Genomic DNA, 115,343 nt, shown 5'->3' on the forward strand with positions numbered 1-115,343 from the left:
TGCAGGCGCGCATCGGGCAGCGCCTCGTCGCCGATGGCATAGGTGCGGGATGGCTGTTGCGCCACGCGCCCGGGCACCGAGACCTCGGCATCGCTGTCCTGCCATGCGGGCAGACGCTGGCGGTCGCGCACATCGCGCGGCACCCAGCCCCGCTGCACCAGCAACACCTGCCCCTGGCACGGGCCGTGGCTCAGGCGCAAGGGCGTGAGCACGATGAAGCCGGAGCTGCCGTCCATCGGTCGGTTGTCGAGGAAGACGGTGCGGTCGCCCAGCCAGCGTCCGCGCAGTTGCGCCGGGCGATCGACCGGCAAATCCACTGAGGCCTGTCTGTCGGCCGAGGCGCAGGGCCAATCGGCAGCGGTCCAGGCAGCTTCGGTCGCGCGGCGCTGCATCAGCGCAGCTGCGGACAACTTGTCATCGGCGCGTTGCAGCTGCCAGCGCCCCAGGCCCGCCGTGGCCAGGCAGGTGAGCACACCCGCCAAGACCGCCACCCACCGTGTACACACCGGGTTCATCGCATGGTTCCCACCAGGTCAGAAGACCATAATCACCGGCATGAAATTCGTTTTCTTGCTGGGCCTGCTGGCCATCATCGGGGCACTGGCCATGGCCGGCCGGGCCATGTTGCAAGGTGGCCGCAGCGGCAAACCCGGAGAGCCAGGCGAACCGGGCAAGCTCAAGGGCAAACGCATGGCACGTGCGCTTGCCCTGCGGGTGGCCCTGTCGATCGCACTGTTCGCCTTCATCCTGATCTCATACCAGATGGGCTGGATCCAGCCCACCGGTGTGCCACTGGCGCGCTGAGCGCCGCTCAGGTCCAGTACACCACCACGTACAGGCCCAGCCAGACCACGTCCACGAAGTGCCAGTACCAGGCGGCGCCTTCGAAGCCGAAGTGGTTGTCGGCCGTGAAGTGGCCCTTCTGCAAACGCAGCGTGATGAACAGCAGCATCAGCATGCCCACGAACACGTGCATGCCGTGGAAGCCCGTCAGCATGAAGAAGGTCGAGCCGTAAATGCCCGATGACAGCTTCAGGTTCAGGTGGTGGTAAGCCTCGTAGTACTCGAAAGCCTGCAAGCCCAGGAAGGCCACGCCCAGCAGCACGGTGATCCACATGAAGGTGATGCACTTGCCGCGCAGGTTTTGCAGCAGCGCATGGTGGGCCACGGTGAGCGTCACACCCGAGGTCAGCAGCAAGAGGGTGTTGATCGTGGGCAAGGGCCAGGGGTCCATGGTCCGGAAGGGCTCGACCGTGCCTGCGGGTGAGCCGGTCGCGCCGGCCAGCTCGGTCGGCCAGATGGCTTTGAAGTCAGGCCACAGCAGGGCGTTGTCGAGGCTGCCCAGGCTGGGCAAAACGTGCAGGCGGGCCCAGTACAGGGCGCCGAAGAAGGACGCGAAGAACATCACCTCGGAGAAGATGAACCAGGCCATGCTCCAGCGGAAGGACAGGTCGATGCGCTCGCCGTACATGCCGCCCTCGCTCTCGCCAATGGCCTGCGAGAACCACTGCTTGAGCACCACCAGCCACCACACCAGGCCGAAGGCGAAGGCGAACGGCGCCCATGAGACACCGTTGACCCATTGCCCTGCCCCGAGGATCACGAAAAACAGGCCGACCGCCGCCATCGCGGGGTGGCGGGACGGACCTGGCACGTAGTAGTAGGGCGCGTGGCCCTTGCTCACCGCTGACGACATCTTGATCTCCTCAGAGCTGTCTCACACCTGATTCACACATGGCTCAGACGGCGGACGCGGCCGCGCCGCTGCCCACGATCCACTGCACCAGCCAGACCAATCCCAGCACGAACACCAAACCGGCGAGGATGCCGGCGATGATCACGTGGACCGGGTTGATCTTGGCCACATCCTCTTCGTAACCCGAGGCCTTGCGCACCCCGAAAAAAGACCAGGCAACGGCCTTGAGCGTCTGCAGGAAGGAGCCCTTGCGCTGCGCCGCCTGCTTCAAATCCTTGCTCATGGCCCCTTCACCTTCGCCCTCACCTTCACCACGCTCACACCGAACCCCCTGGCGCCGCCGGCACCTTGCCGCCCACCTCGAAGAAGGTGTAGGACAGCGTGATGGTGCTGACGTCTTTGGGCAGCTTGGGGTCGATCACGAACACCACGGGCCAGCGCTTGGTCTCGCCAGGCGCCAGCGTGTGTTCGGTGAAACAGAAACACTCCAGCTTGTTGAAATGCGCCGTGGCCTGCTTGGGCGCGTAGCTGGGAATCGCCTGGGCCGCCATGGTGCGCGACTGGCGGTTGTGGAATTCATAGACCACGGTGGTGACCTCGCCCGGGTGCACGCGCACGGTGCGCATCTCGGGCTTGAAGTCCCAGGGGCCGCGCGCGTTGGCATCGAACTCCACGGTGATGGTGCGGGTCAAGTCCACCTGCGTGTTGCGCGCACGGCCAGCGGCACCCGGCACCTGCTGCTCGGTGAGGGACAGCACATTGATGCCCAGCGCTTCGCAGATGTGCTTGTACATCGGCACCATCGCGTAACCGAAGCCGAACATCACGGCTGTGACCACGGTGAGCTTGCCCACCATGTTCAGGTTGGCCTGGCGCAGTCGCAGCAGCGCTGCAGGGAGCTTGGACACCGATGCCATCGCGACCTTCAGCCCTTGCCCAGCAAGATCATCTTCACGACAAAACCGATGAAGAAGGTGGCGGCCACCGAGGCCAGCACCAGGGCCAGGCGCAGGTTGCGGCGGCGGTCCACCGGATCGGCTGACACGTCGTTCATGGTGTTCATTCCTTGGCTCATGCCGATCAGCCGATCACGCGGGTCGCGGTGGCGTCCAGCTTCGGGGGTGTCTCGAAGGTGTGGAAGGGTGCGGGCGACGGCACTTCCCACTCCAGGCCCTCGGCACCATCCCATGGCTTGGCCGGGGCCGGCTCACCCTTGCCACGCATGGCCGGGATCAGCACCACCAGGATGAAGTACACCTGGGCGAAGCCGAAGAAGAAGGCACCCACCGATGCGAGCGCGTTGAAGTCAGCGAACTGCATGGGGTAGTCGGCGTAGCGGCGCGGCATGCCCGCCAGACCGAGGAAGTGCATGGGGAAGAAGGTCACGTTGAACGCGATCAGCGACCACCAGAAGTGCAGCTTGCCCTTCCACTCGGGCACCATCACGCCCGTCCATTTCGGGGCCCAGTAATAGAAGGCCGCGAACAAGGCGAACAGCGAGCCGGCCACCAGCACGTAGTGGAAGTGGGCCACCACGTAGTAGGTGTCTTGCAACTGGATGTCGATGGGCGCCACCGACAGGATCAAACCCGTGAAGCCGCCCATGGTGAACACGAAGATGAAGCCCACGGCCCACAGCATCGGGCTCTCGAAGGTCATCGAACCCTTCCACATGGTCGCGATCCAGTTGAAAACCTTCACGCCCGTGGGCACGGAGATCAGCATGGTGGCGTACATGAAGAAGAGCTGACCGGTCACCGGCATGCCCGTGGCGAACATGTGGTGGGCCCAGACGATGAAGCTCAGGATGGCGATCGACGCGGTGGCATAGACCATCGAGGCGTAGCCGAACAGCTTCTTGCGGGCGAAGGCCGGCACGATCTGGCTGACGATGCCGAAGGCCGGCAAGATCATGATGTACACCTCGGGGTGGCCGAAGAACCAGAAGATGTGCTGGTACATCACCGGATCACCACCACCGGCGGGGTTGAAGAAGCTGGTACCGAAGTGGCGGTCGGTCAGCGTCATCGTGATGGCGCCAGCCAGCACGGGCATCACCGCGATCAGCAGGTAAGCGGTGATCAGCCAGGTCCAGGCGAACATCGGCATCTTCATGAGCGTCATGCCCGGTGCGCGCATGTTCAGGATGGTCACGATGATGTTGATCGAGCCCATGATGGACGAGGCGCCCAGGATGTGCATGGCGAAAATGCCAGCGTCCATGGACGGGCCCATCTGCAGCGTCAGCGGGGCGTAGAGCGTCCAGCCGGCGGCGGGTGCGCCACCGGGCATGAAGAAAGAGCCCACCAGCATCAGCGCGGCCGGGATCATCAGCCAGAAGCTGAAGTTGTTCATGCGCGCAAAGGCCATGTCGGAGGCACCGATCTGCAGCGGCAGCATCCAGTTGGCCACCCCCACGAAGGCCGGCATGATGGCGCCGAACACCATGATGATGCCGTGCATGGTCGTGAGCTGGTTGAACAACTCGGGGTTGAGCAACTGCAACCCCGGCTGGAACAACTCAGCCCGGATGCCGAGCGCCAGCACCCCGCCGATCATCAGCATGGTCAGCGAGAACAGCAGGTACAGCGTGCCGATGTCCTTGTGGTTCGTGGCATAGACCCAGCGCCGCCATCCGTGCGGGTGGCCATGGTGGTCGTCGTGGTCGTGGCCGTGGCCACCGTGGTCAAGCACTGCGCTCATGGAGCGTCCTTTCAGCGAATCGGATCTCGGGTCGGTTCAGCAAGGGCATGGGCCGCGTGGCCGCCCTCACTTGCGGGCCGCCAGCACCTCGGCAGGCTGCACGGTCTGGCCAGTCTTGTTCGACCAGTGGTTCTTGGTGTAGGTGATCACGGCGGCGATCTCCGTGTCAGAGAGGATCTGCTTCCACGGCGGCATGGTGTTGTTCTGGCCGTTGAGCAGCACGTCGATCTGCACCTTGGCATCGTCGCTCAGCACCTTGGCAGAGCCGTCCAGCGCCTTGATGGCGCCGCCGCCCTTGCCATTGGGCTGGTGGCAGGCCGCGCAGTTGGCGGTGTAGACCTTCTCGCCACGCGCGATCAGCTCGTCTTGCGTCCAGACCTTGTTCGGGTCGTCGGCCAGGGCCTGCATCTGCTTGTGCTTGTCGTCCACCCACTTGGCGTAGTCCTCGGCGCTCAGCACCTTGACGTGGATGGGCATGTAAGCGTGCTCCTTGCCGCACAGCTCCACGCACTGGCCGTAGTAGTCGCCGATTTTTTCGGCGCGGAACCAGGTGTCGCGCACGAAGCCGGGGATGGCGTCTTGCTTGATGCCGAAGGCCGGCACCATGAAGGAGTGGATGACGTCGTTGGCCGTGGTGATGATGCGGATCTTCTTGTCCACGGGCACGACCAGGGCGTTGTCCACCTTCAACAGGTAGTTGTCGCCCTGCGGCGTGCCGGCGTCGGACAGGGCACGCTGGCTGGCATCGAGCGTCGAGACGAACTGGATGCCCTCGCCATCGCCCTTGATGTACTCGTAGCCCCACTTCCACTGCATGCCTGTGGCCTTGATGGTCAGGTCGGCGTTGGTGGTGTCCTTCTGGGCCACGACCACCTTGGTGGCGGGCAAGGCCATGCCGATGACGATGAGGAAGGGAACGATGGTCCAGACGATTTCCACCGTGGTGGACTCGTGGAAGTCGGCCGCCTTGGCGCCTTTGGACTTGCGGTGCGCGAAGATGGAATAGAACATCACGCCGAACACCGCCACGAAGATGACGATGCAGATGTACATCATCATGTGGTGGAGGTCCTGCTGCGCCGAAGCGATGCGGGTCACGGCGGGGTGCAGGTCCAGCTGGCGGACGGCAGGCCCGCCCGGCAGGTCACTGACCGCCCAAGCGCCACTGGCCGCGCCCAGCAGGGTCGCGGCCGTCAGGCCCTTGCGCACGCGCAGAGCCAAGGGCTCGGTCGGGCTCACTCGATTCCCAGGAACATGGATCATCTCGTTGCTCTTCGTGGGTTGAACGTGGTCGTCAATACAGGGTGTGGCTGGCACGGGGGAGGCTTCGGGCCGGTTGCGCGCCATCAATCGTCCAGGTGGCGCAAGGCCCAGCGCAGTTCGTTGGCAAGTTGCTTGCGGCCATCGCTCGGCACGAACTCGCCGACCACCACACTGCAGCCCTCGCCAGAGACGCGGATCAGGGAGCGGTCGTGCTGCACCGGCTCGACGCGCAACCAGCGCGGGTGGCAGTCCAGCGACTGGGTTTGGCCGCCGCGGCAGCAACTCACGTGCACGCGGTCGGCGCGCATGGCGATGTGGTCATGGTCTTGGGCGTGATGGCCGTAAGCGCGCAACGCCAGGCGTGCGATCAGGCTGACAGCCACCAAGGCAAGCACCAGCTGGAGTTCGTGGACTGAGGGCGGCCATGCAACTGGAGACAGGTCACTCGCACCCGAAAAGGACAAGAGCGCTGCCACCAAGCCCAGCACGGACGCCATCCACCACCAGCGGGACAGCACCGCCAATGGCACAGGCAGTTGCCGCATCAACAGCCACTCGGCTTGCCAGTCGTCGGCCTGGTCACGGGCAGACCGCGCCACAGACACTGCACCAGCCCGCCTTTCGGTGAGGGAGTGCCAAACGCCAAAGCGCATGGCAGAGGGAGACATCAGACGGACAGGGGACACAGTGGCGTTCATCGCGCCAGCCTCCAGGCTCGCTACGTTCACAAACGGAGGATCTCTCCGGCATGAGTCCCCAGATTCGGCGGTGGCCTGTTTGGGTTCGGTCCATTCTAGCCAGCGACTTGCCCTGCCTCAAGGCGCAATGAACCAGGGCGTGCTATGAATAACCCGCGGTTGGCGAGCGAATTCGAACGGGGCGCGCGACTGTCGCCTCAATGACTCAGGGCTGACCCTTCTTGCGCACCATCTGCCGCATGTCGGCCAGGGTCACCCGGGTCTCGGGTGCCAGCTTGGCACGCGGCATGGGCTTGAGGGCATGGCCATAAACCAGCTCCACCGTCAGGGCGATGCGCCCGTCGGGCTGGCGCATGTGCTGGTCGATGGCGCTCAGCAGGCGGTCCCGCCAGGCGCGCGTGCGCAGTCCAGCGAAGCGGACATGGGCCACATTGCCCCCCCAGGTGCGCAACTCGTCGAGCATGGCCTGCGGGCTGGCCCAGGTCAGGGTCAGGCGCTCCATGTCCATGACGGGGTCGGCGAAACCAGCACGCACCAGCTCGTCGCCCAGGTCATGCATGTCGATGAAATCGATGGTGGGCAGGCCCCAGCCCATGCTGCGGTGAACGGCGCGGAGTTCACGCGCGGTGTCGGGCCCGAGCCCGGAACACATCAGGAAGCCCTCGACCGCCAGGTGGCGGTGCCAGGATCCGAGCAGCCCGGGCAGGTCGCTGGCGCCGTGCAGGGCCATGTTGGCCCACAGCATCTGAGCGCCGGACGCCCCTTGCGCGTCCGGCACACGCCAAGGCGCCTGCTCGGGGACTGGCTCGGTGTGGACCCGCTCGCTCAGGTCGGGCTTGCGCCACAAGGTGCGCCAGCCACGCGGGGCAGCCTCGGCTTCGGCCTGCAAGCTGCGCACCGCCAAGGCGGGATGCGGCTCGACGACCCAGCGCTGCGCCTCGGGGTAGCGGGCCTGCACGTGCGCCGCACCCGCCCCCAGCCACGCAGACCAGTCGATCCAGTCGCGCGGCGTCAGGCGGATGGGGCCCAGCTTCTCGGCCAGGCGGCGGGCCACCTCCTGGTGCAGCCAGGGTGGCTCGGGCAATTGCGAGAGCCTGCGCAACTGCCGCCGCAAGGCCGCGGCGCTGGGTGCGCAAGCCGGCAAGGCCTCAGCGGCAGGCGCGTCAGACGCTTGGCCAGACGGGGAAACAGCCTCGGAAGGCGCGGGCGTGGGGTGATCGGACATGGGCACAGCAGAGGACGCAAAGGCGCGCAAGGCCCTCCAAAGGGTGATGGGCAGACGCCTGGGCACTCAGTATATTGAGGCGACCTGCCCGCAGGGATGCCAAGGCCATCTTGCCCATGGGTGTCTCGCAGATGCCGCCGCCCCATGCTTCGCCTTGGCTTTCGCCCTCCCGGTCCTTGCCTGCTGTGCCACCGCTGGCAGACACAGGCTCTGTGCGGGCCCTGCCTGCAACGCTGGCGCCCCAGCGTGCCCCGCTGCCCACGCTGCGCGTCGCCGCAAGCGCCGGCGCGCGCCGACCGCCATTGCCCGCACTGCGAAGACCCCGCCCCTGAATTCGACCGCGCGGTCGTCGCGCTGGACTACGTGTCACCCTGGCGCCACCTGATCACCCAGTTCAAGTTCGGCCAATGGCCCACCTTGGGCGCTCCCTTGTCGGCCATGCTGGCCCAGGCCGTGCGCCAGCGGCCCCACCCGGTGGACCTGGTGCTGCCCGTGCCCGTGTCGGCCGAGCGCCTGCGGGAGCGCGGCTACAACCAGGCCTGGGTGCTGGCCAGGCACACGGCACGCGCGCTGCGCTTGCCAGCACAGGCCGACGTGCTGGTGCGCGTGACGCAACACCGCCGCCTGAAAGACCTCGACCTCGCCGAGCGTCGGCGCGCCATCCAGGGGGCTTTTGCACTCACAGCCCGCGGCGCCCAGGCTGTGGCGGGCCGGCACGTGGCCCTGGTCGATGACGTGCTGACCACCGGCGCCACCCTGGACGAGGCCAGCCTCGTGCTGCGCGAGGCGGGCGCGCTGGGGGTGTCGGTGTGGGTGCTGGCGCGCACGCCGCCGCCGGGCTGGCGGTGATCTGCGTGAACTGCCGCGCGCGGTGACGCTCAGGCGTGGGTGGGCATGTCGTTGCCCACATCGTCCACCAACTCGCCCTTTTCCAGGTGGATGAGGCGACCGGCGCGCGCCGCGGCCTTGGGGTCGTGCGTGACCATGACGATGGTTTTGCCCAGGTCGCGGTGCAGCTCGTCCATCAGGCGCAGCACCTCTTCGCCGGTGGCGCGGTCCAGGTCGCCGGTGGGCTCGTCGGCCACGATCAGGGTGGGATCGGTCACCAGCGCCCGCGCGATCGCCACGCGCTGCTGCTGTCCGCCCGACAACTCGTTCGGGAAGTGGTCCGTGCGGTCCGACAGCTTGACCATCTCCAGGGCCGCCTCGACATGGGCGCGGCGCTCGCGGCGGCTCAAGCCGGTCAGCAACAGCGGCAACTCCACGTTCTCGAAGGCCGTCAACACGGGCATGAGGTTGTAGAACTGGAAGATGAAGCCCACGTTGGCGGCGCGCCAGTCGGCCAACTCGCGCTCGTTCAGCGTGGCGATGTCCACCCCGCCGACCTCGATCGTGCCGGACGTGGGCTGGTCGATGCCCGCGATCAGGTTGAGCAGGGTGCTCTTGCCCGAGCCGCTGGGCCCCATCAAGGCGACGAATTCGGCGGGCTGCACCGTCAGGTTGAGGTTCTCCAGCACGGCGATGCGCTGGCCACCCCGGTGATAGACCTTGCTGAGCTGTCGGATGCGGATGAGTGCCTGAACGGGCTCGTCTGACGGTGGGGCTGGGGCGTGCATGGGCAAGGTCCTGGGCTGCCCCGACTGTACACAAGCCCACGCGCGCGCCGAGGCTTGCGCCAACGCAAAGGCTGCATGAACTCCGTGGCTGCCACCATTTTCTAGGGGGTTGCCAGCACGGCCACGCTTTCTAGAATGCAAAAAACAGCACCGTCAGGTGGACGCACAGCCAGGGGCGCCACCGAACTCAGGAAGTCCGATGCCAGCGCATGCCCTGCCCGATGCCCCTGCAGAACCCGACTGGCCCGCCTTGCACCTGCATGGCAGCGCCAGCGCATTCCGCCAGTCTCTGGCCCTGCTGCAGCAGTGCGCCCGCGTGGACGCCACGGTGCTCTTGTGCGGAGAAACAGGCACGGGCAAGGAGTTGGCAGCACGCGCGCTGCATTACCTGAGCGCACGCAGCCGCGGCCCCTTTGTGCCGATCAACTGCGGGGCCCTGCCTGACAGCATCCTGGAGGCCGAGTTGTTTGGCCACGCCCGTGGTGCCTTCACCGACGCCAAGTCCGACAGCCTGGGGGTGATCGGCCAGGCGCAAGGCGGCACCCTCTTCCTGGACGAGATCGACGCCATGAGCCCCCGGGCCCAGGCGGCCATCCTGCGTTTCGCGCAGGACCACAGCTACCGGCCCCTCGGAGCCTCGCGCCTGCAACATGCCGATGTGCGGCTGGTCGCGGCCACCAACGCCAAGCTCGAAGACCTGGTGGCCCAAGGCCTGTTCCGGCAGGATTTGCTGTTCCGCATCAACGTGCTGAGCGTGCGCCTGCCGCCACTGCGCGAGCGCCATGGCGATGCCGCCCTGCTGGCGCAGGCCTTTGTGAAGCGGCTGGTGCAGCAATACCGCACGGACCCCAAGCACATCGACGCGCACAGCCTGGCACTGCTGCAAACACCCCGCGCATGGCCGGGCAATGTGCGCGAGCTGGAGCACCTCGTGCACCGCGCCTTTCTGCTGGCCGAAGGCGCCGTCCTCCACCTTGACCTGGGCGCCCCCCCGGTGGCCGCACCTGTCGCATGGGCGTCGGTGCACGAGCCCGACCCGGCGCCCACGCCCGCGGCCATCGACCCTCATGCGAATGGCGGCACACAGGGCGATGCCCATGCCGACATCAGCTTCGCCGACGCCAAGGCGCAAGCCATCACCGACTTCGAGCGCCGTTACCTGGCCGCCGTGCTGCAACGCGCGGGCGGCAACCTCAGCCTGGCCGCGCGCATCGCCGGCAAGGAGCGCAGCCGCTTTTGCAAGCTGGTGCGCAAGCACGGCCTGCAACGCGCAGGGTTCGACGCCATGGCGGACTGACCCTGTGGCGCCAGCGCCCCAGACCCCCAGGCCGCACCGCCACACCCATGCAGCCGCGCCGCCACGGTGTGGCATCCGCGCCAGGGTGAGCGCACGACAGCAAGCCATCTTGAGCAGCTGTTTGTGGGCCGTGTGGGCCCTGAAACCTTGCAGATCAAGCACTTGCCCGCCCCCCTAAGTTGTCAGCGCGACATGGCCCGCAGCTTGCACCCATGTGAACAACATCACAGAAAGTCGGACGGCAGGGAGTGACCCATGGACGCGCACCAGTTCCCGGAAGTCGCAGCGGTGGCCTCGGCCATCCGTGGCTACCTGAGCCGCAACCCCAGGGCCTCGGACACGGCGGCGGGCATCCAGCGCTTCTGGCTGCCGCCCGAGGTGGGCGAGGTCGCACTGCCTGTGGTGGAAGCCGCGCTGGCGCAGCTCGAAGCAGATGGCCTGGTGCACCGACTGGAACAGGTCTGGGCACCAGCGTCCTACCTCAGTGCCCGCGCCTCGGGTCGCGCCGATCCGCATTGATGCTGCCACTGACATCTCACCGTTGACATCGCACTGAATTCTTGCCCTCACCATGGCCAACCACCTCGCCATCGCCGCCGTCGCCAAAACCATCCTGAAGATGGTGGAGGACCACTGCCCGCGCGACGAGTTCGCCAGCACGCCCACCTTCGCGCTCTACGCCGGCCACGACTTCGCCGCACAGCCCGTGACCGAGGGCTTCTCGCTGCTGGTGTGGCGCCTGAGCGTGAACACGGCCGTGCGCAGCTTCTCGGCGCGGCGCGAGCCCGACGGCCGCAAGCGCCGCCCACCCCTGCCGGTGGACGTGTCCATGCTGTTGACGGCCTGGTCCAGCGAGCCAGAGCGCCAGTTGCGCCTGACCGGCTGGGCGCTGCGCTTCCTCGAAGACAACGCCATCGTCCCCGCGGCCTTGCTCAACCAGTCGCTGTCGCGCCGCACGGTGCCGGCCTTCCGCCCGGACGAGGCCATCGAGCTGATGCTGGACGCGCCGTCCCTGCCCGACTACCTCGGCCTGTGGGACAAGTTCCGCAGCCGCTGGCAGACCTCGCTGACCTACGTGGCGCGGCCGGTGCTGCTGGAGTCGGACATCGTCCTCGAAGAAGGCGCCCTGGTCGAGACCCGCGACTTCCGCCATGGCCAGACCGACACCCGCACACCCGGAGGACAGCCATGAGCCCCACCGTGACGGCGATGCTGCCCACGCTGCGAGCAGGCTTTGACCGACCCGTACGCCGCGCCCTGCTGGGCGTGCAATGCCGCGATGTGGCCGATGGCCGTGTGGTGTCCGATGGCCTGCAGCTCGTGCTGTACGACCTGTGGCAACCGCGCCCCACACGCCAGGCCCGCGTGCTGAACACCAACCGCAGCGGCGTGTTCGCGCTGCACGACGTCCCCGGCATCCGCAGCTTCCTGACACCGTCAGAAGCCGACAGCGATGCCGCCTTGGCCCTTGACGACCTCGGCTCGCCGGCATCGCCCGACCTGCCGCGCTTTCGCCTCACGGTGCACGACACGCTGAACCGCTACGTGGACATGGCCCTGACGCCCACGCTCGGCCAGGGCCTGTGGGGGCCGCTGGGTGACGGCTTGCCCCATGTGCCGCTGTACAGCGCCGCCACCCGCACGCCGCCGATCGGCATGGCCAGCCTGCGCACCGAGTTGCGCTCGGCCACGCACCCGGAACAAGCCATCGCCTGGGCCCACCTGCGCCTGATGCTCAACGGCGTCGCCCTGGCCGAAGGGCTGAGCGATGCCGCTGGCCGCGTGCTGATGGTCTTCCCGCTGCCCCGCCCCCGCGAAGGGCTGCCGCAAGGCTCCCCCGCCACGGCCGCGGCCCTGCTGGACTGGCCCGTGACCTTGCAGGCGTTCTGGTCACCTGAGCGGCGCGCCGACCTGGCCCAGGGCCACGTGCCCGACCTCGACGGATTGCTGGCGCAAGCCCCTGTGCCCCTGCTGCAGCACGCCGCCCCACCCACGCCCCTGGGCACCCTCACCCTGCGAGCCGGCCAGACCCTGCTCGTGGCCTCCCCACCCTCATCGTTCCTGTTCGTCGCGGACTGACTCCGCAGGAGATACACATGCCCGAGTACCTCGCCCCAGGCGTCTTCGTGGAAGAGACATCGTTCCGAGCCAAGAGCATCGAGGGGGTCTCCACCACGACCACCGGCTTCATCGGTGCAGCGGCCTTCGGCCCCGTGGCCATGGAGCCCGACATCCTCACCAGCCTGACGGACTACGAGCGCCTGTACGACCCGTTCACGCCCGGCCATGCCCTGAACTTCAGCGACAGCAGCGACGCGCCCAACCACCTGTGGCACGCGGCACGCGCCTTCTTCAGCGAAGGCGGCAAGCGGCTGTACGTCTCGCGCGTGTTCAAGCCGCTGACAGGCGATTACACCCCCATCGCCGATGCCGATGACGTGACACCGCCGGCCACGAGCACCGCCTACAACGACGGCCACGCCCGCGTGGACAGCGCCGACACCGGCGGCGTGCGCGTGCGGGCCCGCCACCCCGGCGCGGCGGGCAACCTGCGCGTGCGCTTCACGCTCAAGGGCGGCGCCAATGTGCTGACCTCGGACACCGACCCGGTCAGCGGCACGCCCATCGCCACGCTGCGCTCGGTCAAGGACCTCGACCTCGTCTGGGTGCGCGACCGCACCAGCTCGCCGCGCGGCGACGAGACCGGCTCGCTGTGCCTCCTGCACTGGGACGAGGCCCGCGCCACCTGGACCTTCGAGCCCCTGGCCGTGACCTCGCCCGTGGAAGATGCCGACTGGTTCGATGTCAGCACGCTCAACGCCGACCCCGAGCCCGACCAGGGCGATTCGGTGCGCGTGGTGACCTTGAGCGTCTCATTGCTGACCCGCGACGGCACCCGCGAACTCGCCACCTGGTCCGGCCTGCCGCTGGACCCGGGCCACCGCAGCGGCGCCGCGGCCGACTCGGTGTTCGCCTACTTCGGCAACTCACCGGCATCGGCCGGCGATGCACGCGCCCTGCCCCTGGTCATCGCCCGTGACGCCAAGCTCGTGGCCTCGGCCTTTGACGTCGTCAACGACCTGTTCGGCGCGGACCCCACGGCCCTGCTGGAACCCAGCACCGAGGAGGCCAAGCGCCAGATCACCGCGGGCGACAAGCTGGGCCTCGGCATCTCGGTGGACTTCCAGCTGGAAGGCGGCAACGACGGCATGCGCCCTGGCGCCAAGGAAGTCGAGGGCGATGCCGACCCGCGCAAGGGCTATTCGCTGGGCCTCAAGCAATTCGAAGACATCGAAGACATCGCCATGGTGGCCGCCCCCGGCAGCACCTGGGACTACAGCACCGTGCGCGACGAAGCCAACGGCACCATCGCCCAGCTGATCGCCCACGCCGAGCGCATGCGCTACCGCATCGCCATCCTGGACAGCGGCGACAAGCTGCCGATTGCCGAGGTGCGGGGCATGCGCGCCAAGCTCGACAGCAAGCACGCTGCGCTCTACTACCCCTGGGTGACGGTGCTCGACCCCATCACGCGCCGCGAGATCAACCTGCCGCCCTCGGGCTTCGTGGCCGGCATCTGCGCGCGCAACGACATCGAGCGCGCCGTGTACAAAGCCCCGGCCAACGAGGTCGTGCGCCTGGCGATTGGCTTCGAGGCGCTGCTCAACAAAGCCCAGCAGGAGGTGCTCAACCCCGAGGGCATCAACTGCTTCCGCTACTTCGAGGGCCGCGGCATGCGCCTGTGGGGCGCGCGCACCATCAGCTCCGACCCCGAGTGGAAGTACCTCAATGTGCGGCGCTACTTCGCCTACCTGGAGCGCTCCATCGACAAGGGCACGCAGTGGGCCGTGTTCGAGCCCAACGGCGAGCAGCTCTGGGCCAATGTGCGCCGCACCATCGAGGACTTCCTGCTCAACGAGTGGCAGAGCGGCGCGCTGCTGGGCGACAAGCCCGAGAAGGCCTTCTTCGTGCGCTGCGACCGCAGCACCATGACCCAGAACGACCTGGACAACGGCCGCCTGATCTGCCTGGTGGGCGTGGCCCCGCTCAAGCCCGCCGAGTTCGTCATCTTCCGCATCGGCCAATGGACGGGCGACCGCCGCAACTGAGGCTGAGCCCGACACCCACCTCATCAAGGAGAAACAACGATGGCAGTGCTACGCGACCGCCCCTACGTCCAGTTCAACTTCCTGGTTGACCTCGGCACCGGCAACACCGACGGCCCCGAAGCGGGCTTCCAGGAAGTCAGCGGCATCGGCATGGAAGTGACCGTGTCCGAGTACCGCAATGGCAACGAGAAAGAGAACAGCGTGCGCAAGATCACCGGGCTGAACAAGGCCTCGGACGTGACCTTGAAGCGCGGTGTGATCGGCTCGTTGAACCTCTACCAGTGGCTCGACCAGATCCGCAACGGCGACCAGAAGGCCCTGCGCACGGTCACCATCCAGCTGCAAAGCGAGGACCACACCACCGTCGTGCAGACGTGGAAGCTGATCCGCGCCCGCATCATCAAGCACACCTCCGGACCCTTCAACGCCAAGGGCACGGACGTCGCGATGGAGGAGTTGGTGCTGGCTTACGAACGCCTGGAGATGGAGTGAGCATCCTCCTGAGCCCAGGTTCACAGCGCCGCCTGCCCGGTGTGCGCTTTGACGTGCCCGCGCCGGCCCTGCGCGATGTGCTGCCGCGCATGGACATCGCCTGCTTCGTCGGCTTTGCCGCCAACGGGCCGGTGGACGTGCCCGTGGCGGTGGAGAGCCTGGCCGCCTTCGAGGCGGTGTTCGGTGCCGAGCTGACGCTGCTCCACGATGCCCAGGGCCAGCCGGTGCGCGCGCTGCTGCACCCCAGCGTGCGGCAGTTCTTCAGCCAGGGCGGGCGGCGCGCCTGGGTGATCCGCGTGATGGGCGCGGGCTCGGTGACGACGCGCTTTCCCGTGCCGCGCATGCTCAGCCTGGGCCGCAGCGACGCGGCTTCGGCCTGGCACATCGAACCCGCCTTCCTGCAGGCCCGCAGTCCGGGCGACTGGGCCGATGCCTTGCGCGTGCGCTGCGACACCGTGGTCACGCCGTTGTCGGTGACGCCCTTGAAGCTGCTGGGCGATGACCTGACCCTGCAAGCCCATGGCCCTGCGGCGCTGGGCGTGGTCGTGGGCGATGTGCTGCGCCTGCCCGTGGCCGAGGGCGAATGGGTGTTCGGCCGGGTGGCCCAGGCCGATGCCGCCCGCAACGACGCCGATGGCCGCTTGCAGCGCGTGCTGCACCTGCACCGCATGGGCACGCTGCGCCGCTGGCAAGGCCAGCCACAGGCCAGCCGCATGCATTGGCAGGAGCTCGGCGTGCGTGCGCAACAGCTGGTGCAGCGGCATGCCGATGTGGCCGAGGCGGCATGGCTGGCCGATGGCCGACTGCGCTGGACCTCACATTTGCCTCGCTCGACGCAGCTGGAGGTGGGCGAGCCGGTGCGCCTGTCCTTCCAGGCCGGCGAGCCGGGGGCCTGGGCCGTGCTCGATGCCGTCCAGGCCTCGGCCGTGGCCGCCAACGGCACGGTCGAAACACAGTTCGTGGCGCGGCCCTGGCGCGTGCCCGGCAGCCAGGCCCGCCAGCCCCTGCGCCATTGGGTGGCCCAAGCACAAGGCCAAGCACAGAACCAAGGACCGAACACCACGGTGCAGTGGCTGCGCAGCACCCTGCGCGTGGCGCACCCCGATGGCAGCGAAGCCCGCCTGGACGCCCTCGCCCTGAGCGAGCGCGAAGAGCACGGTGATGGCGCCCAGGCCTTGCCCACCTTGCCGGACGACGCGGCCTTCTTCGCACAAACCCAGCGGCAGGGGTTCGGCGCCCAGGGCAGCACGTCGGTCAGCACCTCTGCGGATACACCCGCCACGGCATCCGCCCTCGCCCAGCGCTTCCCGCTGGCCGCGCCCTCATCCGCAAGGGAAGGCCTCTGGCTGCCCCTGGATGCCCTGCCTGCGGCCCCCGACGACGGCAGCGCTCAGCACAGCCCCCTCGCCAACGCCACGGCCACCGACCGCGGCTTGGGTGCCCGCGGCACCGACCTGCCCGCCCTGCTGCGCAACGGCCTGAGCCGCTTCGGCTGGACCCTGTTCGCCGACACCGCCCTGGCCGGCATCCCGACCGACGCCCTGGCCGAACAGGCCGAAGCGCTGCGCCTGCTGTCGCGCCAGCCGCGCAACCTCCACGGCCTGCACGCCGTGCTGGGCCACACGGTCGAGGCCCTCATGGACGAGCCCACGCTGTTGCTGGTGCCCGATGCCGTCCAGCCAGGATGGGAGCGGGTTCGGCAAAGCACGCCCGCGCGCGTCATCCACGCCGCCACAGACCCGACGCCCAGCACCATCGACGGCTTCGCCGACTGCCGCCTGCGCCCACTGGCGGCCCCCACCTTCCTGCCCGATGCCGACCCCGACGCGCAAGGCAAGCACCTGCTGCACTGGACGGCGCCCGAGCCCGGCCTGCGCTACGAGCTGGAAGAATCGGCCGATGCCGACTTCGCCGTGGCAGGCCAGATCTACGCCGGCAGCGACACCGCCTTCAGCGTGATCGGCAAGCCGGCCGGCCTGCGCAGCTACCGCGTGCGCGCCAGCGATGGCCTGCGCACCAGCCCCTGGTCGGGCAGGCAGGACGTGCGCGTGGGCGGCAGCCCCTACACCGTGCTGGACGGCAGCCCCGCCGACCTGCTGGCCGTGCACCGCCTGATGCTGCGCACCGCCGCTGGCCGTGGCGACGTATTCGCCTTGCTGGGCCTGCCCGAGGCGCACCGCTGGCCGCAGGCCCTGAGCCACGCACAAGCGCTGCGCAGCGCGAGCGACACCGGCGCAGCGACCCCCACCACCGTGCCGCCGCTCGGCGCCGGCGAAGCACGCGCGCTCTCGCACGGCAGCCTGCAACACGCCTGGATCTACACCCGCCGCGGCGACGCCAGCCAGGGCGCGCCCCTCATCGGCTGCCCGCCCGACGGCGCCATCGCCGGGCAACTGGCCGCATCGGCACTGGCCCGTGGCGCCTGGCTGGCCGTGGCCAACCAGCCCCTGAAAGACGTGGTGGCCGCCTCGCTCAACCCCGGCACCGCAGAGCGCCAGGCCCTGCTCGACGCCCAGGTCAACCCCGTGTGGCTCAGCCCCGTGGGCCATGTGCTGGGCAGCGCCGACACCCTGCTCAACGACAGCGACTGGCGCTCGGTCAATGTGCGCCGCCTGATGTGCCTGCTGCGGCGCGTGGCCTTGCAGCGCGGTGCGGCCTATGTGTTCGAGCCCAACGGCCCGGCCTTGCAGCGCACGGTGGAACGCGCTTTCAACGCCCTGCTCGACGGCCTGTTCCAGCGTGGCGCCTTCGCAGGCCGCAACGTCAACGAGGCCTTCCAAGTGGTGGTGGGCGAGGAGCTCAACACACCGCAACGCTTTGATGCCGGCCAGTTCTGGGTCGAGCTGCGCGTCGCGCCAGCCCTGCCCATGCGCTTCCTGACCGTGCGCTTGCTGCGCAGTGGCGAACGGGTGCAAGCCCGCGAGCCTCGCTGAACGAGGGCACCCCATGGCCACCCTGAACGCCCTGCCCTTCACCGCCTTCAACTTCGCCGTGGAAATCGTGCGGGCCGATGGCGCCTCGCCCCTGGTCTCGGCCGCCTTTGCCGAGTGCGATGGCCTGGAGCTGGGCATGGAGGTCAAGACCCTCCGCGAAGGCGGCGCCAACGACCGGCAAATCCGCCTGGCGGGCCCGGCCACCGTGGGCCAGCTCACGCTCAAACGCGGCATGACGGCCGACAGCCTCGAGCTGTGGCTGTGGATGAGCGACAGCCTGGCCGACCCCAGCCTGCGCGCCGAGGCCGAGGTCGTGCTGATGGCCCCCGATGGCGCCGAGCGCGTGCGCTTCGTGCTCTCGCGCTGCCTGCCCATCAAGGTGAAGGCGCCGCCGCTGAACGCCAAGGACGGCGCCATCGCGGTCGAAGAGCTGCAGCTCGCCTACGAACGCATCGGCGTCAAACGCGCAGGAGGCCTCTGACATGGCACAGGACAAGATCGCCAAAGCCCGCCTGATCGAGCTCGACGAAAGCCTGAAGAACGAGGCCTCGGGGGGCAAGTCGGTGACGGTGCAGTTCAACCCGGACTCGCTCAAGCTGGCCTTCGCCAACCAGATCCAGAACAGCAACCCCAGCAGTTCGGGCTCAGGCAGCGGCGGTGGCGGCAGTGGTGGTGGTGGCGACCAGGCCAGCGGCACCTCGGGCCGCCAGTTCGTGGGCGCAGGCACAACCAAGCTCACGGTGCAGCTGTGGTTCGATGCGGCCACCGCACCCGATGGCCAGGTCGATGACGTGCGCCGCCTGACGCAGCAGGTCATCTACTTCATCACGCCCAAGAAATCGCAGCAGGATGCCAGCCGCTTCGTGCCACCGGGCGTGCGTTTCAGCTGGGGATCCTTCCTGTTCGACGGCCTGATCGACAGCATCGAAGAAAGCATCGAGTACTTCTCGCCCGATGGCAAACCGCTGCGCGCCAGCGTCTCGCTGGGCATGTCGCAGCAGACCATCCTGGTGGCCAATTTCGACGCGGCCGCGCGCCCGCCTGGCACCTCGCGCGGGCCAGGTGCCTCGCCCCTGACGGTGGCCGCTGGCGGCAGCACCTTGCAAGGCCTGGCCGCTGGCGCGGGCGGTGACTGGCAGCGCATCGCTGCGGCCAACGGCATCGACAACCCGCGGCAATTGCAAGCCGGCCAGCTCATCGACCTCCAAGCACGCCTGCCGCGTTCGCTGTTCTGAACGCAACAGGGAGACACACATGCCCATCGTCATCGGAGATTTCGAAGTGGTGCCCGACGCACCCGCCCCGCCACAGCCCGCCACGGCCGGCCAGGCGCCCGCGCCGGCACAGCTGGACGCCATCGCCCTGCAACAGGCGCTCGAAGCCCTGCAAGCGCAAGCCCTGCGCACCTGGAGCCACTGAACCATGGACGCCAACCGCAGCGCCATCACCTCGGCCCGGCCCAAGCTGGAGGTCGATGGCCAGGCGCGCCCGGAGCTCGACAGCGGCCTGCTGCGCCTGCAGGTGAGCGACACCACCGATGGCCTGGCCACCTGCGAAGCCGAGTTCGGCAACTGGGGCGCCAACGCGCAAGGCCAGCTCGGCTTCCTGTGGTTCCAGCGCGATGTGCTGGAGTTCGGCAAGCGCTTCGTGGTCAAGCTGGGTGACGACACCCTGTTCGAGGGCAAGGTCACGGCCATCGAGGCGCGCTTCCCGGCCCTCACGCCGCCCACGCTGGTGGTGCGCGTGGACGACCCGCTGCAGGACCTGCGCATGACCCGCCGCACCCGCAGCTTCGAGCGCGTGAGCGATGCCGACGTGCTCCACCAGATCGCCAACGACCACGGCCTGCAGACCGATGTCAACCTGTCCGGCCCGACCTGGCCCTTGCTGGTGCAGGCCAACGAAAGCGACCTGGCCTTCCTGCGCCGCCGCATGCTGGTGGCCGATGCCGACTTGGTCGTCGCCGACGGCAAGCTCACCGCCCACCCCCGCCCCAGCCGCCCACGCCCGGCGATGACGCTGGTGCACGGCGGCACGCTGCGGCGCTTCCACGTCGCGGCCGACCTGGCCCACCAGCGCACCTCACTGCACTGCACGGGCTGGGACGTGGCCAACAAGCAAGCGGTGTCGGAAGAAGCCACGACCAGCAGCCTGGGCAACGAGGCCAGCGCGGGCGACAGCGGCCCACAGATCCTGCAACAGGCCTTCGGCGCGCGGCATGACACCGTCTCGCACCGCTTCCCCTCGGATGCGGCCAGCGCGCGCAGCGAGGCCGAATCTCACCTGCGTGCGCTCGCCCGCCGCTTCGTGCGCGGCCACGGCGAGACCGACACCGACGTGCGCCTGCGCTCTGGCGCCAGCGTGCAGCTCGACGGCCTGGGCCCTTTGTTCAGCGGCGCCTACGGCCTCAGCGAGGTGCTGCACCGCTTCGATGACACCCATGGCCTGCGCACCGAATTCACGGTCGAACGCGCCTGGCTGGGGAGGCCCTGATGCTCGCAACCCTCGCACCCACCGGGCACGACGCCCTCGACAGCCTGCTCCACGCCCGCACACCCGTGGGTTGGGGCGGCTTGTTCCACGGCGTTCACCCCGCCATCGTCACCGACCTGCGCGACCCCGACAGCCAGGGCCGCGTGAAGGTGCGCCTGCCCTGGTTGCCCGACAGCGGGGGTGCCGCCTGCGAACTCTGGGCGCGCCTGAGCACCCTGATGGGTGGCAACAACCGCGGCTCCTGGTTCATCCCCGATGTCGATGACGAGGTGCTGCTGGCCTTCGAAGGCGGCGACCTGCGGCGGCCCTTCGTCATCGGGGCGCTGTGGAACGGCCGCGACGCCCCGCCGCAGCAGATGGACGGCAGCGCGCAAAACAACCTCAAGGTGCTGCGTTCGCGCAATGGCGTGAAGCTCACCATGGACGACAGCAACGGCCAGGAGCAGTTCATCGTCGAAACGCCGGGCGGCCAGAAGGTCACGCTCAAAGACGGCCCCGGCGCCATCGAGATCGAAGACAGCAACGGCAATTCGGTGAAGCTCGAAACATCGGGCATCACCGTCAACGCCTCGGCCAAGGTCACGGTGCAAGCCAGCCTCGTCGAGGTCTCGGCCAGCATGGTCACGGTCGATGCGGGCATGAGCAAGTTCAGCGGTGTGCTCAAGGCCGACACCGTCATCTGCAACAGCATCATCAGCGCCTCCTACACGCCGGGCGCGGGCAACATCTGGTGAGCACCATGACGCACCCCCTGCAATGGACCGCCCCGGCGCCCTTCTGGCGCACTGGCGAAGCCGCACGCGCCGTGCCTGGCCTGATCGCGCAACCGCAAATCCTGCGCTTCGCCACCGACGACTTCATGGACGAAGTGCTGTCCACCCTGGCCCAGCACCCCCAGGCCCTGCCCGAGTACACCGCCCAGGCCGAAACCTGGCGCGCGCCGCACGCCGGCCCCAAGCCCAACCCCGCCGCCTGGCTGGAACGCCCGCCCAGCCGCCTCCTGCCCCTGGCCCGACAAGCCCGTGCCAAGGCGCAGGCCCTGCCCGCCGTGGCCTTGCCGCAGCCGCTCAAGCTCTACCAGGCCGCGCACCAGCGGCACTACCTGGTGGCCGGCTCGCTGGTCTGCCAGACGCCCGGCCTGCCTGACCGCGCCGTCGATGCGGGCAAGCAGAAGGTGTCTTTCGTGCTGCGTCGCTTGTTCCTGAAAACCGAGCTCAAGGCCACCACCGGCATCGACCCGCGCCGCGCCTTGAAGCAGCCCGACCCCGCCCACATGGACGAGTGGGTCGAGCACGCCTGGGTGCTGTCGGGCAAGAGCGGGCATTGGCAGGTCGCGCAAGGCGCCGAGGTGGCCGCGGGCCGCGTCAAGCTGGTCAAAGGCGAAGAGCGCCTGGCGACCTTCCCGACCCGCTACGTGGATGCCCAGCGTCAAGCGCGCCGCCTGTTCGTGGGCAGCGTGCCGGTGGGCCGCCGCGAGACCTACCAGTCGGCCAGCCGCATGGACACCGCGCCCACGGCCAGTGAGGAAGCCGCGCACGCACGCACCACGCAGTTCCGCGTCGATGTGCTGGCGCCCTGGCGCGCGCTGGTCAACACCGCCCGCACCCTGGCCGACACGCCCGCGCCGTCCATCTACGCCCGCGAAGCTTTCGACGACAAAACCGGCGCCTTGATCGACCCCAGCAAGATCGACCCGGCCCGCCTGCGCGCCCTGCGCAGCCAGTTGCAGCTCAGCACCTGGTACGCCTTGCTCGACCTGCGCGCCTGGCTGGCCGCCCACCTGCCCGACTACCTGGATTGGCTGGACGATGGCGAGGTGGGCACGCCGCCCGGCAGCAGCGCCGTGGCCAGCTTCCACGCCCTGCTCCAGCGCGTGCGCCAGCCCGATGCGATGCGCAACGGCCCGCGCCCCATCACCGACCCCGACAGCGCCTACGCCACCACCGAGCTGGCCGTGGACCTGCCCGACGCCCTGCGCCGCATCGGCGAGTTCAGCGAGGTGCTGGAAAACGCCTTGTCCGGCAGCACGGACTTCGCCACCACGCCGTTCGAGATCCCGGCCCAGGGCGTGGCCAAGCCCGCCCACTGGCCCAACTTCCTCTTCCTGCTGGTGGACCCGCTGCACGAGGTGGCCACGCCGCTCAACAGCGCCGAGGCGCCGCCCAACTCGCCCGACGACTTTCCCGCCGAGCAACGCCAGACCCGCATCGAAGCCCTGGCCGAGCACCTGCCCGAGGCCGACTACAGCCTGCTGGCCAAGGCGCCCGAGCCCTCCCTGGCCAGCCTCACACCCACCGACATGCGCGAGGGCTGGTACGTCATGCGCCTGGTCTATGAGCGACCTGACTGCGCGCCCTTCGAAGGCACCGTCATCAGCGCCGCCACCGTGCCCTTCCAGATGGCCGGCTTCTTCGACCCGGACGCGCCCGCGCGCCCCATCCGCATCGGCCTGCCGGTGGACATCAGCCCGGCCGGCCTGCGCAAGTTCGACAAAAACACCGTCTTCATGATGTCCGACATGCTGTGCGGCCACCTCGACCGCTTCCGCGGCATCACCTTCGGCGACCTCGTGCTCAGCGTGCTGCCCTGGCCCTTCCACAAGGACTTCAACGTCGCCGACAAGGGCCCGTGCAAGCAGCAGGACATGTCGCTGGGCGTGATGTGCTCGCTGTCGATCCCCATCATCACCATCTGCGCACTGATCTTGCTGACCATCATCGTCAGCCTGCTGGACTTCATCTTCCGCTGGCTGCCGCTGTTCATCGTGTGCTTCCCCCTGCCCGGCTTCAAAGCCAGAAAGGCCCCGTGATGGACAGCGCACGCGTCTATGGCCGAGGCATGGCCTTCCCGCCGCGGGTGGGGGCCGATGGCCGCATCGCCTGGTCGGAGGGCGAGCCCAACGTCCGCGAGGCCATCCGCATCGTCCTGAGCACCGAGCCGGGCGAACGCCTGCGCCTGCCTGCCTTCGGCGCCGGCCTGCGCCGCTTCCTGTTCGAGCCCAACACCCTGGCCACGCACACGCTCATCCGCCAGACCATCGCCGAGGCGCTCAAGCGCTGGGAGCCGCGCATCCAGGTCGAGGCCGTCGAGGTGCAGGTGGACGAGGCCGATGCCGAATCGGCACTCGCCACCATCACCTACCGCCTCGTGGCCACGCAGGTGCAAGAGCGCGTGTCGCTGCGCGTGGGGGTGTCGGCATGAAGACACCGCTGCACGCTGCGCTGAGCCAAGCACCGACCTTGGACTGAACCCGAGACACCCACCATGCCGCTCCAAGTCCCCAGCATCGACGACCGCCGCTACGCCGACCTCGTGCGCGACACCCTGGCGCGCGTGCCCGTGCACACGCCCGAGTGGACGCAGCTCTCCGAGAGCGACCCCGGCGTCACCCTGGTCGAGCTCTTCGCCTTCCTGACCGAGAGCCTGCTCTACCGCGCCAACCGCGTGCCCGAGGTCAGCCGCGCCAAGTTCCTGCGCCTGCTGGGCGTGCCGCTGGCCGCCGTCACCCCGGCCCAGGGCCTGTGCGTGTTCAGCAGCAACCGGGTCGATGGCGTGGTGCCCACCCTGGCCCAAGCCACCGAAGTGCGCGCTGGCGCCATCGCCTTCCGCACAGCGGGCGCCATCGACGTGCTGCCGCTGGAAAGCCGCGCCTTCGTCAAGCAGCGCGTGCAGCTCAGCGCCACCGACCAGGCCTACTACGAGCTGCTCTACAAAACGGTGGACCCGAGCGCGAACACACCGCAACTCGACAGCTACGAAACCCGCGAGCTCGATGGCAGCCGCAGCGTCTCGCTCAGTGGCGACACGGTGGATGGCGCCTTGTGGATCGCGCTGCTCGCCACACCCGGCACCACCGCGGCACAGGCGGCGCAAGCCCTGGCCGGCAAGACCTTGAGCTTGGGCCTGGTGCCCGACGTCGATGGCCAGCCGCGCACCCTGGGCACGGTCGGCCAAGGCCTGGTGCAAGGCGAGCCTGAAGCCCTGGTCAGCTACGCCCTGCCGAAGGTCAGCACCCCGGCCGACGGCAGCGCCCCCACGGCGCAGTACAGCGCGCTGCAACCGGCGCGCGCAGCCGATGTGCTCAACGGCCCCGGCATCGTCGAGCTGCCCCTGCCCGCCCGCGCCGCCGACATCGCCACCTGGGACAACCTCGACCCGCTGGAAGCCGGCGTGGGCGACTTCCCCCCCGCGCTGGAAGATTCGGCCGTGGCCGGGCGCATCGTCACCTGGGTGCGCGTGACACCATCGAGCTCGGCCGGTGCGCGCATGCGCTGGGCCGGCGTGAACGCCACCCTGATCGAACAGCGCGTGGCCGTGCGCAACGAGCTGCTGGGCACGGGCGACGGCCAACCCGACCAGCGCTACACCCTGGCACGCAGCGGCGTGGTGCCTGAATCTGCCGTGGTCCAGGTCATCGACACCGCCGGCCCCAGCACCTGGACGGCGGTGGACGACCTGCTGGCCGCTGGCCCCGAGGTGCGGGTGGCGGGCAGCCAGGCAGGACTGGGCAGCCGCGTGACCGACCCGCGCCCGGTGGACGCCTACCTGATCGACCCCGAAGCCGGCACCGTGCGCTTCGGCGATGGCCTGCGTGGCCGCCGCCCGCCACAAGGCGCGCGCATCATCGCGCAGTACGACGTGTGCGAAGGCCGTGCCGGCAACGTGCCCGCAGGCGCCATCCGCAGCGGCCCCGGCCTGCCCGGTGGCGTGCAGGTGCGCAACCCCTTGCCCACCTGGGGCGGTGCCGACGCGGAAGACGTGGCCAGCGGCGAAAAGCGCGTCTCGGCCTTCGTGCGCCACCGCGACCGCCTCGTCACCGCCGACGACTTCGCCGAAATCGCCCGCCGCGCGCCGGGCGTGGACATCGCCCGCGTGGAAGTGCTGGCCGCCTACCACCCCGACCTCGGCCTGACCCAGCCCGGTGACGCGCCCGGCGTCGTCACGCTGATGCTGGTGCCGCGCCACGACCCCGTCCAGCCCGACGCCCCGCTGCCCGACCGCGCCTTCATCGACGCGCTGTGCCACCACCTCGACGCGCGCCGCCTCATCACCACCGAGCTGGTGCTGCGGGGGCCACAGTACCTGCCGATCTGGCTGTCGGTGGGCATCACCGTGGCAGGCGGCCACACCGTGCCCGAGGTGCGCGACGCCGTCAAAGCCCGCCTGCGCGCCGTGCTGGCCCCTTCGCGCACCGACGGCGCCACCGACCTGCCCGGCCTGGCCGACGGCTGGCCGCTGGGCCGTGCCGTCAACCGCCTGGAGCTGATGGCCGAGGCCGCGCGCGTGCCCGGCGTGCTGCGCGTCAACGGCCTGAAGCTGGCGCAAGGCGATGGCAGCGACGTGCCCGAAGAGCTGCCCCTGCGCGGCCTGCAACTGCCGCGCCTGCTGGGCCTGAGCGTGGAGCTGGGCGACGCCATCCCCATCAACAACCTGCTCGGCCAGGGCAGTGGCGACGGCAGCGGCCAGGCCCACAGCGGCGCACGTGGCCGCGTGGTGCCCGTGCCCACCGTGCCGCGCGAGTGTTGATCACGGGCTGACCCCCACGAAGAACAGGACACAGGAGCCCCCATGCAAGACGCCAACGGTTCGCGCTTCGCCCTGGTGCTCGGTCGCCAGGACTGGGGCCAGTGCCGCCTGGACGCCGCCGCCTGGCCCGGCCAGCCGCTGCTGGACACGCTGTGGTCCGACGAGGCCGAAAGCGAGGCCGCGCCCCTGGCCTTCGACGCCGCCCAAGCCAGCATCGGCCTGGCACAGCGGGTCAGCCGCTTCGTGCCTGCCAAGGGCGATGTGGCCCCCTCGACCGCGCAACGCCTGGGCGCGGCGGCCGACGCCAACGGCAACATCTACGCCATCGTGGACGGCGGCAGCCGCATCACCGTGCGCAACGCCGGCACCGGCCGCGTCAGCACCTTCTGGCCGGTCAGCACGCCCGCGCCCACACCCGAGCCCGGAGCCTTCGCCCCTGCCGAGCCCGCTGAGCCGCCATCGCCGCAGCACTTTGCGGGCCTGGCTGTGACGCGCGCGCACTACCTCGTGGTGGGCGTGAAGCCGGTCAGCACGCCGCGCTCGGGCTTCCTCGTCTTCGACCTGCTGGCCGGTGGCCCGCCCCTGCCACTGAGCTGGCCCCTGCCCTGGGTGATGTCGCCGCTGGACATGGCCGCGCGGCCCTGCGGCGGCCTGGCCGTGCTCGACCGCATCGGCCACCGCGTGTGGCTGCTCAACCGCCGCCTCGGCATGGAGGCGGTCTTCCCGGTCTCGCCGCTGGCCGCGCACACACCGCCCGACTTCCAGGCCAGCGATGGTGCAAGCGGCGCAGACGGCGCAGGCGGTGCGCCACACACGCCCTCCGCCACGCCACACCAGCCCTGGTTCACGCTGCAGACCACCGCGCTGGGCGGCGGCCACCCCGTGGCCATCGAGGTGCTGCCCGATGGCGGCGTGCTGGTGCTCGACGAGGCCGGCGCCGATGGCTTCGCGCTGGTCAGCCTCTACGTCGGCGGGGTGCTGCAGGCCCAGGCCTCGGCCAGCGACGTGCTGCGCGTGACGCCCGTCCAAGACCGCCCCGGCCTGAGCCTGCGCGGCTTCGACTTCGCCTTCCACGCCGACGGCCCGGGCAGCATCCAACGCAAACCGCCGCGGCTGGTGCTGGTGTCCACCGAGGGCAACCAGGCCTACGTCTTCGAGCTGCTGTGGGACGCCGCCCAGCCGCACACCCTCCAACTCGCGGCCCAGGCCGGCTACCTGCCGCTCAAACGCTACGGTGGGCTGCAACTGGTGAGCCGCGGCCTGGCGCAGGTCGAAGGCGACACCGGCCTGCTCTACGCCAGCGAGGCCAACTGGCTGCCCCTGGTCGCCCAGCGCCGGCCGCGCCACGTGCCCGAAGCCGCCCTGCTGACCGTGCCCTTCGATGGCGGCGACCCCGGCTGCGTCTGGCACCGCGTCATGCTGGACGCCTGCATCCCGGCCGGCTGCCGCGTGCAAGTGGCCAGCCGCTGGTCGGATGACGCCGCGCTGCTGCCCGACCTGCCCTTCACCGACGAACCCACGCCCCTGCTGCGCCCCAACGGCAGCGAGCTGCCCTGGCTGATCGAAGGCCCTGGCGCCACCACCGACGCCGCCCGTGGCCACGGCACCTGGGAGCTGCTGCTGCAAGGTGCCCGCGGACGCTGGCTGCAGCTGCGCCTGACGCTGCAGGGCAACGAGTTGAGCACGCCCCGCATCACCACCTTGCGCGCCTGGCGACCGCGCTTTTCCTACCTGCAGCACTACCTGCCTGCAAGCTACCGCGAAGACGCCGCCTCGGCCGATTTCCTCGAGCGCTTCCTGGCCAACTTCGAAGGGCAGTTCACCGCGCTGGAAGACCGCATTGCCACCGCCCGCGCGCTGTTCGACGTGCGCAGCGCCCCGGCCGACACGCTGGACTGGTTGGCCGGCTGGCTCGGCCTGGTGCTGGACCCCGCGCTCGACGAGGCGCGCCGGCGCCAACTCATCCGCCACGCCATGCCGCTCTACCAGTACCGCGGCACACCCCAGGCCTTGCGCCTGGCGGTGCAACTGGCCCTCTCGCCCTGCGTGCCCGATGCCGATTTCGCCCTGCCCGCGCGCTCGCAGGAAGCGCCCCGCGGCGTGCGCCTGGTCGAGGGCTACCTGACGCGCTCCCTGCCGCCAGCGCTGCTCGGCGAAACCGTCGTCACGCCGGACGATGCCCCGCGCGTGGTCACACCCGGTGCGCGCTGGACGCTCAACGAAGGCGCCGAAGGCCTGCACCGCCGCTGGCGCGACTGGCGCATCGCACGGGGTCTGGCCAAGGGCGCAGACACCGCCACGCGCTTCAGCCCCTTGCCCCCCGCCGACGTGCCCGCCGGCACACTCGCCGCCTGGACGGCTTTTTGCCAGATCACCCTGGGCGCCGTGCCCACCCTGGCATCTGACCTCGACACCGCTTGGCGACGCTGGGTGGCCACCGGGCAAGACGCCGGCCTGGGCCTGCCCCTGCCTGCGCGCTGGCCGCAAAGCAACGCCGCACAACAAAGCGCCTGGCGAAAGTTCATCGCGCAGCTCGACCCCCTGTTGCTGCGCCAGCTGCGCCGCTGGCAGGCCGCCGTGGCGCGCAGGCACGTCCGCATCGGCCTGTACCAGCGCGACACCGCCAGCACCTGGCCCGCGTTCGACGTGCTGCCGCCGCCCACCGAGCTGCCATCGAACCCCGCGGCGCTGGCCGACTGGGCGCTGTTCGAAACCCGCGTGGCGCCCATCGCCGCGCGCGCCCACCGCTTCAGCGTGCTGCTGCCCATCTCGGGTCCGGACACCGATGCCGACACCGTGGCCCGCCAGGTGGACCACGCCCGCCGCGTCGTGGCCCTGGCCAAACCCGCCCACACCGCCTTCGACGTCAAACCCTACTGGGCGCTGCTGCGCATCGGCCAGGTGCGCCTGGGCCTGGACACCTTGCTCGGCCTGGGCAGCCGGGAACCCGACATCGCCCCGGCCCTCGTGCTGGGCAGCGGCCACGTGGGCTCGGCGCGCCTGGGCGCCAAACCCGCCGTGCCGAACGACCGAATCTTGCTCGAATGCTGACGGCCTTGCGCCGCCAAACTGGAGGAATTGAACATGGGATGCTGCGGACAAACCACCTCGACGGCCTCGGCCGGATCGGGCCCCACCACGCTGGACACCGGCAAGCGCGTCAACTACACGCAGGGCATGCTGCTGGGCGTGGACGACTTCGTGCAGGAGCAGGCCTGGGGCATCGCCCGACGGCATGAGCTGGCGCGCGAGCTGCTGGGCTACGGCACGGTGCGCGGCCTGCAAGTCACGCTCGATGCCGGCGCACCGCGCGTGCGCGTCTCGCCCGGCATGGCCTGGACGCCCTCAGGCACGCCGGTGTGCGTGAACACCGAACAGTGCTGCAACGTCAACGACTGGCTCGCCGCCCACCAGGCCGAGTTCAAGTCCAGCCTGGTCGGCAACCCAGCGCCGCTGAGCCTGTACGTCGTGCTGGCCTACAACGCCTGCCTCACCGACCCCGTGCCCGTGCCCGGCGAGCCCTGCCGCAGCGAAAGCGAGCTGCTGGCCAACTCGCGCATCGCCGACTGCTTCAGCCTCACGCTGCGCCTGGATCCGCCACCGCAAATCGAAGAAGACGCCATCCGCGACTTCGCCGACTGGCTGGCCAAGGTGCCGGTGGACGCGGCCTCGCCGCCGCTGTCCGAAGCCGATTTCCTCGACCAGCTGCGCGAGGCCGCCCAGGCCTGGCTGGCGCCTGTCTCGCCCTCGCCGGCCGACTACATGTTCGGCTCGCCACCGCTGGGCCTGGACAGCACCGACGGCCTGCTGCGCGCCGCCTTGCGCCTGTGGGTCACCGAGCTGCGCCAGCTCTGGCGCGCCCGCTACGGGTGCGGCCCCAACCCCATCCCGCCGGGCACGCAAGACGACGCCGTGCTGCTGGCCCGCATCGACCTGAAGGTCTTCACCCACACCCTGGAGGCCGACACGGGCATCGCCCTGTCGCAAGACGCGCGCCCCGTGCTGCTGAGCCTGCGCATGCTGCAGGAGCTCATCACCCAGAACCCCGCGCCCGAACCCGGCAACGCCATCGTCGAAGAGCGCAGCTTCGGCCAGGCCTCGACCCCCGGCAGCAGCACCGCCTACGCCCGCGCCGACCACAGCCACGGCACACCCGTGCTGCCCGACCTGGCGGGTGACGTCACCGGCCCGATCACCGCCAACGAGGTCGTGGCCCTGCGCGGCCGCGCCATCGACGCCACCGCACCCACCGAGCGCGATGTGCTGGCACTGACCGCCGCCGGACACTGGGCCCCCGCACCGCTGCCCCAGGCCGCCAACACGCTGCCTGCGGCCGAGACCTTCGGCGCCACCGGCAGCGCTGGCACCCAAGCCAGCTTTGCCCGCGCCGACCACGTCCACCCCATGCCCGTGCTGCCGCCGCTGCCTGCGCTGGCGGGCGACGTCACCGGCGCCATCGGCGACAACACCGTCACCGCGCTGCAAAGCGTGGCCGTGGCCGACACCGCCCCCACCGCGGGCCAGGTGCTGATGTGCCAGAGCACGCTGCCCAGCGCAGGTCCCGGCCGACCACGCCCGCCCAACCTGGTCTGGACACCCGTGACCCTGCCCAGCCTGGGCGACATCCCCACGGCCGCCACCACCGCGCCCAGCGGCCTGGTGTTCGGCAGCGCCAGCCAGGTCGGCACCGCCAGCGACTACGCCCGCGCCGACCACCAGCACGGCCTGCCGCTGCTCGGTGGCGATGTGCAAACCGACAGTGCCAGTGAGCTGACCATCGTCGCGCTGCAACGCCAGCCGCTCAAGGCTGATTCGCCCAACAAAGGCGATGTGCTCACCTTCAATGGCGAGGCCTGGGTGCCTGGCGAGGGCGGGGCAGCAAGCGCAAGCCCCGTGCAGGTCATTGCCGCTGGCGTGCTGGAGATGACCATCGCCAACGGCAAGCCCTCGGTGACAGCCACCTTCATCAGCCACGCGTTCAAGGTGCGCGTGCGCTCCGTGAAAGAGAACACCGCCGTGCTGGGCCTGCAGCTCAACGACCTGCCAAAGGTGAAAGACGGCGCGGTGCGCCTGGACCACATCGTGCTGCTGACGCCGCTGTTCGACCCCAAGCAGCCGCCCGTGCTGGCCTACCTGCAGACGCTGGAATCGGCCAGCGATGGCAACAACCTGGCCGCCGACATCGTGCTGCTGCTCAACCAGGCGTTTGTGGACGGCACGTACGCCGTGCAGTTCCAGATCACCCGCATCCAGACCCCTGTTCTGACGTGAGGCTGCCATGAGCGACGACACCCTGCTGGGCACCCCGATCACGGACGAGGCCATCGCCGCCGTCCACTTCTTCAACGGCCGCCTGCTCACCAGCCGCGACCTCTCGCGCGAGCAGGACGCCCGCCGCACCGCCGACGCCCGCGTGGGCGCGGCCACGGGCGGCGGCATCGCCTGGGGGCTGGAGGTCAATGCCAGCGGCACCGGCGCGGGAACCAGCACAGGCAACGTGCGCGTGGACCCGGGCCTGGCCTTGGGGCTGGCCGGCAACAGCCTCAAGCTGGCACGGCCCTTCACGGTGACGCTGGTGCAGCCGCCGTCCACCACCACGGCCTCGTCGGACGGCAGCTTCACGCCCTGCAAGCCGCTGGGCCCGGGCACCTACGTGGCCGGCGACGGGCTGTTCCTGCTGACGCTCGCCCCCATCGACCAGCCCCATGACCTGGCGCCCGTGCTGGCCATCGACAACAGCCGCACGCGCTGCAACACCGACGTCATGCTCGAAGCCGTGCAGCTGCGCCTGCTGCGCGTCAACGACTTCAACGCCACCGGCACCGACGCCCGCGCCGTGGCCCGCCTGCGCAACGAGGTCGCCTACGACTGCTTCGGTGCGAAGCCCCGCCAGAGCGCCCATGGCCAGCCCCTGACCAGCGCGGTGCGCATGGCCTCGCAGCAGGTGATGCCGCTGGGCCTGATCGACCGCATGCGCGTGGACGGCAGCCTCAGCCTGTGCGAGGTGCCGCTGGCGCTGATTTACATGGTGGGCGACGCGGTCGTGTTCATCGATGGGCAGTCCGTGCGCCGCCGCGTGGCCGCCGCCGGCGCCACCGTGCCCTGGGCACCCTGGCTGGGCGAGCGCCTGCAGGCCACCACCGAGGCCCAGTTCGCACAGTTCCAGGAGCAGGTGGCCGACACCCCCGCTGTGCTGGCCGAGGCCGCCACGCAATCCCTGAGTTGGCTGCCCCCGGCCGGCTTCCTGCCGGCAGCCACCGACTGGCGCCGCTTCCTGGGGGCCCGCGCCCCGGCGCGCGAGGTGCCCCTGTCGGCAGGCGATGCCCCCGAGGTGCTGGCCAGCGCCCTGGCCTGCGACCCAGTGCAACTGGCGCAAACCAGCGACGACACGCGCTTTCGCATCTACCGCATCGGTGGCACGGCCGCAGGGCCCTTGCTCTTCGTGCGCGACAGCCGCCGCATCCGACACGCCGAGCAAATCTGGCTGGATGGCCTGCGCGCCGACCTGCCCGGTGTGAGCGATGTGCAAAGCGCCATCGACACCCTGCGCAACGGCACCTGCCTGCACACCGTGCTGCGCCCCGGCATGGACTTCGCCCGCGTCGAGCGCGCCCTGGCCGACCAGAGCGTGGTCAGCGTCTGCTTCGAGCCCGGCCTCTACGAGCTGGACCAGCCCCTGAGCTTCACCCGCATCGACCGCCTCAGCATCCAGGGCCATGGGGCGCTGCTGCGCTGCGCAGGCAGCGAGCAGGTGCTCGTCGTCGTGGGCGGCGGCAGCGTGGACATCGACGGGCTGGCGCTCGAAGGCGGCAAGGTCACGGTGGGCGGCACGGCCAACACGGCGCACGGCCTGGGCGGTGCGCTGACCGTGCGCGACACCCGCGTGGTGCGCATCCGCGGCGTGAGCGCCAGCACGCGCGATGGCGACGCGCTGGGCGCCTGCGGCATCCACGTGCGGCTCAATGAGCCGGCCGACACCCAGACGCCCGAGCGCTGGCTGCGCGTGCACATCAGCGACTGCGAGGTGCGCGTGGGCGCGCGGCAAAGCGGCATCCTCTGCCTCAACGCCGACGAGGCCCACCTGCACGACAACCACATCCGCGCCCTCGATGCGCAGCGCCCGATGCAGCGCGGCATCACCGTGGCGGGCCAGCGCGCAGGCGACATCCAGGTCACACGCAACCAGGTCTGGGATGCCATCGAAGGCATCACCATCGCCACCTCGGACACCAGCGGCAAAGACAGCCCCGCCCTGCAGACCGAGCGGTTGGAGCTTGCACACAACCGCGTGCGCGTGCAACTGGCCGGCATCGAGCGCCACGAGAGCCGCTACGGCCTGTTCGTGGGCAATGTGGCCTCGGCCCGGGTGCAGCGCAACGAGGTCCATGGCGACCCCGAGCAAGCCGCCGAACTGCCGCTGCACGGCATCCGCATCGCGGGTGTGTTCGGGCCGCAGGTGCTGGTGCGCGACAACCGCCTGCAAGGCACGGCCATCGGCATCCGCTTCCAGCCCAGCAGCTACGCGCACGAACAGACGCTGTGGGTGATGGAAGCCAATGTGGGCGAAGGCCTGCTCGGCCAGGAGCCGCGCGGCAACCTGATCGTCATCGACGAGAAATGGTTCAAGCGGGTCATCCTGCGCGACAACGTGGAACTGCCGTGACCTGGCGCAAGCCCACCACGCCGATGGCAAGCTGGGGATTGACGGCCTCGCTGCGCAAGCGCAATCTCGCACACACCATGCTTGACGCGACGGTACGCGGGGCCGGGTGTGCGAGTGGGTGGCGGCGTGTCCTGTCTCGGTGGGCTGATGTCTTCCGGTTCTGCGATGCTTCCGTGCCCACGATCGGCAACGGCTTCGGGGTTCGAATCCCTGGTGTGGAGGGGAGTGCTGCCCAAGCCCTCCCCGCTCTGATTTTTCCCGCAGGCCCTGGGGCGGAGGCCGCATGAGCGCCACAGCGTCGCGCATCGACCGGGTCCGCGTGGTGGTGGCGCCCGGCACGCAGGCCTCGGCATGGACCCCACGCCTGCGACACGCGCTGGCCCACTGGCTGGACACCGCCGAGGCCCAGCGACACGATCTGCCGAGCGACGCCATCGTGTTGATCAGGCAGGTGAAAACCTCCTGGCGCGCCGTTCAACAGGCTGGACAAGCAACGGTGCAACCACCTTCGTTGAGCGCAGCCTTGCACAGCGCCCAACATGGCTTGGCCCTCTCTGGCGCGCCCGCAGGCGCCGGCTGCCCGGCCGTGTGGTTTGGCAACGAGGCCGAGGTGCTGGCCGGCCTGGCCCGCGACGCCCTGAGCGGTTCGCTGGCGCAACGCTGGTGGTGGCGCCAACTGGTGGGCCGCCCTGTTCACGACGAGGTGGTGCAGCAGCGCTGGGTGGCATCGCCCCGGCACGTGCCCCTGGCACTGAGCCTCTTGCACACCGAGCGGCAAGACACCCCCTGGCTGCGCCACATGGACGCGGGCCACCGCGAGGCGATGTTGCAGGCCCTGGCATCGGCCTTCCCGACCGACGCGGCCGTGCTGGCCTGGGTGCGCCACGGGGTCACGCTGCCCCAGGGCCCCAACGATGGCGATGCCGCCTGGCGCCTCGCACGGCTGTGCGCCGCCCTGGTCCACCGCCCGCACGATGCAGCCCATGGTGGCAACTTCCTGACCAGGCACGCCCAGGCACTGGGCCACGCCAGCCACGCCAGCCCGACCCTGCACGCAGGCGGCACAGATGGCGCGCGCGCCCCGGACGACATCGGCGGCACCCATGCTTCCGCCTGGACGAGGACGCCCCCGCCCGCAGGCACCTGGGGCGCTCAGACCCACCTTGACACCATTGAAGCCGGTGGGGCCGGTGGGGCCGCCGGCCCCACGCCGGACGCTGTCGGCCCCACGGCCCAGCACGCAAGCCGGGCACACGCATCGCAAGGCGGCACGGGCCACGGGCACGCCACCGACCACGCCCGTGCCCAGCATCGCGACAACGCACCTGGCCGAACCGTCCACGATGCCCTCACGGCGGGTGCCCAGCCACAGACGCCCTCACCTTCACCGGCACATTCACTGGCACATTCACTGGCACATCCACCTCCACCCTCAAGCACCTTGGGCCGCGCTGACATCCAAACCCCACTCGCGCCCACCTCGGCCGATGCACCAGCGCCCCACACGCCCGACCTCAGCAGCCAGCGCAGCGCAGCCCCATCGCGGGAAGATGGCGCCCAGGCACTGGACCACGCAGCGCACCCCCCCGCTGACGACGCCCCCCAGACCCACAGGTCCAGCACCCACCACCCTCGCCCCTTGGCAGACCGCGACCCTGCCCGGGTGGCAACGACAGGGGCACTGCCCAGGGCTGCATCCCGCACCGACACACCGCATGCCGGGCTGTTCTTCCTGCTCAACGCCGCCATCGGCCTGGGCTGGTACGGTGATTTCACCCAGCCTCAGCACCAGGGGCTGGACGCTTCACCCTGGCAGTTCCTGCGCGCGGCCGGACAGGCGCTGCTGGGCCACCGCTGGCACGACGACCCCTTGCACGGCTGGCTGATGGCCATGGACCCCAACCCCGTGCCGTCGGCTGAACTGCGCCCGCTCTGGCCCAAGCTGCGCACACGCCTCTCGCTGGCGATGGGCTTGCCGCGCACACAGGCCGTTCAGCTCACCGTGCGCCTGCCCGGCCAGGTGCGCCTGCGCCCCGGCCGCGTGGACGTGCATGCGCCGCTGGCCCAGCTGCCCCTGGCCGTGCGCATGGCCGGCCTGGACCGCGACATCGGCTGGCTGCCCGCCGCTGGCCTGGACATCCGCTTCCATTTCGAGGCCGGGACACCATGATGCGCACACCGCCGTCATCACCCCTTGCACCACCGCCCGCTGCGCTGAGCGATGCCCGCGTGGCCCACCTGTGGCGCACCCGCACCGTGCTGGCCCTGCTGCGCGCAGGCCTCGGCACGCACGGCGACATGGCCGCCTGGCTGGAGCGCCACCCGGTGCTGCAAGCCGTGCTCGACGACGCTGCCGACGCCGGCCTGGACGACCTCAAGCTGGACGAAGGCATCGCCCGCCTCGATGCCCTGCTGTCCATCCAGACGCACAGCGCCCTGGGCCGGCTGCAGCAATCGCTGGGGCTGGACGCCGATGGCCTGAGCTGCTGGGTGGCCGCGGCCCTGAGCGACGACGACCCGCGCCTGGCGCCCGTCATCGACGACCTGCACGGACAAGGTGGGCGCATCACCCGCGCCACCCTGGTCAGCCTGTGTGGGCCGCAAACCGCCGCCCTGGCCCTGCAGGCCTTGCACCACGCCCACGCCCTGCTGGCCGACCAGCGCTGCTGGGTGGCCGATGCGGCGCTGTGGGCCCTGGCCTGCGGCCTGCCACCGCCGCCCGGCACCTGGCAACACCTGCCGCACAGCGCGCTGCCCAGGCTGGACGAGCTCATCCTGCCCGAAACCTGGCGCCAGCGGCTGCGCGCCGCCGCCCAGCAGGGCCATGGCATGGTCCAGCCCGCGCCGCAGCCCCCGACAAGCCGCGGCGTGTGCTGGCTGCTGCGCGGCAGCCCTGGCAGCGGGCGCCACAGCCTGGCCGCGGCCCTGGCCCAATCCGCCGGACTGGGCCTGGTGATGCCGGTGATCGACGCCAGCAGGGCGCTGTCAGACGGCACAGCGCATGGCACGGCACATGGCGCGGCACATGGCGCGGCACACGACACGGCACACACCCCGCCGGCCCATGCCAGCCTCTGCACCGCGGCCGTGCTGCTGGGCGCCATGCCCGTGCTGAGCCTGTCCCCCGCACCGGGCGAGCGCCTGCAACTGCCCGAGCCCCCGCTGCGCCTGGCGCACGCCCCCGGTCAAGCGCCGCTGATGGCCGTGCGCCTGCCACGCCACGGTGGCCTGGGCATGCCGGGCTGGGACACCCGCCAGATCGACCTGACGCCCCCCGATGCCACCGAGCGGCACCGGCACTGGCAACGCGCCCTGGGCACCGACGTGCCCCCCGAAGTGCTGGGCCTGCGCCTGCCACGCGGCACCCTGCACCGCGTTGCGCGCGCGGCGCAAGGCGAGCACATGGGCACCCTCGACACCCTGGGCACCCTGGGCGCCCAGGCCAGCCCGGCCTGGATGGCCACCATCGTGTCGCACCTGGAGGCGCAAGGCCGCTTCGCGCTGGATGGCATCGCGCGGCGCATGCCCGACGTGCGCGCCGAGGAAGCCCTGGCCCTGCCCGCCGACGCCCAGGACGAGTTCGATGCGCTCGTGGCCCGCTGCCGCCACCGCGACGCCCTCGCCGAGGCCCTGCCCGCGGCCTTCGGTCACGCCAGCGGCGTGCGTGCGCTGTTCAAAGGCGCCAGCGGCACGGGCAAGACGCTCGCGGCACGCCACCTCGCCACCGCCCTGGGCCGGCCGCTTTACCGCGTGGACCTGGCCGCCACCGTGAGCAAGTACATCGGCGAAACCGAGCGCAACCTGGAGCGCGTCTTCGAGGCCGCCGAGTCCCTCGACATCGTGCTGCTGCTCGACGAAGGCGATGCCTTGCTGGCCGGGCGCACCCAGGTCGGCAACGCCACCGACCGCTACGCCAACCACGAGACCAACTACCTGCTGCAGCGCCTGGAACACTACAGCGGCGTGCTGGTGGTGACCACCAACGCGGCCGAGCGCATCGACACGGCGTTCTCCCGCCGCATGGACGTCACCCTCGACTTCCCCCTGCCCGACGCCCTCACCCGCCTGGCGCTGTGGCAGGCGCACCTGGGGCACCTGGGGCCAGCGCTGCACCCTGAGCACCATGACGATGCAGCCGCAGCACAGTGGCTCGATGGCCTGGAGCGCGTCGCCCTGCGCTGTGCCTTGTCGGGCGGGCAGATCCGCAACGCCGCGCTGCACGCCACCTTGCTGGCGCTGGACGGCACGGGCCGCATCGGCCCCCATGAGCTGCGCCTGGCGCTGGAGCGCGAGTACCGCAAGGTCGGCCAGCAGTGCCCCTCGCTGGACGAGGTGTTCTGAGCATGGCCGCCCTGCTGTCCGCCCTGCACGCTGCGCCGGTGATTCGCCAGGCTGAATCGGCGGCTGGGTCCACGCCCGCCTTCCGCAGCGGCCATGACAACGGCCACGACAGCAGCAGCCAGCACACCACCGTGCAGCGAACGACCGTCCAGCGAACCACCGTGCAACGCGCGGCCATGCGCGTGTCCTCCCCAACCGACACGGCCGAGCGCGAGGCCAGCGACGTGGCACGCCGCGTGGTGCAGATGCCCACCCCGGCGGTGCACCGGCTGGCGGCCCCTGCATCGTCGGCATCACTGGCCCGCAGCCCTGCCAGCGCCCAGCGCATCGTGGCGCGCAGCCAGATCGCCAGAGACGGGAGCGGCAGCGTCGGGCCCGCCACGGCCGCGCGCATCCAGGCCAGCCGCGGCGGCGGTCAGGGCCTGTCGGTGCCGCTGCGCCGCTTCATGGAACCGCGCTTCGGCGCCGACTTCTCCCAGGTGCGCATCCACACCGACGCCCGCGCCCAGCAACTCGCCCGCGGTCTGAGCGCGCGCGCCTTCACCACCGGGGGCGACATCTTCTTCGGCGCCGGACAGTACCAGCCCGAGACGACCGAGGGCCGCGAGCTGATCGCGCACGAACTCACGCACACCGTCCAGCAAGGTGCCGCCTCGCGCCAGACGGGAGGATCTGCGCAGCGGGACATCCAGCGAGACGTCCAGGCCGGCCACATCGCCGAATCGATCACAGCGCAGCCCGCGGGCCTGGTCCAGCGCCTGGGCCTGTCCGACATCCTCGATGGCCTGGCCGACCTCGCCGCCAACGTGCCGGGCTACACCCTGCTGACGCTGGTCATCGGGCGCAACCCCATCAACATGCGCGCGGTCGAGCGCAACACCGTCAACCTGCTGCGCGCCTTCATCGGCCTCATCCCTGGCGGCGAGCTGCTCTTCCAGGTGCTGCAGCGCCAAGGCATCGTCACGCGCATCGCCACCTGGGTCGATGGCCAGACCGCCGCGCTGGGCCTGAACTTCCAGACCGTGCGCGACGCCTTCACGCGCTTCACCGACTCGCTGAGCTGGAGCGACATCTTCAGCCCCGGCGACGTGTGGCGGCGCGCCCAGGCCATCTTCACGCCCATCGTCTCGCGGGTCACCGGCTTCGTGGGCGGGCTCATCACCCAGGCCATCACCTGGCTGAAAGAGACCTTCATGGCGCCGCTGTCGGACTTCTGCCGACAGATCCCCGGCTACGGCCTGGTGACGGTGCTGCTGGGCCGCGACCCCTTCACCAACGCCCCGGTGCCGCGCACGGCGATGACGGTGGTGCGGGCGTTTGCCGAGTTCATCCCCGGCGGCACCGAGAAGGTGGACCAGCTCGTGCAGTCCGGCGCGCTCGACCGCGCCTACGCCTGGTTCCAGCAAGAAACCAGCGCGCGCAACCTGACCTGGAGCCGCGTCACCGGCACCTTCGGCGCGGCCTGGGCCTCGCTGCAGCTCAGCGATGTGATGCACCCCATCGACACGATCACCCGCATCGTCGGCCTGTTCCGCCCCTTGATGAGCGACCTGATCGGCTTCGCTGGTGCGGCGCTGATGAAGCTGCTGGAGCTGATTTATGAGGCGGCCATGGGCGCGGGCGGTCGGCGCATCCTGGCCATCCTGATGCGGGCGCGCGCCACCTTCGTCACCATCATCCGCAACCCGGTGGGCTTCCTGCGCAACCTGATGGGCGCCATCGGCCAGGGCATCCGCCAGTTCATGGGCAACATCCTCACCCACCTGCGCGACGGTGTCATCCGCTGGCTGACCGGCCCGGTGGCCGCGGCCGGCGTGCAAGTGCCCGAGCGCTGGGACCTGCAGGGCATCGTCGGCTTCGTGCTGCAGATCCTGGGCTTGAGCTGGCAGCGCGTGCGCGGCAAGCTGGTCGCGCTCATCGGCGAGCCGGCCATGGCCACGATGGAGCGCGGGCTGCAGTTCATCCGCGATGTCCGCGACCGCGGCCTGGTGGCCACCTTGCGCGAGCGCGTCAGCGAGTTCTTCGGCAACCTGCGCGAATCGGCCCTGGGCGCCATCCGCAGCTTCATCCAGCAGCGCCTGGTGCAGGCCGGCATCCAGCAGTTGCTGTCGCTGCTCAGCCCGGTGGGGGCCATCGTCCAGGCCATCATCAAGACCTACACCACCGTCCAGTTCTTCGTCCAGAAGATCAACCAGATCCTGGACCTGGTGGAGGCCATCGTGGACTCGATCTCGGCCATCGCCTCGGGCGCGGTCAGCGCGGCGGCCAACTTCGTCGAGCGCACCATGGCGCGCACCATCCCCGTCATCCTCGACTTCCTGGCGCGCTTCATCGGCCTGGGCGATGTCGGCGCGCAGGTGCAGACCACCATCCGCAACCTGCAGGGCTCGGTGGACCGCATGCTGGACCGGGCGGTGGCGTGGATCCGGCGGCAGGCCGGCAACCTGGCCAGCCGCGTGCTGGGTGGCGACCCCAGCCGGCCACCGGCCGAACGCGTGCGTCTGGCCGTGGCCGAGGGCAAGCAAGCCTTGCAGCGCTTCGGTGGCCAGCGCGTGGGGGCGCTGGTGTTGCGCCCACTGCTGGCGGCCATCCGCGTGCGCCATGGGCTGACGCAACTGGACGTCGTGGCCCGAGGCAACACCTGGGCCGTGCGAGGCGTCATCAACCCCACGTTCGAAGACGGCACCAACGTCCTGGTCATCCCGGAGGGCAACGCCAACGAATGGCCCACGGGCTCGGCCGTGGACCCGATCCCCATCAAATGGTTCAAGTCACGCGACAGCCTCTACCCCACGCTGAAGCTGCGCAACGGCGCCGACCGCACGCCGCGCCAGGGCATCCGCCTGCCGGCCATCGACCGCACCGAAGAACGCCTGCTGCAGGTCGAAGACGCCAACTTCATGGCCGTGGGCGACAAGATCCGCCGCCAGCCTCGGGGCAGCGAAGGCGTGAAGGCGCAGGTGCGCAACCACATCGAAAAACTCCGCGCGCTCAGCCCGAGCGACCCGCAGCACATCAGCTTCACCGGCCAGAACGACTACGCCATCGACCACGTCCGCGACCTGACCTGGCGCGGCAACGACGACCTGGGCAACCTGTGGCCGCTGGCCACCCACAAGAACAGCGCCATCAACGCGTCGCACAACCAGCGCGTGCGGGTGCGCGAGGGCAACACCGTGCGCACCAACGCCGTGTCCACCTTCCCGGACCGCTACTTCATCATCAAGAAGATCACCACCTCCGTGCCCAGCTCATCGAGCGACCACGGCAGCTCGAACGACCACCCCATCAACAGCGGGGAAGGTGACATCCCCAAGCGATCGACATGAACATCGCCAACCCGCTGCCGGCCCCCATGGCTGAACCAGCCCCCACGCTGGTCCTCAGCGGCTTCGAAGGGCGCCACCGCGGCGCCACCCTCGTCGTCTGCGGCTGCGGCACCTCGCTCACCGCGGAGGTGGCCGAACAAGCCGCGCGGCACGGCTGGGTCACCATCGGCGTCAACGACGTGGGCCGCCTGTTCACGCCCGACTACCTGGTGGTGCTCAACCCGCCGCGCCAGTTCCGCGGCGACCGTTTCACACACGTGCGCAACGCACAGGCACGCGCCCTGTTCACGCAGCTTTCGCCGCAGGTGCTGGGCCCGGTGAACGCGCCGCTGGTGCAGATCACACTGGGCGCCAACGGGGGCACCGAGATCGGCCACGACGGCAGCCTGCCGCACACGCAGAATTCGCCCTACGTGGCGGTGTGCCTGGCCGTGCTGATGGGCGCCAAACGCATCGGCCTGATCGGGGTGGACTTCACCGAGCACCACTTCTTCGCGCGCAGCGGCAGGCACCCCTTGAGCGCCCGCCTCGCCCGCATCGACCAGGAGTACGGCGCGCTGGCGCAAGCGCTGACCGCACGCGGCGTTGCGCTCGTCAACCTCAGCCCGGTGAGCCGGCTGCACAGCCTGCCGCGCCTGAGCCTGAGCGACTTCGCTGGCACAGCGGCCACCCTCGCGGTGCCCACCGCCGCCCATGACCCTGCACCTCACGTCACACCTCACGCCACACCTCACGCCACACCGAACATCGCCCCCCGCCCACGCCGCGTCTTCGTCGTCAACCACCGCTTCCTGACCTGTGGCGAGGTTTTCACCGATGGCCTGCGGCACGCCGCGCAAGCCTTGGGGCTGGCCCACGCCGACGCCAACTGGGACGACCCTCGCCTGCCCGAGAAGGTCGCGGCCTTCCAGCCCGACCTGCTGCTGGTGGTGCACGGGCGGCGCTTCGTGCAGCGCTGGGGGGAGCGCTGGGTCCATCGGTTTGGCAAAGCACACAGCGCCCCCTGGCACAGCGCCGTCTGGCTGGTCGATGAACCCTACGAGGTGGACGACACGGCCAGCTGGTCGCAGCACTTCGACACCGTCTTCGTCAACGACCCGGTCACGCTGCCACGCCACCAGAACGCCCACGCCCTGCCCATGGCCTTCGACCCGGTGCACTGCCACGAGGTGCTTGGGCCCCGGCGCCACCGCGTCGGCTTCATCGGCGGCAGCAACCCCACGCGCGAGCGCATGCTGCTGCGCCTGGCCGATGCCGGCCTGCTGAGTTACGTGGTCGGCGGCCCGTGGCGCTCGCCCGTGCTGCAGCGCCTGTGCCTGGCCAAGCACGTGCCGCACGCGCAGACGGCGGCGCTCTACCAACAGACCGACATCGTCGTCAACGTCTTCCGCGACCAGCACCACTTCAACGCGCAGGGGCTGGCTGGGCAGTCGCTCAACCCCCGCGTGGTCGAGGCCCTGGCCTGTGGCGCGCTGGTGGTGTCCGAGCCGCGCAGCGAACTGCTGCAGCACTTCCCCGAGTTGCCCGTGTTCGATGGCGATGAGGCCCTGGTGGCCACGGTGCAGCGCCTCTTGACCGACCGTGCTGAACACGAGCGCGTGCTGGCCGCCTGCCGCGCCCGGCTGACCCAGCACCGCTACCAGGACCGCCTGCAGGAGGCGCTGCGCGTGACGCTGGGAACCGAACACACCACAGGAGCCCCAGCGCCACACCCTTCCCTCCCAGCGGCTCCCTCAACCGATCCCTCAGCTGCCCCATCAACCGCTCCCATGCGCCCCGCCCTTCGCCGCCCCCCTGCCGTCCGGCCCGCCCTGCCCGACCTCTCCAGCCGCACCCGCGTGGCGCTGAACCTGCAGCCCCTGGTGGCCGCCCCCAAGCGCCACCTGCTCTACCACCTGTGGCCGGTGCGGGGCAGCACCTGGCGCTGGAACGTCGAACAGCTGCTGCAGCGCATCGACCTCTTCAACGGGCGGCGCATCGTGGCCATCGTCAGCGACGAGCGCACCGAAGACATGGCCGTGGTGCGCGCGGCCTTCGCCGGCCACGGCGTCAGCTTCATCGAAGGGCCCAACAGCGCGCACGGCGAGTCCGACACCTTCCCCCTGATGCTGGCCGAGCTGGCCCGCGAGCACCCGGACGACCTCGGCTTTTACGCCCACGCCAAAGGCGTGAAGTACGAGCCGCAGTGCCCGCCTGCCGTGCGCCGCTGGGCCGAGGTGCAGTACGCCGTCTCGCTCGACCGCTGGCCCGAAGTGCGCACCCACCTGGAACGCCACGCCATGACCGGCCTGCTGCGCCGCATGGGCCGCTACGCCAACCACGGCCATGTGGGCGACTGGCACTACAGCGGCACCTTCTTCTGGTTCCGCCACGACGCCGTCTTCCGCCGCGCCTGGCAGGACGTGCCGCGCTTTTACGGTGGCGTCGAAGCCTGGCCCGGCATGCTGTTCGCTGCGCCAGAAACCAGCTGCCTGCTGCTCGATGGCCTGAGCGAACGCCTGCGCGACCTGCCCTACCACGAGCGCTTCTGGCAGCAGCGCGGCAACCCGGCTTTCGCCCAGTGGCAGCGCGCCAAACAGGCCTTGCCCCCGCCCCCCGACCTGCTGCACCCGGCCCCTTTCGACGGCGAGGCATCGCCCCGGCTGGAGCAACGCCCCGAAGAATTCGCCTGGTGGCTGGACCAGCTCTTCGACAGCGGTGCGCAGCGCCTGCTGGTGGTGGCGCCCGCACACGACGGCGTGGCCGCCCATGTGCGCCGCGCCGCGGCCCGGCGCGGTCGCGCCATCGAGGTGCTGCACCTGCCCCGCGCCGACGCCCTGCCCGCGGGCGACCGCATCGATGCCGCCTTCATCGACGGCGACCACAGCTACGCGGCCTGCCGCCGGGACGCCGATGCCGCCCTGGCCGCCGGCGCCCGCCTGCTGGCGCTGCACGACATCGTCGATTCGGACTGGCACGCCGCCTCGCGCTGCTGCGTCAGCCGCGTCTGGGCCGAATTGACCGCGCAGCACCCGCAAGCCCAGGCGCGCATGGGCCCCGATTGGGGGGGCATCGGGCTCATCGCGGTGCCAGCCGCCGAGCTCTGAACCTTGTGCGCCGAGCGCCGAGCTCGGCGTGTGCAGCAAAAAGGTGCATGCACGGAGCTCTGAGCTCCGCACGCCGAGTTCTGAGCTCGGCACGCGGTGCAAAAAGGTGCGCGCGCCGAGCTTGGATCTCCGTGCACCGAGCTTTTTGCTCGGCTCACGCACCTTTCAAGTGCACTCACCGAGCTCTGAGCGCCGTGCGCCGAGTTCAGCGCTCGGTGCATGCACCTGGGAGGTGCGCGCATGCAGCTTGAAGCTCGGTGGGTGCAGTTCGGCGCACCATCGACGAAGCTCAGCGCTGCGCTTCGCCACACAGCCGTCGTATGCTCCGCGCATGCGACACCGCCTGAACATCAACGGCCAGGACCGCGAGGTCAACGTCCTCGGAGACACCCCGCTGCTGTGGGTGCTGCGCGATGCCCTCGACCTGGTCGGCACGAAGTACGGTTGCGGCATCGGCCAGTGCGGCGCCTGCACCGTGCATGTGGACGGCCAGCCGACACGCGCCTGCCAGCTGCCCGTGAGCGCGGTGGGCGCCCGCGCCATCACCACCATCGAAGGCCTGAGCCCCGTCGCGGGCCAGCCCGCCCACCCCGTGCAGCAAGCCTGGATGCGCCTGGACGTGCCGCAATGCGGCTACTGCCAGGCCGGCCAGATCATGGCCGCCGCCGCCCTCTTGCGCGACACCCCCCAGCCCACAGACGCCGACATCGACGCGGCCCTGGGCGGCCACCTCTGCCGCTGCGGCGCCTACCTGCGCATCCGCGCGGCGGTGCATCTGGCGGCAAAGATGGCTGCAAAGATGGCGCCCACCCCCCCATGAGCGCACGCCGCCAGTTCCTCCAGCACAGCGCCCTGCTGGGCAGTGGCCTGGCCCTGGCCTGCTTCCTGCCCACCCGCGGCGACACCCTGCCGCGCGTGCGCAAGCCCGTGCCCGCGCCCCTGCCCCCCGGCGCCGGGCCCGGCTTGCAGCCCCATGTGCTGCTGCGCATCGACACCCAGGGCCACATCACCCTGGTCTCCAAGCTGCCCGAGATGGGCCAGGGCGTGAAGACCTCGCTGCCCATGCTGATCGCCGAAGAGCTCGAAGCCGACTGGCGCGCCGTGCAGGTGGTCCAGGCCGATTTCGACGCGGCTTACGGCCCGCAAACCGCCGGCGGCTCCCAATCGGTGCCGCAGCACTTCGACGCCTTCCTGCGCCTGGGCGCCATGGCCCGCACCGTGCTGCTGCAAGCCGCGGCCGACACCTGGCAGGTGCCCGTGTCGGCCTGCCACGCCAAGCTCAGTGTGGTCCACCACGCACCATCGGGCCGACAACTGCGCTACGGCGAACTGGCCGCCCGGGCCGACCAGCTGCCCCTGCCCGATGCGGCCAGCGTGGTGCTCAAGCCCGCTGCCGCGCGCAGCCTGCTGGGCACGCGCGTGCCCGGTGTGGACAACGCCGCCATCGTCACCGGGCAGCGCCTCTTTGGCATCGACATCGCCCTGCCCGGCATGCTGCACGCCTGCTGCGTCAAGGCCCCGGCTTTCGGCGCCCGCGTGCGCCAGGCCAACCTCGACGAGGTCAAGCGCCAGCCCGGTGTGCGCGACGCCTTCGTCATCGACCAGGAGGCTGCGGGGCAAGACCTGCAGGGCCTCATGCCCGGCGTGGCCATCGTGGCCGAATCGACCTGGGCGGCGCAGCGCGCGCGCCGCGCCTTGCGCGTCGTCTGGGACGAAGGCCCGCACCTGGCCGTCACCCGCGAACACTGGCCAGAGCACCTGCGCCAGGCCCAGGCCTGGTTCGATGACGCGTCTGCGGCGTCTGCGACAACCACCGCCCACACCGTGCGCCGCGATGGCGATGTGGCCCAGGCCCTGGCCCAGGCCGCCCACCGCGCCGAGGCCACCTACCAGCACCCCTTCCTGCCCCACGCCACGCTGGAGCCCCAGAACGCCACCGCCTGGTGGCAAGGTGGGCGCATCGAACTCTGGGCGCCCACCCAGCACCCCGCGGGCGGCGTCAACCGCGTGGCCCGGCTGCTGGGCATCGCCCCGCGCAAGGTGACGCTGCACCTCACCCGTTGCGGCGGCGGCTTTGGCCGGCGCCTGGGTGCCGACTACCTGCTGGAGGCCGCGGCCATCGCCCGCCGGGTGAACGCGCCCGTCAAGCTGACCTGGAGCCGCGAAGACGACACCCAGCACGACCACTACCGCGCCGGCGGCATGCACCGGCTGCGTGGCGGTGTCGATGCCCAAGGCCGCCTCATCGCCTGGGAGCAACGCGCCGTGGGCTTTGCCAACCCGGCACAGCGCGATGGCAGCGGCCCGCTGGAGCCCGGCCCCGGCACCTTGCTGGGCGGCGACGAATTCCCCGCAGGCCTCGTGCCCCACGGCCTGTGGCTGCAGCACACGCGGGCCACCGGCGTGCCCCTGGGCGCCTGGCGCTCCCCCGGCAGCAATGTGTTCGCCTGGGTCAGCCAGAGCTTCCTGGACGAACTCGCCCACGCGGCCGGCCAGGACCCTTTGGCCTTCCGCCTGGGCCTGCTGAAAGGCACCAGCAACAGCACCAGCAACAGTGCCCACGCCCAACGCCAACGCACCGTGCTGCAAACCGCCGCACAGGCGGCCGGGTGGGGCACAGCCCTGCCCACTGCACCCGGCCTGCGCCGGGGCCGAGGCATCGCCAGCCACAGCAGCCAGGGTGGCCACGCGGCCATGGTCGTGGACATCACTGTGGATGCCGAAGGCCAACTGCGTGTGGACCGCGTCGTGGCCGCCGTCGATGTCGGCGCGCAGATCGTCAACCTCAGCGGTGCCGAGCAGCAAGTGCAAGGCGCCGTGGTCGATGGGCTCAGCGCGCTGTGGCACCAAGGGCTGGACATCGACGCCGGCCGCATCGTGCAAAGCAACTTCCACGACCTGCGCCTGCTGCGCCTGCCCGAAGCGCCCGCCCGCATCGACGTGCACTTCGTGCGCAGCCAGCACCCCAGCACCGGCCTGGGCGAGCCGGCCCTGCCCCCCGTGGCACCGGCCGTTTGCAACGCCATCTTCGCCGCCACCGGCGTGCGCATCCGCGACTGGCCCCTGGCACGCACCTCGCTGATTGGATGTGGGAATCCACATCGCGCGCCACCCCTCGCTTCGTCAAGCTCAAGCCCCTGGGTGATGGCTTCATCGCGCTGGTGCCGCTGATGAACAAGCTGGAGCGCCCCAGGCATCGCCCTGGCCGCGCACCGTGCGGATGGGGTCTGCCGACAGCCAGGCCCTCGACACCGGCATGCCCCCAACAAGCCTTCACGCAATGGGCACATCGCGCCTCCGATCAGACGAGGGGGAATGAGCGTCATACCCGGAAAATGCACGCTTCGTGAGGGACAGCAAAGTGTAAGCTTCCGTGACAGTCGGATGCCTTGACTGATGTTGTTGGGCAACCATGGGACTCCCTTCGAAAATTGCATTGAAGAACCAGAGTTGCGGCCGCATGGCGCGGACGCCCGCTGCACGACCGCGCGCCCGCCTGACTGCCTGGCAGGCCTGGGCTGCGCTGGCTCTGGGCATGGCCTCGCCCGCATGGGCTGCGGTGTACACATTCCCAGGGGCGCTACCGGTCGCTTGTGTGAGCACCGGGTCCGGCACCTACAGCTGCACCACGGTCACACTGGCCGCTGCCGACACGGTCAACGTGGTGGGCTCGGCAGATGTGCGCGTGACCGGCAACCTGGACATCAAGGGGTCGCAGGTCAACGCATCAGGCGCCGCCGCCAACATGAAGGTGACCGTCTCCGGCACCATGTTCGCCAGCACGGGCGCCACCTTCAACGCCAACATCACGGCAGGCAATGTCGCCAGCTCCGGTGCGGTGAACTACGGCGGCTCCCTCAGCACCACCACGGGCTACCTCAACATCGGCCAGGGCAGCCGGGTCACGGGCAGCGTCAACACCACCTCGGGCACCATCACGCTGTCCAGTGGGACATCGTCGAACTACACCACGGTGGGCAGCGCCAACAGCGCCAGTGGCGGCCTGCTGCTCAACTCCTACAACCGCGTGCTGGGCGAGAGCCGGGTCGGCCATGTGTCGGGCGGGGACTACAACGTCCTGGGCGGGCCCGTGACGGCGCTCAACACCTACGTCAGCTTCAGCGACCACGTCACCATCAACGGCAACGTGAGCGCGCAGTCCTACGTCTTCACCGGCCACTACGCCAACATCACGGGCAACATCACCTCGACCCAGTTGCAGGTTGACACGGCCAGCCACAGCACCGTGACGGGCAGCATCACGGCGAACGGCACCTACGTCAACCTGGGTGGGTACACCACGGTGGGCGGCCCCATCACCGCTCAAACGTATGTGGACACCGGCAGCCACAGTTCGATCGGTGGCGACATCACCTCCAGGACGTCCTACATCGACACCGGCCACGGCACCTCCGTGACGGGCTCTCTGCTGGCGGGCGGCACCTACATCGACATCCACAGCGATGCGCGCGTCACGGGCTCCTTGACGGCCAAGACCTACGTCAGCATGTACGACAACGGCGTGGTCGGCGGCTCCATCACGGCTCAAACCAGCACCGTTTTCATCAACGACGGCAACTCGGTGGGCGGCAACGTCACCGCGGCCAGCTGGGCCAAGATAGACGACTACACCACCATCTTCGGAGATGTGACCTCCACCGGCAGCTATGTGTACATCTCGACCCACTCGACGATCAACGGCAATGTCACGGCAGCAACCACCGTGTCCTCGGGCACAGACTCCCGGATCCTGCAATGCGCGCGGTCAACGGGCTCTTCCACGATGGACTTCAACTCCCCGACCTTGGTGGCCGGAGCATGTTGCGGCGCGGCGGGCACCTGTGGCAAGTCCTGCATCTCGGGGTCTCCTGTGCCGCCCAGTTGCAGGTCTTTCGACCACATCGCGGTCCAGCACGGCACAGGCACGGGCCTGACCTGTGCGCCCAACACGGTCACGCTGGTGGCATGCGCAGACAGCGGCTGCAGCACCTTGTACACCGGCGGCGTCAGCGGCAACCTGACGGCTGCCGGCACCGGCATCACCGTGAACTTCCCGGCTGGCGCGGGCTTCAACATCCCGGCCGGCGCCAGCAGCACCACCGTCAGCTTCCAGCCGGTCACGGCGGGCAAGGTCACCGTTGGCGCCCAGACAGCATCCCCCACCGCCAGCAGCGGCAGCACCTGCAATTTCGGCAGCCCCTCGTGTGCCTTCACCGTGGCCGACAGCGGCTTCGACATCGCCGTGCCCGCACACACCTCGGGCACCAGCCAGACACTGTCCATCGCGGCCGTTCAAAAGTCCGCCACATCCACCGCCTGTGTGCCAGCTTTCGGCAACGTCGTCAAAACCGTTGCGGTGGCGTGCAGCTACAGCAACCCGACCTCAGGGCAGCGGTCTCCCGTGGTCAATGGGGTGGCGCTGAACACCAGCGGGGCCGCCTCGGCCGCTTGCGATGGCACCGGCCAGCTGCTGAGCCTGTCGTTCAACGGGAGCGGTGTCGCCACCCCCAGCCTGATCTACAGCGATGTCGGCAAACTGACGCTCAACCTGTCCTTGGCCGGCAGCGACCAGGCCTCGGGCCTGAACATGACCGGCACGGGTTCCGTCGTGGTGGCGCCTGCAGCCTTCACGCTCACGGGCTCGCCAACCACCGTGGTGGGGGCCGGCTCACCCTTTGCGGTGACCGTCTCTGCGGTGAACGCCGAGGGCAATGTCACGCCCAATTTCGGCCGTGAGACCTCCCCGGAGGGGGTGCGGCTGTCATGGACGAGGGCCAGTCCGACGGGCGCGGGTGCCAGCGCAGGCACATTCACCGGCACGGGCGTCGGCGCCACAGCCGCGCTGACCAGCTTCGTCAACGGCGTGGCCACGGTGAGCGACCTCGCCTGGACCGAGGTGGGCAGCGGAGACATCACCTCGACGCTGGCCAGCGGCAGCTACCTGGCCAGCGGCCTGTCCGCGTCCGGCACAACGGGGAGCACGGGTGCGGCTTTGCGATCGGTCCCGCACCATTTCGATGTGGGCGTGACGCAGGGATGCGGCAGCATCACCTACAGCGAGCAGCCATTCCGCGTGACCATCACGGCGCGCAACGCAGGCAATGGCATCACCCTGAACTACAACGGCACCGCTGCCACCACGCCAGCCTTGTCCAAGCAGGTGACCTTGTCGGCCACCACCAACGCGTCGCTGGGAAGCTTTGCGCCCGGCTCGGCCACCGTGCCTGCAGGCAACTTCCTCGCGGGTGTGGCCACGGTGACATCGCCTGTCTTCGCCTTCACGTCGAAACTGACCGCGCCGGCCGCGGTCGGGATCCGCGCGGTCGATGCGGACGGCGTCAGCAGCCTCGGTGCAGTCGAAGGCACCGTCCAACTGCGCAGCGGCCGCCTGCGCATCACCAACGCCTTCGGCACCGAAAAGCGGGCGTTGACCGCACCGGTGCAGGCCCAGTACTGGACCTCCAAAGCCTGGGTGCTCAACAGCCTGGACAACTGCACCCGGGTCCCCTTGGCAGCCGTCAGCCTGGGCGGCTACCTCGATGCCAAAGGCGCCAGCACCAGCGACTGGCACACCGCCGTCGTCCCCGACGCCAACGGCAAAGCCATCAGCATGGTGAATGGCAATGGCACCTTGACGCTGGAGGCCCCCACGGCGCACACCGCCAGGGTGCCTGCGGGCTCGGTCGATGTCAGCATCAACCTGGGCAGCGCCGCCAGCGATGCCAGCTGTCTGCCAGCGCCTCGCCCCGACACCACCGGCGCGGCCCAGGGCTGGTTGCGCGCGAAATTCGGCAGCAGCAACGGCTGCGCTGGCGTGGCGGAGTTCAACAGGGACCCATCGATGAGGGCGACGTTCGGCGTTTACGCCCCCGAACTCAAGCGCCTGATCTACAGCGCCGAGGTCCCATGAACAAGGCACCCATCGCGCGCCAGCAGGCCCGCGGCTTCACCATGGTCGAGCTGATCGTCACCCTGTTGATCGTCGCGGCGCTGGCCGCCACCGCCGTGCCAGTGCTGACGGGCGGCATCGGCATGCGCGACCAGGCGTGGCGCGACGGCGCGCTCAGCGCCCTGCGACACGCCAGGAACATCGCCACATCGCACCGCAGGGTGGTGTGCGCGAGCTTCAACGGGAACGCGATCACATTGACCATGGCCAAGCGCAACCCCGCAACCGCCTGCGATGCACCTTTGGCATCACCGGACGGCAAAGCCGTGTTCGCCTCGTCCAACAACAGTGAGGCCACAACCGCCGTCACCCTGGTCAGCGGATCGGCCTTCGCGGGCACCTTTCACTTCCAGCCCGACAGCCGCATCACCACCGACTTCGCAGGCACCGCCACGGGGCAATGGCGCGTGGTGCTGACGGGCGCAGACGACATTGCCATCGACGGGGTGACCGGCCATGTACGGTGAGCGTGGCTTCACACTGGTCGAGTCGGTCGTCGCCATCGTGATCATCGGGGTGGCCCTGGCCGGCGTGATCAGCGTCTTCAACCAGGCCGTGATCGGCAGCGTGGACCCCGTGATCCGCCGGCAGATGCTGGTGCTGGCAGAGGAACTCATGGACGAGATCCACCTCAAGCCTTACGCGGTCGCTGCCAACAACGCTCCCGCAGCCTGCGCCCGCGACACCTTCAACGACGTGCGGGACTACGACGCCTACGCGACATCGGGCAAAGTGTGCGACCTCGAAGGCTCAGAAATCAGCGGGCTGTCTGGCTACAGCGTGGCCATCAGCGCCGCGGCCAACACGCTGGCTGGTGTGGGCGAGGCCATCCTGATCACGGTGACCGTCACCAAGGGCAGCGAAACCCTCCAGCTCAACGGCTGGCGCACCAACTTCGCCGGCCCGTGATGTTGCAAGGCCTGCGTCCAGCCCCGGGGTTCACGGTCATCGAACTGGTCGTGACCATGGTGATCTTGTCGGTGCTCGCGGTCATGGTCGGCGGCTTCATCCGGCCCACCATCGATTCCTACTTCGCTGTTCAGCAACGCGCCGACCTGGCCGATCAAGCGGACCTGGCGATCCGCCGGGCCATTGCCGACGTGCGATCTTCGGTGCCGAATTCGCTGCGCGTGCCCAACAGCCAGTGCTTCGAGATGGTCCCCACCATCGGCGGTGGCCGATACCGCATGGGGCCAGACGTCACCAACGACACCCCGGCCGGCTGCGCATCGGGCAGCAGCGCGACGTGCTCTGCCTGGGTGGACCCTTCCGGCAGCACATCGGTCTTCGATGCGCTGAACATCGTCCGTCAGCCGCCATCGGCAGGGGACTGGGTCGTTGTGAACAACCAGAACGGCGATGACGTTTACAACGGCAACAACCGCGCGCTGGTCAATGGGGTCAGCACCCCGAGCAGCACGCAGGGCGTCCTCAGGCTGACCATCGCTGCCACCCAGTTCCCTGCGGGTTATGCCGATGGCCGCTTCCAGGTCATTGCAGCAGGCGAGCCAACGGTGTTCTATGTTTGCAGCGGCGCGGACGGCACGCTGGATGGCAATGGCAACGGGCGCGGGACGCTCTACCGACTCACCCGTGGTTTCCAGCCGGGCTACCCCAGCGCCTGCCCCTCAGTCGCCGGCGCGGCGGTCGCCGCCACCAACGTCAAATCGTGCACCTTCGTGTACGACGCCAACCATGGCGCCACGCAGCAAAGCGGCTTCATCTGGCTGGACATCGAACTCGCGCGGGCCGGAGAAGTCGCACACCTGGCCACGGGCGCACACGTGGCAAACGCACCATGAGCGGCCATGTGTTCCTCGCACCAGGTGCCGCGGGCCTGCACCGCCAGTCGGGCTTCGGCGTGATCATGATCGTGGTGATCCTGGTCATGCTGGCATCCCTGGCAGCCAGCATGGTTCGGATGTCCTGGGGCACGGCCATCACGTCCGCCAATGACATCCAGGCCGCGCGTGCACGACAGGCCGCCAAAGCCGGCGTGGAATGGGGCCTGTACATGTCGCTGCGAGGTGCCTGGGCCAACTGCACGTCCAGCACGCAAACGCTGGACTTGCGCAGCACCAGCGGCATGCTCGTGACGGTGACCTGCTCGGGCAACGCCACCCCGTACGTGGAAGGGGGCGACTCAGGCGGTGCGCCAAGGCAGGTGCGCATCTACGCGATCGAAGCCGTCGCATGCAACGGCGCCACGGCGTGTCCCGACGACGATGCGGCCACCGGCCTGGGCTATGTGGAACGGCGCATCCGCACCAGCGTGACCGACGTGGACGTGCAGCCCTGATCTGAAACCGCCAGGAAGCCGGCGCATGCAAGAAAAAAGCCCCGCAAGTCAGTGACTCGCGGGGCTTCATCCTGGTGGGCGGTGCAGGGTTCGAACCTGCGACCCCTGCCGTGTGAAGGCAGTGCTCTACCGCTGAGCTAACCGCCCGAAACTCATCGAATTGGGTTCCGGGACTGTGTCCACCGGCTGATCTGCTGCACACATTCGTTGCCTGCAGCGATCAGCGAAGACCAAGACTATATCACAGCTTCCATCGTTTTCCAAACAACCTTGCCACCACTGGCTTTGTCGAGATCCTGCAACGCTTTCTCGAAGGCCTCGGCCTCTTGCGGGGTGGGTTGCAGCACCGGCAACTCGAAAGCGCTGAAGTCGATGGCAACCGCATCGACGCCCTGCCCTGCGCCATCGCCGTCGCTGCCGTCCGCGTCGATCAGCAAGGCGTCCTGGCCCCGCGTCATGTTGATGTACACCTCGGCCAGCAGCTCGGCGTCCATCAAGGCGCCGTGCAGCGTGCGGTGGGTGTTGTCCACCTCCAGGCGGCGGCACAGCGCGTCCAGCGAGTTGCTCTTGCCCGGGAACATCTCGCGGGCCATCACCAGGGTGTCCAGCACACCGTCCACGTGCTCGCGGAAGCGGCCCTTGTCCAGGCGCCTGAGTTCGGCATCGAGGAAGCCGATGTCGAAGCTCGCGTTGTGGATGATGATCTCGGCGCCGCGGCAGTAGTCGAGGATTTCATCGGCCAGCGCAGCGAACACCGGCTTGTCGGCCAGGAACTCGTCGGTCAGGCCGTGGATCTTGACGGCGTCCTCGTGGCTCGGGCGCTGGGGGTTGATGTAGAAGTGCAGGTGCCGGCCGGTGAGGCGGCGGTTCACCATTTCCACACAACCGATTTCGATGATGCGGTCACCGGACTCCGGGCTCAGGCCGGTGGTTTCGGTGTCGAGGAAGATCTGTCGGGTCATGCCGGAACTCCCGCCACGCTCAGTGGTTTTCTCGCGCGTGGTTGATCGTGTACTTCGGGATCTCGATGGTGAGGTCCTGGCCGGCCACGATGGCCTGGCAGCTCAGGCGCGAGTTGGGCTCCAGGCCCCAGGCGCGGTCGAGCAGGTCCTCTTCGGTCTCTTCGATCTCGTTGAGGCTGCGGAAACCTTCGCGCACCACGACGTGGCAGGTCGTGCAGGCCGCGCTCATGTCGCAGGCGTGCTCGATCTCGATGTGGTTGTCCAGCAGGGCTTCGCAGATGCTGGTGCCAGGCGCGACGCTCAGTTCGGCGCCCTGCGGGCACAGGCTGGCGTGGGGCAGGATCTTGATGATGGGCATGGTGGGTCGATGCTCGGTTCGGTGTGCGTCAGATCTGGTCCAGCGAGCGGCCGGCCAGGGCCTGGCGGATGCTGCGGTTCATGCGTTCGGCGGCAAAGGCTTCGGTGCCCTCGGCCAGGGCCTTGGTGGCGGCCTCCAGCGCTTCGAGGTCGCCACGGTCGCAACGCTGGCCGATCTGGGTCATGAGGGCGTCGATGTGGGTGCGCTGCTCCGCGCTCAGCAGGTCGCCATCGGCGGCGAGTGCGGTGCGCGTGGCTTCCAGCATGCGCTCGGCCTCGACGCGGGCTTCGCGCAGGGCGCGGTCCTTCATGTCTTCGGCGGCGGTGGTGAAGCCTTCGCGCAGCATGTGGGCCACCTGATCGTCGCTCAGGCCGTAGCTGGGCTTGACGATCACGGACGCTTCCACGCCGGAGATCTGCTCTTTGGCGAACACGCTGAGCAAGCCGTCGGCGTCCACTTGGAAGCTCACGCGGATGCGGGCGGCGCCTGCGGCCATCGGCGGGATGCCGCGCAGCTCGAAACGCGCCAGCGAGCGGCAATGCTCGACCTGTTCGCGCTCGCCCTGCACCACGTGCACGGCCAGGGCGGTCTGGCCATCCTTGAAGGTGGTGAAGTCTTGCGCGCGGGCCGAGGGGATGGGCGTGTTGCGCGGGATGATGCGCTCCACCAGGCCGCCCATGGTCTCAAGGCCCAGCGACAGCGGCAGCACGTCGAGCAGCAGCAACTCGCCCTGCACGTTGTTGCCGGCCAGCTGGTTGGCCTGGATGGCCGCGCCCAGGGCCACCACCTCGTCGGGGTTCAGGTCGGTCAGCGGCGGCTGGCCGAAGAAGCCACCCACGGCATCGCGCACGGCGGGGGTGCGGGTCGAGCCGCCCACCATCACCACGCCCTTGACCTCGTCGGGCTTGACCTTGGCGTCGCGCAGCACGCGCTTGACGGCCGCCAGCGTCTTGTCGATGAGGGGCTTGGCCAGCTCGTTGAGGCGCTCGCGCGTGACCTTGACCGACAGCATGCCGCCCGACAGCGCGCACGACAGGTGCACGCTGCCATCGGTGGAGAGCTTCTCCTTGGCGCGGCGCGCGGCCACCAGCACGGTGCGCTTGTCCTGGGGCGTCACGGCCTGCAGGCCGGCTTCCACCATGGCGGCTTCGGCCAGCACATGGTCGAGGTCGTCGCCGCCCAGGGCCGAGTCGCCGCCGGTGGCCACCACCTCGAACACGCCGCGGCTGAGCTGCAGCAGCGAGATGTCGAAGGTGCCGCCACCCAGGTCGTAGATGGCGTAAAGGCCCTCGGCGCCATTGTCCAGGCCATAGGCGATGGCCGCGGCGGTGGGCTCATTGAGCAGGCGCAGCACGTTCAGGCCGGCCATCTGGGCCGCGTCTTTCGTGGCCTGGCGCTGGGCGTCGTCGAAATACGCGGGCACCGTGATGACGGCGCCGAACAGGTCGTCGTTGAAGGTGTCTTCGGCGCGCTGGCGCAGGCTGGCCAGGATCTCGGCAGAGACCTCGACCGGCGACTTCTCGCCCGCCACCGTCTTCACCGACACCATGCCGGGCTGGTCCACGAACTGGTAGGGCAGCTTGCCCGCGTCCGGCAGATCGGCCAGGCGGCGGCCCATGAATCGCTTGACCGACACCACGGTGTTCAGCGGGTCTTCGGCCTGCGCGGCCAGGGCCTCGAAGCCGATGGCACGGCGCGTGCGGCCCTGCGCGTCGAGCGAATAGCGCACGGCCGAGGGCAGGATGACGCGGCCCTGCGCATCGGGCAGGCACTCGGCGGCGCCGTTGCGCACTGCCGCCACCAACGAATGCGTGGTGCCCAGGTCGATGCCCACCGCGATGCGGCGCTGGTGGGGGTCGGGCGATTGCCCGGGTTCGGAGATTTGCAGCAGGGCCATGGGGTGTGGTGGGCGCGCCTCAGGGCGCGTCTTCGTAGCGTTGCAGACGGGTGTCGATTTCTTCCAGCAGGCGGTCGATGAACATCAGGGCCCGCACCTCCTGGGCAGCGGGTGCCAGAGCGGCCTGCACGTCCAGAAGTTCACCCAGCCGCGTGAGGCGAGCCTGGCGTTGCGCGCCCACCTCTTCGGCCAGGACCTCGACCTCGGCCAAGCTGTCGGCGTCTTCCAGGGCTTCGCGCCACTGCATCTGCTGCATGAGGAAGTCGCCGGGCATGGCGGTGTTGTTCTCGGACTGAACGGGCACCCCGCCCAGCTCGCAGAGGTAGCCGGCGCGCCGCAGCGGGTCTTTCAGGCGCTGGTGGGCCTCGTTCACGCGCACGGCCCATTGCATGGCCACACGCTGCGCGGCAGCGCCTTCGGCGGCGAAGCGGTCCGGGTGCACCTTGGCCTGCAAGGTCTTCCAGGCGGCGTCCAGTTGGCTGCGCTCCAGCGCGAAAGCGCGGGGCAGGCCCAGCAGGGTGAAGTCGTCGGCGTCGATGTTCATGGATCGGTCAAAGTGCGAAACCCCACCAGGGGGGCGGGGCTTCGTCTGACGCAAGGGCATGGCCCCTGGGGGCCACCGCCTCAGATGCGGAAGGATTCCCCGCAACCGCAGCGGTCGCGCTCGTTGGGGTTGTTGAACCTGAAGCCTTCGTTCAGGCCTTCGCGCACGAAGTCCAACTCGGTGCCGTCGATGTAAGGCAAGCTTTTCGGGTCCACCAGGATCTTCACGCCTTGCTGCTCGAAGACCACGTCTTCGGGCGCGGCCTCGTCGGCAAACTCGATCTTGTAGGCCAGGCCGGAGCAGCCCGTGGTCTTGACGCCCAGGCGCACGCCCACGCCCTTGCCGCGGCGGCTCAGGTAGCGGGTGATGTGGCGGGCGGCGGCCTCGGTCAGGGACACGCGCATGCCCGCCGTGACCTGGGCGATGTCGGGCAGCGGCCCGGTACCCGGGCCGGCGGTGCAGGATGCGGTGTCAGTTTGCATGCTTGGCCTTGTAGTCGTTGACGGCTGCCTTGATGGCATCTTCGGCCAGGATGGAGCAGTGGATCTTGACCGGGGGCAAGGCCAGCTCTTCGGCGATCTGGGTGTTCTTGATGTCCAGCGCCTCGTCCAGGGTCTTGCCGCGGACCCACTCGGTCACCAGCGAGCTGGAAGCGATCGCCGAGCCGCAGCCGTAGGTCTTGAAACGCGCGTCTTCGATCACGCCGGTGCTCGGGTTGACCTTGATCTGCAGCTTCATCACGTCGCCGCAGGCGGGTGCACCCACCATGCCGGTGCCCACCGTCTCGTCGCCCTTCTCGAAGGAGCCAACGTTGCGGGGGTGTTCGTAGTGGTCAATGACCTTGTCGCTGTATGCCATGGTGTAACTCCAAACTTCTCAGTGTGCCGACCATTGGATGGTGCTGATGTCGATGCCATCCTTGTACATGTCCCACAGGGGGGACAGCTCGCGCAGCTTGGCCACGCGGTCCTTCAGGGTGGCGACGACGAAGTCGATCTCTTCTTCGGTGGTGAAGCGACCGATGGTCATGCGCAGCGAGCTGTGCGCCAGCTCGTCCGAACGGCCCAGGGCGCGCAGCACGTAGCTGGGCTCCAGGCTGGCCGAGGTGCAGGCCGAGCCCGAAGACACCGCGATGCCCTTGATGCCCATGATCAGCGACTCGCCTTCGACGTAATTGAAGGAGATGTTCAGGTTGTGCGGCACGCGGCGCTCGATGTCGCCGTTGACGAAAATCTGCTCGATGTCCTGCAGGCCCTTGAAGAGGCGCTGTTGCAGCGCACGGATGCGCTCGTTCTCGCTGACCATCTCTTCGCGAGCGATGCGGAAGGCCTCGCCCATGCCGACGATCTGGTGCGTGGGCAAGGTGCCCGAGCGCATGCCACGCTCGTGGCCGCCGCCGTGCATCTGCGCTTCGATGCGGATGCGCGGCTTGCGGCGCACGTACAGCGCACCGATGCCCTTGGGGCCGTAGGTCTTGTGCGAAGCCAGGCTCATCAGGTCCACCGGCAGCGTGTTCAGGTCGATGGCGACCTTGCCCGTGGCCTGGGCCGCGTCCACGTGGAAGACGATGCCCTTCTCGCGGCACAGCGCGCCGATGGTGGCGATGTCCTGGATGACGCCGATCTCGTTGTTCACGAACATGACCGAGATCAGGATGGTGTCCGGGCGGATGGCGGCCTTCAGCGCCTCCAGGTCCAGCAAGCCGTCTTCCTGCACGTCGAGGTAGGTGGCCTCGAAGCCTTGGCGCTCCAGCTCACGCACGGTGTCCAGCACGGCCTTGTGCTCGGTCTTGACCGTGATGATGTGCTTGCCGCGCGACTGGTAGAAGTGCGCCGCGCCCTTGAGCGCCAGGTTGTTCGATTCGGTGGCGCCCGAGGTCCAGACGATTTCGCGGGGGTCCGCGCCGATGAGATCGGCCACCTGCACGCGGGCCTTCTCGACCGCGGCCTCTGCTTCCCAGCCGTAGGCGTGGGTGCGCGATGCCGGGTTGCCGAAGTGCTCGCGCAGCCAGGGGATCATGGCGTCCACCACGCGCGGGTCGCACGGGTTGGTCGCGCCGTAGTCCATGTAGATCGGGAAATGCGGGGTCATGTCCATGGTGGGGACTCTTCTTTGTTTTGGCGCACATGGCCACACCGCGGGATGGCGGCATCGCACAATCGCGAACCCGCCAAGCGGGAAACCTTCAATTATCGCGCTTGGCGCCGCCCTGCGGCAAAGCCAAGCGCTTCACCCTCACTTCGTCAGGGCTGCCCCGAGGGCGAACACCGAGTTGGGTGCGGTGACCTTGATGGGCTTGACCACCGGGGTGGTCGAGATGGCGCGTTTGATCGGCTGCGCCTCGATGGAGACGCCCTTGGCCAGCTGGTCTTCGACCAATTTGCGCAGGGAGATCGAATCGAGGTACTCGATCATCTTGTTGTTGAGCGCGGTCCAGAGGTCGTGCGTCATGCAGCGGCCGCCTTCGTCGCCCATGCAGTTTTCCTTGCCGCCGCAGCCGGTGGCGTCGATGGGCTCATCGACGGCCACGATGATGTCGGCCACGGTGATGTCTTCGGCCTTGCGCCCCAGGGAGTAGCCACCGCCCGGCCCGCGTGTGCTCTCCACGAGTTCGTGGCGGCGCAGCTTGCCGAACAGCTGCTCCAGGTAGGACAGCGAGATCTGCTGGCGTTGGCTGATGGCGGCCAGCGCCACCGGGCCAGTGTGCTCGCGCAGGGCCAAATCGATCATCGCGGTGACGGCGAAACGGCCTTTGGTGGTCAGTCGCATGGCACTCTCCTCAAGAGGACTCGGGGCCCTCCGGTTCGGAGGGTTTTCCAGAATGTGGACCGACAACCGGTCGGTTGGACCGGTTCGGGTCAATTCCCGAGCATTTCAGTCAATCATAGAGATTCCGACTGATTCAGTCAACTTAAGGCCAGGGGTTTCCCGAAGTCATTCCCGATGCACCCGATGGACAGCATCCATCGTTGCCCTCAATCGCCCTGGCTGCGGTCCATGTGCGCCAGCCGCATCTGCAGGTGCGTCACCAGGCCATCGCAAGCGGCCTCGACCAGGTCGAGCACATGCTCGAAGCCGGACGGCCCGCCGTAGTAGGGGTCGGGCACCACGGGCGCGCCGGCCAGCGGGTGGCTGTGGGGGATGAACTCGGTCAGGCGGCGCAGGCGCGGGCGCAGGTCGCTGGGGCAATTTTCCTCCAGAAGGGCCAGGTTGTCCCAGTCCATGGCGAGCAGCAGGTCGAAGTGGGCGTAGTCCTGCGCCTGCACCTTGCGGGCGCGCAGGTGGGCCAGTTCGTAGCCGCGCTGGGCCCCGGCCTGGCTGGAGCGCGCATCGGGGGGGCTGTCCAGGTGGTAGGCGTGGGTGCCGGCCGAATCCACGGCCACCACATCGGCCAGGCCGGCTGCGCTCAAGCGGTGGCGCAAAACGGCCTCGGCCGTCGGGCTGCGGCAAATGTTGCCCATGCAGACCATGAGGACGCGCAGGCGCGCCTCGGGCGGTGTGGGCGCGGCATCGGTGGAGGTGTTGCCTCCCAGGGACTTGCCGATCAGGCGAGACAGCATGCCGGACATCGCTTCAACTCACTGGCGCGCGGCCTGGATGGGCACGATGCGGTCGTGTCCCGTGGCCCCGAACACCTGCTCCTTGAGCAGGGCCAACTGGTCGCGCAAGCGTGCGGCTTTCTCGAATTCCAGGGCGCGGGCGGCCTCCAGCATGTCTTTTTCCAGCTGCTTGATGCGCTTGCCCAGGTCGCGCTCGGACAGGGCCTCGGTGCCCTCCATGGACTTGACCAGCGCCTCGGCGGCCTTGAGGTCGTCCTTGGCGGCGTTCGACATCACGCCATCGATCAGCTCCTTGACCCGCTTGTTGATGGTCTTGGGCGTGATGCCGTTGGCCTCGTTGTGCGCGATCTGCTTGGTGCGGCGGCGCTCGGTTTCGCCCATGGCCTTGCGCATGGACTCGGTGATTTTGTCGGCGTACAGGATGGCGCGACCGTTCTGGTTGCGCGCCGTCCGCCCGATGGTCTGGATCAGGCTGCGCTCGCTGCGCAGGAAGCCTTCCTTGTCGGCATCGAGGATGGCCACGAGGGACACCTCGGGGATGTCCAGGCCCTCGCGCAGCAGGTTGATGCCCACCAGCACATCGAACACGCCCAGGCGCAGGTCGCGCAAGATTTCCACGCGCTCCACGGTGTCGATGTCGGAGTGCAGGTAGCGCACCTTGACGCCGTTTTCCGTCAGGTAGTCGGTGAGCTGCTCGGCCATGCGCTTGGTCAGCGTGGTGATGAGCACGCGTTCGCTTTTCTGCACGCGGATGTGGATTTCCTGCAGCACGTCGTCCACCTGGTGGGTGGCTGGGCGCACCTCGACGATCGGGTCCAGCAGACCGGTGGGGCGCACCACCTGCTCGACGATCTGGCCGCTGTGCTGCTGCTCGTAGGCCGCGGGCGTGGCCGTGACGAACACGACCTGGCGCATCTTGCCCTCGAACTCTTCGAACTTCAGCGGGCGGTTGTCGAGTGCCGAAGGCAGGCGGAAGCCGTATTCCACCAGCGTGGTCTTGCGGGCGCGGTCGCCGTTGTACATGCCGCCGAGCTGGCCGATCATGACGTGGCTCTCATCGAGGAACATCAGCGCATCGGGCGGCATGTAGTCCACCAGCGTGGGCGGCGGGTCCCCGGGGTTGGCGCCGGAGAGGTGGCGGGTGTAGTTCTCGATGCCCTTGCAGTGGCCGACTTCCTGCAACATTTCGAGGTCAAAGCGGGTGCGCTGCTCCAGGCGCTGCGCCTCGACCAATTTGCCATCGCCCACCAGCTGCTTGACGCGCTGGTTGAGCTCTTCCTTGATGCCCTCGATGGCCACCAGCACGCGCTCGCGCGGGGTCACGTAATGGCTGGAGGGGTAGATGGTGAAGCGCGGGATCTTCTGGCGGATGCGGCCGGTGAGCGGGTCGAAGAGTTGGATGCTGTCGATCTCGTCGTCGAAGAGTTCGAGGCGCACGGCCAGTTCGGAGTGTTCGGCCGGGAAGACGTCGATGGTGTCGCCGCGCACGCGGAAGGTGCCACGCCCGAACTCCATGTCGTTGCGCTTGTACTGCATGCGGATGAGCTGGGCGATGACGTCGCGCTGGCCGAGCTTGTCGCCCACCCGCGCGATCAGGACCATCTGCATGTAGTCCTCGGGCTTGCCGATGCCGTAGATGGCCGAGACGGTGGCCACGATGACGACATCGCGGCGCTCCAGCAGGCTCTTGGTGGTGCTCAGCCGCATCTGCTCGATGGCCTCGTTGATGGCGCTGTCCTTCTCGATGAACAGGTCGCGCTGCGGGACGTAGGCTTCGGGCTGGTAGTAGTCGTAGTAGCTGACGAAGTACTCGACGGCGTTGTGCGGGAAGAACTCGCGGAACTCGGCGTAGAGCTGCGCTGCCAGCGTCTTGTTGGGCGCGAAGACGATGGCCGGACGGCCTTCGCGGGCGATGACGTTGGCCATGGTGAAGGTCTTGCCCGAGCCGGTCACACCCAGCAGGGTCTGGTAGCTCAGGCCGTCTTCGATGCCCTCGCAGAGCTGGGCGATGGCGGTCGGCTGGTCGCCCGCCGGTGGGTAGGGCTGGTACAGCTCGAAGGGCGAGTTCTCGAAGCGCACGAACTCCCCGTCGGGCACGGGCTCGCCCGCGCCGGCTTCCGTGACGCCTGAACGGTTGGCTGAGGGCAACTTGACCCCCTCAAGGGAAATGGGATCTGACATCCGGGGCGCTTTGGCTAAAATAATGGGTTTGCCCCTACCGGGCACTGGAAGCTGGCCGCTTGGCACCCGTTTGACATGAGCGGGCCCAAGCTGGGCGGCGAATCTTTCAGCTTATCTCAACCGACCGGAGACCGCTCGAATGGCTTCATTGTTCGCTTCCGTTGAAATGGCCCCCCGCGACCCCATCCTGGGCCTCAACGAACAGTTCAACGCCGATCCCAACCCCAAGAAGGTCAACCTCGGCGTGGGCGTCTACACCGACGACCAGGGCAAGCTGCCGCTGCTGAAGTGCGTGGCCGCCGCTGAAAAGCAGATGTCCGAGGCCCCCAAGGCCCGCGGCTACCTGCCCATCGACGGCATCGTGGCCTATGACAAGGCCGTGCGAGGCCTGGTCTTCGGTGCCGAGCACCCCGCGGTCAAGGCCGGTCGCATCGCCACGGCCCAGGCCATCGGCGGCACCGGCGGCCTGAAGCTGGGCGCCGACTTCCTCAAGCGCCTGAACCCCGATGCGCAGGTCCTGATCTCGGACCCGAGCTGGGAAAACCACCGCGCCCTGTTCGAATCGGCCGGCTTCCCCGTGGACGTGTACCCGTACTACGACGCCGCCAACCGTGGCATCCACTTCGACGGCCTGATCGCCAAGCTGAAGTCCTCCAAGGCCGGCACCATCGTGCTGCTGCACGCCTGCTGCCACAACCCGACCGGCTACGACCTGACCGACGCCCAGTGGGACGAAGTCATCGCCGTGATCCAGGCCGGCGGCCTGGTGCCCTTCCTGGACATGGCCTACCAGGGCTTCGGCAACGGCATTGCTGAGGACGGCCAGGTCGTCATCAAGTTCCTGGAGTCGGGCCTGAGCTTCTTCGTGTCGACCAGCTTCTCCAAGAGCTTCTCGCTGTACGGCGAGCGCGTCGGCGCCCTGAGCATCGTGAGCGAATCGGCCGAGGAATCGGGCCGCGTGCTGAGCCAGCTCAAGCGCGTCATCCGCACCAACTACTCCAACCCGCCGACGCACGGCGCCCAGGTGGTCGCCACCGTCCTGAACAGCCCCGAGCTGCGCAAGATGTGGGAAGACGAGCTGGCCGAGATGCGCGACCGCATCAAGCTGATGCGCACGGCGCTGGTCAAGGAACTGAGCGCAGCCGGCGTGCAGGGCGACCTGAGCTACATCACCCGCCAGAAGGGCATGTTCAGCTACTCCGGCCTGAACGCAGCGCAAATGCAGCGCCTGCGCGCCGAGTTCGGCGTGTACGGCGTGGACTCCGGCCGCATCTGCGTGGCCGCGCTGAACAGCGGCAACATCCAGGGCGTGGCTGCGGCCATCAAGGCCGTGATGTGATGCCAGTGCAGGCCTGAACAGGGCCTGTGCCCACGCACCCGAAAGGCTCCGCAAGGGGCCTTTTTTCATGGGCTGCTCAGTGCGGGGCCGAGATGCGCTGCAGCACCTGACCGGCCTCCGGCCATGCCGGCTGGATGCGGTTGAGCTCGGTCAGCAAAGCGCGTGCGGCGTCCACGTCCAGGCGCGCCAGGGCGGCGGCCATGCCCACCAGGGGCTCGTAGGCCGGGCGGAAATCGGGACTGAGGCGCAGCACCGACAGCAGCGGCTCGCGCACCTGGGCGAGCATGTCCTGCACATCGCCCGACGGGCGCACGCCCTGCCCCACCTCGATGAAGCGCTGGCGTGCCTGCCAGTAGGCCGCCATGCGCCGGGCCCAGGCCGGATCGGTCTGGGCAGCCAGCACCTCTGCAGGCGCCACCGACACCGACCGCATCAGCACAGCCAGGCGATCGCGCGGCGCCGTGTCGGGCGCATAGGTGATGCGCGGGGCGGCATAGGCCACGACCGGCAGGTCATCGGTGTTGGCAGGCGCATCGGCGGCGAAGCGCCGGAGTGCCTCGGGCCCGGCAATCACATTGCCCAGCAGCGCGAATTCGTCGGTGATGCCAAAGGCCGCGGGGGAGCGTGGGAAGCCGTTGGCAGACAGGCGCTGGCGCAAGCGGGTCGGATCGAACCGTCCGGCGTCCTGGGCCTCATCGGGGTGGCCCAACAGGCCGACCACGGGGGTCTCCAGGCTGTTGCTGACCAGGACGGCCACGCCCTTCGGGTAGGCGATCAGGAAGGACTGCACGATGCTGCGCAGCGTGGCGATGTCCAGCTGGTGCAGCGGCAGCCACTGGCAGAACAGGCCGTCGGGCGCCAGGCGGGCCTTGACGGCACGGAAGTGCTCGACCGTGTAGAGCGCACCGGAGCCACTGCGCGCGGGCTGGAAGTTGTCCGAGACGATGACGTCGTAGCGTCGGACCGTGGCGCGCACGAAACGGCGGGCATCGGCCGCCAGGATGGTCTGGCGCGGGTTGGGGCCAGCGCGGTCGAACACGCGCCAGAAGTGCTGTGCCGCGTCGATGACCTCGGGCAGCAGCTCGACCGTGTCCACCTGCAGGCTGGGGTCTTCGGCGGCGGCACCGGAGGTCACCCCCGTGCCCAGGCCCAGGAACAAGGCCTTGTGTGGCGCGGGGTGCAGCAGCAAGGGCAACAGGGCCTGGCGACCGTCCACCAGCAGGGTGGCCGAGCTGCCCTCTTGCTGCCGGTTGTTGATGCGCAAGCGCGCCACGCCATCGGCGTCCTCCACCACACTGACCGCGGCCATGATGCCGTCGCGGTAAGCCACGATGTTCCCGCCTTCCGGCACATCGACGAAAGCCAGCGGCGGGGTCCACACCGCCAGGGCGATGGCCGTGAGGGCCGGCGCCCACACCCAGGACGTCCGCCAGGCGCGCCGCGCGGTGAGGGCCAGGTAGCCCAGCGCGATCAACACCAGCACCCACTTCGGGCCGAGCACAGGCGTCAGCAGCACGCCGAACAGCGGGGCCGCAGCCGCCGCGCCCAGCGTGTTGACGCCCAAGGAGCGGCCAAAGCCCACGCCCTGGGCACTGGCGCATGCGCTGAGGTGGCTGAACAGTGCGCCCATCGCGAAGGTGGGCAAGCCGAAAGCCGCCAGAGCGATGACACCCTCTGCGGCCACGGCCGCGCCCATGCCGCCGCCCCATGCGGCGCGCAACCACACCTGCAGCGACTCGGACGCCCACAGGCTGGCCGTGCCCAGCAAGCAAGCCATGGCCAGCCAGGACAGCAGCCTGTCGCTCAGGGCTTGCGCGTCGCTCACCCGGTGACGCCAGCGCGCGTGAGCGGCCGCCCCCAGGGCCGTGCCCACGAGGTACACGGCCAGCAGCATGGCGAAGGTGTAAACCGTGTCCTCGGCCACCTGGCTGAGCACGCGCACCACCAGCACCTCGTAGCCAATGCCCAGCAGGCCGGTGAGGGCCAGGCGCCAGAGCATGGCGCGGCCTGGATGCGCAGTCGCACCCGACGCAATCGGAGCACCGGGGACGTCAGCCCGATCGGCTGCCACAGGGCTGCGCGCGGGGAAAACCACCAGTGCCGCCAACCCACACAGCAGATTGAGCGCCACGCACACCGCCGCGGTGTGGGCCAGCCCCAACTGTGGCACCAGCCAGAAGGCCGTGCCCAACACACCCAGCACGGCGCCCGAGGTGTTGGCCGCGTAAAAGGCGGCGATCGACCGGGCACCCGCGCCCGACATCACCCGCTCCATGGCCGGCAAGGTCGCGCCCATGGCCACCGTGGCAGGCAGCAGCAACAAGAAGGTGCCGCAAAACGCCAACGCCCACTGCCACAACGGCGCCGGCTGCGCACCCATGCGCACGAGCAGCCAATCACTCGCTGGCGACATCAGCACCAGCAGCGCCAGCCCCCACAAGGCAATCGCCCCTTCACAGATGGCGTACCAGCGCACCGGCCGCTCGCTGCGCTCGATGCGTGGCCCCAGCCACAAGGCGCCGAGGGCGATGCCACCGAAAAACGCGGCCACCACGGCCAGCACAGATGCCGACTCGTGGCCCAGCCACAAGGCGCATTGCTGCGTCCACACCACCTGGTAGCCCAAGCCGGCAAAACCGGAGGCCACCATCAGCAGCAGGGCAGCGCGGTGCCGAGCGGTCTCGACCACGGACACCGACTCAGCCACTGAAGTTCACAGCGTAGCCCCAGGATTCCAGCCGCGCCGGGATGGCGTTGAACGCCAGGGTGATGCGGCGCGCGCCCTCGTTGGGCGGCACAGCGTGCATCAGGTAGCTGGGGAACAGCACCAGGTCGCCAGGCTCGGGCTGCGGGCTGATCCACTTCTCGGCGTTGAAGGCGCCCGTGACCACGCCGGCATGGTCGTTCTTGAAGGAAAAATCGTGCCCCCCCGGCGACTTCATGAAGACCGTGCGCGACGAAGGGTGCGTGGGCGTGAGGTACACCACCCCGGAGATGAAACTGTTGGCGTGGTTGTGCATGGCCTGGCGTCCGCCCTCGTCCAGCACATTGACCCACATCTCCTTGATGGCCCAACCCAGTGGCTCACCGAACATCAGCGTGCCGAAGTCGGCCAGCTTGGGCGTGATCAGCGCAGCGGCCTCCACCAACAGCGGGCTGTCGCTGGGGCGCAGCATCTGCGTGTGCGACAGGTTCGCCGAGGCATTGTTGCTCTGCAGGGCCAGGCCGCTGAAATGCTGCACCAGGCCATCGACCACCGCGCGCGGCAAAGCGCCAGGGGCACGCAGGAAGGGCGTGGGAAAGAGAGGGATGACTTCGTTCATGGCATTCAAACTCACGCGACGATGGCCGCCACACGCGACCAGGCCCAGAACGATGCGATCGCGCCGATGCCGTAGAGCGCCGGCGTGCGGGCCGCGGCGAACCAAGCCCAGCGCGAGGCCACGCGCCACAGGGCCCAGGCGGCCAGCACGGTCAACAACTGGCCCACCTCCACGCCGATGTTGAAAGTCAGCAAGGCCGTCAGCATGTGGTTCTCGGGCAGGCCGATTTCCTTGAGCGCGCCTGCAAAGCCCAAGCCGTGGACCAGGCCGAACAGGAAAGCCACCAAGGCCGGCCAGCGCCGCGCCAGGGTTTGCTGCTTGTGCAACGCTTCGCCAGCTACCAGCACGATGGACAGCGCGATGGACGCCTCCACCGGCGGCGGACGCAGCACCAGCCAGCCCAGCGCACTGAGTGCCAGCGTCAGGCTGTGCGCGGCGGTGAAGGCCGTGATCGTCCACAGCAGGCGGCGGTTGAAACCCACCAGAAAGAGCAGGCTGATGACGAACAGCAGGTGGTCGATGCCGCTCAGGATGTGCTCGACCCCCAGCACCGTGTAGGCCGAAGCGACCTGGCCCATGCCGCGGCGGTCCTCGGCGCCCCCGTGGATCTGCACCGAGGGCTGGCTGCCGGTCAGCGTGTACACGCGCGACTCACCATTGCGCCAGGTGATCTTGATGAGCGCGGCCGAGTAGGCCTTGCCCACGCCCTTGACCGAGATCGCGCCGTCCAGGCCGTCCTCGCCACAGTGCAGCATGCTGCCGTCGGCCACGCAGTTCTCGGGCCAGATGGGCGTGAGGTCGTCTTTGGCGGCGCGCTTTTCCGTCGGGCCCCATTGCCAGAAGAACTCACCGGGCGAGGTCTCGCGGACCTGCATCTCGGCCATGCTCATTTCATGGGCGCGGGCCTCCACGCTCCAGAGGCTTGCGCCCAGGCCCAGCCACAGCGACATCAACGACATCAGCGACATTGACGACAGGGCGACACGCAACACGGCATGCAGGCGCGCCATCATTTGGCATCACCTTCGAAGATCACCTTGTACTTGCCCATCAGGCCGCGCACAGCAGCGCTGCGCTGCTCGGCCATCGTGGCATCGGTCCAGTCCTGCTGAACCACATTGCGCAGCACCTCGAACACCGCAGGTTTGGCCGGCGTCATCTGCGCCAAGCGCACCGCGCGCCAGCCGTCCTTGCTCTTCAAGGCCAGCCACGCTTGCGGTGCAGCGGCCTCCAGCGCCTTGGCAAATTCCGGGCCGTAGCTTTGCTCGACGTTGCTGCGCGGGCGGCCCTTGAACACGCGCAGGCCGGCCTCGGCCTCCCCGGGCGTGCCTGCGTTGAGCTTGTCCACGAAGGCGCGGATGCCTGCCTCGCTGGCGTCGCCAGACAGCACGGCCTCCTGGAAATCGAAGCGCGGCGGCTCGTCGTACTTGGCGCGGCGGGCGTCGAACCACTGGCGCAGCACGTCGTCCGTCACAGGTGGCAGCTTCGTGTTGGCATCGACAACGCTCAAGGCTTTGAAGATCACGCGCTCGCGGATGGCGCTGTCGCCCTTGTCCATCTGCAGGATCAAGCCCTCGCGGTAAAGCACCTCGTTGTCCAGCCAGACGCGGCGCAGGGCCGCGAGCTCTTCGGCATTGGGATCTCGCCCGCGCGACGCCTTGAACAGCTGCTTGGCTTCGGCGTCAACGGACGCACCCACCACGATGGTGCGGGGGTCATCGACACGGGTGACGAGGTAGTGATCCACCCCGAACAAGATGGCGCCCAGCACAAGGAAATGCAGCAGGGGCTCACGCAACCAACCCGGGCGGGCGGTCGATGCAGGTGCGGCGCGGGTGTCGTTCACAGAGGCAGACAGCGGAGATTGGGACATGGGAGGTACTTCTTTGTGCAACAGGCTCAGCCTTGGGCCTCGTAATCCACGCTCAGTTCCACGTGGAGAACGCCAGATTTCTCGAACACCAGGCGCATCGGGTAAGAGCGGCCCAGCAACAGGGGCTGCGTCAGGCCCAGCAAACGCAGGTGCAGGCCTTCTTCGTTGAGCGTGAAATCCTGGCCACGCTCGATCAACAGGTTCAAGCCCGGAGGCGTGCTGATGCCACCGATCTGTGCGCCGGTGGCCACCGGCGTTTCAACGCCAATGAGGCGGTCGCTCGCCGTGACCTGGTCAATCTTCATGCAGACGACGGCAAAAGGCGCATCGGCCGGCGTGACGCGGGTCCAGGGGTGCGTGACACGCAGGTTGGAGGCAAAAAACTCGCAAGCGCGGGCGCCAGGTGCCATGACGGTGGCCCCCAACGCCAATCCGGCACGCAAGACATGGCGGCGGGACATCGTGAAAGCCATGCAGAAACTCCAAAAGGAAACAGAAGCGCCAGGCTTCATCAGAATTGCCACAGCCCGCCGAGAGGGGCGGGCTGTGGCGGTCGAGGCATGGGCGCTGCCCCAAGGGCAGGCAGCGCTCAGAACCTCAGGCTGGACGAAAGATCACTTCACGCCAGCGACCACGGTCGAGCCCTTCACCTGCACATAGATCGGGTTGCTGTAGAACCACAGATCAGCCCAGGCCGCCACATCGTAGGACACCATCTTCTGGCCCACAGCCACAGGGCCGGAGGCCGTGGTGATGGCAGCCGGTGCCGTTGCCAGGTGGGCAGGGCAACCGTCGATGGCGCCGCTGGCAGCGGTCCAGCTCACAGCCGACGTCGGCACGTTGGTGCCCACGGTGGTGCAAGGCACGCGCAGGTTGGCGGTGTTGGCGGCGTTCGTGAAGAAGTCAGGCAGCGGGTTGCCATTGGCATCGGTCTCGTAAGGCACCGAAGCAGGCAGGTTGGTGCCGCGCAGACGCAGGTACTGGGAAGCCTGCACCGCGGGAACGGTGAAGGTCATCTTCAGCATCTGTGTGCCGTCGGCAGCCGTGAAGGCCGTCCAGGCGTTGCTGCCGGCAGCGCTGAACGACTTCAGCAGGGCAGCCGACGTGTTCTTCGCAGCAGCGGGCACCACCGACAGGTCGGCGGTCGTGCCGTCGGCGCGCAGCCAGTTGGTGTTGCGCGGCCATTCGCCAGCGTAGTCAGCAGCGCCGGGCTGACGGAAACCCGTCACCATGCCGCGGATCACGTCCACGTGGTCCAGCACTGGCTGGTTCAGTGGCTGGTTGATGCCCACTTGCAGCAGCGAGGGGTTGGGGAACGAGTAAGGCGAGCTGCTGACACCGGCCGGGTCACGCACCACGATCGACACGATGACGTTGGCACCGGGGTTCACCGCCAGCTTTTCACCCATCGTGGCGCAACCGCTCACGTTGATGTCGGTGTTGCCATTGGCGGCGGACACGGCCAGGGCTTCCACGGAAGCAGCGGTGCGAGCACCACGGCCAGCGTAGGACGCACAGGCGATGAAAGCCAGGCGGTCGATGATCTGACCCGACGACGCCCAGTTGTTGCCGGTGCGCAGACCGTCAACGATGGCTTGCGGACGCAGCTTGTCGGAGCCATTGCGCACCAGGGTGTAGTTGCGCTGGTACTCGCCGGGGTAGAAGTCCTGGGTCGAGCGGCGGTCATCGGGGCCGAACTGGCCACGGTTGTGCCAGTCGGAGCTGGCGAAGAACCACCAGTTGCGACCTTCGCCCAGCAGGGCATCCCACACGCCACCCACCTGGGCACCGTACACACCGGTGCCGCCGTAGGTCGAACCACCGACAGAGTCCACCCGCGTGGCGCTGCCGACGAAGCTGTTGCGCAGCTGGCGGTACTCACCGCGCTCGGCCGAAGCGCCGTGACCCGGCTGGGTCTCCATGCCGAAAGCGATGTCAGGTGCTGCGTTGTTGAAGTTGCGCAGGTGCTCGACGTTGAAGCCGTTGTTGCTGTCCGGGTTGAAAGGACCGGCACGCTCCAGGTGGGCCGGCACGTAGTAGCTGCCGCCAGCGTGCTTTTCCTGCATCCACTTCAGGGATTCCACGGTCTTCAGGTGACCCTTGGTGCCCACACCGCTGCCCACACCGCTGCCGGTGGGGATCAGCTTCATGGCGGTGGTGTTCCAGTTGAACTTGGTGGTGTCGGAATAGTCGCTGCCGGTGACTTCGCAGGACCACTGGTTCTCAGCGCCGCGGCTGGTGTCGGAGTCACCACGGTCGAAGCAATAGCTCCACTGGGCCAGCGCGGTGGCGTTGCCCTGGGGGGTGTAGCCGGGGGTGGTGGGCAGCACAACGCTGTCCAGCGAAGTGGGCAACTGGCCCGTGATGACGGCCATGGACGAGTGCTCGTGACCCGCCACCACGGACTCCAGGCCCATGAACACCGGCGTGTTCTTCAGGGCTGCCAGATATTCGGTGATGGGGTACTGCACTTCCTTGATGGACTGCCAGCGCCACATGTTGCGGCTGGGCGAGGTGCCGCTGACGTTGCCCTTGAGGGTCACGCCAGAGTTTTCCCAGGTGGTGGTGGGGCCCTTGATCGCGCCGGTCGTGGCATCGGTCACCAGGGGGTAGGCCGGGGTGGCCAGCGAAGCGTCTTCGGCCAGGGTGCAGTTGCGGCTGCCGGTGCCGCCGTGACCGGCTTGCACGAACCAGTCCAGGCCCCACTCGCCGTTGTCCTTGCCGGTGGACTTCTTGATCAGCTTCTGCATCGAGATGGCGCCATCCGAGCAGGTCGTGTGGTTGTGGAAGTCGCCAGCGACGTACTGACCAGGGACCTTGGTGGCGGCCACCGAGGCCGTCGGGGCCACGGCCGAGGCGGCGCCCAGGAAGGAGATCGCGGCCAGCGCGATCTGGTGCTTGCTGAAAAATTGCATGGACTGCTCCAGTTTGTGGGTGTGAGTCTTTTGAAAGGTCGTCGAGTGCCTGCCGCCAAACGAAGCACGTGCGCCTCGGGCACCGAACGGGGTTCAGACCCATCCCGGCCGCACCAAGGGATGCAACATGAGGTTAATGAGCGACAGTGACTGGTCCGTGACGAGGTGATGTGCCTATCCTGAGACCGCCACAACACGACATCCGCGCCACATCCGCACCACACTCGCCCAGCGAACCATGCGGATCGACCGAGAAATTCCACAATGCGACAGCATGTGCCGCATGGCATGACGCCCGCGCCACTGGGTGCCCACCACCGCGCATGTGCGTTTGGTCACATGTTTGTCGCCATCCCTGCCTAGACTCCTTCGGATCTTGTTGTCTGCTGCCGCCCTGCCCAAGCAACAAACACCCTTTCCTGGAGTTTCCAATGAAACTGTCTTCTGCCCTGTCCCTGCTGGCCCTGGCCGTTGTGCCTGCCGTCTCGTCTGCCACGTCGGCTTTCGTCATCGACTTCAACAACCTGGGTGACATCTACACCTCGGTTGACAACGCCTACGCCGCCCAAGGCGTGAGCTTCACCAACGTGCTGACCCTGGTCAACGGCGACGGCCTCGGCGCCCTGGCCGGCGGCAACTACTACACCCCCGCCGCCAACCTGGGCTCGGGCGTGGCCTTCGTGCAGCTGGACGGCACCGTCAACACGGCGTCCTACATGAACGTGGCCAGCGCCGTGGACTACAAGCTGTCGTTCGACTACACCGCCATCAGCGACGTGACCATCAGCGCCTACTCCGGCCTGAACGGCACCGGCACCTTCCTGGGCTCCTACACCCTGGCTGGCAACGGCTCCACCCTGGAAGCCGACGTGTGGACCAACACCACCTTCAACTTCAACGGCCAGGCACAGTCTTTCGCATTGACCGGCCTGTCTGAGTTTGCCGCTCCTGGCGCCTTCGTCGCCATCGACAACATCACCGCCGTGCCCGAGCCCACCTCGCTGGCCCTGCTGGCCGCTGCCCTGGGCGTGGTCGGTTTCGCCGCCCGCCGTCGCCAGGCCTGATCCAGCCTTGACGGGGTCACCTCTGGGTGACCTCCATCGGTACGCACCGAAGGCCCTCTTCGCGCAAGCGACGGGGGCTTTTTGCTGCGCGCGACGAAGTCCGAGTCACACAGCCACCCCCCCTAGATCAAGGGGGGTGCGTTTCAGGATGAGGAAAGCTCCGCCGCGCTGCGCCCAGCCACACCGATGCGTCAGTCAGATTCAGCCAAACACCCGCCGTTTGGCCCATGCCTGCACCCTCGGCACGCCTGAAGGATGTCATGGCCCTCAGTGATAGTCGTGCCCATTGCGCAGGTGCCGCCCACGGCCACTGCCGCTGCAGTCCATGTCCCCCCAACCCCACCGGAGATTTCGATGAAGGGTGCTTCCCATCCCACCAATGACGTGACGCTGTCCCAGTCGTCCGTCCCCTCCATCCGCGACGTCATCGACGCCGTCGAGGCCAGCCGTCGCCAGTTCATCAAGACCGGCCTGAGCGCCACCGCCCTGGCCTCCGCCGGTGGTCTGACCCTCGGCGGTCTGGTCAACACCGTCCAAGCCGCCCCAACGCCCGCCACGCTGGGCTTCCCTGGCATCGGCTTTGAGAGCGTGCCTGCCAACACCCGCGCGCTGAATGTGTCGCAAGGCGGCTCGGCCACATCGACGGTGGACCGCATCACCGTTCCCGCCGGCTACACCGCCCAGGTCTTCGTGTCCTGGGGCGACGCCATCATGCCCGGCGGCACCGCCTTCACCGGCACCGCATCGGAAACCGCCGCACAGCAAGCCAAGCAGTTCGGCATGCACAACGACGGCATGCACTTCTTCCCGTTCGCAGGCACCAACGGCGCGCCGCTGAGCGACCGTGGCGTGCTGGCCGTGAACAACGAGTACACGCACGAAGACATCCTGTTCACCGACGGCCAGAACATCGCCGGCGGCAACTACACGATCGACAAGACCCGCAAGTCCCAGAACGCCCACGGCGTGTCGCTCGTCGAGGCCCGCCGCGTCAACGGCAAGTGGTCGGTGGTCAAGAGCTCGCCCTACGGCCGTCGCATCACCGCCAACACGCCCTGCCGCATCTCCGGCCCGGCCGCAGGCCACGCCCTGATGAAGGCCAAGGCCTACACCATCACGGACACCGGCAGCGTCGCAACCGGCGGCACGACCAACGGCCTCACCGCCAACGGCACCATCAACAACTGCGCCCACGGCATCACGCCCTGGGGCACCTACCTGGCTTGCGAAGAAAACTTCAACGGCAACTTCTCCAGCGACAGCGCCGTGCCCACCTCGACGGCCACCGAAGTCGGCAAGCTGAACCGCCGCTACGGCATCAGCAGCGCGGGCTTTGGCGTTTACAACTGGCACAAGAACGACGAGCGCTTCGACCCCGTCAAGAACCCCAACGAGCCACACCTGTTCGGCTGGGTGGTCGAGATCGACCCCTACAACCCCCGCTCGGTGCCCGTCAAGCGCACCGCCATGGGCCGCTTCAAGCACGAGAGCGCCCAGTTCGTGGTGGACAGCCAGAACAACGTGGCCTTCTACATGGGCGACGACGAGCGCAACGAGTACATCTACAAGTTCGTGTGCGCTGGCAAGTTCAACCCCACCAACAAGGCCGCCAACCGCGACCTGCTGGACAGCGGCACGCTCTACGTGGCCCGCTTCGACGCCAACCTGAGCGGCCAGTGGCTGGCTCTGGAGCCCGACACCATCGGCGTGAACGGCCAGGCACTGCGCGACAACCCCAACTTCGCGGGCGCCAATGACGCCGAAGTCAAGGCCAAGATCCTGATCAAGACCCGCATGGCCGCCGACGCTGTGGGCGCCACCATGATGGACCGCCCCGAGTGGACCGGCGCCCGCCCCCGCATCGGTGGCTTCGACGAGGTCGAGGTGTACTGCACCCTGACCAACAACAACCGCCGCGGCAACGCCCCGACGGCTTCGGCGCCCGCCGCCAACGCCGCCGATGGCAGCACGGCAGCCGCCTCGGCCAACCCGCCCGTTGACGCCGCCAACCCCCGCGCCGACAACGACTTCGGTCACATCATCCGCTGGCGCGAAACCGGCAAGACAGTCACCGCCACGTCCTTCGGTTGGGACATCTTCGCCCAGGCCGGCGACAGCATCACCACCAAGACGCTGGGTTCGACCTACACCGGCACGGCCAACTACCAGGGCAACATCGTTGACGCCCCCAACGGCAGCGCCGACTACGGTGCGCCCGACGGCCTGTGGTTCGATCCGTTCGGCCGCCTGTGGGTGCAGACCGACCAGGTCGGTGACGGCTCTGGCGACTTCATCAACATCGGCGGCAACATGATGGTGTGCGCCGACCCCAACACGGGCGAGACCCGCCGCTTCATGACAGCACCCAACAAGTGCGAAGTCACCGGCGTGACCATGACCCCGGACGGCAAGACGATGTGGGTTGGCATCCAGCACCCCGGTGAAGACGCCCTCTCCGGCAACCCGATCCAGTTCTCGAACTGGCCGCAAAACCAGTGGGCCGTGGAAGCCGACGGCGTCACCGCACTGCCCGCTGGCCGCCCGCGCTCTTCCGTGGTGGTCATCACCAAGGACGACGGCGGCATCATCGGTTCGTGATCGGCCCGGGACTCAACACAAGGATGTTCAACATGAAATTCAACCTGATCGCCGCAGCCGCCCTGATGGCTGCCTCCGTGTCGGCCCAGGCCGCCGTCATCACCACCTCGCTGGACAGCATCGCTGGCGCCACCGTCATCGGCTTCGAGAACTTTGACGGCTTCGTCATCGCCGACGGCGGTGTCAACCTCGGCCAAGGTGTGAGCCTCGGCGCCGACTACGACGCCGAACTCTCGCCCGCCGTTCGCGACCTGGGCACCAACGGCGCCTGGAGCTTCGGCCTCAACGGCTTCGCTGCCTCTGGCACCAATGGCTCGCTGTACTTCACCTTCGACTCGCTGCGCTCTGGCGTGAGCGCCTTCGTGAGCCACAACGGTGGCGGCTCGCTGCTGGTCGAGGCCTTCGGCCTGGGCGGCGCGCTGCTGGAGTCCACCACGGTCACCTTCGCGTCCTCGCTGGGCATCGACAGCTACGACGAAGGCACGACCATCGGCTTCCTGCGCAACAGCACCGACATCGCTTCGGTGCGCTTCACCGGCGTGGGCGCTGTGGTTGACAACGTGGCCGCCGTGCCCGAGCCCACCTCGCTGGCCCTGCTGGCCGCTGCCCTGGGCGTGGTTGGCTTCGCCGCCCGTCGCCGTCAGGCCTGATCTGCGGCACTGAAGCGCTCCCCGCGAGGGCGCGCTTCGGGTGCCCGTCAGATGCAGAGCGAACGTGACAAGGCCCCTCGCCGCTTGCGCAGTGAGGGGCCTTTGACTTGGTGCTTTTGACTTGCTGCCTTTGACTGGGCGTCCCGCGGGGCCCTCAGGCCACCGCTGTCACGCCACCTTCAACCCAGCTTCACGATGCGCGCCACCGACGGCACGCCAGCGCTGTTGAACACGAACAGCATGTAGTTGCCCGGCGGTGCGACCCTGGCCGACGCCGGCAAAGTCACGTTCACCTTCGTGCCCGATGCGGTGTAGGCCAGGTTCAGGAAGCGCTGGTCGAAGTCCACCGTGTGGGTGGCCGACCCCGTCTTGACCAGGGTGACCTTGCTGACGCCGCTGGCGTTCAGCGTCACGGGCACCGTGCTGCCCCAGGCCGCCGTGGTCGGCGCCGAGGTGATCACCGGGCGAGTGGCCAGGGTGGCGGTCCAGTCCTGCTTGTACAGGTAGGGCGGCGTGTAGATCTCGGCGTTGAGGTTGGTGACTGGCCCCGGCGCGCCACCGCCCGCTGTCAGCACCCGACCATCTGGCAACAGCAGCGACGCCGAGTGGTACAGGCGCATCTTGGCCGCGGTGGCAGCGTTGCTCCAGCCATTGGTCGCCGGGTTCCAGATCTTGGCGGTGTAGGCCACACCGTTGGCGACGTTGGACACCATCGAACCGCCATCGACGAACACCTTGCCGTCGGCCAGCACCGTGGCGGAGGCGTGGTAACGGTCCTGGCCGACACCGGCCACCCGCGTCGCCTTGGGCGCGGCACCGGTGATGTCCACCACCACCGCCTTGTTGAACTTGCGCAACGCCAGGATCTTGCCCGGGCTGTACATCACGCTGGGCAGGTACACATCGCCCTCGCTGAGCGCCAGCGGGGTGGCCTCGATCTTGCCCGTGCCGGCCGGGTCCAGGTAGTAGGTGCCGCCCCAGATCGTGGCAATGAAGACCTTGCCGTTGGGCGCCTGCCAGGCGCGTGGGTAGCTCCAGTTGCGGATGCCATAGGCGTCGTCACTGATGGCCGAGGTCAGGCTGCGCCAGCCCACGCCTTCGGTGTAAGCCTCGGGCGTCGGGGCCGGCGTGTTGGGGTCGGCGCGGCCGCCCAGCACCAGCACCTCGCCGGCAGCGGTGGTCAGCACGGTCGGGTACCAGCGCAGGAAGGCCATGGGCTGTTGGGCCGAGTACAGGCTGTTGGTGCGCCAGTCAAAGAGGTTGACGTCGTTGACGGAGTAGTTGCGAACGCCGTTGACGGTTTTGTCACCCCCGGTGAGCAGCACGGCACCGCTGGCGGGCAGCACGATCTGGCCACTGCAGAAGGTGTCGGTGCCCGTGGTGTTGGGCAAGGTCAGGTGGGACGCGGCGGCCGTGCCTTTGCTCGGGTCCCAGACGTCATAGGTGAACTGCCCGGTCTGGTTGCCCTGGCCGTCCGAACCGTAGCTCATGACGCGGCCATCGGGCAACAGCACGACGTGCATCGGAATGAGTGGCCAATTGACCACGGCGGAGAACGAGCCGCGCAGGTAGGTGTCCAGCGCAGCCTGCGCGCCAAGGCTGCCCGCAGACAGGACCAAGGCCAGTGCCGACAGTGCCAGTGGCTTGACGCGCCCTGGGTGGCGAGGGTGGCGCTCGCCAGCGCGCTCGGTGGATGGGTGCATGGGTGCCTTCCTGTGGTTCATGTGTGCAATACATCACGTTACATCATCACCGTGACGGATGGCGCAAAGCCCGACGCTCTCGGTCAAGCCCTCCCGCGATGACACCCAATACCCCCCTCAAAGCAGAAACAGGCTCGTCACCGAAAGCCGGCAAATTGCACGGTGCGAAAGGCCTTGTTGCGCGTCTTGCGGGTCAGCCCCCTGTGCAAAGATGAAGAATCTGCACTATGCTGCACTGCACCATGGCCTTGATGGCACCCGTCAAGCCCCCCATGCAGCCCCCGTGGCACCCTCGCGATCAAAGGTCACCGCTCATGCTTTACCAAATCTACGAAACCAACCGCGCCTGGATCAGCCCCTTCTCTGAATTCGCCAGCGCCGCGTCGAAGCTCTACAGCAACCCCCTGTCCGCCCTGGCGCAGATCCCGTCGGCGCACCGCGTCTCGGCCGGCTTCGACCTGATGCACCGCCTGACCAAGGAATACGAGAAGCCCGAGTTCGGCATCAACAAGGTCCACGTGGATGGCACCGAGGTGGTGATCCAGGAACAGGTGGTCGAGGCCAAGCCCTTCTGCCGCCTGCTGCGCTTCAAGCGTTTCACGGACAACGCCGCCCTGCTGGACAAGATGCGCAACCAGCCCTCGGTGCTGGTGGTCGCGCCGCTGTCGGGCCACCACTCCACTCTGCTGCGCGACACGGTGCGCACCCTGCTGCAGGACCACAAGGTCTATATCACAGACTGGATCGACGCCCGCATGGTGTCGCTCGAAGAAGGTGCCTTCCACCTGGACGACTACATCAACTACGTCCAGGACTTCATCCGCAAGGTCGGCCCCGATGTGCACGTGATTTCGGTGTGCCAGCCCACGGTGCCCGTGCTCGCTGCCGTCTCGCTGATGGCCAGCCGCGGTGAAGCCACGCCGCGCACCATGACCATGATGGGTGGCCCCATCGATGCGCGTCGCTCGCCGACCGCCGTGAACAACCTGGCCATGAACAAGTCGTTCGAATGGTTCGAGAACAACGTGATCTACCGTGTGCCGCCGAACTACCCCGGCGCTGGTCGCCGCGTGTACCCCGGCTTCCTGCAGCACACCGGCTTCGTGGCGATGAACCCCGACCGCCACGCCACCTCGCACTACGACTACTTCCTCGACCTGGTGCGCGGTGACGATGACAGCGCCGACGCCCACCGCCAGTTCTACGACGAGTACAACGCCGTGCTGGACATGCCCGCCGAGTACTACCTGGACACCATCAAGACGGTGTTCCAGGACTTCGCCCTGGTCAACGGCACCTGGAAGGTCCGCAACGCCAAGGGCAAGGAAGAGCTGGTCAAGCCGGCCGACATCAAGACCACGGCGCTGCTGACGGTCGAAGGTGAGCTGGACGACATCTCCGGCGCCGGCCAGACCAAGTCTGCGCACGAGCTGTGCACCGGCATCCCCAAGACCCGCCAGAAGCACTACGACGTGATCGGCGCCGGCCACTACGGTATCTTCTCGGGCCGCCGCTGGCGCGAGAAGGCTTACCCGGAAATCCGCGCCTTCATCCTGTCGCACAACAAGTAAAGCGCCACGCCCGCGGGCGGTCACTGACCACCACAAGCCCCGCTCGCCCGTGCACTGTGCACACGGCGGCGGGGCTTGTACACTGGCGCGCCACCATGCCCGACGCCGACCAGATCAACGCCCTGCTGCCGCAGACGCAGTGCACGCGCTGCGGCTACCCCGATTGCGCCGCCTACGCGCGTGCCATCGCCGCGGGCGAAGCCGGCATCCACCAATGCCCGCCTGGGGGCGCCGAGGGCGTGCGCCGCCTGGCTGCGCTCACCGGCCTGCCCGAACAGCCGCTGAGCGCTGCGCACGGCACCGAAGGCCCGCGCACGCTGGCCGTGATCGACGAGGCCTGGTGCATCGGCTGCACGCTGTGCATCGCGGCCTGCCCGGTGGACGCCATCATCGGCACGAACAAGCACATGCACACCGTGATCGAGGCCGACTGCACCGGTTGCGAGCTGTGCGTGCCGGTGTGCCCGGTGGATTGCATTTCTCTCGTGCCCGCCCACGCTGGCGCGGTCGCACCCACGGGCTGGGCCGCCTGGTCCCAGCCCCAGGCCGATGCGGCCCGTGAACGCCATGGCTGGCGCGCCGTGCGCCTGGTGCGCGCGCAAGCCGAGCACGAGACCCGACTGCAGGCCAAGGCCGAGCACAAGCTGGCCCACTTGACCGAGGCATCCAAGCTGACGGAACCCACCGAGCTGGACGCCAAACGGGCGGTCATCGAGGCGGCCCTGGCGCGCGCTCGGGCGCGCAGGCAGGGCTAGGCCCCTGCCTCACCGCGTGTCCCCGACCGGACACACGGCAAGCGGCAAGCGGGACCACGGTGAAACAGGACAGTGACATCCAGCATGAGCCAAGCAGCCTACCTGGCTGGCCATGCCACCTTGGGCCCATGACATCGCCGGCACCCACACTTGGCGGTTTCCTGAACACCGAGGTCTGTCATGCGCTCGTCCGCCAAGCTCCGCACCCCTTCGCCGTCCACTTATCCGTTGCGCCCCGTGTGCGTGGCCCTGGCCCTGAGCCTGGCCGGCATGGCCCATGCGTCGAGCAGCGGCCTGGTGATCAGCCAGGTGTACGGCGGTGGCGGTGCGACAGGTGGCAGCCCCGCCTACAAGCAAGACTACGTCGAACTGTTCAACGCCGGCAGCAGCAACGTCAGCCTGGTGGGCCTCAGCCTGCAATACGCAGCCGCCACCGGCAACTTCAACGGCGTGACCAACCTGGGCACAGGCACAGTCACCTCCCTGGCACCTGGTCAGTACGCTCTGGTGGCCCTGGCCGCAGGCAGCCTGGGGCCCAACCTGCCCACGGCTGACATCAACGGCAGCACCGCAGCCTCGGCCAGCAACGGCAAGTTCGCCCTGGTGTCGGGCACCTCGGCCCTGGCGTGTGGCGCCACCGCCCTGGCCTGCACGGCGAGCCAGCAGGCCCAGATCATTGACCTGGTGGGCTACGGCACGGTTTCACTGAGCGAAGGCACAGCGACGGGGGTTCTGGATTCGGCGAAGGCCGCCGTGCGCAACAACAATGGCTGCACCGACACCGACAACAACGCTGCCGACTTCACCGTGGCGTCCGCCCCCGTGCCGCGCAACAGCCTGAGCGCGCTGAACCTGTGCGATGGCACTTCGCCGTCGCCTACACCATCGCCCACGCCGTCGCCGACCCCTTCGCCCACCCCGGCTCCGACGCCGGCACCCGGCACCCTCACCCCGATCTCGCAGATCCAGGGCAGCGGCAACACCAGCGCCCTGGTGGGCCAGTCGGTCACGACCTCGGGTGTGGTCACCAAGGTCACCAACAACGGCTTCTTCCTGCAAGACCCCGTGGGCGATGGCAACCCCGCCACCTCCGACGGCATCCTGGTCTTCACCAGCACCGCCCCCACCGTCTCCGTCGGCCAGGCCATCACGCTGACCGGCACGGTCGCCGAGTTCAACACCGGCGCAGCCACCAACAGCCTGACCCTGGGTCGCACCGTCACCGAACTGACCGCTCCCACCGGCATCACCGTGGTGAGCAGCGGCAACGTGGTCAACCCCACCGTCATCACCCTGCCGGCCACCCAGGCCGAGCTGGAAGCCGTCGAAGGCATGCTGGTGACGATCAACACGCAGCTGACCGCCTCGCAGAACTTCTTCCAGGGCCGCTATGGCCAGGTCACGCTGTCCTCGGGTGGCCGTCTGGTCAAGCCAACCAACATCTTCCCCGCAGGCTCGGCCGACGCCATCAGCCTGACCGCCAGCAACGCCCAGCGCCAGATCCTGCTGGACGACGGCACCTCGGCCCAGAACGTCAACCCAACGCCCTACTTCGCCGCCGACAACACCCTGCGCGCTGGCGACACGGTTGACAGCATCACCGGCGTGATCGATTACGGCCTGAGCACCAGCAGCAACGCCGGCCTGGCCAGCTACAAGGTCCACCCGACGCAGCCCCTGACCTTCACGCGCGCCAACCCGCGCACGTTCACGCCGCCCACCGTCGGTGGCAACCTGAAGGTGGCCAGCTTCAATGTGCTGAACTACTTCACCACCTTCACCAACGGCGCGACCGCCGCCGGTGGCAGCGGCCAGGGCTGCTCTCTGGGTGGCGCCGTGTCTGCAGCCAACTGCCGCGGTGCCGACAGCCTGGCCGAGTTCACCCGCCAGCGCGCCAAAATTGTCGAAGCCATCTCGGCCATCAACGCCGACGTGGTCGGCCTGATGGAGATCCAGAACAACGGCAACACCGCCGTGCAGAACCTGGTGGATGCGCTCAACGCCAAGCTGGGTGCCGGCACCTACGCCACCGTCAACGTGCCCACGGCCTTCTACCCCGCCATCGGTGGCACAGGCACCGGCACCGACGCCATCCGCGTGGCCATGATCTACAAGCCGGCTTCGCTGACGCTCAACGGCAATGCCGTCGCAGACACAGACGCCACCCACAACCGCCCGCCCCTGGCCCAGACCTTCGCACTGCCCAACAACGAGAAGTTCACGGTCGTGGTCAACCACTTCAAGTCCAAGGGCAGCTGCCCGGCGTCCACCGATGTCAGCAACGGCGACAAGGGTGACGGTCAGGGCTGCTGGAACGGCCTGCGCACCGAGCAAGCCAATCGCCTGCTGACCTTCGTGCAGGACCTGCAAGCTTCGACCAACGCACGAGGCGCTTTGGTCATCGGCGACCTCAACGCCTACGGCAAGGAAGACCCAATCCGCACGCTGACCAGCAACGGCATGAGCGACATGATCGCTGAGTTCAGCGGCAGCAGCGACTACTCCTATGTCTTCGACGGCGAAGCCGGCTACCTCGACCACGCCCTGGCCACCGCTGGCCTGCGCAATGTGGCCACCAACGTGGTGCACTGGCACATCAATGCCGACGAGCCCAGCGTGATCGACTATAACGTCGAGTTCAAGCAGCCCGTGTGCGCCACCTGCAACCCGGACTACTACACCGCCACGCCGTTCCGTTCGTCTGACCACGACCCCGTGGTCGTGGGCCTGAACCTGGTGAAGGCCATCACGGGCACTGCTGGCCGTGACACCCTGACGGGCAGCGCTGGCGACGACCGCATCACCGGCCTGGCCGGTGCCGACACCCTGACCGGTGGCGCTGGCGCCGACGTGTTCGTCTTCAACGACATCCGCGACGGTCGCGACACCATCACCGACTTCGCCGCCGGCACCGACAAGCTGGACCTGAAGGCCATCGCCAACACCCTGCGCACCAGCCACGGCGCCTCCGGCGACCTGATCGCCAGCGGCCACGTTCGCCTGATCGACACCGCTGCTGGCGTCGAAATCCGCATCGACACCGACGGCGCGGCCGGCGCTTCCTCGCCGATCGCCCTGGTCCTGATCAGGGGCGTGAGCGCAGCGCAGATCGTCGCCAGCCGCGATCTGCTGCTGTGAGCCACCCGCACACCGACACGCAACGGAACACCACCATGAAGTTCACCACCCTCTCCCGCATCGCCCTGGCTTCGGCCACCCTGGCGGCTGTCAGCGCCCACGCCGCCCCGCTGCAAAACGGCAGCTTTGGCACCGGCCTGGACCACTGGTCCACCGTCGGTGACGTTGCCGTGGTCACCGGCCCCGCCGCGGGCCACTTTTTCGGCGGCGGCACCACCCTGGTGCTTGGCACGGCCAGCCTGAACAACGAGGACGACACCCCCTCCGCCGCAGGTGCCTACAACGTGTCGGGCACCGACGTCGTGCTGGCCGCACAGGCCAACGGCGCCGAAGCCAACCTGGGCCTGTCCACCGGTGCTTTCGCTTCTGCCACAGGTGCCGACGATGCCGTCGAAGCCTCATCGGCAGCACAGAGCTTCTTCCTGAACGCTGGTGACACCATCAGCTTCACCTGGCAAGTGCTGACCCGCGACGCCTTCGCCGGCAATGGCGACAGCGTCAACGACAGCGCCTGGATGGCCTTCAGCCTGGCCGCCGACCCGCAGCAGGCCGCCACCGTGACCCAGACCCAACTGGGCAACATCGGCACGCTGGCCCTCATGACCGGCTCTGACGGCTGGCGCGTCACGGGCCTCAACACCTTCAGCTTCACCGCGGCGACCGGTGGCACCGCCCGCCTGGGCTGGGGCGTGAACGACATGGTGGACGCCTCCGGCACCACCCTGCTGGCCATCCAGAACGTGACCGTCCAGGCCGCTGCCGTTCCCGAGCCCGCCTCGGTCGCCCTGCTGCTGGTCGCACTCGGCGTGATCGGCCTGAGCACCCTGCGCCGCCGCCAGGGTTGATCACCTGCCGGGTGTGTGACACACGTCACGCACCCGAGCGAGCCAGGCCCGAGGGAAACCCTCGATCCGGGGGTCACCGCGGTGTCACGGCTGGCTCGCAAAATGCATCCTCAGTTGGCGAGCAGGCGCATTCGGCCTGTTCCGCACCCTGGAGAGCATCATGCGTGCCCTGATGAACCTGGCCATCGAGCCTGCCCTGCGTCTGTTCGAGGTCTCGACCCTGGTCGTGATCACGCCGTCCAGCCAAGCCGTCAAACGCGTGCTCAAGGTGATGGCCGACACGCCCATGGGCGCCATCCACATCGTGCGGGACCGCTACCCCCGTTCGCGAGCGCACCAGATCCTGTCGTGCCGCTTGCTTGACCTGTCTCAAGCGGCTTGAACTGCGGCAGCGCATCCTCATCTGTCTCGTCTGTCATGCACACTGGCTGCACACAGCAGAAAGGTTCAGAGATGCCCCGTCTTTCCCACCGCCTGGCCTCCCTCGCCCTCACCGTGGGCCTGGGCACCGCGCTGACCGTGCCGCTCAGCGGCTGCGGCTACAACGATTTCCAACGCCTCGACGAGCAGACCAAGGCCTCCTGGGCCGAGGTGCTCAACCAATACCAGCGCCGTGCTGACCTGGTGCCCAACATCGTGGCCACCGTCAAGGGCGAGGCCAACTTCGAGCAGGAAACGCTGACCAAGGTCGTCGAGGCCCGCGCCAAGGCCACCAGCATCCAGGCCACGCCGGAGCTGGTCAACAACCCCGAGGCCTTCAACAAGTTCCAGCAGGCCCAGGGCGAGCTGTCGGGCGCGCTGTCGCGCTTGCTGGTGGTGACCGAGAACTACCCCAACCTGAAGGCCAACCAGGGCTTCCAGGACCTGCGTGTGCAGCTTGAAGGCACCGAGAACCGCATCACCGTGGCGCGCAACCGCTACATCCAGTCGGTGCAGGACTACAACGTCAAGGTGCGCAGCTTCCCCTCCAACCTGACGGCCATGGCCTTCAGCTACAGCGCCAAGCCCAGCTTCACGGTGCAAAACGAGGCGCAGATTTCGCAGCCGCCTGCCGTCAACTTCGACAAGAAGTGATGTCGCGCCTGGGCTGGCGAATGCCGTGGGCCAGGACCTGGGCCTGGGCTGCCGCGCTGTGCATCAACGTGGCGCTCGGTGTGCTGCTGGGTGGGGTGCTCGGTGCGGGGATGCTGGGCACAGCACCCGCGTGGGCGCAGGCCAGCGCCGACGGCGGTGTGCAGCCGGTGCCAGCGCTCACGGGCCATGTCATCGACCAGGCCCAGGGGCTTTCGGCCGATCAGGCCCAGGCGCTGGAGGCCAAGCTCGGCCAGTTCGAGGCCCAGCGCGGCACGCAATTGGTCGTGCTGCTGGTGCCCACCACCCAGCCCGAAGACATCGCGGCCTACGCCCAGCGGGTGGGCGACACCTGGAAGATCGGGCGCAAGCAGGTCGGCGACGGTCTGCTCATCGTGGTGGCCCTGCAGGACCGCCGCGTGCGCATCGAGGTGGCCAAGGCGCTGGAAGGCGCCATCCCCGACCTGGCCGCCAGCCGCGTCATCGAGCAGGCCATCACGCCGGCTTTTCGCCGCGGTGACGTCGCGGGCGGGCTCAACGCGGGCGTGGACCGGCTGATGGCGCTCGTCACCGGCGAGAAGCTGCCGGCACCGGAGGCGACCGCAGCGCGTGGCCAGGGTTTCGATCTGAACCAGCTCATCGTGTTCGGCCTCATCGGCATCCCCATCGTCTCGGGCGTGCTGGGCGCGGTGTTCGGGCGCAAGCTCGGCGCGGTGTTCACCGGCGCCATTGGCGGGGGCATCGTCTGGCTGCTCACGGCCAGCCTGCTGCTGGGCGCCTTCGGTGGCGCGATGGCCGCGGTGCTGGCGCTGGCCATGGGCAAGGGTGGCCGTGGCGGGCATGGCGGCTTCGGGCCACCGGGTGGCTTCGGCAGTGGCTCAGGTGGCGGTGGTTGGAGCGGCGGTGGCGGCGGCTGGTCGTCCGGCGGGGGTGGCGACTTCGGTGGCGGCGGCGCTTCCGGCCGCTGGTGATGGCACCCCGCCCCCCAAGCACAAGGACTCCACAAGGACACCCCCAATGGCCACGCTGCCCCTGACCCGACACCTGCCACGCGCGCTGCGCCACCTCTGGCTGGACGCGGCCGACGCGCGCCGCTTGCTGCCCGCCCCAGCCTGTGCCCGACTGGAAGCCGCCGTGCAAGCCAGCGAAGCCCGCCACCTGGGCGAGCTGCGCCTGTGCGTGGAAGCCGGCCTGCCCTGGGGGGCGCTGCGCCAGGGCCAAAGCGCCCGCCAGCGCGCCCTCGACCTGTTCAGCGCCCTGCGCGTGTGGGACACGGCGCACAACAACGGCGTGCTGATCTACCTGCTGCTGGCCGACCAGCGCATCGAGGTGGTGGCCGACCGCGGCGTGTCGGCCCACGTGCCGCCCGAGACCTGGCAGGCCCTGGCCGACCGCCTGGGCGCCGCCCTGCGGCAAGGCCAGCCCGAGCCAGGCCTGCTGGCCGCCATCGCGCAGGTCAGCGATCTGCTGCGCCAGCACCACCCGGCCCCGCAAGGCCTGCCGCGGCCCAACGAACTGCCCGATGCGGTGGTGCTGATCTGAGCCGTGCATGAACCACGGATGAGCCCCGGGCTTGCGCTATGGTGTGGGCCATGACCGCCGCCCAACAAGCCGAAGAAAAGCCCAGCCCCGCGATGACGCGCGAGCAGATCCACGCCTTCTTCGCGACGCTGCAAGCCGCCAACCCGCACCCCGAGACCGAGCTGGCCTACACCACGCCCTTCGAGTTGCTGACCGCCGTGCTGCTGTCGGCGCAGGCCACCGACGTGGGCGTCAACAAGGCCACGGCCAAGCTCTACCCCGTGGCCAATACGCCGCAGGCCATCCTCGACCTGGGCGAAGACGGCCTGATCGAACACATCAAGACCATCGGCCTCTACAAGAGCAAGGCGCGCCACCTGATGGAGACCTGCCGCATCCTCGTCGAGCAGCATGGCGGCGAGGTGCCGCACTCGCGCGAGGCCCTGGAGGCCCTGCCCGGTGTGGGCCGCAAGACGGCCAATGTGGTGCTCAACGTCGCTTTCGGCGAGCCCACCATGGCGGTGGACACCCACATCTTCCGCCTGGGCAACCGCACCGGTCTGGCCGTGGGCAAGACACCGCTGGCGGTGGAGCTCAAGCTGCTCAAGCGCATCCCGCCCGAGTTCATGCTGCACGCCCACCACTGGCTGATCCTGCACGGGCGCTACGTGTGCCAGGCGCGCAAGCCGCGCTGCTGGGAATGCAGCGTCAGCGCGGCGTGCCGGTACAAGGCCAAGACGCCCGCCTGAAACAGCGCCCTCAGGCCCGGCTCATATCAGGGCCCCAGCCCCTCGGCCACCGTCGGGTACAGCAGCACCAGGCCCAGTTCGTCCTTCATGCGTTGGTTGTGCAGCCGGCGCGACTCGCCCATGAAGGACATCTGCATGGGGCTGAGCACCTGGGCGGCTTCGGCGCGCGACAGGCGCGGCGGCCGCGGCAGGCCGAAGCGGTCGGCCACGAGGTCGAAGTGGTCGCCCATGCGCAGCTCGGTGTCGTCGCACACGTTCAAGGCACGGCCCGGGCGCGCGCGCCACAGCGCCAGCACGCAGGCGCGGGCCAGGTCGTCGGCGTGGATGTGGTTGGTGAAAACGTCGTCGGCCGCGTTCAGCACGGGCGAGCCCTTGCGCACACGCTCGCGCGGGTCACCGCCCTCGCGGTCCAGCGCGTAGATGCCGGGGATGCGCAGCACGGTGGCCGCCCCACCCTGGCCCAGGGCCAGGCGCTGGCCGAAGGCCCGCACGCGGCGCTCGGCATCGACGCGGCGGCGCCCCCGGTCGGTGGCCGGGGCCACGGCACGGGTCTCGTCCACCCAGGCACCTTGCGCATCGCCATAGACGCCGCTGGTGCTGCCATAGACCAGCGCGCGCAAGCTGCCATCACGGCCCGTCCGGCCCGCCCTGCGCCGCGCCAGGGCCCGCAGCAAACGCGCGGTGCGCGGGTCGGTCACGCCCTGCCCCGGCGGCGGCGCCAGGTGCAGCACGCGCGGCGCCAGCGCGGCCAGGCGGGCCAGGCTGCGGGCGTCGTCGAGGTTGCCGCGCAGGGGCGTGATGCCCGCGGCGCGCAAGGTGGCCACGCGCTCGGGCGAAGACGTCAGCGCCAGCACGCGGCAGCGCGGCAACAAGCGCTGTGCGGCGCGCAAGCCCACGTCACCACACCCGACGATGAGGATGCGGCTGCGGCGGAAGCGGCTGTGGCGATGGGGTGGCGGCTGGTGCATGGCGGGGGTCCGGCCAGGGGAAGCTGGGATGAGCGAAAATCCGGCCCTCGATTGTCTGCGTTTGCGGGCGCTTTCCCCCTCCAAGGTCCTCCATGAGTTTCCAGGTCACCCTCCAGCCCAGCGGCCGCACCTTCGACATGCAGCGCGACGAGACCGTGCTGAGCGCCGCGCTCTCGGCCAGCATCGGCCTGCCCTACGGCTGCAAGGACGGCGCCTGCGGCTCCTGCAAGTGCAAGCTGCTGGAGGGTCGCGTCATCCACGGTGCCCACCAGGCCAAGGCCCTGAGCGCCGCCGAGGAGGAAGCCGGCTGGATGCTGAGCTGCTGCGCCACGCCGCAGACCGACCTCGTCATCGAAGCCCGCCAGGTCGTGGGCCTGGGCGACCACCCCGTGGTGAAGATGCCCACCCGCGTGACCAGCCTGACCCGCGTCGCGCCAGATGTCATGGTGCTGCGCCTGCAGATGCCCGCCACCCACCAGTTCGGCTTCCGCGCCGGCCAGTACATCGAGTTCATCCTGAAAGACGGCGTGCGCCGCAGCTACTCCATGGCCAACGCGCCGCACCTGGTCAAGGAAGCCGGCGTCAACGGCATGGAGCTGCACATCCGCCACCTGCCCGGCGGCCTGTTCACCGACCATGTCTTCGGGGAGATGAAGCCCAAGGACATCCTGCGCGTCGAGGGCCCGCACGGCAGCTTTTTCCTGCGCGAAGACTCTGAGCGCCCCATCGTGCTGCTGGCCTCGGGCACGGGCTTGGCGCCCATCAAGGCCATCGTCGAGCACATGCGCTTCAAGGGCATCACCCGTCCCACCGTGCTGTACTGGGGCTGCCGCAGCCGCGCCGACCTCTACCTGCACGACTGGGCCGCGCAACAGGCCGCCGAGTGCGACTGGCTGCGCTACGTGCCCGTGCTCTCCGAGCCCCAAGCCCAAGATGCCTGGGCGGGTCGCACCGGCTTCGTCCACCAGGCCGTGCTGGCCGATTGGCCGGACCTGTCACGCCACGAGGTCTATGCTTGCGGCGCACCCGTGATGGTGCAAGCCGCCCGCCAGGACTTCACCGCCCAGGCCAGGCTGCCCGACGAGTTCTTCTACGCCGACGCCTTCACCAGCGAGGCCGACAAACACGGCGACTGAGCCCCCTGAACGCCCCACCCCGAGGACACCCCATGGCCTACGACACGAACAACATCTTCGCCAAGATCCTGCGCGGCGAGATCCCCTGCACCAAGCTGTACGAGGACGACCTCACCCTGGCCTTCATGGACATCATGCCGCAGACCGATGGCCACGCCCTGGTGATCCCCAAGGAGCCCGCCACGACGCTGTTCGAGCTCTCCGACGAAGCCGCTGCCGCCTGCATGGCCACGGTGCGCCGCATCGGCAATGCGCAAAAGAAAGGCCTGGGCGCCGAGGGCATCGTGCTGATGCAGCTCAATGGCCCCGAGGCCGGCCAGACCGTGCCGCACTTCCACATCCACGTGATCCCGGGCTCGATCGCCGACCTGCGCAAGCCGCACGCCGCCGTGATGGCCGACCGCGCCCACCTGCTGGGCCTGGCCGAGAAGATCACGGCCGCGCTGGGCTGAACCCCGCGTGCCCCTGGCCTAAGCCAGCGCCGCCTTCACCCGCGCCTGCAAGGCCGGCAGCACGTCCTGCGTGAACCAGGGGTTGCGCTGCAGCCAGAGGTTGTTGCGCGGGCTGGGATGGGGCAGCGGCAAGGTGTGCGGCCCCGGCCCTTGCAGGCGCTCGCGCCAGGCCTGCACCTGCGCGGTGACGCCCTGGGCCGCTTCGCCAGCCGGCGTGGGCAGGTGCCAGGCCTGCGCGTGCTGCCCCAGCACCAACGTCAGCCGCAGGCTGTGCAAACCCGCCAACAGGGGCACGCGCCAGGTCACAGCGCACTCAGGCCGCGGCGGCAGATCACCCGACTTGCCCGTGCCGGGAAAACAGAAACCCATGGGCAGGATCGCCACCTGGCGCGGGTCGTAGAACGCCTCTTTCCCCAGGCCCAGCCAGGCGCGCAGGCGCTCGCCGCTGGCATCGTCGAAAGGCACGCCGCTCGCATGCACCTTGCGGCCCGGTGCCTGTCCGGCGATGAGGATGCGCGCATCGGGGTGGTGCTGCAGCACGGGCCGCGGACCCAGCGGCAGGTGGAGCGCGCACAGGGTGCAGGCGCGCACTTGCGCCAGCAGGTCTGCCGGGTTCACTCCTTGCGCCATGCCATGCCCAGTGATTCGAACCCACCGAGCACCACCGACGCCAGCAGGTAGAACGCCAACGCACCCCCGATGGCCTTGAACGCGGCCCCGGCCGTGGGCCGCGTGCGCCACAGGTAGAAAGGCACGCCCAGGGGCGCAACCAGGGCGGCGAACATCGTCAGGCCCGAGCGTGGCAGCGCGCCGCGCTCCAGCGATTCGGTGCGGCACCACAGGTAGATGAAGACCATGGTCGGCACGCCGGCGATGAAGCTGAAGGCCTGCTCGTCGCGCTGCCCGATGCCGGTGAGGCCGCCCAGCAGGCCGAGGGCGGCGTAGGCGATCAGCCAGGCGATGAGGATGCGGCGGGAGCGGCGGATGTCGGTCATGGGGGCATTGTCAGTCAGGCTGCCTCTGCACCAGGCCGGCCCGACGCGCTCAAGCGCCCAAATAAGCCGCCTGCACCCGTGCGTCGTTCAGCAGCTCGCGCGCCGTCCCCTGCAGCACCAACTCGCCGGAGTCGAGCACGTAGGCGCGGTCGGCCATCTCCAGCGCACGCTGCGCGTTTTGCTCGACCAGCAGCACCGTCACGCCCTGGCGGTGCACGTCGCGCACCACCTCGAAAATCTGGTCCACGATGATCGGGGCCAGGCCCATGGTGGGCTCGTCCAGCAGCAGCAGCTTGGGGCGGGCCAGCAGGGCGCGGCCCATGGCCAGCATCTGCTGCTCGCCGCCCGAGAGGGTGCCGGCCAGCTGGCGGTGGCGCTCTTTGAGGCGCGGGAAGCGTTGGTACACCGAGGCGATGTCGGCCTCGACCTCGCCATCGCGGCGCAGGTAGGCGCCCATGCGCAGGTTCTCGTCGATGCTCATGCGGGCGAAGATGCCGCGGCCCTCGGGCACCATCACCAGGCCTTGGGCCACCAGCTCCCACGGGCCCTGGGCGTGCACCGCCTGGCCCAGGTAGCGCACCTCGCCGCTGCTGGGCGCCAGCAGGCCGCAGATGGCCTTGAGCGTGGTGCTCTTGCCCGCGCCATTGGCGCCGATCAGGCTGACCAACTCGCCCGCGTTCAGGTGCAAGTTCAGGCCCTTGACGGCCTGGATGCCGCCGTAGGCGATGCGCACGTCGCGCAGTTCCAGCAAAGGCGTTGCAGCGTTCATGCGTGGGCTCCCGTGCCCAGGTAGGCCGCGATCACGGCGGGATCGCGCTGCACCTCGGCGGGCGTGCCGCTGGCGATCACCCGGCCCTGGTCCAGCACGGTGACATGGTCGCACAGGCCCATCACCAGCTTGACGTCGTGCTCGATCAGCAGCACCGAGCGGCCCTGCTGGCGGATGCGTTCGATGAGTTCGCGCAAGGCGCCTTTCTCGGTCGCGTTCATGCCGGCGGCGGGCTCGTCGAGGGCCAGCAACTTGGGCTCGGTGGCCAGGGCGCGGGCGATCTCCAACCGGCGCTGGTCGCCGTAGCTGAGGGTGCGCGCCGTTTGCAGGGCCTTGTCGCCCAGACCGACGAAATCGAGCAGGGCGCGGGCGTCGCGCTCGATCTGCAGTTCCTCGTGCAGGAAGGCCTTCGTGCGCAGCACCGCCTGCCACCAGGGCACTTGCGTGCGCACATGGCGGCCCACGCGGACGTTGTCGAGCGCGTTCATGTCGGCGAACAGGCGGATGTTCTGGAAGGTCCGGGCGATGCCGGCCTGCGCCACCTGGTGCACCGCCGTGGGCTGGTAGGCGCGCCCGGCCAGCGCAAAGCGGCCCGTGTCGCTGGGCACCAGGCCCGTGATGGTGTTGAAGAAAGTGGTCTTGCCCGCGCCGTTGGGCCCGATCAAGCCATGCACCTGGCCGGCCTGGATGCGCAGGCCCACGTCGCTGAGCGCCTGCACGCCGCCAAAGCGCTTGCCCACGCCCTGGACGTCCAGCAGCGGTGTGGTGGCAGCCGATGTCATCGCGCGCCCTCGTCAGGCATCAGGCGGTCTTCGTGGCGCGGCGAAGGCCACAGCCCACGCGGGCGGGCCAGCATGATGCCGATCATGGCCAGCGCGATCAGCAACTGGCGCAGGATGGCCGCGTCCAGCCGCCCCCCCGTCATCGCCTGCAGCGGCCCGGCCACCTGGCGCAGCACCTCGGGCAGCGCGGCCAGCAGGAAGGCGCCCAGGATGACGCCGGGGATGTGGCCCAAGCCGCCCAGCACCACCATGGCCACCACCAGCACCGACTCCTGCAGGCTGAACGATTCGGGCGAGACAAAACCCTGGAAGCTGGCGAACAGCACGCCCGAGACGCCCCCGAAGGACGCACCCAGACCGAAGGCCAGCAGCTTGAGGTTGCGCGTGTTCAGGCCCATGGCCTTGGCGGCGATCTCGTCTTCGCGGATGGCCATCCAGGCCCGGCCCAGGCGCGAGTCGTGCAGGCGCTGGGTCAGCACCACCGCGCCCACCACGATCAGCAGGAAGAGGTAGTAGTGCAGCGTCACCGAGGGCAGCGCGAAGCCGCCCCAGCCCCCCGGCAACCAGCCAGGCAGGTGCCAGGGCTCGCCCAGGCTGAGCCCGCCCACACGGATGGGGTCGATGCTGTTGATGCCCTTCGGCCCGTTGGTGATGTTGACGGGCGCGTCCAGGTTGTTCATGAACACGCGGATGATTTCGCCAAAACCCAGTGTGACGATGGCCAGGTAATCACCACGCAGCTTCAGCGTGGGCGCGCCCAGCAGCACACCGACCAGCGCGGCCACGACCGCGGCCAGCGGGATGGCGCCCCACAAGGGCAGGTGAAGGCCGCCCGGGAACATCGCGGCCAGCGCCGGCAGGTTGTCGGTCAAGTGGGGCGAGGCCAGCAGCGCGAACAGGTAGGCGCCCACGGCGTAGAAGGCGATGTAGCCCAGGTCGAGCAGGCCGGCAAAGCCCACCACGATGTTCAGGCCCAGCGCCAGCAAGATGTAGAGCAAGGCCGTGTCAAGGATGCGCACCCAGGCCTCGCCCAGGGGCTGCAGCGCCAGCGGCAGCACGGCCAGCGCGACGGCGCAGGCGAGGAACAGGCGCGTGCCTTTCATGCCGAGCGCGCCGCTCATGCCCGGTCCGCCACGCGTTCGCCCAGCAGGCCCTGCGGCCGCAGCGTCAGCACCAGGATCAGCACCGTGAAGGCGAAGATGTCCTGGTAATTGCTGCCCAGCACATCGCCCGTGAGCTCGCCGATGTAGCCCGCGCCCAGCGCCTCGATGACACCCAGCAGCACGCCGCCCACCACCGCGCCGCCCAGGTTGCCGATGCCACCGAACACCGCCGCGGTGAAAGCCTTCAGGCCGGGCAAAAAGCCCATGGTGTGCTGCACCGAGCCATAGTTGGCCGCCCACATGACGCCGGCCAGGGCGGCCAGCGCCGCACCGATCATGAAGGTCGCCGAAATCACGCGGTCAGGCTGCACGCCCATGAGCTGGGCCACCTTGGGGTTCTCGGCCGTGGCGCGCATGGACCGGCCCAGCGAGGTGCCATGGATCAGGGCCATCAGGCCGGCCAGGGTCACCGCCGTCACGCCCAGGATCAGGATCTGCACCAGGTTGATGGTCGCGCCCATGAACTCGTAGGGCTCGTCGGGCAACAGGATGGGGTAAGGCTTGTAGTCCGGCTTCCACAGGATCATGGCCAGCGTCTGCAGCAGCAGCGACATGCCCATGGCCGTGATCAGCGGCGCCAGGCGCGGCGCATTGCGCAAGGGCCGGTAAGCGAGCTTTTCGATCGCGACGTTCAGCGCCATGCACACCAGCACCGCCGCCACCAGCGAGATGCTCAGCAGCACCCAGCCCGGCCAGCCGGTGTCGCCCAGGGCTGTGACCACCGTCCAGCTCACCAGCGCGCCCACCATCAGCACCTCGCCATGGGCGAAGTTGATGAGGTTGATGATGCCGTACACCATGGTGTAGCCGAGCGCCACCAGGGCGTACATGCTGCCCAGCACCAGGCCGTTGATCAGTTGCTGAATGAAGGTGTCCACGGATTCTCAGAAGCAAAAAGCCCGCCAGGGTGGCGGGCTGTGGCCCTCGGATGGCCCCGGATTATCGGTCAAGCCCAGGGCCTTGCGCAGGTCGCTCAGAACAGCGAGGGCAGCTTGAGCGAGTCCACCGTCCAGCGGATGATCTTTTGCTTGAAGCCGGTGTAGGGCGGGAAGAAGAGCTTGGCCATCAGCACCGGGCCGGACTTCAGCACCGCACGCTCGTGCGAGAAGGCCTTGAAGCCGTACTCGCCGTGGGCGCTGCCGATGCCGGAGTTGTTCACGCCGCCGAAAGGCAGGTTGCCGTGAGCGTAGTGCAGCACGCAGTGGTTGATGGCCACGCCGCCCGAGCTGGTCTGCTCGATGAGGCGGCGGGTGCGCGCCTTGTTGGTGCTGAACAGGTACAGCGCCAGCGGCTTGGGGTTGGCGTTGATTTCACGCACGACCTCATCGACATCGCGGTAGGTGATGACGGGCAGCACCGGGCCGAAGATTTCCTCCGACATGATGCTGGCCTCGGCGGGCACCTGCTCCAGCAGCGTGGGCGCGATGTAGCACTGCGCCAGGTCCACACCGCCCAGCAGCACCTTGGCGCCACGGGTTTGCGCGTCGTTCAGCAGGCCGGCGATGCGCTGGGTGTGGCGCTGGTTGATGATGCGCGCGAAGTGCGGGCTGCTGCGCTGCGCTTCGGGCGTGGCGCCGTAGCGTTCGGCGATGACGGCGCGGCAGGCCAGCACGAAGCGGTCTTTCACCGATTCGTGCACGAAGACGTGGTCGGGGGCCACGCAGATCTGGCCGCAGTTGGCCAGCTTGCCCCACATCAGCGTCTCGGCGGCCAGTTTCAGGTCAGCGGTTTCATCGACGATGACGGGCGACTTGCCGCCCAGCTCCAGCGTGACGCTGGTGAGGTGCTTGGCGGCCGCGGCCATCACGACCTTGCCCACGGCCGGCGAGCCGGTGAAGAAGATGTGGTCGAAGGGCAGGTCCAGCAGCACCTGCGAGGTCGGCAGCGCGCCTTCGAACAGGGCCACCTCGTTGGGCGCGAAGATGCTGGCGATCACCTCGGCCATCACGGTGCTGACGGCGGGCGTCATCTCCGAGGGCTTGAGGATGACGGTGTTGCCGGCAGCCAGGGCCGACACCAGCGGGCCGAAGCACAGGTTGAGCGGGAAGTTCCAGGGCGCGACGATGAGCACGCGACCGCGCGGCTGGACCTCGATCCAGCTTTGCGTGAAGGCCGTGGCCATGGTCGGCCACACGCGCTTCGGAGACGCCCATTTCTTCAGGCTGCCGATCGCGTGGCGGATCTCGTCGAGCACCGGCATGAACTCGGTGGCCTCGACCTCGGCCGAAGGCTTGCGGTAGTCCTTCTGGAAGGCGGCGTAGAAGTCCTCGCGGCGGGCCATCATGGCCTCGCGCAGCTTCTTCAGGCGCGCGATGCGCTCGGCGATGGTGGATTCGCGCCAGGCGATCGCTGTGGCCTCTTGCGAATCAAAGACGCGACGGATGTCGGCGGGGTTGGACTCGCCGGTCTGCGGGTCCACCAGGTGCATCATGGGTCGGTTCATGTCGGTCTCCATCGGTCGGGGTGATCGGCTCGGTGATCGTCTCGGTGATCAGGTCAGCGGGCTGCCTTGGCGGCAGCTTTCTTGGCCGGGGCTTTCTTGGCGGGGGCCTTCTTGGCGGGGGCCTTCTTGGCCGCCACCGGCTTCGGTGCGGCTTCGGCCGATGCCGGCTGCGTGCTCAAACCGGCGCGCAACAGCTCATCCACCAGGGCGTTGAGGTTGCCGTCGCCCGCTTCGGCCAAGGCCTGCAATTGCTTGACAAGGTCGCCATGCAGCTTCACGGCAAAAGGCACCAGGCCGGCTGCCTGATCGAGCTTGCGCTGCTCGCGGCGGTCGGGCAACTGGGCCGCCCCCTCGGCAAAGCGGCCGGGCACGCCCGCCGCCTGCATCTTGCCTTTGATCTTCTTTTCCAGGTTCTTCACGAGATCGGTCTTTTTCATTCTGAGCACAGCCAACGCCACAATGGCGGGATTGTGCATGTTTCGTGACATCCTTCCCAGCGCGATGCGCCGCGGTTTTCCCTTGGTGCGCTTTGCGTGCCTCCCAGCCTCCCCTCCATGACCCGACTCCAACAGATCACTTTCCCCCTGCGCGGCGACTTCATCACCCTGGACCGCCTGCTCAAGGCCTGCGCCCTGGCCAACAGCGGCGGGCAGGCCAAGCTCATGGTCGCAGACGGCCTGGTGCAGGTGGACGGCCAGCAGGAGTTGCGCAAGACGGCCAAGATCCGCGCCGGCCAGGTCGTGGCCATGGCGGGTGCGCGCATCCATGTGGTGGCCGAGGCCCCGGCAGACTGACACACAGCCCCGTTGCACGGCCGTCGCCGCCCGTTAACATGCGCCCATGAGCCACGACATCGACCGCATCAACCTGCGAACCATGCGCTCTGCCGCAGTGGTTGCGCACTACGCCCGCCCCGACGAACTCTTGCCCCATGAGCGGGCCGCGCTGGACGAAGTCTGCGACGAGGTCCGCGGTGGTGCCATCCTCGACATCGGCGTGGGAGGCGGGCGCACCGTCACCGCATTGCGCGAAGTCAGCACCAACTACCTGGGCATCGACTACAGCCCGGAGATGGTCGCGGCCAGCCAGGCCCGCTACCCCGAAGTGCGTTTCGCGCACGCCGATGCACGCCACATGGCCGACATCGCGGACGCGTCCATCGACCTGGCCGTGTTCAGCTGCAATGGCATCAGCATGGTCGGGCACGGCGACCGGCTGGCCATCATGCGCGAGGTGCACCGCGTGCTGAAGCCGCAAGGCGTCTTCCTGTTCACCACCTACAACCGCAACAGCCCCGAGGCCAGCGCCGGCTTCTGCTTCCCGGAGTTCGAGGCCTCACCCAACCCGGCACGCCTGCTGGTGCGCAGCATCCGTCACCTGCGGGACACGACCATCAGCGTGGTGCAACGCCTTCGGCACCTCCGCCACGAGGTCCACACGCCCGAGTACGCGGTCATCAACGACAAGTGCCACAACCACGGCGTGATGCTGTACTACATCACCCTGGCGCAACAAAGGCGCCAATTGCAGGCCGCAGGCTTTGACGCCAACGCCCCGGCCTATGACTGCGCAGGCCAGCGCATCGTGGGCGACACCACGCTGGACTCCATGGCTTTGATCGCGCGCAAAGAGGCTGCATAGCGGGGCACCCGTCGGGGGATTGGCCCGATTCACGCCAGGGTTTTCATGGTGCAGGATGCCGTCGTTCCCACAAGGAACGCGTTTCACCCGGAGAACCCACCCATGTCCGCCCAGAACCACGCCAGCCACATCTACGCGCAAGACCTGCCCAAGACCGCCGCGAATTTCGCGCCCATCACCCCGCTGTCTTTCATCGAACGCACCGCGCTGGTTTACCCGCAGCGCACCGCGATCGTCCATGGTGAACTGCGCCAGACCTGGGCGCAGACTTACGCCCGCTGCCGCCAGCTGGCCAGCGCCCTGCAGCGCCGCGGCATCGGCCTGGGCGACACGGTCGCCGTGATGCTGCCCAACACGCCGCCCATGGTCGAAGCCCACTTCGGCATCCCCATGGCCGGTGCGGTGCTCAACACGCTCAACACCCGCCTGGACCCCGAAGCCATCGCCTTCATGCTGGACCACGGCGAGGCCAAGGTCGTCATCGTGGACCCCGAATTCAGCGGCGTGATGGCCCAGGCCCTGGCGCTGCGCCAGAACCAGCGCGAGGTGCTGGTGATCGACACCGAAGACGCGCTCTTCACCGGCAAGTCCAAGCCCATCGGCAGCCTCACCTACGAGCAGTTCGTGGCCGAGGGCGATGCCCATTTCGACTGGCAGCTGCCCGCCGACGAGTGGGACGCCATCAGCCTGAACTACACCTCGGGCACCACCGGCAACCCCAAGGGCGTGGTGTATCACCACCGCGGCGCGGCCTCCAACGCCATCTCCAACATCCTGGAATGGGACATGCCCAAGCACGCCACCTACCTGTGGACGCTGCCCATGTTCCATTGCAATGGCTGGTGCTTCCCCTGGACGGTGGCGGCCCGCGCGGGCGTCAACGTCTGCCTGCGCCGGGTGGACCCGAAAGCCATCTTCGATGCCATCCGCGCGCATGGCGTGACCCACTACTGCGGCGCGCCCATCGTGCACGCGGCCATGGTGGCGGCGCCGGCTGAGCTCAAACAAGGGATCACGCAGCAGGTCAAGGCCATGGTCGCCGGTGCCGCACCGCCCGCCGCCATGATCGAGGGCATGGAGCAGATGGGCTTTGACCTCACCCACGTCTATGGCCTGACCGAGATCTACGGCCCCGCCGCCGTGTGCGTCAAGCACGCCGAGTGGGACGCGCTGGACGTGGGCGAGCGTGCCCGCCTGAACGCGCGCCAGGGCGTGAACTACCACCTGCAGCGCGGCATCGCCGTGATGGACGCCATCACCATGCAGCCCGTGCCCGCCGATGGCGAGACCATGGGCGAGATCATGTTCCGCGGCAACATCACGATGAAGGGTTACCTGAAGAACCCCAAGGCCACGCAAGAGGCTTTCGCGGGCGGCTGGTTCCACACGGGCGACCTGGCCGTGATGTACCCCGACGGCTATGTGAAGATCAAAGACCGCAGCAAGGACATCATCATCTCGGGCGGCGAGAACATCTCGTCCATCGAGGTCGAAGACGTGCTCTACCGCCACCCCGCCGTGATGGCCGCCGCCGTGGTCGCCAAGCCCGACGAGAAATGGGGCGAAACGCCTTGCGCCTTCATCGAGCTGAAAGCCGGTGCGCAGGTCACGGCCGAAGACATCGTGGCGCACTGCCGCCTGCACCTCGCCGGCTTCAAGATCCCGCGCGCGGTGGTGTTCGGCGAGCTGCCGAAAACCTCCACCGGCAAGATCCAGAAATTCGAGCTGCGCAAGCAGGCCGGTTCGGCCTCTGCGATCAACGTCTGAGGCCATCCATTCGCCTTTTTTCACGGCGAACACAGGCGCGCACGGCACAGGCCGGCGCGCCTTTTTTGATGCATCGGCCCCACGAAAAAACGGATTTGTTCACCAGCTGAAAACGCCCGGCACAGCGCGGGATGGGCCCCTCAAAAAGTGCCTGGCACGTCACGGAAAAGCCATGCGCTTACTTGTAACATGCCGCTTACTTTTGATGCCATCGCGCACGGACGCCACCCGCCACGGAGCCTTGCAAGCATGCCAGCAGCCCCCCTGCCCAGGGACGAAGACCTCCGACTGGCTGTCCTGCAAGACCTGGACCTGCTGGACGCTGGCGCGGACACCGACCTCGACCGCGTGACCGCCCTGGCCGCCGAGGTGCTGGAAGTGCCGCTGTGCCTGGTCTCGCTGATGGACCGCACGCTGCTGCGCATCCTCTCGCACCACGGCCTGGACGCGACGCAGTGGCCGCGCGAAGACAGCTTCTGCGCCCATGTGGTGGCCTCGGGCCGCACCATCCTCGCGCACGACCTGCGCCTCGATGACCGTTTCGCCGACAACGACCTCGTCAGCCGCCGCATCCCGCCGCTGCGTTTCTACGCCGGCGTGCCCCTGGTGTTCGACGACCAGGTGGTGGGCACCTTGGCCGTGCTGGACCAACGCCCTCGCCACGATTTCGACGAGCGCAAGCTGCAGCTGTTGGCGCGCTTTGCCGAGCTCGTGCACAGCCAGCTGGCCCAACACCGCGAGCGCCGCCAGACCCAGCGCGAGCGCGCCCTGTTCGCCGCCGGCCCGGTGGGCGCCATGGTGTGGGACGCGGCCGTGCCGCCCAAGCCCGTGTACCTGTCGGCCAACCTGGGCGGCATCCTGGGCGAGACCTTCGCCGAGCAACTGCGCGCCGGCAAGCCCTTTGAGGCCATCGTCCACCCCGACGACCAGGCCCTGGTCCAGACCGGCCTGAGCAGCCACGCGGTGGGCGAGCTGCCCTCGCTGGCGCTGAGCTTCCGCCTCAAGCAGACCGGCCGCCACCCGCGCTGGCTGCACCAGGTCAGCCAGGCCGACCGCGACGCCGATGGCCGCCTGCTGCGCATCCGCAGCTACCTCTTCGACCTGACGCGGCAAAAGCAGCTGGAGTCGTCCATCGAGGCTACCAAGGAACGCCTCTACCTGGCGCTGGAATCGGCCCGCATCGGCACCTGGGACCTGAACTACCTCACCCAGGAGCGCATGCTGAATTCGCGCGCCGCGGCCATGCTGGGCTTCCGCGAAGACGAGCTGGAGCACAGCAACCTCGGCTGGATGGACCGCGTCCACCCCTACGACCGCATGCACATCGACCGCGCCACGCACGACCACCGCCAGGGTTCGGGCGATGTGGTGGCGCTGGAATACCGCATCCGCCACAAGCGCGGCCACTACATCTGGGTGCGCAGTTACGGCCGCGTGGTCGAGTACGACCGCCAGGGCCGCGCCGTGCGCGTGGTCGGCACCCTCATCGACATCAGCGAAGACAAGCAGAAAGAAGCCCTGCGCAACCGCCAGCGCCAACTGCTGGACCTGCTCAACCAGGCACAAACGTCCTTCCTGCTCAACCGCAGCGTGCACGACGCCTGCGAGGCCCTGTTCGAGCACCTGCTGACGATCAGCGAGTGCGTGGTCGGCTTCATCGGCGTGGTCCAGCCAGGCCCGAACGGTGAGCCTCAGCTGCTGGTGCCCACCATCTCCGAGGCCGGCTGGCGCGACCACCACGTCGTGCCTGGCCCCAGCCACACGCAACGCGAGGATGGCCTGCTGTTCACCCGCCTGGACAACCTCTTCGGCCATGCCGTCACGGCCAACGAGGTCGTCATGGCCAACCACCTGCCCAGCCACCCGGCCAGCCGCGGCCTGCCCGAGGGCCACGCCGAGCTGAAGAACTTCCTGGGCCTGCCCATCCGTTTCGACCACAAGGTCGTGGGCATGATCGGCCTGGGCAACCGGCCCGAGGGCTTTGACGAGTCCCTCGTGCAATTGCTCGAACCCCTGGTGGTGACGCTGGGCACGCTCTTCCACGCCCGCGATCAGGAAACCGCCCGCGTCAGCGCCGAGCAGGAGCTGCACCGCCTGGCCAGCCGCGACGCCCTCACGGCCCTGGCCAACCGGCGACACTTCTTCGACGTGGCCGCCGCCGGCCTGACGCAGACCCGCCGCTACGCCACGCCCCTGACCGTGGCGCTGATGGACCTCGACCACTTCAAGCACATCAACGACACCCACGGCCATGCCGCCGGTGACGCCGTGCTCAAGGTCTTTGCCGAGGTGCTGCGCGAGTCCCTGCGCGACACCGACACGCCCGCCCGCATCGGCGGCGAAGAGTTCGCCGTGATGCTGACCTCCACGCCGCAGGACGAGGCCATCGTCGCGCTGGAGCGCATCCGCGCGGCGCTCGACCAGCGCCCCATCGAGTTCAACGGCCAGACCATCTACGCCACCGTCAGCATCGGCGCGGTGCAATGGCGCGCCGAACACCACGATGTGGACGCCATGCTCGCCCATGCCGACGAGGCGCTCTACACCGCCAAGCGCGAAGGCCGCAACCGCGTGTGCCTCTACCGCCACGAGGGGCAGCCCAACGGGCACGAACCGCCCGCCCTGCGCGCGGCCAACGACGCGGCTTGAGTTACCTTTGCGGGTGGCGCACCGAGCGCTGACCTGAAGGAGCCCTGGCCCATGAACCTGTTCACCGCGCTGCAAGCCGCCTGGCCCGTCCAAAGCCAGGGCACCGCCATCCTGACCGGCCAGGGACTGGCCTACACCTGGCAGGACCTCGACCGCGCCACGGCCATGCTGGCCAACCTGATCGACAGCCTGCGCCTGCGTGGCCGCGAAGGCCGCCCACCGGTCGTGGCCGCGCACGTGGACAAGTCGGTCGAATCGCTGCTGCTCTACCTGGCCACGCTGCGTGCCGGCTGCACCTACCTGCCGCTGAACCCGGCCTACCGCGCCGCCGAGCTCACCCACTTCCTGGAAGACGCCCGCCCGGCCATGCTGGTGTGCCGCCCGGCCGACCAGGACTGGGTGATCCCGCTGGCCGCGCACAGCCAGGTCGGCCACCTCTTCACGCTGGGCGACCAGCGCACGGGCAGCCTGCTGACCCACGCCTCGCTGCACAGCGACGTGCACACCGTGGCACCACGCGGCCTCGACGACCTCGCCGCCATCCTCTACACCTCGGGCACCACCGGCCGCAGCAAGGGCGCCCTGCTCAGCCACGGCAACCTGCTGAGCAACGCGCAAACGCTGCTGCGCCACTGGGACTGGCGCCAGGACGACTGCCTGCTCCACGCCCTGCCCGTCTTCCACATCCACGGCCTGTTCGTGGCCAGCCACTGCGCGCTGCTGTCGGCCACCCCGATGCGCTGGCTGGACAAATTCGACGCGGCCGGCGTGCTGGCGCAGATCACCGACGCCCACGCCCCGCGCGCCACCCTCTTCATGGGCGTGCCCACCATGTACGGCCGCCTGCTGGCCTCACCGGCTTTGAGCGCTGCGGCCACCGCCCACATGCGCCTGTTCGTCAGCGGCTCGGCCCCGCTGCTGCCCGCCGCCTTCGACGAGTTCGCCCAGCGCACCGGCCACACCATCCTGGAGCGCTATGGCATGAGCGAAACCGGCATGCTGTGTTCCAACCCCTGCCGCGACAGCGGGGGCCCGCGCCTGAGCGGCAGCGTGGGCCGCGCCCTGCCCGGCGTGGGCGTGCGCATCGTCGATGACGCGGGCCTGCACGTGCAGCGCAACGTCACTGGCCACGTCGAGGTGCAAGGCCCCAATGTCTTCGGCGGCTACCTCGGCCTGCCCGACAAGACGGCAGAAGCCTTCACCGACGACGGCTGGTTCCGCACCGGCGACGTCGGCCGCATCGACGCCGAGGGCTACGTCCACCTGGTCGGCCGCGCCAAGGACCTCGTCATCAGCGGCGGCTTCAACGTCTATCCGGCCGAAGTGGAAAGCCACCTCGACAAGCTGCCCGGGGTGGCCGAATCCGCCGTGGTGGGCGTGCCCCACCCCGACTTCGGCGAAGGCGTGGTGGCCGTGGTCGTGCCGCAGCCAGGGCACACGCTGCACGAGGCCGAGCTCATCCGCGCCATCAAGGACGAACTGGCCGGCTTCAAATGCCCCAAGCGCATCTTCAGCGTGAGCGAGCTGCCACGCAATGCCATGGGCAAGGTGCAAAAGAACGTGCTGCGCCAGCAACTCGACGGCACCTTTGCCACCGCCCAAGCAACATCCAGGAGACACGCATGACCCCCTCCCTGCAAGCCCAAGTCAGCCCCGAAGAGTGGCAACTGCGCCTGGACCTCGCCGCCGCCTACCGCCTGGTGGCGCTGTACGGCTGGAGCGACCTCGTCTTCACCCACATCTCGGCGCGCATCCCTGGGCCTGAGCACCACTTCCTCATCAACCCCTACGGGATGATGTTCGATGAGATCACCGCCTCCAGCCTGGTCAAGATCGATCAGGACTGCAACAAGCTCAGTGACTCGCCCTTCCCCGTCAACCCGGCCGGCTTCACCATCCACAGCGCGGTGCACGCCGTGCGCGAAGACGCCGGCTGCGTGCTGCACACCCACACGCGCGCCGGCGTGGGCGTCTCGGCGCAACAGGGTGGCGTGCTGCCCATCTCGCAACAAAGCACCTTCGTGCTGGCCTCACTCGCTTACCATGCCTACGAGGGCGTGGCCTTCCGCGAGGACGAAAAGCCGCGCCTGCAAGCCGATCTGGGCGACAAGAATTTCCTGATGCTGCGCAACCATGGCCTGCTGACCGTCGGCCGCACCATCGCCGATGCCTTCCTGAACATGTACATCTTCGAAACCACCTGCCAGATCCAGCTGGCCGCGCAAAGCGGCGGCGTGCCGCTCACCGAGGTCAACCCGCAGATCGTGCAAGGCGTGGCGCACGCCATGAAGGTGCAAACCGGTGGCATGGGCGGCGCCTTCGTGTGGCCTGCGCTCATCCGCAAGCTCGACCGCACCGACACGGGCTGGCGCGCATGAAGACCTGGCACACCATCCTGAGCGCCACGGCGGTGTCCGTGCTCGCCGCCCTGGCCATCGTGCGCGGGCCGCAGTGGTTCGGCCCCGCGTCAGGCGACCCACAAGGCAACCCCCAAGGCCAGGCGGCCAAAGCGGCAGGCACGCCCCCGCCCTGGCTGGTCACGGCACACCCCGACGGCAGCAGCGAGGCGCTGGGGCTGGCGCTCGGCGCCGGCACCCTGGCCGATGTGCGCCAACGCTTCGGCGCAGACACCCAGATCGCCATCATCGCGGCCCCCGGTGAAGATGGCTCGCTGGAAGCCTTCGTGGACCCGGCACAGGCAGGCTTCATCGCTGGCAAGCTGGTCGTCACGGCAGCGCTGCCCGCGTCAAGCCCGGCCACGCTGCGCAGCCTGCGCGAACGCGCGCTGAAATCCGAGTTCATGGAAAGCACGACGCGCAAGTACACGCTGCGCCCTGAGGACGAGGCCCTGGCGCTGCAGGCCCGCATCGTCGCCCTGAGCTTCATTCCGCAGGCCAGCCTGGACGCCGACATCATCCTGGCGCGCTTCGGCACGCCGGCCGCACGCCTGCGCAGCAACGACCGCCAGGAGCACTTCCTCTACCCCGACAAGGGCCTGGACGTCATCCTCGACAGCGAGGGCAAGGAGTTGCTGCAGTACGTCGCACCGCGCGACTTCGAGCGCCTGCGTGCGCCATTGCAGGCATGGCAGGCGGCACAGGCCACGTCAGCGGCTTCAGCGTCTCAGGCGACGCGCTGACCCGGGCGCTGGCCCGAGGTCTGAGCACCCGCCAGGATCTGCGCGATCTCGGCGTCCTTGGCCTGCCACAGGCCATTGATCCAGGCCTGCACCTTCGAGCGGTCGGCCGGGCGACCATCGGCGCTCACCAGCAGGTGCTTCGGGATGGGCTGCTGGCGCACGGTCACCACGATGTCTTCGATGTGGCCGGTCAACAGGTCCGTGAAGGTGGGCACGCCTTTGGGGTACACGATGGTCACGTCCACCAGGCAATCGAACAGGTCGCCCATGGTCTCCAGCGCCATGCCCACGCCGCCGGTCTTGGGCTTGAGCAGGTGGGTGTAAGGCGAGTTCTGCTGGTCGTGCTTGTGCTGCGTGAAGCGCGTGCCTTCCATGAAGCTGATCACCGAGGTCGGGATGACCTTGAACTTCTCGCAGGCCTTGCGCGCGGTCTCCAGGTCCTTCTGGGCCGAGGCGCCGCCGCGGCGCTTCATGAAGGGGAAGTCCAGCGCCCACCAGGCCAGGCCGATGACGGGCACGTAGATCAGTTCCTGCTTGATGAAGAACTTCAGGAAGGGGATGCGGCCACGGAACACCTTCTGCAGCACCAGGATGTCCACCCAGCTCTGGTGGTTGCTGCTGACCAGGTACCAGCCACGCGGGCTGAAGCCCTCCATGCCCGACACCTGCCAGCGGGTGTGGCCCACCGCCGCCATCCACACGCCATTGACGGCGATCCAGAAGCTGGCCAGCCCGTTGAGCACGACGTCGGTCACGCGGCGCACCGCCTGGAAGGGCAGCACCAGCTTGAGCAGGGCGAACGGGATCATCAACGAAAAGATGAGCACCGTGTTGACGGCCAGCACGACGCTGGCCACCGAGGCTTTGACGAACGACACCAGGGAGCTGAACATGGGAGAGCCGGGCCACGAGGGGCCACGAGAACCAGGATGTCGCGGATTATGCGACGCAACTGCACAGGTGTGCAGCAATTCGCCCACCTCATCAAAATGACACATTGCCCTGGCAACATGCTCGTTTTGATCAAGATGCCACCAGACCGCCATGAACTCGCCGCACAACCCGCTGGACGCTGACACCCTGCGCCGCCTGCAGGAAGACGTCATCGACAGCTACGACGAAGAGCTGGAGCTGGAGGTCGATGACCGCATCCTCGACGGTCCGGCCGGCCTGAGCGACGAAGCCCGCGAATCCCGTCGCGTCTATTTCCGCGAGCTGTTCCGCCTGCAAGGCGAGCTGGTCAAGCTGCAGGACTGGGTCGTGCACACCGGCGAGCGCGTGGTCGTGCTCTTCGAAGGCCGCGATGCCGCCGGCAAGGGCGGCGCCATCAAGCGCATCACCCAGCGCCTGAACCCGCGCGTCTGCCGCGTGGCCGCCCTGCCCGCGCCCAACGACCGCGAAAAAACCCAGTGGTATTTCCAGCGCTTCGTGAGCCACCTTCCGGCGGCCGGCGAGATCGTGCTGTTCGACCGCAGCTGGTACAACCGCGCCGGTGTCGAGCGCGTCATGGGCTTTTGCTCCGACGAAGACCTCGAAGAGTTCTTCCGCTCCGTGCCCGAGTTCGAGAAGATGCTGGTGCGCAGCGGCATCCGCGTCATCAAGTACTGGTTCTCCATCTCCGACGAAGAGCAAAGCGCGCGCTTCCTGGCCCGCATCAACGACCCGCTCAAGCAGTGGAAGCTCAGCCCGATGGACCTGGAAAGCCGCCGCCGCTGGGAGGACTACACCCGCGCCAAGGAAGTGATGCTGGAGCGCACCCACATCCCCGAAGCGCCCTGGTGGGTGGTGCAGGCCGTGGACAAGAAGCGCGCCCGCCTGAACTGCATGCACCACCTGCTCGCGCAGTTCGACTACCACGAGGTCGAGCACGAGCCGGTCTATCTGCCCCCGCGCGAGCGCCACGAGGACTACATTCGCAACCCGGTGCCGGCCGACATGTTCGTGCCCGACATCTACTGAGCCAGCCCCCACGCCTGACAAGGCCGCCGCCAGGCGTTAACCTTGGCGGTTTGTGGAAAGCCCCCTGACGTGCTGAGCTGGTTCGAACGACGCATTGACCCCTACCCGCAAGACACCCCTTCGGCGCCGCCCAAGGGGTTTTTTGCCTTTGTGTGGGCCAACACGCAGGGCATGCGGCCCTTCCTGCTGAGCATGACCTTGCTGACGGCCAGCATCGGCGCCTTCGAGGCCCTGCTGTTCAACATGCTGGGCAACATCGTGGACTGGCTCAGCCGCATCCCGCCGGCACAGCTGTGGACGGCGCAACGCACGCACCTGCTGCTGCTCGTGGGAATCCTGCTCGCCAGCCCGCTGCTGGTGTGGCTGCAAACCCTGCTCAAGCACCAGGCCATGGCCGGCAACTTCCCCATGCGCCTGCGCTGGAAGTTCCACCGCCTGATGCTCAACCAGAGCATGGGCTTCTACCAGGACGAGTTCGCCGGCCGCGTGGCCGCCAAGGTCATGCAGACGGCGCTGGCGGTGCGCGACACCTGCTTCATCGTCGGCGACATCCTCGTCTTCGTCACCATCTACTTCGTCACCATGACGGCGGTGGTCGGCGGCTTCGACCTGTGGCTGCTGGCGCCCTTCCTGGGCTGGTTGCTGCTCTACGGCTGCGCGGTGCGCTGGTTCGTGCCGCGCCTGAGCGCCACCGCCCGCGCTCAAGCCGATGCGCGCTCGCTGATGACGGGCCGCATCACCGACGCGTACACCAACATCGCCACGGTCAAGCTGTTCTCGCACGCCAACCGCGAGGCCGGCCACGCGCGCTCGGCCATGCAGGAGTTCATGAAGACGGTGCACGCGCAAATGCGCCTGGTCAGCGGCTTCGAGGTGGTCAACCACACGCTGAGCATGCTGCTGATCCTGGCCACCACGGGCGTGTCGCTGTGGCTGTGGGTGCAAGGCCAGGTCGGCATCGGCGCGGTGGCGGCGGCCACGGCCATGGCGCTGCGGCTGAACGGCATCTCGCACTGGATGATGTGGGAGATGGCCGCGCTGTTCGAGCACATCGGCACGGTGCAGGACGGCATCAACACCCTGTCCAAGCCACACACGGTGGTGGACAAGCCCGGCGCGCCGGCGCTGCAAGTCGGCCGCGGTGAGGTGCGCTTCGACCAGGTGCGCTTCGGCTACGGCGGCCAGCGCACCGTCATCGACGGGCTGAACCTGCACATCCGGCCGGGCGAAAAAATCGGCCTGGTCGGGCGCTCCGGCGCGGGCAAGACCACCATCCTCAACCTGCTGCTGCGCTTCTACGACGTCGAGTCGGGCCGCGTCCTCATCGACGGGCAGGACATCGCCCAGGTGCAGCAAGACAGCGTGCGCGCCCAGGTCGGCATGGTCACGCAGGACACCTCGCTGCTGCACCGCTCGGTGCGCGACAACATCCTCTACGGCCGGCCCGATGCGTCCGACGCCGACATGCACCGCGCCGCCGAGCGCGCCGAGGCCGCCGACTTCATCCAGACACTGACCGACGCGCACGGCCGCAAGGCCTTCGAGGCCCACGTGGGCGAGCGCGGCGTGAAGCTCTCGGGCGGGCAGCGCCAGCGCATCGCCATCGCACGCGTGATGCTGAAAGACGCGCCCATCCTGCTGCTCGACGAGGCCACCAGCGCGCTCGACTCCGAGGTCGAGGCCGCCATCCAGGCCAGCCTGTACAAGCTGATGGAAGGCAAGACCGTGGTGGCCGTGGCGCACCGCCTGTCCACCATCGCTGCCATGGACCGCCTCATCGTCATGGACCAGGGCCGCATCGTCGAGGAAGGCGACCACGCGTCGCTGCTGGCGCAAGGCGGGCTGTACGCGCGGCTGTGGTCGCACCAGAGCGGTGGTTTCCTGGTGGAGGACGACGAGGACGCCCCGATCGCAACGCCGTCGGGCGCCTGACGGCACTCACCAGGGCAGGTCACCCCCCGTGTGGTCGATGAGCCGGCCGCTGCGCTCGGGCGTGAGGCCGGCCAGCACGCCCAGCAGGCGTTCCGCGGCCTCGGCAGGCGGCCTCACCGTCAGGCCCGTGCGGGCGAAAGGCGCGGACAGGGCCGTGTCCACCGTGCCCGGGTGCAGGGCCACGCACACCGCCTGCGGGTGGGTGCGGGCCAGCTCGATGGCCGAGGTGCGCACCAGTTGGTTGAGCGCCGCCTTGGCCGCGCGATAGCTGTACCAGCCGCCCAGCTGGTTGTCGCCGATGCTGCCGACCTTGGCCGACAGCGTGGCGAACACCGACCGCGCCTGGCGGGGCATCAAGGGCAGGAAGTGCTTCATCAGCAAGGCCGGGCCGATGGCGTTGACCGCGAAGGCGTGCGCCATGTGGGCAGCATCCAATTGACGCCAGGTTTTCTCGGGCGTCCAGCCATCGCCATGCAACCAGCCCGTGGCGTCGATCACCAGCCGCACAGGGCATGCCAGGGCATCGGATTGACCCTGCACCCATTGCGCGGCCTGGGCGATGCTGGCCTCGTCGAGCAGGTCCAGCGACGGGTCGCTGTGCCGGCCCAGGCGCAGCACCTGCTCAGCCCCCCGTGGCGCCAGCGCCGCCAGGGCGTCGCTCAAGCCGGCCCCCAGGCCACCCGAGGCCCCGATCACCACGGCCACGCCGTCGGCCCACCAGGCGGGGTCCTCCACAGCGGCTGAAGGCGCGGCACTCACGCGGCCACCTTGCGCCCAGGCACCGTCACGCCCTCGGCCTGGGCCACCGTGGCCAGGGCCTCCTCCATCAGCGCGCGGGCGTGGCCGGCCACGCGGTACAGGTAGGCGTGCAGGGCCACATCGGCGGGCTGGCGGCTTTCGCAATCGGCGCTGTAGGCCTCGAACTGGCCCAGCATCGTGATCAGCTCCGCCATGTGCTTGGGGCACTCGCAGGCCACCTTGGGCATGGCGGCGGTCAAGGCCACCAGGTCGGAGGTGTCGAAACGCGGGGCAGGCGCCGGGTCGGGCAAGCTCAGCAACGCCTGGCTGACACTGCGCCAGCCGCGCACGGTTTCCAGCACGGTCTGGCGGAACTCATCGGGCGCCAGCGGCGAGCGGCGCAACACCGCCGCACGCGCACGCAAGGCCTCCTGCACCTGGGTGTTGGCAAAGCCGTAGATGACGATCATCTGGCGGGCGCCGACGGTGCGCACCATGCGGCTGAGCCAGTCCACCGACTCCATGTGCACGGCGCCCAGATCGGCCAGCACCATGTCGGCCTGCACCTGCTGCAGCGCCAGTTCGGAGACGGCACTGTCGTCCACGCTGCCCACCACCTGCAAACCTTCGATGCCCCTCAGCGCATCACCCCAGCGGGCCGATGCGCCCGTGCCGACCAGCAGCAGGCGCACAACAGGCGAGCCCGAGGCGCTGGACGCACGGGCCGGCGCGCCCGCAGGCAAAGGGATGCCGCGCGCCAACACCGACTCCGTCTGCTCGGCCTCGTTGACGAGGTCCTGCAGGCGGGGCGTCTCGACACGCGCCAGCATGCCAATGGCGTGGCCCTTGTTCACCAGTTGCTTGATCAGCACCAAGCGGCGCACGTCCTGGCTGGAATACAGTCGGTGGCCAGAGGGCGCCTGCGTGGGACCCACGACGTTGTAGCGACGCTCCCACACACGCAAAGTGGCCACAGGAATGTTTACCATGCGAGCAGCCGCACTGCTTCGGTAGCGCGGCATCCCGGCATCGACCGGATCGGTTGAATCAATCATGACGCTGGTCTTTCACTTCAATGAACCCGAATTGAGTTCAATGAAGCGATTCTGAAGCCTGGCGTTTTGTTTTGAATCACCTGAAAATGCGTCAACTCAAGGTCAACCCCTCTGCAACCCCCACTCACCGGAGCTTTCCATGACCAGCCGTCGCCAGTTCATCATGACCCTCGTCCCCGCTGCCGCAGCCCTCGGCGTCGCCACTTCGGTGCGCGCCGCCGATGCCGCCAAGGTGGATGAGAAAGACCCCGCCGCCACCGGCCTGGGCTACAAGCACGACGCCACCAAGGTGGACGCCAAGAAGTACCCCACCTACAAGGCCGGCAGCAATTGCGCCAACTGCCAGTTCTACCAAGGCAAGGATGCCTGGGGCGTGTGCCCCCTGCTGGGTGGCAAGCAAGTGAACGGCAAGGGCTGGTGCTCGGCCTGGGCCAAGAAAGCTTGATGCCGGCCTGACCCGCTCCTGACGCAGCGCCTGCACAGGCCTGCGTCAAACGTCAGAAAGCCCGTCCGGCGCAAACCGGGACGGGCTTTTTCATGGGCTGTTTGGCGAGAAGGATGAGAGGCCGAAGCCCCCCGCCTTCTTTCAGCGAACCCAGAGACTCAAGGCTGCACGGGCGTGATGCCGGCAATCGCCCAATCGCGGCTGTCGTCCAGCGGTTTGACCAGGTGCCAGAGCTCATCGAAGGGCTGGGCGCCCTGGTCGATTTCCTCGCGGATCAGGCCATGGAAGCGCACGGACACGACCCACTGACCCTGCTCCTGGGCGGTGTCCTCCACCTCGGCGTCCAGTTGCATCACATCGGTCTGCTGCCTGGCCGTGCCGCGCTCCTGCAGGTCCAGACGCAGGGATGCGAACAGCTCCGGCGTGGTGAACTTGCGCAGGTCGTCGAGGTTGGCTTCGTCGTTGGCGGCCTGCATGCGGATGAAGATCATCTTGGCGATGCGGGTGAAGCCAGCTGCGTCAAAGCCTGCCGGGGCAGCGGCAGAGGCGGTCGACGCCACAGCACCGCCCGCACCAGCACCCGGGCCGATGCCCATGCCACCGGCGGCAAAGCTGTCACGGGCCATGGGCGCCTGCGGGGCCACCGGCTCGGGTGCACGCTGCGGGAAAGGCGCACCAGCACCAGCGAGCTGCGGGCCGTTGCCGGCTGCTGCAGCACCGCCACGCATGCGGCGCATGATCCAGCCGATGGCCACCATCGCGACCACGGCCAGCAAGGCCATCATCATGAAGTTGCCGAGTTCTTCACCGAAACCGAAGTGGCTGGCCAGCGCGGCCAGGCCCAGACCAGCGGCCAGGCCGGCGATCGGGCCCATCCAGGAGCGCTTGGCCGGCTGAGCCGCGGCCGCGGCGGCCGCGTTGGCGGGCGCTGCCTGGTTGGGTCGGGCGGCGGCATTGTTGGTGGCGTTGTTCGTCGCGTTGTTGGGCGAAGCCGGCGGCGAGGTGTCGGCCTGCTTGGCCGGCATCTGCCGCTGCATGCCCGAGGCGCGGCCGCTGCCCAGGCGCTTGGCCTCGGCGTCCATGGGCGCCACGGCCACCGCCGTGCAGACCACGGCCAGCATCAAAGTCATCAATCTGGACGCCAGTCCCTGGCGCATCGAAATTCGCTGCATGTTCAAAGCCCGAAGGCGTGGATGAAACAGGCCCCCATTGTGCTCAATTTGTGCGACGCGCGGGCCCTTGTGGCCAAGACAAGCTTGCGCCCCAGGCGCAGAAGGCCTGCCGCCGAGCCACCGCACGCAAAACCACACCAGCCCAGGGGCCTCTGACACCCCCCCAAGCTCGCCCCGACAGGCGACAATATCGGGTTGTCTGCCGACGCCTCGCTGCGTCACCCCCATGCCCGAACTGACCGTCACTCTGCCTGGCCCAGCGCCCGGCCCAGCCGCCAAGCCCCTGAGCAGCTACAAGCCTTTCTGGGCCAAGCGCTACGGCCCGGCACCCTTCCTGCCCACCACGCGCGCCGAGATGGACGCGCTGGGCTGGGACAGCTGCGACATCGTCATCGTCTCGGGCGACGCCTATGTCGATCATCCCAGCTTCGGCATGGCCGTGATCGGCCGCATGCTGGAGAACCAGGGCTTCCGCGTGGGCATCATCGCCCAGCCCGACTGGCTGAGCGCCGAGCCCTTCAAGGCGCTGGGCAAGCCCAACCTGTTATGGGGCGTGACCGCCGGCAACATGGACTCCATGATCAACCGCTACACGGCCGACCGCAAGCTGCGCAGCGACGACGCCTACACGCCGGGCGGCAACGGCGGCCAGCGGCCCGACCGCGCGGCCACCGTCTATTCGCAGCGCTGCCGCGAGGCCTTCCCGGGCGTGCCCGTGGTGCTGGGCGGCATCGAGGGCTCGCTGCGCCGCATCGCGCATTACGATTACTGGTCCGACAAGGTGCGCCGCAGCGTGCTGATGGACAGCAAGGCCGACCTGCTGCTGTATGGCAACGCGGAGCGCGCCATCATCGAGGTCGCGCACCGCCTGGCCGAGCGCGAACCGGTCGAGGCCATCACCGACGTGCGCGGCACCGCCTTCATCCGCCGCCGCAACGACCCGACGGCGCAAGGCTGGTTCGAGCTGGACTCCACCGAGGTGGACCGCCCCGGCCGCATCGACCAGCACATCAACCCCTACATGGGCATGGCCCAGGCCGCTGCCGAGCAGGGCCAGAGTTGCGCACTGGAAGACGCCGGCGCCTTCGACCCGGTCAAAGACGCGGTCGGCAAGGGCGTGCAGGTCCAGCCCATCCGCCTTGACATCCGCGCCTCGGTGAAAGACAAGGTGATGGTGCCGGCGCAAGCCCAGGCCCAGGCCCACGCACATGCCCACGAGGACGAAGCCGACGAGCTGGAAGCGCCTGCCGCTGACGCCGCCACGACCTCGGCCTCCCGCACCGGCAAGATCGTCATGCCACCGCGCGAGCGCACCGTCATCCGCCTGCCCGCCTACGAGGCACTCAAGGACGACCCGGTGCTCTACGCCCACGCCAACCGCGTGCTGCACCTCGAAACCAACCCGGGCAACGCCCGCGCGCTGGTGCAGCGGCACGGCGAAGGCCCCGGCGCCCGCGACGTCTGGATCAACCCGCCGCCCATCCCGCTGACCACGCCCGAGATGGACCTGGTCTTCGACCTGCCCTACGCCCGCGCGCCGCATCCCAGCTACGGTGACGCCGTCATCCCGGCGTGGGACATGATCCGCTTCAGCATCAACATCATGCGCGGCTGCTTCGGCGGCTGCACCTTCTGCTCCATCACCGAGCACGAGGGCCGCATCATCCAGAGCCGCTCCGAGGCCTCGGTGCTGCGCGAGATCGAGACCATCCGCGACAAGGTCAAGGGCTTCACCGGCGTCATCTCCGACCTGGGCGGCCCCACGGCCAACATGTACCGCATTGGCTGCAAGTCGCCCGTCAT

Annotated in this window: 97 protein-coding genes and 1 tRNA gene (2 of these 98 running past the window's edge); 57 read left to right on the forward strand and 41 right to left on the reverse strand. The window is 68.7% G+C overall.

The window, feature by feature from the left end; all coding sequences use genetic code 11:
- On the reverse strand, positions 1-473 hold the 5' portion of the coding sequence (locus EV672_RS04380; RefSeq protein ID WP_243738557.1) for an SURF1 family protein. 289 nt of this gene lie to the left of the window's left edge; 473 of the gene's 762 nt are visible here — the first part of the coding sequence; its start codon is at positions 471-473; its stop codon lies off the left edge, out of view.
- Positions 474-555: 82 nt separating this feature from the next.
- Here EV672_RS04380 and EV672_RS04385 point away from each other — a divergent pair, with 82 nt between their 5' ends.
- The gene (locus EV672_RS04385; protein WP_133606691.1) at positions 556-804 is read left to right on the forward strand and encodes a DUF2909 domain-containing protein; all 249 of its coding nucleotides are present in this window, start codon (positions 556-558) and stop codon (positions 802-804) included.
- 7 nt (positions 805-811) lie between these two features.
- On the opposite strand, the gene EV672_RS04390 is transcribed toward EV672_RS04385, so the two are convergent.
- From EV672_RS04390 to EV672_RS04420, 8 genes are all read right to left on the reverse strand, one after another.
- Complete coding sequence (locus EV672_RS04390; protein ID WP_133606693.1) at positions 812-1,696, reverse strand: cytochrome c oxidase subunit 3; 885 nt, start codon at positions 1,694-1,696, stop codon at positions 812-814.
- Positions 1,697-1,739: 43 nt separating this feature from the next.
- Complete coding sequence (locus EV672_RS04395) at positions 1,740-1,979, reverse strand: DUF2970 domain-containing protein (protein WP_133606695.1); 240 nt, start codon at positions 1,977-1,979, stop codon at positions 1,740-1,742.
- A gap of 34 nt (positions 1,980-2,013) precedes the next feature.
- On the reverse strand, positions 2,014-2,613 hold the full coding sequence (locus EV672_RS04400) for a cytochrome c oxidase assembly protein (RefSeq protein ID WP_133606697.1): 600 nt from the start codon (positions 2,611-2,613) through the stop codon (positions 2,014-2,016).
- An 8-nt stretch (positions 2,614-2,621) separates the two neighbouring features.
- Positions 2,622-2,750 (reverse strand): cytochrome oxidase small assembly protein, encoded by a 129-nt coding sequence (locus EV672_RS18970; protein ID WP_243738520.1) that lies wholly within the window; start codon positions 2,748-2,750, stop codon positions 2,622-2,624.
- Positions 2,751-2,776: 26 nt separating this feature from the next.
- Positions 2,777-4,399, reverse strand: coding sequence for a cytochrome c oxidase subunit I (gene ctaD, locus EV672_RS04405; RefSeq protein ID WP_133606698.1), 1,623 nt, complete (start codon positions 4,397-4,399; stop codon positions 2,777-2,779).
- A 66-nt stretch (positions 4,400-4,465) separates the two neighbouring features.
- Positions 4,466-5,662 carry a cytochrome c oxidase subunit II gene (coxB, locus tag EV672_RS04410; protein WP_133606700.1) on the reverse strand — a complete coding sequence of 399 codons (1,197 nt, stop codon included), beginning with the start codon at positions 5,660-5,662 and terminating at the stop codon, positions 4,466-4,468.
- A gap of 83 nt (positions 5,663-5,745) precedes the next feature.
- Positions 5,746-6,261, reverse strand: a complete 516-nt coding sequence (locus EV672_RS04415) for a DUF2244 domain-containing protein (protein ID WP_166643443.1) — start codon at positions 6,259-6,261, stop codon at positions 5,746-5,748.
- Between the two features lie 304 nt (positions 6,262-6,565).
- On the reverse strand, positions 6,566-7,585 hold the full coding sequence (locus tag EV672_RS04420; protein WP_243738521.1) for a methyltransferase domain-containing protein: 1,020 nt from the start codon (positions 7,583-7,585) through the stop codon (positions 6,566-6,568).
- 246 nt (positions 7,586-7,831) lie between these two features.
- Between EV672_RS04420 and EV672_RS04425 the strand changes: the two genes are divergently transcribed.
- A complete protein-coding gene (locus tag EV672_RS04425) occupies positions 7,832-8,434 on the forward strand; it encodes a ComF family protein (RefSeq protein ID WP_166643444.1) in 603 nt (200 codons plus the stop codon).
- A 29-nt stretch (positions 8,435-8,463) separates the two neighbouring features.
- Here EV672_RS04425 and EV672_RS04430 read toward each other — a convergent pair whose 3' ends face one another.
- A complete protein-coding gene (locus EV672_RS04430) occupies positions 8,464-9,201 on the reverse strand; it encodes an ABC transporter ATP-binding protein (RefSeq protein ID WP_133606706.1) in 738 nt (245 codons plus the stop codon).
- Positions 9,202-9,400: 199 nt separating this feature from the next.
- Here EV672_RS04430 and EV672_RS04435 point away from each other — a divergent pair, with 199 nt between their 5' ends.
- The 29 genes from EV672_RS04435 to EV672_RS04570 all read left to right on the forward strand — a co-directional run bounded on the left by EV672_RS04435 (position 9,401) and on the right by EV672_RS04570 (position 53,718).
- A complete protein-coding gene (locus EV672_RS04435; RefSeq protein ID WP_133606708.1) occupies positions 9,401-10,498 on the forward strand; it encodes a sigma 54-interacting transcriptional regulator in 1,098 nt (365 codons plus the stop codon).
- Positions 10,499-10,753: 255 nt separating this feature from the next.
- Positions 10,754-11,017: a hypothetical protein gene (locus EV672_RS04440; protein WP_133606710.1), complete on the forward strand. Its 264-nt coding sequence runs from the start codon at positions 10,754-10,756 to the stop codon at positions 11,015-11,017.
- Between the two features lie 52 nt (positions 11,018-11,069).
- On the forward strand, positions 11,070-11,690 hold the full coding sequence (locus EV672_RS04445) for a Pvc16 family protein (protein ID WP_133606712.1): 621 nt from the start codon (positions 11,070-11,072) through the stop codon (positions 11,688-11,690).
- The gene (locus EV672_RS04450; RefSeq protein ID WP_133606714.1) at positions 11,687-12,577 is read left to right on the forward strand and encodes a hypothetical protein; all 891 of its coding nucleotides are present in this window, start codon (positions 11,687-11,689) and stop codon (positions 12,575-12,577) included. Before EV672_RS04445 ends, EV672_RS04450 begins: the two co-directional genes overlap by 4 nt.
- 17 nt (positions 12,578-12,594) lie before the next feature.
- Positions 12,595-14,607 carry a phage tail sheath family protein gene (locus EV672_RS18975; protein ID WP_133606716.1) on the forward strand — a complete coding sequence of 671 codons (2,013 nt, stop codon included), beginning with the start codon at positions 12,595-12,597 and terminating at the stop codon, positions 14,605-14,607.
- Between the two features lie 39 nt (positions 14,608-14,646).
- On the forward strand, positions 14,647-15,099 hold the full coding sequence (locus EV672_RS04460) for a phage tail protein (protein WP_133606718.1): 453 nt from the start codon (positions 14,647-14,649) through the stop codon (positions 15,097-15,099).
- Positions 15,096-18,032, forward strand: a complete 2,937-nt coding sequence (locus EV672_RS04465) for a phage tail sheath family protein (RefSeq protein WP_133606720.1) — start codon at positions 15,096-15,098, stop codon at positions 18,030-18,032. The genes EV672_RS04460 and EV672_RS04465 overlap by 4 nt, the downstream gene beginning before the upstream one ends.
- 13 nt (positions 18,033-18,045) lie before the next feature.
- A complete protein-coding gene (locus tag EV672_RS04470) occupies positions 18,046-18,513 on the forward strand; it encodes a phage tail protein (protein ID WP_133606722.1) in 468 nt (155 codons plus the stop codon).
- Between the two features lies 1 nt (position 18,514).
- Entirely contained in the window at positions 18,515-19,267 is a 753-nt protein-coding gene (locus tag EV672_RS04475) for a CIS tube protein (RefSeq protein ID WP_133606724.1), read from the forward strand.
- A 19-nt stretch (positions 19,268-19,286) separates the two neighbouring features.
- Positions 19,287-19,451, forward strand: a complete 165-nt coding sequence (locus tag EV672_RS18670; protein WP_166643445.1) for a hypothetical protein — start codon at positions 19,287-19,289, stop codon at positions 19,449-19,451.
- A 3-nt stretch (positions 19,452-19,454) separates the two neighbouring features.
- Positions 19,455-20,525 (forward strand): phage late control D family protein, encoded by a 1,071-nt coding sequence (locus EV672_RS04480; protein WP_133606726.1) that lies wholly within the window; start codon positions 19,455-19,457, stop codon positions 20,523-20,525.
- Positions 20,525-21,259 carry a phage baseplate assembly protein V gene (locus tag EV672_RS04485; RefSeq protein WP_133606728.1) on the forward strand — a complete coding sequence of 245 codons (735 nt, stop codon included), beginning with the start codon at positions 20,525-20,527 and terminating at the stop codon, positions 21,257-21,259. Before EV672_RS04480 ends, EV672_RS04485 begins: the two co-directional genes overlap by 1 nt.
- Before the next feature lie 5 nt (positions 21,260-21,264).
- Positions 21,265-23,334 (forward strand): hypothetical protein, encoded by a 2,070-nt coding sequence (locus EV672_RS04490; RefSeq protein ID WP_133606730.1) that lies wholly within the window; start codon positions 21,265-21,267, stop codon positions 23,332-23,334.
- Entirely contained in the window at positions 23,334-23,726 is a 393-nt protein-coding gene (locus tag EV672_RS04495; RefSeq protein WP_133606732.1) for a GPW/gp25 family protein, read from the forward strand. Before EV672_RS04490 ends, EV672_RS04495 begins: the two co-directional genes overlap by 1 nt.
- A 63-nt stretch (positions 23,727-23,789) precedes the next feature.
- Positions 23,790-26,051 (forward strand): putative baseplate assembly protein, encoded by a 2,262-nt coding sequence (locus EV672_RS04500; protein ID WP_133606733.1) that lies wholly within the window; start codon positions 23,790-23,792, stop codon positions 26,049-26,051.
- Positions 26,052-26,093: 42 nt separating this feature from the next.
- On the forward strand, positions 26,094-29,102 hold the full coding sequence (locus EV672_RS04505) for a phage tail protein (RefSeq protein WP_133606735.1): 3,009 nt from the start codon (positions 26,094-26,096) through the stop codon (positions 29,100-29,102).
- 33 nt (positions 29,103-29,135) lie between these two features.
- Positions 29,136-31,322 (forward strand): hypothetical protein, encoded by a 2,187-nt coding sequence (locus tag EV672_RS04510; RefSeq protein ID WP_133606737.1) that lies wholly within the window; start codon positions 29,136-29,138, stop codon positions 31,320-31,322.
- A gap of 7 nt (positions 31,323-31,329) precedes the next feature.
- The gene (locus EV672_RS04515) at positions 31,330-33,714 is read left to right on the forward strand and encodes a hypothetical protein (protein ID WP_133606739.1); all 2,385 of its coding nucleotides are present in this window, start codon (positions 31,330-31,332) and stop codon (positions 33,712-33,714) included.
- 283 nt (positions 33,715-33,997) lie between these two features.
- Entirely contained in the window at positions 33,998-35,884 is a 1,887-nt protein-coding gene (locus EV672_RS04520) for a hypothetical protein (RefSeq protein ID WP_133606741.1), read from the forward strand.
- Positions 35,881-38,055, forward strand: coding sequence for an ATP-binding protein (locus EV672_RS04525; protein WP_133606743.1), 2,175 nt, complete (start codon positions 35,881-35,883; stop codon positions 38,053-38,055). Before EV672_RS04520 ends, EV672_RS04525 begins: the two co-directional genes overlap by 4 nt.
- Before the next feature lie 2 nt (positions 38,056-38,057).
- Positions 38,058-41,384, forward strand: a complete 3,327-nt coding sequence (locus tag EV672_RS04530) for an eCIS core domain-containing protein (protein ID WP_133606745.1) — start codon at positions 38,058-38,060, stop codon at positions 41,382-41,384.
- Positions 41,381-44,470 (forward strand): CgeB family protein, encoded by a 3,090-nt coding sequence (locus EV672_RS18675; protein WP_166643446.1) that lies wholly within the window; start codon positions 41,381-41,383, stop codon positions 44,468-44,470. Before EV672_RS04530 ends, EV672_RS18675 begins: the two co-directional genes overlap by 4 nt.
- A 331-nt stretch (positions 44,471-44,801) precedes the next feature.
- Complete coding sequence (locus EV672_RS04545; protein WP_133606749.1) at positions 44,802-45,290, forward strand: (2Fe-2S)-binding protein; 489 nt, start codon at positions 44,802-44,804, stop codon at positions 45,288-45,290.
- Positions 45,287-47,641 (forward strand): xanthine dehydrogenase family protein molybdopterin-binding subunit, encoded by a 2,355-nt coding sequence (locus tag EV672_RS04550; RefSeq protein ID WP_133606751.1) that lies wholly within the window; start codon positions 45,287-45,289, stop codon positions 47,639-47,641. Before EV672_RS04545 ends, EV672_RS04550 begins: the two co-directional genes overlap by 4 nt.
- A 424-nt stretch (positions 47,642-48,065) precedes the next feature.
- On the forward strand, positions 48,066-51,380 hold the full coding sequence (locus EV672_RS19210; protein ID WP_166643447.1) for a DUF6701 domain-containing protein: 3,315 nt from the start codon (positions 48,066-48,068) through the stop codon (positions 51,378-51,380).
- Positions 51,377-51,886: a type II secretion system protein gene (locus EV672_RS18685; RefSeq protein WP_166643448.1), complete on the forward strand. Its 510-nt coding sequence runs from the start codon at positions 51,377-51,379 to the stop codon at positions 51,884-51,886. Before EV672_RS19210 ends, EV672_RS18685 begins: the two co-directional genes overlap by 4 nt.
- A complete protein-coding gene (locus EV672_RS04560) occupies positions 51,876-52,328 on the forward strand; it encodes a type IV pilus modification PilV family protein (RefSeq protein WP_133606753.1) in 453 nt (150 codons plus the stop codon). The genes EV672_RS18685 and EV672_RS04560 overlap by 11 nt, the downstream gene beginning before the upstream one ends.
- Positions 52,328-53,221, forward strand: coding sequence for a prepilin-type N-terminal cleavage/methylation domain-containing protein (locus EV672_RS04565; protein WP_133606755.1), 894 nt, complete (start codon positions 52,328-52,330; stop codon positions 53,219-53,221). Before EV672_RS04560 ends, EV672_RS04565 begins: the two co-directional genes overlap by 1 nt.
- Before the next feature lie 8 nt (positions 53,222-53,229).
- Positions 53,230-53,718 (forward strand): MSHA biogenesis protein MshP, encoded by a 489-nt coding sequence (locus tag EV672_RS04570; RefSeq protein WP_243738522.1) that lies wholly within the window; start codon positions 53,230-53,232, stop codon positions 53,716-53,718.
- A 72-nt stretch (positions 53,719-53,790) separates the two neighbouring features.
- On the opposite strand, the gene EV672_RS04575 is transcribed toward EV672_RS04570, so the two are convergent.
- From EV672_RS04575 to uvrB, 11 genes are all read right to left on the reverse strand, one after another.
- Positions 53,791-53,865, reverse strand: a tRNA-Val gene (locus EV672_RS04575).
- Positions 53,866-53,954: 89 nt separating this feature from the next.
- Positions 53,955-54,680, reverse strand: coding sequence for a DNA polymerase III subunit epsilon (gene dnaQ / locus EV672_RS04580; RefSeq protein ID WP_133606759.1), 726 nt, complete (start codon positions 54,678-54,680; stop codon positions 53,955-53,957).
- A 19-nt stretch (positions 54,681-54,699) separates the two neighbouring features.
- Positions 54,700-55,038: an ISC system 2Fe-2S type ferredoxin gene (gene fdx / locus EV672_RS04585; RefSeq protein WP_133606761.1), complete on the reverse strand. Its 339-nt coding sequence runs from the start codon at positions 55,036-55,038 to the stop codon at positions 54,700-54,702.
- Between the two features lie 28 nt (positions 55,039-55,066).
- Complete coding sequence (gene hscA / locus EV672_RS04590; protein ID WP_133606763.1) at positions 55,067-56,935, reverse strand: Fe-S protein assembly chaperone HscA; 1,869 nt, start codon at positions 56,933-56,935, stop codon at positions 55,067-55,069.
- A 19-nt stretch (positions 56,936-56,954) separates the two neighbouring features.
- On the reverse strand, positions 56,955-57,479 hold the full coding sequence (gene hscB, locus EV672_RS04595) for a Fe-S protein assembly co-chaperone HscB (RefSeq protein ID WP_133606765.1): 525 nt from the start codon (positions 57,477-57,479) through the stop codon (positions 56,955-56,957).
- Between the two features lie 80 nt (positions 57,480-57,559).
- Complete coding sequence (gene iscA / locus EV672_RS04600; RefSeq protein WP_133607343.1) at positions 57,560-57,883, reverse strand: iron-sulfur cluster assembly protein IscA; 324 nt, start codon at positions 57,881-57,883, stop codon at positions 57,560-57,562.
- A gap of 67 nt (positions 57,884-57,950) precedes the next feature.
- Positions 57,951-58,337 (reverse strand): Fe-S cluster assembly scaffold IscU, encoded by a 387-nt coding sequence (gene iscU / locus EV672_RS04605; protein WP_133606767.1) that lies wholly within the window; start codon positions 58,335-58,337, stop codon positions 57,951-57,953.
- An 18-nt stretch (positions 58,338-58,355) separates the two neighbouring features.
- Positions 58,356-59,576 carry an IscS subfamily cysteine desulfurase gene (locus tag EV672_RS04610; RefSeq protein ID WP_133606769.1) on the reverse strand — a complete coding sequence of 407 codons (1,221 nt, stop codon included), beginning with the start codon at positions 59,574-59,576 and terminating at the stop codon, positions 58,356-58,358.
- 138 nt (positions 59,577-59,714) lie between these two features.
- Positions 59,715-60,248, reverse strand: a complete 534-nt coding sequence (gene iscR, locus EV672_RS04615) for a Fe-S cluster assembly transcriptional regulator IscR (protein WP_133606771.1) — start codon at positions 60,246-60,248, stop codon at positions 59,715-59,717.
- Between the two features lie 206 nt (positions 60,249-60,454).
- Positions 60,455-61,039 carry an arsenate reductase/protein-tyrosine-phosphatase family protein gene (locus EV672_RS04620; RefSeq protein WP_133606773.1) on the reverse strand — a complete coding sequence of 195 codons (585 nt, stop codon included), beginning with the start codon at positions 61,037-61,039 and terminating at the stop codon, positions 60,455-60,457.
- Positions 61,040-61,057: 18 nt separating this feature from the next.
- Positions 61,058-63,220 (reverse strand): excinuclease ABC subunit UvrB, encoded by a 2,163-nt coding sequence (uvrB, locus tag EV672_RS04625; RefSeq protein ID WP_133606775.1) that lies wholly within the window; start codon positions 63,218-63,220, stop codon positions 61,058-61,060.
- Positions 63,221-63,359: 139 nt separating this feature from the next.
- Between uvrB and EV672_RS04630 the strand changes: the two genes are divergently transcribed.
- Positions 63,360-64,559 (forward strand): amino acid aminotransferase, encoded by a 1,200-nt coding sequence (locus EV672_RS04630; RefSeq protein WP_133606777.1) that lies wholly within the window; start codon positions 63,360-63,362, stop codon positions 64,557-64,559.
- A gap of 76 nt (positions 64,560-64,635) precedes the next feature.
- Here the strand turns inward: EV672_RS04630 and EV672_RS04635 are convergent, their stop codons facing one another.
- The 6 genes from EV672_RS04635 to EV672_RS04660 form a co-directional block, all read right to left on the reverse strand.
- On the reverse strand, positions 64,636-67,248 hold the full coding sequence (locus EV672_RS04635) for a fused MFS/spermidine synthase (RefSeq protein ID WP_243738523.1): 2,613 nt from the start codon (positions 67,246-67,248) through the stop codon (positions 64,636-64,638).
- A 10-nt stretch (positions 67,249-67,258) separates the two neighbouring features.
- The gene (locus tag EV672_RS04640) at positions 67,259-67,882 is read right to left on the reverse strand and encodes a putative 2OG-Fe(II) oxygenase (RefSeq protein WP_133606779.1); all 624 of its coding nucleotides are present in this window, start codon (positions 67,880-67,882) and stop codon (positions 67,259-67,261) included.
- Positions 67,883-67,893: 11 nt separating this feature from the next.
- Positions 67,894-68,895: a HupE/UreJ family protein gene (locus EV672_RS04645; protein WP_243738524.1), complete on the reverse strand. Its 1,002-nt coding sequence runs from the start codon at positions 68,893-68,895 to the stop codon at positions 67,894-67,896.
- Positions 68,892-69,755 (reverse strand): peptidylprolyl isomerase, encoded by an 864-nt coding sequence (locus EV672_RS04650; protein ID WP_133606781.1) that lies wholly within the window; start codon positions 69,753-69,755, stop codon positions 68,892-68,894. The genes EV672_RS04645 and EV672_RS04650 overlap by 4 nt, the downstream gene beginning before the upstream one ends.
- A 26-nt stretch (positions 69,756-69,781) precedes the next feature.
- Positions 69,782-70,228, reverse strand: a complete 447-nt coding sequence (locus EV672_RS04655; RefSeq protein ID WP_166643449.1) for a copper chaperone PCu(A)C domain-containing protein — start codon at positions 70,226-70,228, stop codon at positions 69,782-69,784.
- A gap of 141 nt (positions 70,229-70,369) precedes the next feature.
- Positions 70,370-72,670: a hypothetical protein gene (locus EV672_RS04660; RefSeq protein ID WP_133606785.1), complete on the reverse strand. Its 2,301-nt coding sequence runs from the start codon at positions 72,668-72,670 to the stop codon at positions 70,370-70,372.
- A gap of 431 nt (positions 72,671-73,101) precedes the next feature.
- Between EV672_RS04660 and EV672_RS18985 the strand changes: the two genes are divergently transcribed.
- The 3 genes from EV672_RS18985 to EV672_RS04675 all read left to right on the forward strand — a co-directional run bounded on the left by EV672_RS18985 (position 73,102) and on the right by EV672_RS04675 (position 76,982).
- Positions 73,102-73,734 carry a PEP-CTERM sorting domain-containing protein gene (locus tag EV672_RS18985; RefSeq protein WP_243738525.1) on the forward strand — a complete coding sequence of 211 codons (633 nt, stop codon included), beginning with the start codon at positions 73,102-73,104 and terminating at the stop codon, positions 73,732-73,734.
- Positions 73,735-74,088: 354 nt separating this feature from the next.
- Positions 74,089-76,332: a PhoX family protein gene (locus tag EV672_RS04670; RefSeq protein WP_133606786.1), complete on the forward strand. Its 2,244-nt coding sequence runs from the start codon at positions 74,089-74,091 to the stop codon at positions 76,330-76,332.
- Positions 76,333-76,364: 32 nt separating this feature from the next.
- Positions 76,365-76,982 (forward strand): PEP-CTERM sorting domain-containing protein, encoded by a 618-nt coding sequence (locus EV672_RS04675; protein WP_208110708.1) that lies wholly within the window; start codon positions 76,365-76,367, stop codon positions 76,980-76,982.
- A 179-nt stretch (positions 76,983-77,161) separates the two neighbouring features.
- On the opposite strand, the gene EV672_RS04680 is transcribed toward EV672_RS04675, so the two are convergent.
- The gene (locus tag EV672_RS04680) at positions 77,162-78,685 is read right to left on the reverse strand and encodes a galactose oxidase early set domain-containing protein (RefSeq protein ID WP_166643450.1); all 1,524 of its coding nucleotides are present in this window, start codon (positions 78,683-78,685) and stop codon (positions 77,162-77,164) included.
- Positions 78,686-78,999: 314 nt separating this feature from the next.
- Here EV672_RS04680 and EV672_RS04685 point away from each other — a divergent pair, with 314 nt between their 5' ends.
- From EV672_RS04685 to nth, 9 genes are all read left to right on the forward strand, one after another.
- Positions 79,000-80,256 carry a polyhydroxyalkanoate depolymerase gene (locus EV672_RS04685; protein WP_133606792.1) on the forward strand — a complete coding sequence of 419 codons (1,257 nt, stop codon included), beginning with the start codon at positions 79,000-79,002 and terminating at the stop codon, positions 80,254-80,256.
- 95 nt (positions 80,257-80,351) lie between these two features.
- Positions 80,352-81,011 carry an electron transport complex subunit RsxB gene (gene rsxB, locus EV672_RS04690; protein WP_133606794.1) on the forward strand — a complete coding sequence of 220 codons (660 nt, stop codon included), beginning with the start codon at positions 80,352-80,354 and terminating at the stop codon, positions 81,009-81,011.
- A 180-nt stretch (positions 81,012-81,191) separates the two neighbouring features.
- On the forward strand, positions 81,192-84,149 hold the full coding sequence (locus EV672_RS04695; protein ID WP_133606796.1) for an ExeM/NucH family extracellular endonuclease: 2,958 nt from the start codon (positions 81,192-81,194) through the stop codon (positions 84,147-84,149).
- Positions 84,150-84,184: 35 nt separating this feature from the next.
- Positions 84,185-84,994 carry a PEP-CTERM sorting domain-containing protein gene (locus EV672_RS04700; protein WP_133606798.1) on the forward strand — a complete coding sequence of 270 codons (810 nt, stop codon included), beginning with the start codon at positions 84,185-84,187 and terminating at the stop codon, positions 84,992-84,994.
- A 160-nt stretch (positions 84,995-85,154) separates the two neighbouring features.
- A complete protein-coding gene (locus tag EV672_RS04705; RefSeq protein WP_133606800.1) occupies positions 85,155-85,376 on the forward strand; it encodes a hypothetical protein in 222 nt (73 codons plus the stop codon).
- Positions 85,377-85,447: 71 nt separating this feature from the next.
- The gene (locus EV672_RS04710; protein WP_133606802.1) at positions 85,448-86,068 is read left to right on the forward strand and encodes a LemA family protein; all 621 of its coding nucleotides are present in this window, start codon (positions 85,448-85,450) and stop codon (positions 86,066-86,068) included.
- A 20-nt stretch (positions 86,069-86,088) separates the two neighbouring features.
- Complete coding sequence (locus EV672_RS04715) at positions 86,089-87,036, forward strand: TPM domain-containing protein (RefSeq protein ID WP_133606804.1); 948 nt, start codon at positions 86,089-86,091, stop codon at positions 87,034-87,036.
- Positions 87,037-87,082: 46 nt separating this feature from the next.
- Positions 87,083-87,607, forward strand: a complete 525-nt coding sequence (locus EV672_RS04720) for a TPM domain-containing protein (protein WP_133606806.1) — start codon at positions 87,083-87,085, stop codon at positions 87,605-87,607.
- 92 nt (positions 87,608-87,699) lie between these two features.
- On the forward strand, positions 87,700-88,335 hold the full coding sequence (gene nth, locus EV672_RS04725; protein ID WP_133607351.1) for an endonuclease III: 636 nt from the start codon (positions 87,700-87,702) through the stop codon (positions 88,333-88,335).
- A gap of 26 nt (positions 88,336-88,361) precedes the next feature.
- Here the strand turns inward: nth and EV672_RS04730 are convergent, their stop codons facing one another.
- Entirely contained in the window at positions 88,362-89,303 is a 942-nt protein-coding gene (locus EV672_RS04730) for an NAD-dependent epimerase/dehydratase family protein (RefSeq protein ID WP_133606807.1), read from the reverse strand.
- Positions 89,304-89,395: 92 nt separating this feature from the next.
- Between EV672_RS04730 and EV672_RS04735 the strand changes: the two genes are divergently transcribed.
- Both EV672_RS04735 and EV672_RS04740 read left to right on the forward strand, forming a co-directional pair.
- Complete coding sequence (locus tag EV672_RS04735) at positions 89,396-90,439, forward strand: CDP-6-deoxy-delta-3,4-glucoseen reductase (RefSeq protein ID WP_133606809.1); 1,044 nt, start codon at positions 89,396-89,398, stop codon at positions 90,437-90,439.
- 32 nt (positions 90,440-90,471) lie between these two features.
- Positions 90,472-90,891 (forward strand): HIT family protein, encoded by a 420-nt coding sequence (locus EV672_RS04740; protein WP_133606811.1) that lies wholly within the window; start codon positions 90,472-90,474, stop codon positions 90,889-90,891.
- Positions 90,892-90,909: 18 nt separating this feature from the next.
- Here the strand turns inward: EV672_RS04740 and EV672_RS04745 are convergent, their stop codons facing one another.
- The 8 genes from EV672_RS04745 to EV672_RS19280 form a co-directional block, all read right to left on the reverse strand.
- Positions 90,910-91,521, reverse strand: coding sequence for a uracil-DNA glycosylase family protein (locus tag EV672_RS04745; RefSeq protein WP_133606813.1), 612 nt, complete (start codon positions 91,519-91,521; stop codon positions 90,910-90,912).
- Complete coding sequence (locus EV672_RS04750; RefSeq protein ID WP_133606815.1) at positions 91,506-91,886, reverse strand: hypothetical protein; 381 nt, start codon at positions 91,884-91,886, stop codon at positions 91,506-91,508. Before EV672_RS04750 ends, EV672_RS04745 begins: the two co-directional genes overlap by 16 nt.
- 49 nt (positions 91,887-91,935) lie before the next feature.
- Positions 91,936-92,655 carry an ABC transporter ATP-binding protein gene (locus EV672_RS04755; protein ID WP_208110709.1) on the reverse strand — a complete coding sequence of 240 codons (720 nt, stop codon included), beginning with the start codon at positions 92,653-92,655 and terminating at the stop codon, positions 91,936-91,938.
- Positions 92,652-93,437 (reverse strand): ABC transporter ATP-binding protein, encoded by a 786-nt coding sequence (locus EV672_RS04760; protein WP_133606816.1) that lies wholly within the window; start codon positions 93,435-93,437, stop codon positions 92,652-92,654. The genes EV672_RS04755 and EV672_RS04760 overlap by 4 nt, the downstream gene beginning before the upstream one ends.
- Positions 93,434-94,540, reverse strand: coding sequence for a branched-chain amino acid ABC transporter permease (locus EV672_RS04765; RefSeq protein ID WP_133607354.1), 1,107 nt, complete (start codon positions 94,538-94,540; stop codon positions 93,434-93,436). The genes EV672_RS04760 and EV672_RS04765 overlap by 4 nt, the downstream gene beginning before the upstream one ends.
- A 14-nt stretch (positions 94,541-94,554) precedes the next feature.
- Positions 94,555-95,478, reverse strand: a complete 924-nt coding sequence (locus EV672_RS04770; protein ID WP_133606818.1) for a branched-chain amino acid ABC transporter permease — start codon at positions 95,476-95,478, stop codon at positions 94,555-94,557.
- Between the two features lie 95 nt (positions 95,479-95,573).
- A complete protein-coding gene (locus EV672_RS04775) occupies positions 95,574-97,043 on the reverse strand; it encodes an aldehyde dehydrogenase family protein (RefSeq protein ID WP_133606819.1) in 1,470 nt (489 codons plus the stop codon).
- A gap of 53 nt (positions 97,044-97,096) precedes the next feature.
- Positions 97,097-97,480 (reverse strand): hypothetical protein, encoded by a 384-nt coding sequence (locus EV672_RS19280; RefSeq protein WP_166643451.1) that lies wholly within the window; start codon positions 97,478-97,480, stop codon positions 97,097-97,099.
- Positions 97,481-97,597: 117 nt separating this feature from the next.
- On the opposite strand from EV672_RS19280, the gene EV672_RS04790 reads away from it, so the two are divergent.
- The 7 genes from EV672_RS04790 (at position 97,598) to EV672_RS04820 (ending at position 106,239) form a co-directional block, all read left to right on the forward strand.
- Positions 97,598-97,837, forward strand: a complete 240-nt coding sequence (locus EV672_RS04790; RefSeq protein WP_133606821.1) for an RNA-binding S4 domain-containing protein — start codon at positions 97,598-97,600, stop codon at positions 97,835-97,837.
- Positions 97,838-97,883: 46 nt separating this feature from the next.
- Positions 97,884-98,684 (forward strand): class I SAM-dependent methyltransferase, encoded by an 801-nt coding sequence (locus EV672_RS04795; protein WP_133606822.1) that lies wholly within the window; start codon positions 97,884-97,886, stop codon positions 98,682-98,684.
- Between the two features lie 102 nt (positions 98,685-98,786).
- A complete protein-coding gene (locus tag EV672_RS04800) occupies positions 98,787-100,451 on the forward strand; it encodes an acyl-CoA synthetase (protein WP_133606824.1) in 1,665 nt (554 codons plus the stop codon).
- A 249-nt stretch (positions 100,452-100,700) separates the two neighbouring features.
- Complete coding sequence (locus EV672_RS04805) at positions 100,701-103,100, forward strand: sensor domain-containing diguanylate cyclase (protein ID WP_166643452.1); 2,400 nt, start codon at positions 100,701-100,703, stop codon at positions 103,098-103,100.
- A gap of 51 nt (positions 103,101-103,151) precedes the next feature.
- On the forward strand, positions 103,152-104,726 hold the full coding sequence (locus EV672_RS04810) for an AMP-binding protein (RefSeq protein WP_133606827.1): 1,575 nt from the start codon (positions 103,152-103,154) through the stop codon (positions 104,724-104,726).
- On the forward strand, positions 104,723-105,478 hold the full coding sequence (locus EV672_RS04815; protein ID WP_133606829.1) for a class II aldolase/adducin family protein: 756 nt from the start codon (positions 104,723-104,725) through the stop codon (positions 105,476-105,478). The genes EV672_RS04810 and EV672_RS04815 overlap by 4 nt, the downstream gene beginning before the upstream one ends.
- Entirely contained in the window at positions 105,475-106,239 is a 765-nt protein-coding gene (locus EV672_RS04820; protein WP_133606830.1) for a hypothetical protein, read from the forward strand. The genes EV672_RS04815 and EV672_RS04820 overlap by 4 nt, the downstream gene beginning before the upstream one ends.
- On the opposite strand, the gene yihG is transcribed toward EV672_RS04820, so the two are convergent.
- Entirely contained in the window at positions 106,224-107,132 is a 909-nt protein-coding gene (gene yihG / locus EV672_RS04825; protein ID WP_133606832.1) for a 1-acylglycerol-3-phosphate O-acyltransferase, YihG family, read from the reverse strand. The genes EV672_RS04820 and yihG overlap by 16 nt on opposite strands.
- Positions 107,133-107,283: 151 nt before the next feature.
- On the opposite strand from yihG, the gene ppk2 reads away from it, so the two are divergent.
- Together ppk2 and EV672_RS04835 are read left to right on the forward strand one after the other, a co-directional pair.
- Complete coding sequence (gene ppk2 / locus EV672_RS04830; protein ID WP_133606834.1) at positions 107,284-108,198, forward strand: polyphosphate kinase 2; 915 nt, start codon at positions 107,284-107,286, stop codon at positions 108,196-108,198.
- A 69-nt stretch (positions 108,199-108,267) separates the two neighbouring features.
- Complete coding sequence (locus tag EV672_RS04835; protein ID WP_133606835.1) at positions 108,268-110,130, forward strand: ABC transporter ATP-binding protein; 1,863 nt, start codon at positions 108,268-108,270, stop codon at positions 110,128-110,130.
- A gap of 6 nt (positions 110,131-110,136) precedes the next feature.
- Here the strand turns inward: EV672_RS04835 and EV672_RS04840 are convergent, their stop codons facing one another.
- Complete coding sequence (locus EV672_RS04840; RefSeq protein ID WP_243738526.1) at positions 110,137-110,889, reverse strand: SDR family NAD(P)-dependent oxidoreductase; 753 nt, start codon at positions 110,887-110,889, stop codon at positions 110,137-110,139.
- Complete coding sequence (locus EV672_RS04845) at positions 110,886-111,923, reverse strand: MerR family transcriptional regulator (RefSeq protein WP_133606837.1); 1,038 nt, start codon at positions 111,921-111,923, stop codon at positions 110,886-110,888. Before EV672_RS04845 ends, EV672_RS04840 begins: the two co-directional genes overlap by 4 nt.
- Before the next feature lie 139 nt (positions 111,924-112,062).
- Between EV672_RS04845 and EV672_RS04850 the strand changes: the two genes are divergently transcribed.
- Positions 112,063-112,368, forward strand: a complete 306-nt coding sequence (locus tag EV672_RS04850) for a high-potential iron-sulfur protein (protein ID WP_133606839.1) — start codon at positions 112,063-112,065, stop codon at positions 112,366-112,368.
- Positions 112,369-112,526: 158 nt separating this feature from the next.
- Here the strand turns inward: EV672_RS04850 and EV672_RS04855 are convergent, their stop codons facing one another.
- Positions 112,527-113,498, reverse strand: a complete 972-nt coding sequence (locus EV672_RS04855; RefSeq protein ID WP_243738527.1) for a Tim44 domain-containing protein — start codon at positions 113,496-113,498, stop codon at positions 112,527-112,529.
- Positions 113,499-113,766: 268 nt separating this feature from the next.
- Here EV672_RS04855 and EV672_RS04860 point away from each other — a divergent pair, with 268 nt between their 5' ends.
- Positions 113,767-115,343: the 5' portion of a YgiQ family radical SAM protein gene (locus EV672_RS04860; RefSeq protein ID WP_133606842.1), read on the forward strand. Its footprint extends 982 nt past the window's final position; 1,577 of the gene's 2,559 nt are visible here — the first part of the coding sequence; it begins with the start codon at positions 113,767-113,769; its stop codon lies off the right edge, out of view.

Origin of the sequence: Aquabacterium commune (assembly GCF_004362855.1) — a bacterium.
In the GTDB taxonomy this organism is placed as follows: Bacteria; Pseudomonadota; Gammaproteobacteria; order Burkholderiales; family Burkholderiaceae_C; genus Aquabacterium; species Aquabacterium commune.

Coding starts and splice junctions, on each gene's coding strand:
- EV672_RS04385 (WP_133606691.1), top strand. CDS start 556: ATGAAATTCGTTTTCTTGCTGGGCCTGCTGGCCATCATCGGGGCACTG.
- EV672_RS04390 (WP_133606693.1), bottom strand. CDS start 1,696: ATGTCGTCAGCGGTGAGCAAGGGCCACGCGCCCTACTACTACGTGCCA.
- EV672_RS04395 (WP_133606695.1), bottom strand. CDS start 1,979: ATGAGCAAGGATTTGAAGCAGGCGGCGCAGCGCAAGGGCTCCTTCCTG.
- EV672_RS04400 (WP_133606697.1), bottom strand. CDS start 2,613: ATGGCATCGGTGTCCAAGCTCCCTGCAGCGCTGCTGCGACTGCGCCAG.
- EV672_RS18970 (WP_243738520.1), bottom strand. CDS start 2,750: ATGAACGACGTGTCAGCCGATCCGGTGGACCGCCGCCGCAACCTGCGC.
- ctaD (WP_133606698.1), bottom strand. CDS start 4,399: ATGAGCGCAGTGCTTGACCACGGTGGCCACGGCCACGACCACGACGAC.
- coxB (WP_133606700.1), bottom strand. CDS start 5,662: ATGATCCATGTTCCTGGGAATCGAGTGAGCCCGACCGAGCCCTTGGCT.
- EV672_RS04420 (WP_243738521.1), bottom strand. CDS start 7,585: ATGTCCGATCACCCCACGCCCGCGCCTTCCGAGGCTGTTTCCCCGTCT.
- EV672_RS04430 (WP_133606706.1), bottom strand. CDS start 9,201: ATGCACGCCCCAGCCCCACCGTCAGACGAGCCCGTTCAGGCACTCATC.
- EV672_RS04435 (WP_133606708.1), top strand. CDS start 9,401: ATGCCAGCGCATGCCCTGCCCGATGCCCCTGCAGAACCCGACTGGCCC.
- EV672_RS04440 (WP_133606710.1), top strand. CDS start 10,754: ATGGACGCGCACCAGTTCCCGGAAGTCGCAGCGGTGGCCTCGGCCATC.
- EV672_RS04445 (WP_133606712.1), top strand. CDS start 11,070: ATGGCCAACCACCTCGCCATCGCCGCCGTCGCCAAAACCATCCTGAAG.
- EV672_RS04450 (WP_133606714.1), top strand. CDS start 11,687: ATGAGCCCCACCGTGACGGCGATGCTGCCCACGCTGCGAGCAGGCTTT.
- EV672_RS18975 (WP_133606716.1), top strand. CDS start 12,595: ATGCCCGAGTACCTCGCCCCAGGCGTCTTCGTGGAAGAGACATCGTTC.
- EV672_RS04460 (WP_133606718.1), top strand. CDS start 14,647: ATGGCAGTGCTACGCGACCGCCCCTACGTCCAGTTCAACTTCCTGGTT.
- EV672_RS04470 (WP_133606722.1), top strand. CDS start 18,046: ATGGCCACCCTGAACGCCCTGCCCTTCACCGCCTTCAACTTCGCCGTG.
- EV672_RS04475 (WP_133606724.1), top strand. CDS start 18,515: ATGGCACAGGACAAGATCGCCAAAGCCCGCCTGATCGAGCTCGACGAA.
- EV672_RS18670 (WP_166643445.1), top strand. CDS start 19,287: ATGCCCATCGTCATCGGAGATTTCGAAGTGGTGCCCGACGCACCCGCC.
- EV672_RS04480 (WP_133606726.1), top strand. CDS start 19,455: ATGGACGCCAACCGCAGCGCCATCACCTCGGCCCGGCCCAAGCTGGAG.
- EV672_RS04485 (WP_133606728.1), top strand. CDS start 20,525: ATGCTCGCAACCCTCGCACCCACCGGGCACGACGCCCTCGACAGCCTG.
- EV672_RS04490 (WP_133606730.1), top strand. CDS start 21,265: ATGACGCACCCCCTGCAATGGACCGCCCCGGCGCCCTTCTGGCGCACT.
- EV672_RS04495 (WP_133606732.1), top strand. CDS start 23,334: ATGGACAGCGCACGCGTCTATGGCCGAGGCATGGCCTTCCCGCCGCGG.
- EV672_RS04500 (WP_133606733.1), top strand. CDS start 23,790: ATGCCGCTCCAAGTCCCCAGCATCGACGACCGCCGCTACGCCGACCTC.
- EV672_RS04505 (WP_133606735.1), top strand. CDS start 26,094: ATGCAAGACGCCAACGGTTCGCGCTTCGCCCTGGTGCTCGGTCGCCAG.
- EV672_RS04510 (WP_133606737.1), top strand. CDS start 29,136: ATGGGATGCTGCGGACAAACCACCTCGACGGCCTCGGCCGGATCGGGC.
- EV672_RS04515 (WP_133606739.1), top strand. CDS start 31,330: ATGAGCGACGACACCCTGCTGGGCACCCCGATCACGGACGAGGCCATC.
- EV672_RS04520 (WP_133606741.1), top strand. CDS start 33,998: ATGAGCGCCACAGCGTCGCGCATCGACCGGGTCCGCGTGGTGGTGGCG.
- EV672_RS04525 (WP_133606743.1), top strand. CDS start 35,881: ATGATGCGCACACCGCCGTCATCACCCCTTGCACCACCGCCCGCTGCG.
- EV672_RS04530 (WP_133606745.1), top strand. CDS start 38,058: ATGGCCGCCCTGCTGTCCGCCCTGCACGCTGCGCCGGTGATTCGCCAG.
- EV672_RS18675 (WP_166643446.1), top strand. CDS start 41,381: ATGAACATCGCCAACCCGCTGCCGGCCCCCATGGCTGAACCAGCCCCC.
- EV672_RS04545 (WP_133606749.1), top strand. CDS start 44,802: ATGCGACACCGCCTGAACATCAACGGCCAGGACCGCGAGGTCAACGTC.
- EV672_RS04550 (WP_133606751.1), top strand. CDS start 45,287: ATGAGCGCACGCCGCCAGTTCCTCCAGCACAGCGCCCTGCTGGGCAGT.
- EV672_RS18685 (WP_166643448.1), top strand. CDS start 51,377: ATGAACAAGGCACCCATCGCGCGCCAGCAGGCCCGCGGCTTCACCATG.
- EV672_RS04560 (WP_133606753.1), top strand. CDS start 51,876: ATGTACGGTGAGCGTGGCTTCACACTGGTCGAGTCGGTCGTCGCCATC.
- EV672_RS04565 (WP_133606755.1), top strand. CDS start 52,328: ATGTTGCAAGGCCTGCGTCCAGCCCCGGGGTTCACGGTCATCGAACTG.
- dnaQ (WP_133606759.1), bottom strand. CDS start 54,680: ATGACCCGACAGATCTTCCTCGACACCGAAACCACCGGCCTGAGCCCG.
- fdx (WP_133606761.1), bottom strand. CDS start 55,038: ATGCCCATCATCAAGATCCTGCCCCACGCCAGCCTGTGCCCGCAGGGC.
- hscA (WP_133606763.1), bottom strand. CDS start 56,935: ATGGCCCTGCTGCAAATCTCCGAACCCGGGCAATCGCCCGACCCCCAC.
- hscB (WP_133606765.1), bottom strand. CDS start 57,479: ATGAACATCGACGCCGACGACTTCACCCTGCTGGGCCTGCCCCGCGCT.
- iscA (WP_133607343.1), bottom strand. CDS start 57,883: ATGCGCGTGTCCCTGACCGAGGCCGCCGCCCGCCACATCACCCGCTAC.
- iscU (WP_133606767.1), bottom strand. CDS start 58,337: ATGGCATACAGCGACAAGGTCATTGACCACTACGAACACCCCCGCAAC.
- EV672_RS04610 (WP_133606769.1), bottom strand. CDS start 59,576: ATGGACATGACCCCGCATTTCCCGATCTACATGGACTACGGCGCGACC.
- iscR (WP_133606771.1), bottom strand. CDS start 60,248: ATGCGACTGACCACCAAAGGCCGTTTCGCCGTCACCGCGATGATCGAT.
- EV672_RS04620 (WP_133606773.1), bottom strand. CDS start 61,039: ATGCTGTCTCGCCTGATCGGCAAGTCCCTGGGAGGCAACACCTCCACC.
- uvrB (WP_133606775.1), bottom strand. CDS start 63,220: ATGTCAGATCCCATTTCCCTTGAGGGGGTCAAGTTGCCCTCAGCCAAC.
- EV672_RS04630 (WP_133606777.1), top strand. CDS start 63,360: ATGGCTTCATTGTTCGCTTCCGTTGAAATGGCCCCCCGCGACCCCATC.
- EV672_RS04640 (WP_133606779.1), bottom strand. CDS start 67,882: ATGAACGAAGTCATCCCTCTCTTTCCCACGCCCTTCCTGCGTGCCCCT.
- EV672_RS04645 (WP_243738524.1), bottom strand. CDS start 68,895: ATGATGGCGCGCCTGCATGCCGTGTTGCGTGTCGCCCTGTCGTCAATG.
- EV672_RS04650 (WP_133606781.1), bottom strand. CDS start 69,755: ATGTCCCAATCTCCGCTGTCTGCCTCTGTGAACGACACCCGCGCCGCA.
- EV672_RS04655 (WP_166643449.1), bottom strand. CDS start 70,228: ATGGCTTTCACGATGTCCCGCCGCCATGTCTTGCGTGCCGGATTGGCG.
- EV672_RS04660 (WP_133606785.1), bottom strand. CDS start 72,670: ATGCAATTTTTCAGCAAGCACCAGATCGCGCTGGCCGCGATCTCCTTC.
- EV672_RS18985 (WP_243738525.1), top strand. CDS start 73,102: ATGAAACTGTCTTCTGCCCTGTCCCTGCTGGCCCTGGCCGTTGTGCCT.
- EV672_RS04670 (WP_133606786.1), top strand. CDS start 74,089: ATGAAGGGTGCTTCCCATCCCACCAATGACGTGACGCTGTCCCAGTCG.
- EV672_RS04675 (WP_208110708.1), top strand. CDS start 76,365: ATGAAATTCAACCTGATCGCCGCAGCCGCCCTGATGGCTGCCTCCGTG.
- EV672_RS04680 (WP_166643450.1), bottom strand. CDS start 78,685: ATGCACCCATCCACCGAGCGCGCTGGCGAGCGCCACCCTCGCCACCCA.
- EV672_RS04685 (WP_133606792.1), top strand. CDS start 79,000: ATGCTTTACCAAATCTACGAAACCAACCGCGCCTGGATCAGCCCCTTC.
- rsxB (WP_133606794.1), top strand. CDS start 80,352: ATGCCCGACGCCGACCAGATCAACGCCCTGCTGCCGCAGACGCAGTGC.
- EV672_RS04695 (WP_133606796.1), top strand. CDS start 81,192: ATGCGCTCGTCCGCCAAGCTCCGCACCCCTTCGCCGTCCACTTATCCG.
- EV672_RS04700 (WP_133606798.1), top strand. CDS start 84,185: ATGAAGTTCACCACCCTCTCCCGCATCGCCCTGGCTTCGGCCACCCTG.
- EV672_RS04705 (WP_133606800.1), top strand. CDS start 85,155: ATGCGTGCCCTGATGAACCTGGCCATCGAGCCTGCCCTGCGTCTGTTC.
- EV672_RS04710 (WP_133606802.1), top strand. CDS start 85,448: ATGCCCCGTCTTTCCCACCGCCTGGCCTCCCTCGCCCTCACCGTGGGC.
- EV672_RS04715 (WP_133606804.1), top strand. CDS start 86,089: ATGCCGTGGGCCAGGACCTGGGCCTGGGCTGCCGCGCTGTGCATCAAC.
- EV672_RS04720 (WP_133606806.1), top strand. CDS start 87,083: ATGGCCACGCTGCCCCTGACCCGACACCTGCCACGCGCGCTGCGCCAC.
- nth (WP_133607351.1), top strand. CDS start 87,700: ATGACGCGCGAGCAGATCCACGCCTTCTTCGCGACGCTGCAAGCCGCC.
- EV672_RS04730 (WP_133606807.1), bottom strand. CDS start 89,303: ATGCACCAGCCGCCACCCCATCGCCACAGCCGCTTCCGCCGCAGCCGC.
- EV672_RS04735 (WP_133606809.1), top strand. CDS start 89,396: ATGAGTTTCCAGGTCACCCTCCAGCCCAGCGGCCGCACCTTCGACATG.
- EV672_RS04740 (WP_133606811.1), top strand. CDS start 90,472: ATGGCCTACGACACGAACAACATCTTCGCCAAGATCCTGCGCGGCGAG.
- EV672_RS04745 (WP_133606813.1), bottom strand. CDS start 91,521: ATGGCGCAAGGAGTGAACCCGGCAGACCTGCTGGCGCAAGTGCGCGCC.
- EV672_RS04750 (WP_133606815.1), bottom strand. CDS start 91,886: ATGACCGACATCCGCCGCTCCCGCCGCATCCTCATCGCCTGGCTGATC.
- EV672_RS04755 (WP_208110709.1), bottom strand. CDS start 92,655: ATGAACGCTGCAACGCCTTTGCTGGAACTGCGCGACGTGCGCATCGCC.
- EV672_RS04760 (WP_133606816.1), bottom strand. CDS start 93,437: ATGACATCGGCTGCCACCACACCGCTGCTGGACGTCCAGGGCGTGGGC.
- EV672_RS04765 (WP_133607354.1), bottom strand. CDS start 94,540: ATGAAAGGCACGCGCCTGTTCCTCGCCTGCGCCGTCGCGCTGGCCGTG.
- EV672_RS04775 (WP_133606819.1), bottom strand. CDS start 97,043: ATGAACCGACCCATGATGCACCTGGTGGACCCGCAGACCGGCGAGTCC.
- EV672_RS19280 (WP_166643451.1), bottom strand. CDS start 97,480: ATGAAAAAGACCGATCTCGTGAAGAACCTGGAAAAGAAGATCAAAGGC.
- EV672_RS04790 (WP_133606821.1), top strand. CDS start 97,598: ATGACCCGACTCCAACAGATCACTTTCCCCCTGCGCGGCGACTTCATC.
- EV672_RS04795 (WP_133606822.1), top strand. CDS start 97,884: ATGAGCCACGACATCGACCGCATCAACCTGCGAACCATGCGCTCTGCC.
- EV672_RS04800 (WP_133606824.1), top strand. CDS start 98,787: ATGTCCGCCCAGAACCACGCCAGCCACATCTACGCGCAAGACCTGCCC.
- EV672_RS04805 (WP_166643452.1), top strand. CDS start 100,701: ATGCCAGCAGCCCCCCTGCCCAGGGACGAAGACCTCCGACTGGCTGTC.
- EV672_RS04810 (WP_133606827.1), top strand. CDS start 103,152: ATGAACCTGTTCACCGCGCTGCAAGCCGCCTGGCCCGTCCAAAGCCAG.
- EV672_RS04815 (WP_133606829.1), top strand. CDS start 104,723: ATGACCCCCTCCCTGCAAGCCCAAGTCAGCCCCGAAGAGTGGCAACTG.
- EV672_RS04820 (WP_133606830.1), top strand. CDS start 105,475: ATGAAGACCTGGCACACCATCCTGAGCGCCACGGCGGTGTCCGTGCTC.
- yihG (WP_133606832.1), bottom strand. CDS start 107,132: ATGTTCAGCTCCCTGGTGTCGTTCGTCAAAGCCTCGGTGGCCAGCGTC.
- ppk2 (WP_133606834.1), top strand. CDS start 107,284: ATGAACTCGCCGCACAACCCGCTGGACGCTGACACCCTGCGCCGCCTG.
- EV672_RS04845 (WP_133606837.1), bottom strand. CDS start 111,923: ATGATTGATTCAACCGATCCGGTCGATGCCGGGATGCCGCGCTACCGA.
- EV672_RS04850 (WP_133606839.1), top strand. CDS start 112,063: ATGACCAGCCGTCGCCAGTTCATCATGACCCTCGTCCCCGCTGCCGCA.
- EV672_RS04855 (WP_243738527.1), bottom strand. CDS start 113,498: ATGACTTTGATGCTGGCCGTGGTCTGCACGGCGGTGGCCGTGGCGCCC.